Source organism: Prauserella rugosa (assembly GCF_000719975.1).
Lineage (GTDB): Bacteria > Actinomycetota > Actinomycetes > Mycobacteriales > Pseudonocardiaceae > Prauserella > Prauserella rugosa.
In genome coordinates this window covers 286,751-372,978 of record NZ_JOIJ01000003.1, presented here as the reverse complement: position 1 = coordinate 372,978, position 86,228 = coordinate 286,751, and the positions used below count along the sequence as shown (strand labels likewise).

85 protein-coding genes and 3 pseudogenes (1 of these 88 cut by a window edge) are annotated in these 86,228 nt (G+C 70.0%); 68 read left to right on the top strand and 20 right to left on the bottom strand.

All coding sequences use genetic code 11. The features are described 5' to 3' along the window. Nucleotides 1-95 precede the first annotated feature (95 nt). Nucleotides 96-449, bottom strand: coding sequence for a hypothetical protein (locus IF64_RS26475; RefSeq protein ID WP_084705697.1), 354 nt, complete (start codon nucleotides 447-449; stop codon nucleotides 96-98). Nucleotides 450-792: 343 nt separating this feature from the next. Further along, nucleotides 793-1,905, bottom strand: a complete 1,113-nt coding sequence (locus IF64_RS0106765) for a DegT/DnrJ/EryC1/StrS family aminotransferase (RefSeq protein ID WP_030531152.1) — start codon at nucleotides 1,903-1,905, stop codon at nucleotides 793-795. Nucleotides 1,906-2,176: 271 nt separating this feature from the next. On the opposite strand from IF64_RS0106765, the gene IF64_RS0106760 reads away from it, so the two are divergent. Together IF64_RS0106760 and IF64_RS0106755 are read left to right on the top strand one after the other, a co-directional pair. Beyond that, nucleotides 2,177-3,388: a macrolide family glycosyltransferase gene (locus IF64_RS0106760; RefSeq protein ID WP_030531151.1), complete on the top strand. Its 1,212-nt coding sequence runs from the start codon at nucleotides 2,177-2,179 to the stop codon at nucleotides 3,386-3,388. After that, complete coding sequence (locus IF64_RS0106755; protein WP_030531150.1) at nucleotides 3,388-4,881, top strand: AfsR/SARP family transcriptional regulator; 1,494 nt, start codon at nucleotides 3,388-3,390, stop codon at nucleotides 4,879-4,881. The genes IF64_RS0106760 and IF64_RS0106755 overlap by 1 nt, the downstream gene beginning before the upstream one ends. 60 nt (nucleotides 4,882-4,941) lie before the next feature. On the opposite strand, the gene IF64_RS0106750 is transcribed toward IF64_RS0106755, so the two are convergent. Beyond that, a complete protein-coding gene (locus IF64_RS0106750; RefSeq protein WP_030531149.1) occupies nucleotides 4,942-6,576 on the bottom strand; it encodes an FAD-dependent monooxygenase in 1,635 nt (544 codons plus the stop codon). A 177-nt stretch (nucleotides 6,577-6,753) separates the two neighbouring features. Here IF64_RS0106750 and fabG point away from each other — a divergent pair, with 177 nt between their 5' ends. Genes fabG through IF64_RS0106665 form a run of 17 tightly spaced genes read left to right on the top strand, consistent with a single transcriptional unit; the run spans nucleotide 6,754 to nucleotide 22,397 of the window. Next, nucleotides 6,754-7,500, top strand: a complete 747-nt coding sequence (gene fabG, locus IF64_RS0106745) for a 3-oxoacyl-ACP reductase FabG (protein ID WP_030531148.1) — start codon at nucleotides 6,754-6,756, stop codon at nucleotides 7,498-7,500. Nucleotides 7,501-7,545: 45 nt separating this feature from the next. Then, nucleotides 7,546-7,857 (top strand): acyl carrier protein, encoded by a 312-nt coding sequence (locus IF64_RS0106740; RefSeq protein WP_048808013.1) that lies wholly within the window; start codon nucleotides 7,546-7,548, stop codon nucleotides 7,855-7,857. A 32-nt stretch (nucleotides 7,858-7,889) separates the two neighbouring features. Beyond that, nucleotides 7,890-8,363 carry a 3-hydroxyacyl-ACP dehydratase FabZ gene (fabZ, locus tag IF64_RS0106735; RefSeq protein WP_246134748.1) on the top strand — a complete coding sequence of 158 codons (474 nt, stop codon included), beginning with the start codon at nucleotides 7,890-7,892 and terminating at the stop codon, nucleotides 8,361-8,363. A 6-nt stretch (nucleotides 8,364-8,369) separates the two neighbouring features. Further along, complete coding sequence (locus IF64_RS0106730) at nucleotides 8,370-9,464, top strand: glycine cleavage T C-terminal barrel domain-containing protein (RefSeq protein ID WP_036875825.1); 1,095 nt, start codon at nucleotides 8,370-8,372, stop codon at nucleotides 9,462-9,464. A 28-nt stretch (nucleotides 9,465-9,492) separates the two neighbouring features. Next, nucleotides 9,493-11,649 (top strand): beta-ketoacyl-[acyl-carrier-protein] synthase family protein, encoded by a 2,157-nt coding sequence (locus IF64_RS0106725; protein ID WP_030531144.1) that lies wholly within the window; start codon nucleotides 9,493-9,495, stop codon nucleotides 11,647-11,649. Then, nucleotides 11,646-12,365, top strand: a complete 720-nt coding sequence (locus IF64_RS0106720) for a nitroreductase family protein (protein ID WP_030531143.1) — start codon at nucleotides 11,646-11,648, stop codon at nucleotides 12,363-12,365. Before IF64_RS0106725 ends, IF64_RS0106720 begins: the two co-directional genes overlap by 4 nt. Next, a complete protein-coding gene (locus tag IF64_RS0106715) occupies nucleotides 12,362-13,606 on the top strand; it encodes an FAD-dependent oxidoreductase (protein WP_030531142.1) in 1,245 nt (414 codons plus the stop codon). Before IF64_RS0106720 ends, IF64_RS0106715 begins: the two co-directional genes overlap by 4 nt. Continuing rightward, nucleotides 13,603-14,487 (top strand): alpha/beta fold hydrolase, encoded by an 885-nt coding sequence (locus IF64_RS0106710; protein WP_030531141.1) that lies wholly within the window; start codon nucleotides 13,603-13,605, stop codon nucleotides 14,485-14,487. The genes IF64_RS0106715 and IF64_RS0106710 overlap by 4 nt, the downstream gene beginning before the upstream one ends. 19 nt (nucleotides 14,488-14,506) lie before the next feature. Beyond that, nucleotides 14,507-15,418 carry an ACP S-malonyltransferase gene (locus tag IF64_RS0106705; RefSeq protein WP_030531140.1) on the top strand — a complete coding sequence of 304 codons (912 nt, stop codon included), beginning with the start codon at nucleotides 14,507-14,509 and terminating at the stop codon, nucleotides 15,416-15,418. Next, entirely contained in the window at nucleotides 15,415-15,867 is a 453-nt protein-coding gene (locus IF64_RS0106700) for a holo-ACP synthase (protein ID WP_030531139.1), read from the top strand. Before IF64_RS0106705 ends, IF64_RS0106700 begins: the two co-directional genes overlap by 4 nt. After that, entirely contained in the window at nucleotides 15,864-16,751 is an 888-nt protein-coding gene (locus IF64_RS0106695; RefSeq protein ID WP_030531138.1) for an ester cyclase, read from the top strand. The genes IF64_RS0106700 and IF64_RS0106695 overlap by 4 nt, the downstream gene beginning before the upstream one ends. A gap of 4 nt (nucleotides 16,752-16,755) precedes the next feature. After that, complete coding sequence (locus IF64_RS0106690) at nucleotides 16,756-17,529, top strand: alpha/beta fold hydrolase (protein ID WP_030531137.1); 774 nt, start codon at nucleotides 16,756-16,758, stop codon at nucleotides 17,527-17,529. Then, nucleotides 17,526-18,020, top strand: coding sequence for a holo-ACP synthase (locus IF64_RS0106685; RefSeq protein ID WP_030531136.1), 495 nt, complete (start codon nucleotides 17,526-17,528; stop codon nucleotides 18,018-18,020). Before IF64_RS0106690 ends, IF64_RS0106685 begins: the two co-directional genes overlap by 4 nt. Next, nucleotides 18,017-19,057, top strand: coding sequence for a right-handed parallel beta-helix repeat-containing protein (locus tag IF64_RS0106680; protein ID WP_030531135.1), 1,041 nt, complete (start codon nucleotides 18,017-18,019; stop codon nucleotides 19,055-19,057). Before IF64_RS0106685 ends, IF64_RS0106680 begins: the two co-directional genes overlap by 4 nt. Then, complete coding sequence (locus IF64_RS0106675) at nucleotides 19,054-19,992, top strand: ABC transporter ATP-binding protein (protein WP_030531134.1); 939 nt, start codon at nucleotides 19,054-19,056, stop codon at nucleotides 19,990-19,992. The genes IF64_RS0106680 and IF64_RS0106675 overlap by 4 nt, the downstream gene beginning before the upstream one ends. 51 nt (nucleotides 19,993-20,043) lie before the next feature. Continuing rightward, entirely contained in the window at nucleotides 20,044-21,234 is a 1,191-nt protein-coding gene (locus IF64_RS0106670) for an ABC transporter permease (protein ID WP_030531133.1), read from the top strand. Then, entirely contained in the window at nucleotides 21,231-22,397 is a 1,167-nt protein-coding gene (locus tag IF64_RS0106665) for an ABC transporter permease (RefSeq protein WP_030531132.1), read from the top strand. Before IF64_RS0106670 ends, IF64_RS0106665 begins: the two co-directional genes overlap by 4 nt. A 45-nt stretch (nucleotides 22,398-22,442) precedes the next feature. Here the strand turns inward: IF64_RS0106665 and IF64_RS0106660 are convergent, their stop codons facing one another. Continuing rightward, nucleotides 22,443-23,258 (bottom strand): TIGR03619 family F420-dependent LLM class oxidoreductase, encoded by an 816-nt coding sequence (locus IF64_RS0106660; RefSeq protein WP_246134747.1) that lies wholly within the window; start codon nucleotides 23,256-23,258, stop codon nucleotides 22,443-22,445. Further along, a complete protein-coding gene (locus IF64_RS0106655; RefSeq protein WP_030531130.1) occupies nucleotides 23,255-24,034 on the bottom strand; it encodes an alpha/beta fold hydrolase in 780 nt (259 codons plus the stop codon). Before IF64_RS0106655 ends, IF64_RS0106660 begins: the two co-directional genes overlap by 4 nt. 57 nt (nucleotides 24,035-24,091) lie before the next feature. Here IF64_RS0106655 and IF64_RS0106650 point away from each other — a divergent pair, with 57 nt between their 5' ends. The 14 genes and pseudogenes from IF64_RS0106650 to IF64_RS0106585 all read left to right on the top strand — a co-directional run bounded on the left by IF64_RS0106650 (nucleotide 24,092) and on the right by IF64_RS0106585 (nucleotide 36,046). Next, nucleotides 24,092-24,439, top strand: a complete 348-nt coding sequence (locus IF64_RS0106650; protein WP_030531129.1) for a MerR family transcriptional regulator — start codon at nucleotides 24,092-24,094, stop codon at nucleotides 24,437-24,439. Between the two features lie 21 nt (nucleotides 24,440-24,460). Beyond that, a complete protein-coding gene (prmC, locus tag IF64_RS0106645) occupies nucleotides 24,461-25,324 on the top strand; it encodes a peptide chain release factor N(5)-glutamine methyltransferase (protein ID WP_030531128.1) in 864 nt (287 codons plus the stop codon). Between the two features lie 227 nt (nucleotides 25,325-25,551). After that, complete coding sequence (locus tag IF64_RS0106640) at nucleotides 25,552-26,202, top strand: L-threonylcarbamoyladenylate synthase (RefSeq protein ID WP_030531127.1); 651 nt, start codon at nucleotides 25,552-25,554, stop codon at nucleotides 26,200-26,202. A 66-nt stretch (nucleotides 26,203-26,268) separates the two neighbouring features. Further along, nucleotides 26,269-27,432 carry a glycosyltransferase family 4 protein gene (locus IF64_RS0106635; protein ID WP_030531126.1) on the top strand — a complete coding sequence of 388 codons (1,164 nt, stop codon included), beginning with the start codon at nucleotides 26,269-26,271 and terminating at the stop codon, nucleotides 27,430-27,432. Nucleotides 27,433-27,485: 53 nt separating this feature from the next. After that, nucleotides 27,486-28,004 (top strand): annotated as a pseudogene (locus IF64_RS0106630) (Cg1360 family ATP-synthase-associated protein); the annotation flags it as partial. Between the two features lie 423 nt (nucleotides 28,005-28,427). Then, nucleotides 28,428-29,210, top strand: coding sequence for a F0F1 ATP synthase subunit A (gene atpB, locus IF64_RS0106625; RefSeq protein ID WP_030531124.1), 783 nt, complete (start codon nucleotides 28,428-28,430; stop codon nucleotides 29,208-29,210). Nucleotides 29,211-29,323: 113 nt separating this feature from the next. Further along, on the top strand, nucleotides 29,324-29,569 hold the full coding sequence (locus tag IF64_RS0106620) for an ATP synthase subunit c family protein (RefSeq protein WP_030531123.1): 246 nt from the start codon (nucleotides 29,324-29,326) through the stop codon (nucleotides 29,567-29,569). 51 nt (nucleotides 29,570-29,620) lie between these two features. Further along, a complete protein-coding gene (locus tag IF64_RS0106615; RefSeq protein ID WP_030531122.1) occupies nucleotides 29,621-30,160 on the top strand; it encodes a F0F1 ATP synthase subunit B in 540 nt (179 codons plus the stop codon). Between the two features lie 12 nt (nucleotides 30,161-30,172). Beyond that, the gene (locus tag IF64_RS0106610; RefSeq protein WP_030531121.1) at nucleotides 30,173-30,994 is read left to right on the top strand and encodes a F0F1 ATP synthase subunit delta; all 822 of its coding nucleotides are present in this window, start codon (nucleotides 30,173-30,175) and stop codon (nucleotides 30,992-30,994) included. Nucleotides 30,995-31,054: 60 nt separating this feature from the next. Next, the gene (gene atpA, locus IF64_RS0106605) at nucleotides 31,055-32,695 is read left to right on the top strand and encodes a F0F1 ATP synthase subunit alpha (protein WP_030531120.1); all 1,641 of its coding nucleotides are present in this window, start codon (nucleotides 31,055-31,057) and stop codon (nucleotides 32,693-32,695) included. Between the two features lie 12 nt (nucleotides 32,696-32,707). Continuing rightward, nucleotides 32,708-33,655 (top strand): F0F1 ATP synthase subunit gamma, encoded by a 948-nt coding sequence (locus tag IF64_RS0106600; protein ID WP_030531119.1) that lies wholly within the window; start codon nucleotides 32,708-32,710, stop codon nucleotides 33,653-33,655. Nucleotides 33,656-33,658: 3 nt separating this feature from the next. Then, nucleotides 33,659-35,083, top strand: a complete 1,425-nt coding sequence (atpD, locus tag IF64_RS0106595) for a F0F1 ATP synthase subunit beta (protein ID WP_030531118.1) — start codon at nucleotides 33,659-33,661, stop codon at nucleotides 35,081-35,083. 136 nt (nucleotides 35,084-35,219) lie between these two features. Further along, entirely contained in the window at nucleotides 35,220-35,585 is a 366-nt protein-coding gene (locus IF64_RS0106590; RefSeq protein ID WP_036875824.1) for a F0F1 ATP synthase subunit epsilon, read from the top strand. Between the two features lie 26 nt (nucleotides 35,586-35,611). Next, on the top strand, nucleotides 35,612-36,046 hold the full coding sequence (locus tag IF64_RS0106585; RefSeq protein ID WP_030531116.1) for a DUF2550 domain-containing protein: 435 nt from the start codon (nucleotides 35,612-35,614) through the stop codon (nucleotides 36,044-36,046). 160 nt (nucleotides 36,047-36,206) lie between these two features. Here IF64_RS0106585 and IF64_RS0106580 read toward each other — a convergent pair whose 3' ends face one another. Further along, a complete protein-coding gene (locus tag IF64_RS0106580; RefSeq protein ID WP_030531115.1) occupies nucleotides 36,207-36,779 on the bottom strand; it encodes a cob(I)yrinic acid a,c-diamide adenosyltransferase in 573 nt (190 codons plus the stop codon). 147 nt (nucleotides 36,780-36,926) lie between these two features. On the opposite strand from IF64_RS0106580, the gene murA reads away from it, so the two are divergent. Beyond that, nucleotides 36,927-38,198: a UDP-N-acetylglucosamine 1-carboxyvinyltransferase gene (gene murA / locus IF64_RS0106575; RefSeq protein ID WP_030531114.1), complete on the top strand. Its 1,272-nt coding sequence runs from the start codon at nucleotides 36,927-36,929 to the stop codon at nucleotides 38,196-38,198. A 52-nt stretch (nucleotides 38,199-38,250) separates the two neighbouring features. Here the strand turns inward: murA and IF64_RS0106570 are convergent, their stop codons facing one another. Further along, complete coding sequence (locus IF64_RS0106570; RefSeq protein ID WP_030531113.1) at nucleotides 38,251-38,874, bottom strand: LysE family translocator; 624 nt, start codon at nucleotides 38,872-38,874, stop codon at nucleotides 38,251-38,253. 426 nt (nucleotides 38,875-39,300) lie between these two features. On the opposite strand from IF64_RS0106570, the gene ehuB reads away from it, so the two are divergent. The 6 genes from ehuB (at nucleotide 39,301) to IF64_RS0106540 (ending at nucleotide 43,994) form a co-directional block, all read left to right on the top strand. Continuing rightward, nucleotides 39,301-40,218, top strand: coding sequence for an ectoine/hydroxyectoine ABC transporter substrate-binding protein EhuB (gene ehuB, locus IF64_RS0106565; protein WP_030531112.1), 918 nt, complete (start codon nucleotides 39,301-39,303; stop codon nucleotides 40,216-40,218). Nucleotides 40,219-40,228: 10 nt separating this feature from the next. Continuing rightward, complete coding sequence (ehuC, locus tag IF64_RS0106560) at nucleotides 40,229-40,912, top strand: ectoine/hydroxyectoine ABC transporter permease subunit EhuC (protein ID WP_030531111.1); 684 nt, start codon at nucleotides 40,229-40,231, stop codon at nucleotides 40,910-40,912. 46 nt (nucleotides 40,913-40,958) lie between these two features. Next, nucleotides 40,959-41,624, top strand: a complete 666-nt coding sequence (gene ehuD, locus IF64_RS0106555; protein WP_036875822.1) for an ectoine/hydroxyectoine ABC transporter permease subunit EhuD — start codon at nucleotides 40,959-40,961, stop codon at nucleotides 41,622-41,624. Nucleotides 41,625-41,687: 63 nt separating this feature from the next. Then, nucleotides 41,688-42,467, top strand: coding sequence for an ectoine/hydroxyectoine ABC transporter ATP-binding protein EhuA (ehuA, locus tag IF64_RS0106550; RefSeq protein ID WP_048808018.1), 780 nt, complete (start codon nucleotides 41,688-41,690; stop codon nucleotides 42,465-42,467). A gap of 203 nt (nucleotides 42,468-42,670) precedes the next feature. Then, the gene (locus IF64_RS0106545; protein ID WP_051757533.1) at nucleotides 42,671-43,387 is read left to right on the top strand and encodes an enoyl-CoA hydratase-related protein; all 717 of its coding nucleotides are present in this window, start codon (nucleotides 42,671-42,673) and stop codon (nucleotides 43,385-43,387) included. Between the two features lie 70 nt (nucleotides 43,388-43,457). After that, nucleotides 43,458-43,994: a dihydrofolate reductase family protein gene (locus IF64_RS0106540; protein WP_030531107.1), complete on the top strand. Its 537-nt coding sequence runs from the start codon at nucleotides 43,458-43,460 to the stop codon at nucleotides 43,992-43,994. Between the two features lie 3 nt (nucleotides 43,995-43,997). On the opposite strand, the gene IF64_RS0106535 is transcribed toward IF64_RS0106540, so the two are convergent. Continuing rightward, entirely contained in the window at nucleotides 43,998-44,537 is a 540-nt protein-coding gene (locus IF64_RS0106535; protein ID WP_030531106.1) for an NUDIX domain-containing protein, read from the bottom strand. A 35-nt stretch (nucleotides 44,538-44,572) separates the two neighbouring features. Between IF64_RS0106535 and nucS the strand changes: the two genes are divergently transcribed. The 6 genes from nucS to dhaM all read left to right on the top strand — a co-directional run bounded on the left by nucS (nucleotide 44,573) and on the right by dhaM (nucleotide 50,081). Continuing rightward, the gene (nucS, locus tag IF64_RS0106530; RefSeq protein WP_030531105.1) at nucleotides 44,573-45,232 is read left to right on the top strand and encodes an endonuclease NucS; all 660 of its coding nucleotides are present in this window, start codon (nucleotides 44,573-44,575) and stop codon (nucleotides 45,230-45,232) included. A 332-nt stretch (nucleotides 45,233-45,564) separates the two neighbouring features. After that, on the top strand, nucleotides 45,565-47,262 hold the full coding sequence (locus tag IF64_RS0106525; RefSeq protein ID WP_030531104.1) for a sodium:solute symporter family protein: 1,698 nt from the start codon (nucleotides 45,565-45,567) through the stop codon (nucleotides 47,260-47,262). A 10-nt stretch (nucleotides 47,263-47,272) separates the two neighbouring features. Next, nucleotides 47,273-47,575, top strand: coding sequence for a hypothetical protein (locus IF64_RS0106520; protein ID WP_036875821.1), 303 nt, complete (start codon nucleotides 47,273-47,275; stop codon nucleotides 47,573-47,575). A gap of 138 nt (nucleotides 47,576-47,713) precedes the next feature. Beyond that, nucleotides 47,714-48,715, top strand: coding sequence for a dihydroxyacetone kinase subunit DhaK (gene dhaK / locus IF64_RS0106515; RefSeq protein ID WP_030531102.1), 1,002 nt, complete (start codon nucleotides 47,714-47,716; stop codon nucleotides 48,713-48,715). Continuing rightward, a complete protein-coding gene (dhaL, locus tag IF64_RS0106510; protein WP_030531101.1) occupies nucleotides 48,715-49,344 on the top strand; it encodes a dihydroxyacetone kinase subunit DhaL in 630 nt (209 codons plus the stop codon). The genes dhaK and dhaL overlap by 1 nt, the downstream gene beginning before the upstream one ends. Continuing rightward, nucleotides 49,341-50,081: a dihydroxyacetone kinase phosphoryl donor subunit DhaM gene (gene dhaM, locus IF64_RS0106505; RefSeq protein WP_030531100.1), complete on the top strand. Its 741-nt coding sequence runs from the start codon at nucleotides 49,341-49,343 to the stop codon at nucleotides 50,079-50,081. The genes dhaL and dhaM overlap by 4 nt, the downstream gene beginning before the upstream one ends. 3 nt (nucleotides 50,082-50,084) lie before the next feature. On the opposite strand, the gene IF64_RS25260 is transcribed toward dhaM, so the two are convergent. Then, nucleotides 50,085-50,750: a VC0807 family protein gene (locus IF64_RS25260; protein WP_051757521.1), complete on the bottom strand. Its 666-nt coding sequence runs from the start codon at nucleotides 50,748-50,750 to the stop codon at nucleotides 50,085-50,087. Beyond that, nucleotides 50,747-51,622, bottom strand: coding sequence for an alpha/beta fold hydrolase (locus IF64_RS0106495; protein ID WP_342779921.1), 876 nt, complete (start codon nucleotides 51,620-51,622; stop codon nucleotides 50,747-50,749). The genes IF64_RS25260 and IF64_RS0106495 overlap by 4 nt, the downstream gene beginning before the upstream one ends. Nucleotides 51,623-51,750: 128 nt before the next feature. Between IF64_RS0106495 and IF64_RS0106490 the strand changes: the two genes are divergently transcribed. After that, nucleotides 51,751-52,317 (top strand): TetR/AcrR family transcriptional regulator, encoded by a 567-nt coding sequence (locus IF64_RS0106490; protein ID WP_030531097.1) that lies wholly within the window; start codon nucleotides 51,751-51,753, stop codon nucleotides 52,315-52,317. A 25-nt stretch (nucleotides 52,318-52,342) separates the two neighbouring features. Continuing rightward, nucleotides 52,343-53,455 (top strand): alkaline phosphatase family protein, encoded by a 1,113-nt coding sequence (locus IF64_RS0106485; RefSeq protein ID WP_030531096.1) that lies wholly within the window; start codon nucleotides 52,343-52,345, stop codon nucleotides 53,453-53,455. Nucleotides 53,456-53,484: 29 nt separating this feature from the next. Here the strand turns inward: IF64_RS0106485 and IF64_RS0106480 are convergent, their stop codons facing one another. Continuing rightward, nucleotides 53,485-54,657 (bottom strand): aminotransferase class I/II-fold pyridoxal phosphate-dependent enzyme, encoded by a 1,173-nt coding sequence (locus tag IF64_RS0106480; protein ID WP_030531095.1) that lies wholly within the window; start codon nucleotides 54,655-54,657, stop codon nucleotides 53,485-53,487. 72 nt (nucleotides 54,658-54,729) lie between these two features. Here IF64_RS0106480 and IF64_RS0106475 point away from each other — a divergent pair, with 72 nt between their 5' ends. Then, the gene (locus IF64_RS0106475; protein ID WP_425468479.1) at nucleotides 54,730-55,437 is read left to right on the top strand and encodes a PIG-L deacetylase family protein; all 708 of its coding nucleotides are present in this window, start codon (nucleotides 54,730-54,732) and stop codon (nucleotides 55,435-55,437) included. A 155-nt stretch (nucleotides 55,438-55,592) separates the two neighbouring features. On the opposite strand, the gene IF64_RS0106465 is transcribed toward IF64_RS0106475, so the two are convergent. Further along, nucleotides 55,593-57,023, bottom strand: a complete 1,431-nt coding sequence (locus tag IF64_RS0106465) for a DEAD/DEAH box helicase (protein WP_036875902.1) — start codon at nucleotides 57,021-57,023, stop codon at nucleotides 55,593-55,595. 323 nt (nucleotides 57,024-57,346) lie between these two features. Between IF64_RS0106465 and IF64_RS0106460 the strand changes: the two genes are divergently transcribed. Continuing rightward, nucleotides 57,347-58,501: an NAD(P)/FAD-dependent oxidoreductase gene (locus tag IF64_RS0106460; RefSeq protein ID WP_051757520.1), complete on the top strand. Its 1,155-nt coding sequence runs from the start codon at nucleotides 57,347-57,349 to the stop codon at nucleotides 58,499-58,501. On the opposite strand, the gene yaaA is transcribed toward IF64_RS0106460, so the two are convergent. After that, nucleotides 58,488-59,228 (bottom strand): peroxide stress protein YaaA, encoded by a 741-nt coding sequence (gene yaaA, locus IF64_RS0106455; protein WP_030531091.1) that lies wholly within the window; start codon nucleotides 59,226-59,228, stop codon nucleotides 58,488-58,490. The two genes, IF64_RS0106460 and yaaA, sit on opposite strands and share 14 nt — an antisense overlap. A 111-nt stretch (nucleotides 59,229-59,339) precedes the next feature. On the opposite strand from yaaA, the gene IF64_RS0106450 reads away from it, so the two are divergent. Beyond that, nucleotides 59,340-61,088, top strand: a complete 1,749-nt coding sequence (locus IF64_RS0106450) for a proline--tRNA ligase (protein ID WP_030531090.1) — start codon at nucleotides 59,340-59,342, stop codon at nucleotides 61,086-61,088. Nucleotides 61,089-61,095: 7 nt separating this feature from the next. Further along, on the top strand, nucleotides 61,096-62,205 hold the full coding sequence (locus IF64_RS25930) for a DUF8017 domain-containing protein (RefSeq protein WP_030531089.1): 1,110 nt from the start codon (nucleotides 61,096-61,098) through the stop codon (nucleotides 62,203-62,205). A gap of 165 nt (nucleotides 62,206-62,370) precedes the next feature. Here the strand turns inward: IF64_RS25930 and IF64_RS0106440 are convergent, their stop codons facing one another. Continuing rightward, a complete protein-coding gene (locus IF64_RS0106440) occupies nucleotides 62,371-63,072 on the bottom strand; it encodes an HAD family hydrolase (protein WP_051757532.1) in 702 nt (233 codons plus the stop codon). Nucleotides 63,073-63,176: 104 nt separating this feature from the next. On the opposite strand from IF64_RS0106440, the pseudogene IF64_RS25250 reads away from it, so the two are divergent. Further along, a pseudogene (locus tag IF64_RS25250) lies at nucleotides 63,177-64,295 on the top strand (ABC transporter permease); the annotation flags it as partial. Here the strand turns inward: IF64_RS25250 and IF64_RS26470 are convergent. Then, nucleotides 64,239-64,667: a YjbQ family protein gene (locus IF64_RS26470; protein WP_030531086.1), complete on the bottom strand. Its 429-nt coding sequence runs from the start codon at nucleotides 64,665-64,667 to the stop codon at nucleotides 64,239-64,241. The pseudogene IF64_RS25250 and the gene IF64_RS26470 overlap by 57 nt on opposite strands. 145 nt (nucleotides 64,668-64,812) lie before the next feature. Between IF64_RS26470 and IF64_RS0106425 the strand changes: the two genes are divergently transcribed. The 4 genes from IF64_RS0106425 (at nucleotide 64,813) to IF64_RS28185 (ending at nucleotide 68,418) form a co-directional block, all read left to right on the top strand. Then, nucleotides 64,813-65,952: an NAD(P) transhydrogenase subunit alpha gene (locus IF64_RS0106425; RefSeq protein ID WP_051757519.1), complete on the top strand. Its 1,140-nt coding sequence runs from the start codon at nucleotides 64,813-64,815 to the stop codon at nucleotides 65,950-65,952. Further along, nucleotides 65,953-66,270, top strand: a complete 318-nt coding sequence (locus IF64_RS0106420; RefSeq protein WP_030531084.1) for an NAD(P) transhydrogenase subunit alpha part 2 — start codon at nucleotides 65,953-65,955, stop codon at nucleotides 66,268-66,270. 56 nt (nucleotides 66,271-66,326) lie between these two features. After that, nucleotides 66,327-67,655 (top strand): NAD(P)(+) transhydrogenase (Re/Si-specific) subunit beta, encoded by a 1,329-nt coding sequence (locus IF64_RS0106415; RefSeq protein WP_425468478.1) that lies wholly within the window; start codon nucleotides 66,327-66,329, stop codon nucleotides 67,653-67,655. Between the two features lie 100 nt (nucleotides 67,656-67,755). Further along, entirely contained in the window at nucleotides 67,756-68,418 is a 663-nt protein-coding gene (locus tag IF64_RS28185; protein WP_051757518.1) for a hypothetical protein, read from the top strand. A gap of 32 nt (nucleotides 68,419-68,450) precedes the next feature. Here IF64_RS28185 and IF64_RS28180 read toward each other — a convergent pair. Beyond that, a pseudogene (locus tag IF64_RS28180) lies at nucleotides 68,451-68,564 on the bottom strand (Lsr2 dimerization domain-containing protein); the annotation flags it as partial. A 97-nt stretch (nucleotides 68,565-68,661) separates the two neighbouring features. Between IF64_RS28180 and IF64_RS0106400 the strand changes: the two are divergent. The 6 genes from IF64_RS0106400 to IF64_RS0106375 all read left to right on the top strand — a co-directional run bounded on the left by IF64_RS0106400 (nucleotide 68,662) and on the right by IF64_RS0106375 (nucleotide 76,950). Further along, complete coding sequence (locus tag IF64_RS0106400) at nucleotides 68,662-70,065, top strand: dihydrolipoyl dehydrogenase family protein (protein WP_030531081.1); 1,404 nt, start codon at nucleotides 68,662-68,664, stop codon at nucleotides 70,063-70,065. Nucleotides 70,066-70,181: 116 nt separating this feature from the next. Further along, nucleotides 70,182-70,538 (top strand): hypothetical protein, encoded by a 357-nt coding sequence (locus IF64_RS25245; RefSeq protein WP_145600396.1) that lies wholly within the window; start codon nucleotides 70,182-70,184, stop codon nucleotides 70,536-70,538. 456 nt (nucleotides 70,539-70,994) lie between these two features. Beyond that, nucleotides 70,995-72,059, top strand: a complete 1,065-nt coding sequence (locus IF64_RS0106390) for a C40 family peptidase (protein ID WP_030531080.1) — start codon at nucleotides 70,995-70,997, stop codon at nucleotides 72,057-72,059. 47 nt (nucleotides 72,060-72,106) lie between these two features. Continuing rightward, nucleotides 72,107-73,261 (top strand): glycosyltransferase family 4 protein, encoded by a 1,155-nt coding sequence (locus IF64_RS0106385; RefSeq protein ID WP_030531079.1) that lies wholly within the window; start codon nucleotides 72,107-72,109, stop codon nucleotides 73,259-73,261. 441 nt (nucleotides 73,262-73,702) lie between these two features. Beyond that, entirely contained in the window at nucleotides 73,703-76,096 is a 2,394-nt protein-coding gene (locus IF64_RS0106380; protein ID WP_051757517.1) for a SulP family inorganic anion transporter, read from the top strand. Between the two features lie 263 nt (nucleotides 76,097-76,359). Further along, on the top strand, nucleotides 76,360-76,950 hold the full coding sequence (locus IF64_RS0106375) for a DUF2567 domain-containing protein (RefSeq protein ID WP_030531077.1): 591 nt from the start codon (nucleotides 76,360-76,362) through the stop codon (nucleotides 76,948-76,950). A gap of 11 nt (nucleotides 76,951-76,961) precedes the next feature. Here IF64_RS0106375 and IF64_RS0106370 read toward each other — a convergent pair whose 3' ends face one another. Both IF64_RS0106370 and IF64_RS0106365 read right to left on the bottom strand, forming a co-directional pair. Beyond that, nucleotides 76,962-77,684: an LON peptidase substrate-binding domain-containing protein gene (locus IF64_RS0106370; RefSeq protein WP_030531076.1), complete on the bottom strand. Its 723-nt coding sequence runs from the start codon at nucleotides 77,682-77,684 to the stop codon at nucleotides 76,962-76,964. Nucleotides 77,685-77,721: 37 nt separating this feature from the next. Then, nucleotides 77,722-78,411, bottom strand: a complete 690-nt coding sequence (locus tag IF64_RS0106365; protein ID WP_169741927.1) for an NUDIX hydrolase — start codon at nucleotides 78,409-78,411, stop codon at nucleotides 77,722-77,724. 98 nt (nucleotides 78,412-78,509) lie between these two features. Here IF64_RS0106365 and nadA point away from each other — a divergent pair, with 98 nt between their 5' ends. Genes nadA through nadC form a run of 3 tightly spaced genes read left to right on the top strand, consistent with a single transcriptional unit; the run spans nucleotide 78,510 to nucleotide 82,104 of the window. After that, entirely contained in the window at nucleotides 78,510-79,559 is a 1,050-nt protein-coding gene (nadA, locus tag IF64_RS0106360; protein ID WP_084705692.1) for a quinolinate synthase NadA, read from the top strand. Beyond that, nucleotides 79,556-81,238, top strand: a complete 1,683-nt coding sequence (locus tag IF64_RS0106355) for an L-aspartate oxidase (protein WP_036875819.1) — start codon at nucleotides 79,556-79,558, stop codon at nucleotides 81,236-81,238. The genes nadA and IF64_RS0106355 overlap by 4 nt, the downstream gene beginning before the upstream one ends. Next, nucleotides 81,235-82,104 carry a carboxylating nicotinate-nucleotide diphosphorylase gene (gene nadC / locus IF64_RS0106350; protein WP_030531072.1) on the top strand — a complete coding sequence of 290 codons (870 nt, stop codon included), beginning with the start codon at nucleotides 81,235-81,237 and terminating at the stop codon, nucleotides 82,102-82,104. Before IF64_RS0106355 ends, nadC begins: the two co-directional genes overlap by 4 nt. Here the strand turns inward: nadC and IF64_RS26460 are convergent. Next, complete coding sequence (locus tag IF64_RS26460; protein ID WP_084705691.1) at nucleotides 82,035-83,270, bottom strand: HNH endonuclease signature motif containing protein; 1,236 nt, start codon at nucleotides 83,268-83,270, stop codon at nucleotides 82,035-82,037. The genes nadC and IF64_RS26460 overlap by 70 nt on opposite strands. A gap of 386 nt (nucleotides 83,271-83,656) precedes the next feature. Then, entirely contained in the window at nucleotides 83,657-84,466 is an 810-nt protein-coding gene (locus IF64_RS0106340) for a carbon-nitrogen hydrolase family protein (RefSeq protein WP_030531070.1), read from the bottom strand. 117 nt (nucleotides 84,467-84,583) lie between these two features. On the opposite strand from IF64_RS0106340, the gene hisD reads away from it, so the two are divergent. Further along, nucleotides 84,584-85,909 carry a histidinol dehydrogenase gene (gene hisD / locus IF64_RS0106335; RefSeq protein ID WP_030531069.1) on the top strand — a complete coding sequence of 442 codons (1,326 nt, stop codon included), beginning with the start codon at nucleotides 84,584-84,586 and terminating at the stop codon, nucleotides 85,907-85,909. Beyond that, on the top strand, nucleotides 85,906-86,228 hold the start of the coding sequence (locus tag IF64_RS0106330; RefSeq protein WP_030531068.1) for a histidinol-phosphate transaminase. Its footprint extends 787 nt past the window's final position; only the first 323 of its 1,110 coding nucleotides appear in the window; its start codon is at nucleotides 85,906-85,908; its stop codon lies off the right edge, out of view. Before hisD ends, IF64_RS0106330 begins: the two co-directional genes overlap by 4 nt.

Here is an 86,228-nt window from a genome sequence, read left to right as displayed (position 1 = left end):
CTGGCCACGCGCTACGACAAACTCGCCACCATCTACCGATCAGCGGTCGTCCTCCACGCCGTGACCACCTGGACCAAAACATTGTCAGACACGCACTAGTCCGGTTCAGCCCATGACGCGACCGGAAGAGCGAGATACACACCGACATGGAAGTCGTTGGGCAAGGTTTCCTTCGCACGGTCCAGAATGTCGTCAACGCGCCTCTGACGGTCTCCTGCTCGGGACGGAAACCACTTCGACTTCACCTCGATGAGCACGTCGAGTTCAAACCGGTCAATCGGGCCGACGTCATGGAACCGCAGAACTACGTCACCGCCCTGTAAATCGCCATCGTACGGCTCCTCTGGACACTCAACTGCCAGAGAAACGCTGTGCGGAAGGGTTTGGGCGAGGTCCTGCCTTGTTCGGCGGCCGACACGGTCGCCACAGGTAACATCAATGATTGGCATTCGTCCATCCTCGGTTATCCCAAGGCTACTTCGCCACCTGGAAACGCTACGACAGCGTCGCACTTGTCACACACCGAGCTCGCCGTCCGCCCCGCCCCGTACACCACGAGGTCGCGAGCTACGAATGGCCTGCGTGGTGGCTCGAACCTGTCGGACTCGGCACCATCACCTCGATCATCGACCGCTGAGCACTCGCGAGCACCTGAAATCGCGATACCACCTCAGGCCCACAGCACACCATGGAACCGTTTGTCAGACACGCTGTAGGTCGCGTCCGACAATCCCGTCGCCTGCTGCGCGGGACCAGCGCGGCCCCGAGCAGTGCCGCAGCTCCCGCTGGGGCCTACAGGGACGCCAGCACCGACCGGAGAGCATCGATCACCCGGTCCTGGGTGTCGGCCGGCAGGGAGGGGTACATGGGCAGCGAGAAGATCTCACCGGACAGCCGCTCGGTGACCGGCAGGCTGCCGGTGCCGTAGCCGAGGTGGGCGAAACCCTTCATGGTGTGCACCGGCCACGGATAGCTGACGTTCAGGCGAATGTCGTGGCCGGCCAGCGCCTCCAGGATGTCGTCGCGCCGCGGGTGCCGCACGACGTAGAGGTAGTACACGTGGCTGTTGCCGTCGGCCACGGTGGGAAGAACGAGTCCCGAGTCGGCCAGCCCTGCGGCGTACCGGTCGGCGATGGCCTGCCTACGGGCGATGTAGTCGTCGAGTCGGACGAGTTTGCGCCGGAGGATCTCGGCCTGTACCTCGTCGAGCCTGCTGTTGTGGCCGGGCGTCTCGACGACGTAGTAGGTCTTCTCCATCCCGTAGTAGCGCAGGCGCCGTAGTGCGGCGTCGACGTCGTCGCGCCCGGTGAGCACCGCACCCCCGTCGCCGTAGGCGCCCAGCACCTTCGTCGGGTAGAACGAGAACGCGGCCGCATCACCCATCGACCCGGCAACCGTGCCCGCCGCGCGGGCGCCGTGAGCCTGTGCGCAGTCCTCGAGCACGACCAGGCCGTGGGTATCGGCGAGCCGCCGCAGGGGCTGCATGTCGACACACTGGCCGTACAGGTGCACGGGCAGCAGGCATCGGGTCCGGTCGGTGATCGCATCGGCCACCTGGCCGGTGTCCATGAGATAGGTGCTCTCGTCGACGTCGACGAACACCGGCGTGGCGCCGACGGCGTCGATGGCCACGACGGTGGGCGCGGCCGTGTTGGACACGGTGATCACCTCGTCGCCGGGGCCGACCCCGAGCGCGCGCAGGCCGAGGGCGACGGCATTGGTGCCGTTGTCGACACCGACACAGTGCGCCGTGCCGTGGTACTCGGCGAATTCCCGTTCGAACGACGAGACGCTCTCGCCGAGCACGAGCCGGCCGGAGGAGAAGACGGTCTCGACGGCGTCGAGGATGTCCTCGCGCTCGTCGCGGTACTCGTTGAGATAGTCCCAGACCAGGGTGGTCGCCATCGTCATCCTTCGGCTCGCGCGTGGTGGCGCCAGCCTAGGGGCGCACGGGCCGCCTCGGGCAACCCCTAACCCGCCCACTGGGGTGCCTGCCTCGGAACAGGCCCGGACGGTTCAGACCACTACTCCGGATCGCGCAATCCGCCGTGCGACGCGGCTTTCGCGGCGGTTAGGGGTACTCGATCGCGCGCGGGCACTTCTACGGTGACGGCACCGCTCGTGGTGTAGCCGCACGGTCCCCCGACCACCCGAGCCGAACTGAGGTTCTTTCCGCATGACGAGCACGATTCTGTTTGTGTGCCACCCCGATCACGGGCACGTGGTGCCGACGTTGGCGATGGCGGCGGAACTGGTGCGCCGCGGTCACGACGTGACCTACCTGACGGCGCCGAGCATGCGGGACGTCGTCGCCGGTACGGGTGCCGCCGTCGCCACATACGAGTCGCGTTATCGCGACGCCGACTTCACCGAGCTCGAGAACGACCCCGGATACCTGATGTCGGTGCTGCTGGACGAGAGCGAGGCGATCCTCGAGGCGGCACTGGCGGACGGATCCGACTCGGCCGGCCTCGGTCCCGTCGACTGCGTCGTCTACGACACCTCGGTGCTGTACGCGGGACGCGTGCTGGCGCGGGTCTGGGACTGCGAGGCGGTGCAGACCGTCCCGTTCTTCGCCTCGAACGAGAAGTTCTCGTACCTCAACGCGATGTACAACGACGAGGGTGGCCAGCGGCCAGCCGAACAGCGGCCCACCGAGATGCCGGAGTGGGTCACCACCACGATGGTGCGGATCGGCACCCTGTGCGCCCGGTACGGACTCGACGTCGCGCCGCACGAACTGTGGTTCGAGGTCCCCGACCGCAGCGTGGTGACACTGCCGCGGGAGTTCCAGTACGAGGGGGACTCGTTCGACGACCGCTTCGTGTTCACCGGACCGTGCATCGGTGACCGAGGATTCCTCGGCGAGTGGGAGCCGCCCGCGGGAGACACCCCGATCGTGCTGGTCTCCCTCGGCGCGGTGTTCAACGAGCACCGGGACATCTTCGCGCGGTGCATCGACGCGTTCCGCGGGCGCGACTGGCACGCGGTCGTGACCGTGGCCGACGGCATCGAACCAGCCGAACTGGGCGAGCTTCCCCCGAACGTCGAGGTGCATCGCTGGGTGCCGCACGTTGCCGTTCTCCGGCACGCCGCACTGTGCGTCACGCACGGCGGGATGGGCACGGTGCTGGAGGCGCTGAGCTGCGGGACGCCGCTGGTGTGCGTACCGACGTCCGCGCTCGACCGGCCGACGGGCTGGCGCATCCGGGACCTCGGACTCGGCAGGCTCGTCGACCCGGAACGGCTCGATCCCGCCACGTTGGCCGAGGCTGTCGAGGCGGTCCTGTCCGACCCGGTGGCCGCAGCGACCGCGAACCGGTTTCGCACGGTCATCGCCGAGGCAGGCGGCGCCGAGCGGGCCGCCGACGTGATCGGCGGACTCTGATGACCGGTGCCGAGATCCGGATCATGGGACCCGTTCGCGTCCTGAGTGGAGGCAGCGAGGTTCGGCTCGGTGGTGCCAGGGAAAAGGCGGTACTCGCCAGCCTGGTCCTCGAAGCGAACCGGGTCGTCAGTGTCGACCGGCTCATCGGTGCGATCTGGGGAGGGGATGCGCCCTCGAGCGCGCGGAACCAGGTCGCGATCTGTGTGTCGCGGTTGCGCAGGGCGCTCAGGGGCGTCGGCCTCGACACGGCGGTCACGACGGCGAGTCCCGGCTACCTGATGCGGCTCGAGGACGACGCGGCGGACTGGCTGCGGTTCGGTTCGCTGACGGGCAGGGCCGCGGCGAAGACCACGGCGGGCGACAAGCTCGCCGCGGTGGCCCTGATGCGGGAGGCGTTGCAGCTGTGGGAGGGCATGCCGTTCGACGACCTTCCCGGGTTGCGGATCGAGGCACACCGGCTGCACGAGGCGCGGCTCGACGCGATCGAGACGTGTGCGGAGCTGGAGCTCGACCTCGGCAGGCACGAGCGGGTCGTCGCCGACCTCTCGGCGGTCGTGGCCGACCAGCCGCTGAGGGAACGGGCCAGGGCACAGCTGATGCTCGCGCAGTACCGGGCCGGCCGCCGCGCCGATGCGCTGCGCACGTATCAGGACGCGCGCCGGGTGCTCGTCGAGCAGATCGGCCTCGAGCCCGGTCCGCATCTGCGAGAACTGCACGAGCGCATCCTGAGGGATGCACCCACGTTGGCCAGGCCGGGCATCGAGGCCGCGTCCCGCACCGGCAACGCGACCGGGGTGGGGCCCTCGGCCCGGTCCGGCCCGGCCGAGCGGGCGGACCGCGCAGGCGTTCCGTCGCAACTGCCACGGCGGCCGGTCCCGTTCGCCGGCCGCAGGGACGAGCTGGGTGAACTGGACGATGCGCTGTGCGGCTCGGAAGAGACGGCGGGCACGATCGTCGTCAGTGGCCCGGCCGACGTCGGCAAGACCGCACTGTCGCTGACCTGGGCGCACCAGCGAGCCGGCCGATTCCCCGACGGCCAGCTGTTCGCGACCTTGCGCGACGACCAGGGCAGGCCCGTGGCGGCCGGGACCGTACTCGAACGTTCCCTGCGAGCGATGGGGATCGCCGAGCACGCCATTCCCGCGGATCTCCAGGAACGGATCGCGTTGTACCGCAGCACCGTGGCCCGCCGCCGGATGCTGGTCGTGCTCGACGACGCGGCCTGCGAGAGTCAGGTGCTGCCGTTGCTGCCCGGTTGTTCGGGAACCCGCGTCCTGGTGACCAGCCGCGAGCGACTCGACGAACTGGTCGTGCGGCAAGGTTCGGCACGGCTGCCGTTGGGGCCCTTGCAGCCGGGCGAATCACGGGAACTGCTCGCGCTGTTGCTCGGCCGGAGCTGGGTCGACAGCAGCCCCCACACGGCGGGTCGGCTGGCCGGGATGGCGGGCGGCAATCCGTTGTCGCTGCGCCGGGCCGCGGCGGGGATGTCCTAGCGGCGCGCGGGCTCGCCTCCCCGTAGGCCGGAGGAGGTGCGAGGGTGGCGGGTTTCGCGGTCAGTGGCTCCGGCTCAGGACGTCGTCGAGGGCCTCGACGAGCGCGCGCCGCCCGTCGAGGACGTTCCCGTCGGTGCCGGCGTAACGCCACGCGACGTGTCCGTCGGGGCGCACGAGTACGGCCCCCGTCGTCGACGTGCCGTACGCCTCCGTCCAGCCGGGTGCGCAGAGTCCGCCTCCCGTCGGCAGGCCGGGGTCGAGTTCCACGGGCACGACGTGGTCACCGGTGCGGGCGGCCACGTCGGCGGCGATGTCCGACCAGCCACTGCCCGGCGTCGTGAACAGCGTGAACCCGGTGCCGAGGAGGTCCAGAGTGGACATTCGTGCGCCTGCGCGATGCACGGTCACATGGGGCGCGCGGTGCCCCGGACGGGCGGTCGGGACATAGGTGCGATACGGGTCGTCGGGCTGAGGCGGCGGCGAACCGTCGCCGACGACCGCCGCGGAGTCGTAGTGGAAGCCGAGGACGAGTCCTTCGCTGCTACGGCGCCCTGCCTGCAGCGCGATGGCCTCGGCCATGGTCAGTTCGCCCTCCATCATGCGGAAGGTGATCAGCGCGTTGGTGAGGCTCTCACCCACGGTGCGCTCACCGATCGGCCGGCGTTCGGGGCCGTAGGTGTCGAGCAGACCCTCCCCGGCGTGCCCCTTGTGGACGGCGGCGATCTTCCACACGAGGTTGTGGGCGTCCTGAATGCCGCAGTTCATCCCGAAACCGCCCTGGGGGGTGCTCACGTGTGCCGAGTCCCCGGCGAGGAATATCCGGCCGTCGCGGTAGCTCCGTGCGGTCACGGCCTGTTGCAGCCACGGCATCGTCGCGATCAGTGTCACGTCCAGTTCGCCGATGCCCACGGCCTCCCGGACGATCTCGGTGCAGAACTCGGGGGTGAAGTCGTCGGCGCTGCCACCCTCGGCCGGGTCGTATCCGGTTTGGACGAGCCACCTGCGGTCGTTGTCGACGGCCTCGACCGCGCAGGGGATCGTGCTGCGGAGGAAGTAGAGCGCACACCTGCGATCGTGAAGCAGATCTCCGATGTCGGCCTCGAACATGATGCTGATCATGTGCCCGATGGGAGGCGGGCCGTCGACTCCGATGGCGAGTCGCTCTCGGATCGAACTGCGCGCCCCGTCCGCGGCGATCACGTAGGCGCTGCGCACCTCGGCCGTGGCACCGGACGACTCGATCGTCGCCGACACCCCGTCTCCGTCCTGGGAGAACGCGGTCATCGTGGTCGCGAAGCGGACATCGGCGCCCGGGAGGGTCTCCGCCGTGCGCTTGAGGATCACCTCGAGTTCGTCCTGGGCGCAGATGTAGGCGTAGGTGGGGCTCTGCGGCGCGTCCGCCGCGATCGGCGCGGTCTCCCGGTGGAAGTCGTCGGCGGTGAGCGAGGTTCCGACACCGACGGCGAGACTGTCCTCTCTGGGCAGACCGGCACGCTCCACCTCGTCCTGAAGTCCCCACGACCGCAGCAGTTCCATGGTGCGGGTGGACACCAGCCGTGCCTTGGGGAAGATGGACGTTCCCGCATGCTTCTCGACCAGCAGCGAGGTCAGTCCGTGCCGCGAGCACTCCAGCGAGGCGCTCAAGCCGACCGGTCCGCCGCCGACGATGAGCACGTCCACCTCGATGTCAGCCATGAAGCGAGCCTGGAGCAGTCCGGCCGACGGGGTCAAGATGCTGATATTCGCGTGATAACGCGGTGAAAACCGCGCGCAGTACGTTCGGCGACAGCAGTTCGGCCCGACAGCACATCCGGGCATCAGCGATGCGGGGCGGCAGTGTCCCCGTACCGGATGTCCCCCGTGGAGACGTGAATGTTCGCAGCTGGTTCGGTGGCTCTGGTCACCGGAGGTTCCCGCGGACTGGGCAAGGCGGTCGCCTTGGACCTGGCCGCGCACGGGAACCACGTGGTGGTCAACTACTCGCGTTCGGAGGATTCGGCCACGCAGCTCGTCGCGCGCATCGAGGCCGAGGGCGGTTCGGCATCGGCCGTGCGGGCCGACGTCACCGACGAAACGGCCGTGCGCGAGATGTTCCGCTCCGTACGTGGTGAACACGGCCGCCTCGACGTCCTCGTCACGAGCGCGGGGATCACGCGCGACCGGCACCTGGTCGCGATGAGCGGCGAGCAGTTCGACGAAACGATGGACATCAACATGAAGGGCACGTTCCATGCGTGCCGCGAGGCGATGCGCATCATGCAGCATCAGCGCAGCGGCTCCATCGTGACGCTCAGTTCGGCGAGCGGGCTCGACGGCGGGTTCCCGGGACAGACCAACTACGTGGCCTCGAAGGGCGCGATCATCGCGTTCAGCAAGGCGCTCTCGTACGAGGCCGCGCCGTACGGCGTGCGGGTCAACGCGGTGGCCCCCGGCTTCGTGGAGACCGACATGACGAAGGCGATCCCGGCGAAGCTGCGCGAGACGTACGCCTCGCGGATTCGCCTGGGACGCATGGGCAAACCCGAGGAGATCGCCCACCTCGTGACCTTCCTGGCCTCGGACAAGGCGTCCTACATCACCAGCGAGACCTTCATCGCCAACGGCGGCGGACTCGGCTGACCACCCCGGCATTTCCGATCAGTCCAGCACCTTCGGAGGAGACCTGTGACCATCGACGAACTCCGTGCCGCGGCCGCCGCCCGGCAGCAGACGTGCTCGCGGATCAAGAAGATGATCGTGTCCCGCCTCGACCTGCCCATCGACGCGGACTGGATCACCGACGACCAGCCGCTGTTCGGCCGGGGACTGGAACTCGACAGCCTTGACGTGCTCGAGCTCTACGTCGCCATCGAGGCCGAGTTCGACGTCGCGCTCTACGACAGCGACATGTCGGTGTTCGGTTCCGTGTCGCGGCTGGCCGAGCACGTCGATCCGTCGTTGCCGAAGACCGAGCCCGGCGCGGCGTCCGCGGTATGACACGCGACCGGGATTCCGTGTCAGGCACAGCTGTGAGCGAGGCATCCGCAGTGCCGGAGGTGCTGACCGACCTCGGTAACGAACGGATCCGGGAGATCCTGCCGCACCGGTGGCCGATGCTGCTGGTGGACCGCGTCGAACGGGTCGAGCCGGGTCTGCGTGCCACCGGGGTGAAGAACGTGGCGGCCACCGAACCGTGGTTCCAGGGGCATTTCCCGGACGAGGCCGTGTTCCCCGGCGTGTTGGTGACGGAGTCCCTGGCCCAGCTGTCGGGCGTGGTGTTCGCACTCGCCGGCGCAGGACCCATCGGTTACCTCACCGGGGTGCGGTCGATGCGGTTCCGCCGCCCCGTCCGTCCTGGCGATGCGCTGCGCCTCGCGACGGAGCGGTCCGCGGGCGGGCGCGGATTCTGCGAGTACAAGGTCAGCGCGCGAGTGGACGGTTCGGTGGTCGCGGAGGGGTCGATCACCCTCGCCGATCCGTCCGCGACCAACGGAAAGGTGTGACAACCCATGTCTGAGACCCAGAGCAGCGCCTCCCCGAGCCCCACGTCGCCGCTGAGCGGTACGTACCCGGACACGACGGTGTACGGCGCGGTGGGGGACGCCGTCGTCGCGATGCGTTACGCGGCACTGGCCGACGAGTACGAGGCGATCCGGCATCGCAGCGCCGTGTTCGACCTCGCAGGCACGCCGCTGATCGAGATCACCGGCGATGACGCCACCGACTTCGCCCAGCGGGTCCTGGGCAGGGACGTCGAGTTCCTCACCGCCGAGCGCTGCATGACCAGCCTGGTGCTCACCGCCGACGGTGCGGTCGTCGACCAGGTCGAGGTGTGGGGCAGGGAGGACGGTCTGCTGCTGGCGGGGTCGGTGGGCGCGGGGCCACGACTGCTGGAGCACCTCCACGCCGAGGCCGGCAACGGGGTGAGCATCACCGATCGATCGGACGAGCTGGCGCTGTTGGCCTTCGAGGGCCCCTACGCGTGGGGTGTCGTCGGACGGCTCATCGACGGCGAGCTCGCCGCGCTGCCGTTCGAGTCCGTTGTGGACGCATCGTGGGACGGCGTGGACATCGTGTTCGCCCGCACCGGTGCGACCGCGGAATACGGCTACAAGGTGCTCGTCGCCGCCGATGCCGTCGAGAAGTTGTGGACCCTCGCGACCGCCGAGGCCACGCCGGCGGGATACGAGGCACTGGAACTGGCGATGCTCGAGGTGCGCCAGCCGATCACGCGCTTCGAGGCGGCCGGGGCCGACGTCGTCGAGATGGGAGCAGGCTGGCTCGTCGACATCACCAAGGACGACTTCGTCGGCAAGGACGCCGTCCAGGCAGCCTTCGCGTCGCCGGACACCAAACGCACGGTCGGCTTCTCCGGCTCCACGTCCCTGCCCGAGCGGGGCGCGGCAGTGCTGGCTGGCGGTGAGGTCGTGGGCGAGGTGGTGCACGCCGTGCACAGCGTCGCGCTGGGCACGACCCTCGGTCTCGCCAGGGTGACTCCCGACCTCGCGGCGGCAGGGCTGACGCTGACCGTCGGCGACGCCGAGGTGACGACATTGACCAGTCCGTACGTCACGCCGAAGAGCTGGAGCACCCCGATCATCTGACGGGCTGTTCACGGATCGAGGAGACACCATGGTGTTGCGCCCTGTCGTGATCACGGGGGTCGGCGTCATCTGTGCGGCCGGTCGCGACTCCGGCGAGTTCTGGCAGACGCTGGTCGCGGGCGAGTCGGGGATCTCGGCCGTCCGGGACGAGCGGTTCGCCGCGTTCGACGCCCGGTTCGCCGGCCAGGTACCCGACGAGTGGATCGACGACCAGCTGCCCGCGGCCGACCACGAACTCGACCGCACGGCGCGCCTCGCACTCGTCGCCGCACGGCAGTCCGTCACACACGCGGGCCTGGCCGACGTGCCCTCCGACCGGTTCGGAGTGGTGCTCGGCAAGTGCCAGGCGACGCCGGCAGGGGACGGCGCGTATCAGCCGATGCACGCCACGGCCGACATCGTGGCCGGCAGACTGGCGGCGGGCGGGCCACGGATCCTCGTCTCGACCGCGTGCGCAGCAGGCGGCAACGCGGTGGGACTGGCCAGGGACAAGATCCTCACCGGAGAGGCCGACGTGGTGCTCGCAGGCGGGGTCGACCCGCTGCTGTTCGGCACGTACGCCGGATTCGCGGGCCTGCAGGCGCTCAGCACGGGTCCGTGCGCCCCGTACAGCCGCTCGGAAGGGTTGAACCTTGGCGAGGGTGCGGCGTTCGTGGTCGTCGAGCCGCTCGACGCCGCGCTCGCACGGGGAGCGGAGCCGCTCGCCGAGGTCGCGGGGTACGGGTTGTCCGCCGACGCCTACCACGCGACCGCGCCGGATCCGACCGGACGCGGCGGCACGAGCGCGGTGCGCCGCGCGCTCGCGGACGCGGGGCTGGGCGCCGACGACGTCGACTACGTCAACGGCCACGGCACCGGCACCCCGGCCAACGACGCCATGGAGAAGAAGGTCATGCGGACCGTCTTCGGCGAGCGCGCCGCGTCGGTGCCCACGAGCAGCATCAAGTCGTTCATCGGGCACACCCTCGGCGCTGCGGGTGCGGTCGAGGCGGTCGCCAGCGTGCTGGCCCTGCGCAACGGCACGGCGCCGCCGACGATCGGGTTCGGCGAGGAGGACGTGGCCTCCGCACCCCTCGACTTCGTACCCAACACCGCACGTGAGCTGGACATGGATGTCGTCGTGTCCAACAACTACGCGTTCGGGGGCAACAACGCGTCCCTCGTCCTGCGCACACCGGGTCCGCAGCGGGATTTCGACGAGCTGCCGGAACCGGACGTCGTCGTGACCGGACTGGGGCCGGTGCTTTCGCTCGGCATCGGCGTGGACGAGTTGTCGACGGCGCTCGGCGAGCGGCGCCGCGTGCACGGCGGCGAACCGTCGCTCGAGGGCCGCACGTTCGCCCCGCGGTCGGTCTGGCGGCACATGAATCGGTTGTCCCGCATGGCCATCGCCGCCTCGCGACTCGCCTGGGACGACGCGGGACTGAAGCTCGGCAGGGCCGGGCTGGAGAACGTCGGCGTCGTGTTCGCGACGGCGGCGGGCTCGGTGGAGAGCACGTTCGGCTTCGACGAGAGCGTGTTGGCCAATCCGACGAAGCCCGCGGTGCTGAGCTTCTCCAACGTCGTGCTCAACGCGACCGGCGGTGCCGTGTGCCAGACCCTGGGCCTGCGGGGTGTGACGACGACGATCTGCAACGGCAACGCGTCCGCCTCGATCGCCCTCGATTGTGCCGTCGAGGCGATGCGCTGCGGCAAGGCCGATGTGGTGCTCGTCGTCGCCGCGGACGAGGCGCCGGACGGTCCGGGCGCGGTCTGCCTGGTGGTGGAGTCGGCCGAGCACAGCGCCTCGCGTGGCAACGTGCCCTATGCCCGGGTGCGCGGATCCGCCCACGCGTCGGTGATCGGTGAGCACGAACGCGGCCTCGTCGAACGCGGCATCGGTGCGGTCGGGGCGCATGCGGCCGACCTCGTCGTCGCCTCGGGGGCGCACCTCGGCGACCCGGCGGAGCAGGAGGCCGTCGCGGCCGCGTTGCCTGCTGCACCGGTCACGGGCTCGGCTGCGCTGACGGGCGACCTGCGGTCGGTTACGGGGGCACTCGACCTGGCGGTGGGTGCACTGGCGATCCGGGACGGCGTGGCTCCCGCGACCGCCCCGGCAGGCGGTGACCCGACGGTGGCGTCCGCCCTGGTGCTGGGGTCGGCCCCCGGCTCGGTGCGGGGCGCCACGTTGCTGGAGGCCGTATGACGGGCTTCGACGTCGCCGAGACCGATCGGCTGCTGTCGACGACCCGGTCGGTACGGCGCAGGCTCGACCTCGACCGGCCGGTGGCACGCGAGCTGATCGAGGAGGCCCTCGAGGTCGCGGTGCAGGCGCCGAACGCCAACGACCACCAGTCGTGGCGGTGGGTGGTCGTCACCGACGACACGCTGAAGCAGGAGCTGTCGGAGGTCTTCGACACCTCGTGGCGGTTCCACCGGCGTGAGGTCTGGACCAACTCGGGCAGGCGTAGGACCAGCCGCGCGGCACAGCGCAACAACGAGTCGGCCGAGACGCTCGCGAGGAACATCGCCCGCGTTCCGGTTCTCGTGATCCCGTGTGTGCTCGGCAGGCCGCCGGACATCTGCGAGGTCGATGCGGAATGGCTCCGCAGCCGTCCGCAGGACGAGCAGACCGCCCGCCAGGACGTCCGGCTCGGGGCGATGCGTGCCAGCACGTTCTACGGGTCGATCTTCCCCGCGATCTGGTCGTTCCAGCTCGCTCTCCGCAGCCGGGGCCTCGGCAGCACCATCACCTGCATGCACCTGCCGTTCGAACGCCGGGTCGCCGAGCTGCTCGGCATCCCCGGCGGCGTCACCCAGGTGTGCATGGTGCCCGTCGCCCACACCGTCGGCGGTGACTTCGCACCGGCGAAGCGGCGTCCGGCTGCCTCCCGCACGAGCTGGGAGGGATGGCAGGCATGACGACGGCGAACTGCGACGTGGCGATCGTCGGGGGCGGAGTCGCCGGCACGGCGGCCGCGGCATACCTGAGCGCGAACGGCCTCTCGGTGGTTCTGCTGGAACGGCAGGAGGCCTACTCCGACCTCGTGCGGGGCGAGTGGTTCGCCCCCTGGGGCGTGCAGGAGGCGCAACGCCTCGGCGTCGACGAGGCCGTTGCGTTCGGGGGCGGGTGGGAGATCCGCGAGTGGACGCAGTGGGACGAGGTCGTCGCACCGGACGAGGCCGTCACCGTCGACATGACCGGTTTCGTCCCCGGAGCCGGCGGCCCGCGGGGCTTCCCGCATCATCTGGTGTGCGAGGCCATCGCCGAGCAGGCCGCCGAGAGCGGTGCCGAGATCGTCATGGGTGCCGCCGACTGCACCGTCGAGGCCGGCCCGGAGCCGGTCGTCCGCTACCGCGCGGACGGTGAGCACGTCGAGCTGCACGCCCGAATCGTGGTCGGCGCCACCGGGACCAACTGCCGCGTCGGCAGGCAGGTCGGCCTGCCGATGAGCACCACGGTCGACCACTGGGGTGCGGGTCTGCGGGTCGAGGGCCTCGCCGACTGGCCCATGGACGTGCAGGCGATGGGCACCGAGGGCGAGCGCAACTTCATGGTCTTCCCGCAGGGCGACGGGTTGGCCCGGCTGTACCTCAACTATCCGACGAGCAGGCGTCACCAGTACCGCGGCGACGGGGGAGTCGAGCGGTTCCTGGCCGGCTTCGCGTTGGATTCCCTTCCCGACGGTGGCAAGTCCGTGTACGCAGCGGCCCGCCCGATCGGGCCGCTGAAGGAGTGGCCCGCGATCACCTACCGGCCCCAGCGCGACATCGTGACCGACGGCGTCGTGCTGGTCGGCGACGAGGCCGGAACATCCGACACCGTGCTCGGCGTCGGGCTGTCGTGCGCAATGCGGGACGTGCGGATCGTGTCCGACATCCTGCTCGCCGAGAGCGAATGGACCCCGGAGATCTTCCGGTCCTATCAGGACGAACGGCGCTTCCGGATGGAGCGCCTGGTGTTCGGCGCCTCGGTCATATCCCGGCTGCAGTGCGAGTTCGGTCCCGAGGCCACCGCGCGCAGGAGGCGGGTTCGCGCACTCATGGACGAGAACTCGGCCGCTCAGGTTCTCGGCCTGCTCAACATGGTCCCGCCGGAGGAAGTCCCGGAGTTCGGCTTCAGCGAGTTCTTCGTCGAGCGTCTGTTCAGGGAGACGGTATGACCAGCACCACGCAGTCGTTGCTCACCGATTCCGTGCACGTCAACGGGGTCGACATCGCCTACGTCGACAAGGGCGAGGGCGACCCGGTGGTCCTGCTGCACGGCTTTCCCGACTCGCACTACCTGTGGCGCCACCAGATCGACCCGCTCGTGGAGGCGGGACACCGCGTGATCGTGCCCGATCAGCGTGGTTTCGGGGAGTCGAGCAAACCGCAGGACGTCGAGTCCTACGACATGCGCACCCTCGTCAACGACATCGTGGGTCTGACCCAGCACCTCGGGATCAGCAGGGCACACCTGGTCGGACACGACTGGGGAGCGGCGATCGCCTGGATGTACGCGTTCCTGATGCCGCGTCGGGTGGACCACCTCGCCGTGTTCTCGGTCGGTCATCCGGGCGTGTTCGCCACGCCGACGATCGAACAGCGCAAGGCCAGCTGGTACATGCTCTTCTACCAGTTCCCCGGTGTCAGTGAGGAACTGTTGCGCCGCAACGGATGGCGCCTGTTCAAGGAGATCATCGGCAGTGACGGCGACCACCGCCGGTATCCGAGGGAACTCGCCAAGCCGGGTGCGCTCACGGCGGCACTGAACTGGTACCGGGCGAACCGGTCCCCGGAGTCCGAACTGCGTGTCGAGCGGAACTTCCCGCCGGTGCTGGCCCCGACACTCGGGGTCTGGTCGACGGGCGACCAGGCGCTGCTGGAGGAGGGCATGACGGGCTCGCAGAAGTTCGTCAAGGGCCCGTGGCGCTACGAACGGGTCGAGGACGCCGGACACTGGATCCCGCTCGACCAGCCCGCGCTGACCACCGACCTCCTGCGCGGTTTCCTCGGCTCGATGCGATCGGCCGCGGCGCCGTCCCGCCGGCGCAGGCTGTGACCGGCAGGGGAGGGCTGCGGTGATCGGTTTCGTGTTCCCCGGCCAGGGGACCGTGCGCGTCGGCATGGGTGGATGGTTACGCAAGGAGGCCGCCGCGGCTCCCGTGTGGACACAGGCCGACGAGACCGGAGACGATCTGACACGGCTGTGTTCGCGTGGCCCGTTGGCCAGGCTGGTCGACACTCGCAACGCCCAGCCGGCCGTGACGGCGTGCAACCTGGCCGCGCTGGCGGTGCTGCGCGACCGGGGCGTGGCTCCCGACGTCGTGGCGGGTCACAGTGTCGGCGAGCTGAGCGCGCTCTGCGCCGCGGGCGTACTCGAGCTGGGCGAGACGCTGCGCCTGGTCGCCGACCGCTCGGAGTTGATGGCACAGCTGCCCGGCCGCGGCGTCATGAGCTCGGTCCTGGGACTTCCGGTGGCCAGGGTCGAGGAACTGGCCGGGGAGGCATCCCGGCCGGGCGAGCCGTTGGTGGTCGGCCTCGACAACGCCGAGGACCAGGTGGTGGTCTCCGGTGCGCCGGAGGCACTCGAGCGGTTCACGGCTGCGGCCACCGACGCGCGCAGTATCACGGCGTTGAAGGTCAGCCACGCGTTCCACTCTCCGCTCATGGCGGGCGCCGTCGACGCGTGGGCCGAGACCGTACGGGCAGCGCCGTTGCGGCCGCCGCGGATCCCCGTCGTACCGAACGCCACCGGCGAACCGACCACAGACCTGCGGGTCATCACCGACGCACTGATCGACCAACTGGTCGCCAGGGTCCAGTGGACGCGCACGATGACCGCCTTCTCCGCGATGTCCACTGTGGATCGGTGCGTGGAGGTGGGCGACAGCAAGGCACTCACCGGCATGTTCCGAACCGTCGGTGTCCGCTGCGTGAGCATGTCCGACCCGGGCGCGCTGCGCCGACTGATCCCGGGTGGTGCCCGATGAGCTGCCCGGGAAGCGCCAGTGCCGCGGTGCCGTTCGACGACGTGCGCGGGCCGGTCGAGCTCGTCGCGCCGATGCCGGTGGAACACGTCTTCACGCGAGCCGAGCGGCTGAGGTCGGGCCGGGGCAGGACCGTGCAGCACTGGGCGGGCCGGCTCGCGGCGAAGTACGCGGTGCTGCGGTTGCTCGGCGTGCCCGTCGGGGAGCAGGCGCTCGGTGCGGTCGAGGTCCTGCCACGTCCGTCGCCGATGTGCCGGCGCACCGCCGCGTGCGCGCACGGGCACCCGCCCGCGGTGCGGTTGACCGGAGTTCTGCGGGATCGTGTCGCGCCTGGCCGCCGGGTCGGAGTGTCGATCAGCCACGGATCCGGGATTGCCGTGGCCGTCGCCTTGGAATCCGCGCTGCTGCCCGAGGACACCGAACCCGACGGAGACGGGCAGGTGCGGCGATGAGGGACCTGGCACGGCGGTGGCTGGATGCCTGGCGCGCGGGCAACGTCGCGGACGTCCTCGCGCTGACGGAGTCCTTTTCGGACCCGGACACCGGCGGGGCACTGTCGGGAGCGCGGCTCGAGGCCCATCTGGAGGCTGTGTTCGACCGTTTTCCCCAGAGGCAGATGGAGGCCGACCCGGCCGCCGCGGCGGCCACCGAACACACGATCGTGCTCGACTGGACCGTCACCGCCGCGCAGCGCGGCACGTACCTCGGCATGCCGGCTGCCGGAGGGCATGCCTCGGTCAGCGGCGTCGACGTGCTGCGGAGAGTGGGCGAGCGGGTCGCGGTCACGCGCCACTTCGACCGGCTCGCGCTCGCCGAGTCGCTCGGCCACGCCGCGCGGTTCCTTCCGCGCACCGCCGACGGCTTCCAGTACGGCATCAGCATGGGCGCAGGCACCGGACGTGCGATCGCTCCCGGCGCGCTGACCCTCACCTGGCTCGACGTCGCCGATGAGGCGGAGGGCGCCGACGTCAACCAGCTCACCTACGAGGTCGTCAAGTCGCTGCGGCACAGCAAGGGGTTCCTCGGGGCGGCGATCTTCGAGATCGGCGACCGCCGGTACACCCTGAGCGTCTTCGACTCGCTGTCCGCGGTCCGCGCGGTACACGCACGACCCCACCAGCGCGCCATGCGGCGGTTCTTCCGCGGCGGACTCTGCACCGGGGCCTACACCAGCGTGTGGTCGCTCGAGCGCGACAGCCTCTACCTGCGCTGCCCCGTCTGTCACGGGGTGGTGTCGGCCGATCAGACCTGCAGCTGCGCAGGCGGCGGCGACAGCGAGCGCGACCGCAACGCCCCACCGCAGGCCGGCCCCCTGTTCCCGCGACCCGAGGAGTGACCCCGTGTCCGTCTTCACCGCAGAACATCGCAACCCCACGGGGGACAGGCCGCTGGTGGTGTTCATGTCCGCGCTGTTCGCCGGCAAGTGGATCTGGGACCACCCGTTCACCGAACTCGATCGGGCCGGACACCCCGTCCTGCGGATCAACGAGGCGATCTGCGCGGTCGAACCGAAGGTGGCAGGCTCGATCGAACGGCTCGGCGACGAGCTGCTCGCCGCATGTGACGAGGCAGGCGCACGGGACGTGGTCGTCTGCGCGAACTCCCTCGGCGGCCTCGTCGCCATCGACCTCGCGGGCCGCTGTCCCGAGCGGGTACGGGGCATCGTCGTCAGCGGTGCCCCCGGGCTCAGCACCGAACCCGACGTCGGATTGAGCATGGACCGCAGGGGCAGTGTGAAACTGGCATCCGACCAGTTCCGCGAGCGGATGCTCGCGGCCCTCTTCCACGGCGAGCCCCTGTTCACCGAACAGCAGATCCAGGAGACCGGAGAGCTGCTCGGCACCGGATCGGCCATGGTCGCGATGGCCCGCAGCCTGCGCGCGACCCGCACCTACGCCGTACCGGCGGGGCTGGACAAGGTGCAGTGCCCTTCGCTGTACGTGTGGGGAGCCCACGACCGCATGACCCCGGTGGACCCATGGGCCGAGCTCGTGGCCGAGCAGGACCGGGCCGAGTTCGTGACCGTCGCCGAATGCGGGCACATCCCGATGGTCGAACGCCGCGAGACCTACACCGGGCACCTCGTCCGGTTCCTGGACCGGGTCGCCCCGTGACGGCCGGCACGGTGTTGTTCGGTGTCGACGTGCTCGACATCCGCAGGATCGTCCGGGCCATCGACTACAGCGGAAGCGCGTACGTCCGCCACGTGGCAGCCGACGACGAACTGTTGCCGGACCCGGACGTCGCGGTGGCCACGGCGGCGACGGTGGCGGTCAAGGAAGCGTTGATCAAAGCCGTGGGCGGCCGCCCACCCGGCTTCACCTGGCACGACTTCGCCCGTCGGCCGAATCCCCCCGACCTTCCGGAATCGAGTCGGTTGCTCGGTGAGCTCGCCCCGCAGATCACCCGGGACACCGGCATCACCCTCGGCGCGCAGTGCACCTACCGAATCCGCGGCGCCAGCCACGACGCGGCTCTCGCCCGGCTCGGTGTCACCGCCACGGACGGGCCGTCCGTGGCCGGCGTGGCGCGTTGGGGACGCAGGGACGACACCGTCGTCGCCCTCGCCGTCCTCGTCCCGACAACAGCGAAGGAGTCCTCATGACCACATCGACCGATTCCGAGATCCTCGTCGCCGCGGGCGAGTCCGTGCAGGCCGCACTCGACACCGCGGGGGAGGGGACCGTCGTCCGGCTCGGCGAGGGCACGTTCGCCGAGAACCTGTCGGTGACCACCTCGGGCGTACGCCTGGTCGGTGCGGGCAGCGGGCGGACGGTACTGGTGCCCGGCGCCACCACGACGGCGACGTCGATCCCGCCGCTGCACGACGCGCCTGCCGACGTGGTCAGCGGCATCGCGCTCCACGGCGTGCGCGACATCGCGATCGAGGGGCTCACCGTCCGCGGGTTCAGCGGTGCCGGCGTCTACGCCCACAGCTGCCACGGCGTGCGCCTCACCGACGTGGAGGCCGACGGCGACCGCGTGTGGGGTCTGTACCTGCGCGAGTCCGCCGATCTGCGCGTGGAGTCCTGCAGCGCGCGCGGAAGCCAGTACGCAGGCGTGGCGTTCGCGTTCTGCGCCGCGGCCGACGGAGTGGTCACCGGAACCGAAGCCACCGGGTCCGCGTTCGGCGTGTTCGTCGACAACTCCAGCGGGGTGCGGGTCGTCGGCAACCGGTGTCACGGCAACGCCGCGGGAATCCTGCTGCTGCACCAGACCTACGAAGGCGAACTGCCCGGAGGCGTCCGGGACTGCCTCGTCTCGGACAACGACGTTCGGGCCAACACCCTCGCCGCCGGTGGCGAGGCGCCCGACGCACTCGGGGCGGCGGGCCCGCCGATCTCCGGGGTCGGGATCGCCGCGATCGGCACGCAACGGGTCACCGTCGTCGGTAACCACGTCCACGATCACCGGCCGACCGGCGAGACCGTCATGCCGGGCGCCGTCGTCCTGGCCAGCTCCGCGGACTGGGGCGGCTCCGACGCGGTGGACAATACCCTCGAATGGAACACGATCACCGGTAACGAACCGTTCGACGCGCTGGTCGCGACCGACCCGTCGGCCCAGCGGTTCCGCAACAACGTGATCGGCACGTCCGAGCCCGCACAACTCGACGACCATGCGCCACAGGGGACGGTATGACCTTTGCGCTGACCTGCGAGAACCTGGTCAAGCGGTACGACGGGACGGCCGTGGTCGACCACGTCGGCTTCCACATCGACACCGGCGAGGCCTACGGCCTGCTCGGCCCGAACGGTGCCGGCAAGACCACGACGATCTCGATGCTGGTGGGCCTTCTGCGCCCCGACGAGGGTTCGGTGCACGTGGGCGGTATCGACCTGGCCTCGGACCCCATCGCGGCCAAACGGCTGATCGGGTACGTGCCGCAGGAGATCGCGCTGTACCCGGAACTGACGGCACGGGAGAACCTGCGCTACTTCGGCAGGCTCTACGGACTCGGTCGCCGCAGGCTCGCCGTCCGCATCGCGGAAGTCCTCGAAGCCGTGGGCCTCACCGAACGCGGCGACGACAAGGTGCAGACCTACTCCGGCGGTATGAAACGCAGGGCCAACATCGGCGTGGCACTGCTGCACGAGCCGCGACTGCTGATCCTCGACGAACCGACCGTCGGCGTCGACCCGCAGAGCAGGGTCGCGATCCTCGACAGCGTCGAAGGGCTCGTGGCCGACGGGATGAGCATGCTCTACACCTCCCACTACATGGAGGAGGTCGAACGGGTCTGCACCCGCGTCGGGATCATCGACAAGGGCCGGGTCGTCGCCGACGGCACCCGGCGAGAGCTGGTCGCGGAACTCGGGGGCACCGACAAGGTGGACCTGGTACTCGAGGGCGACGTGGACACGGCGGCCGCCAAACTCCGCACCGTCGAAGGGGTGACCGACGCGGCCGTGACGGGACAGAACACGGTGCGCCTGCTGGCGGTCGGCGGCAGGCATCTGCTGCCTGCGTTGCTCGCCGCGGTCGAAGGGACCGCCCAGGTCACCGGTGTCGAGGTGATCGAGCCTGACCTCGAGGCGGCGTTCCTCCACCTGACCGGCAGCACGCTGCGCGACTGACATGTCCGGACGGAACGCGCCGGGACGGAACACGTAAGGGGTTGTCGGTAGGTGTCGACGAAACTCGCGGCGCTCGCGGTGGTCGCAGGGCACGAGATCAGGGCGCGCCTGCGCGACGGCACGGCGGTGCTGATCGCCTTCGTCGCACCGGTCGTGCTGGCGACGCTGTTCGGTGTCGCTCTGGGCGGAGAGGACGATCAGCCGCTCGACACGACGATCGGCGTCGTCGACAACGACGGCGGTGACATCCCCGCAGCCGTCCAGCGCGAGGCCATGGACAACGACCAGCTGCGCGACATGCTTCGGTTCGAGCGCCTTCCCGACACCGCCTCGGCCAGGCACGCGGTCGACGAGGGCTCCGTCGGCGCGGCGATCGTCTTCGACGCGGGGTTCAGCGACAGCGTCAGCTCGGGCCGCGGCGGCGAGGTGGCGGTCCTCGAGTCCAACGAGGCGCCTTACGCAGGGGTGGTCGCCCGCAGCCTCGTCGACCAGGTCTCCTCGCTCGTCGGCGCCCGCACCCTGGCGGTCGACGTGTCGCTCGCCGCGGGCGTGCCGCCCGACCGCGTGGCCGACTTCGTCCACGAGAACGGTGCCGACGGCCCGGCGCTGACCCTGTCCGACGACACGGTCGCCGGCGCGGAGGTGGGCATGACCGTCCACTACGGCGCGGGTATGGCCGTGATGTTCGCGTTCTTCGTGGCGGGCACGTCGGCGCGGGCCCTGCTCACCGATCGTCAGCTCGGCACCCTCGACCGGATGCGCGCCGCCCCGGTGCCCGCGTGGGCACCGCTCGCGGGCAAGGCCGTGGTGGGCTTTCTGCTCGCGCTCGTCAGCATGTGCACCACGTGGCTGTCCTCCGAGCTGATCTTCGGGGTGAGCTGGGGAGCACCGGCCGCGGTACTGCTGCTCCTGCTCGCCCACGTGTTCGCAGCGACCATGCTCGTGCTGCTCGTGGCCAGCAGAGCCCGCACCGACGCCCAGGTCGACGGGTACGTGCTGGGGCTGGCCTTCGTGCTCGCGCTGCTCGGCGGCAGCATCGTGCCGGTCTACGACCTGCCCGACGTCCTGCAGGCCGCGGCGCTCGTGACCCCCAACGGCTGGGTGTCGCGGGGACTCGGTGAGCTCGCCGTGGCCGGATCCGGCGTGGGCGACGTCGCGCTCCCGATCGTGGTGCTGCTCGGCATCGGTGTCGTGGCGGGCGTCCCCGCGTTCCTGCGTTTCTCGAAGGGACGGTTCGCATGAGGCCGAACCAGCCACGCCCGATCGTCGCGCTGGTCGTGGCGAACCTGCTTCGGCAGGCACGAGACAAGGTCGGCCTCTTCTTCATGGTCGTCATGCCGTTCGTGACGATCCTGTTCGTCGGTATGGCGATGGGCGGTGCTTCCGGCGACGACGAGCTCCCCGTCGCCGTCCACGGTCCCGGCGGCGACCCGACCACGACGGCCGTGGTGGCCGAACTCGAACGCGGGGACAAGGTGCGGGTCGTGGCCGCCGACTCCGAGGAGGAGGTGCGCGACGAGGTGCGTACCGGAGGGGCGGTCGCGGGCCTCGTGATCCCGCGAGACGGCAGCGACCTCGACCTCGTCATGGCGCAGAACACCGGCACGAGCATGGCCGCACGCAGCGAGATCGACGCCGCTGTCGGCAGGACCGCGGCCGTCCTCGAGGCCGAACGCGCTGCCCGCAAGGCCGGGGCGACACCCGACCAGGCGAAGCGGTACGTCGAGCAGGCACAGCAGCGCGGGGTCGACGGGTCGGTCACGATCCGAGGCGACGGGGCGAGGGGCGAGGCCGACACGCCCACCGGGTTCGCCTACACCGCACCGGCGAACCTGTTGCTGTTCACGTTCATCAACTCGATGGCCGTGGCCGCCGCACTCGTCGAGAGCAGACGACTCGGCATGGTCCGCCGGTCCGTCGCCGCACCGCTCGGCAGCGGCCGGATCCTGCTCGGGGAGGCGGTGAGCAGGTTCGTGGTCGCGCTGGCGCAGTCGTTGCTGATCATCGTCGTCAGCTGGGCGCTGTTCGGGGTCGTCTGGGGTGATCCCGTCGGTGTGGCCGCGGTCGTGTGCGCGTTCAGCCTCGTCGCGACCGGTGCCGCGATGCTCGTCGGCGCGCTCGTGCGGTCACCGCAGCAGGCTCCCGCGATCGGACCGCCGCTCGGCATCGTGCTGGGCATGCTCGGTGGTTGTCTGTGGCCACGCGAGGTGGCGGGCGAACCGCTGAACACGATCGGCTACCTCTTCCCACATTCGTGGGGCATGGACGCACTGCTGACCTTGAGCGAGCCGGGCACCGGCATCGCCGACGTGTGGTCGGAGGTGCTGGTGATCGGCGGGATGGCCGTCGTCGTGCTCGGCCTCGCGCTCGTGGTGTTCCGTCGCCGCGCCGTCGTCGTGACCTGAGGGCAGTGCCCACCGGGTGCGCATCTGTGTCGGGTTACTCGGTTCTCACTGGGACCCGTGCGGTGTGGACCCGGATGGCCCGAGTGCCGCGGCCAAGCGCTCCATGCGCTCGCCGAAGCCGTCCACCGCGCCGAAATGCACGGCCACGGCGGTGGCTCCCGCGCCGGCGAAGGCCGATATCCGGTCCGCCGCGCCGGTGACCGCTGCGTCGTCGGGACAGTCCGTGCGCACCGTCGCGCGCACGGAACGTCCCTCCGCGACCTCCCGGAGCCGTGCGGCACGGCGCCCGAACTCGTCGGGATCGACGCGCACGGCCTGCCACTCGTCGCCGAACCGCGCGGCCCTGTGCAGCGCGCGGTCGGAGCCGCCGCCGATCATCAGCTGCACCGGCGTGCGGGGGAGGGGCTCGAACACGTGGCCGTCCGGCGCCCGGCCTGTGAAGAGGGAGCGCAGCAGCGCGAGCGCATCGTCGGTGGTCGCGCCCCTGGCCGGGAAGTCGGCGCCCACGGCCGCGAACTCCGCGGCGTCCCAGCCCGTTCCGACGCCGAGCGTCAACCGGTCACCCGACAGCCGATGCAGCGTCGCCGCCTGCTTCGCGACGGTGAACGGATCCCGCAACGGCAACACCAGCACCGACGTGCCGAGCCGGATGCGACTGGTGTGCGCAGCGAGGTGCGCCAGGGTGACCAGCGGTTCGAACGCACCGCCGTAGACCTCGCCGAACGGACCGGGTGGCAGGAGGTGGTCCGGCAGCCACGCGGTCCGGAATCCGAGCTGGTCGGCCCGCACGGCGAGTTCCACGAGCGCCGCCGGTTCCATGTCGGGATCCTCGTCGGGCAGCACGACGTCCAGGTCGATCACGCGGCGGACTCCTTCTCCTCGAGGAAACTCCGGATCGCCTCGAGCCACGGGCCCGGAGCTTCGGCACCGATCAGATGTCCGGTGTCGACCTCGACGAGCCGGGCACCGGCGATCCCGTCGGCCAGCTGCCGGGACAGCGACGGTCCGGTCAGTCCGTCCGCCGTCGTCGCGACGACCAGGGTCGGCGCGCGGACGTGGCGCAGCTCCGCGCGAATGTCGACCTCCGCGCCGAGGGCGACGTGTTCGGGACTGCCTTCCGGGATGGACGCGGCGGCCTCGTCGATCAGCGCGTCGAGTTCCGCCGGTGGGACTGCGTTCAGGGTGGACGGGCCGGAGGCGGCGAAGGTCAGGAACTTCGCCAGCAGCCGGCGATCGCCGTGCAGGAGCTCGGCCCAGATGTCCAGCGCCAGTCGCATGCGGTTGTCCGGCTTCGCGAACCCGGCCGTGAGGATCACGCCGTCGACGCGGCCGGGATGGCGCGTGGCCATCCGCACCGCGACCGCGGTGCCGAGCGAGTAACCCAGCACCGTCCACCGCTGCACCCCGGCGGCGACCGCGACGCCGGCGAGCTCGTCGGCGAGGGTGTCGAGGTCGAGAGACTCGGTGCTGCGCGGCGTCGCCCCGGCGCCCGGATAGTCGGCGCCGATGACGGTGTGGGTGCGTGCGAGGTCGTCGATCAGCGGTCCGAAATTGGCCTCGATGCCACCGCCCGCACCGTGGGCGAGCACCAGACCCGGGCCGTGCCCGCGAATCGTCGAACGGAAATTCCGGCTCATGCCGCGACGTTAGAAGTTGACACCGGTGTGAAGGTCAACTCCCGGGAAGGGCACGCAATGCTGATCGGTGAACTCGCCGCGCGCACGGGCGTGAGCCCACGTCTGCTGCGGTACTACGAGGACCAGGGGCTGCTCGGCGCGACCCGCGGTACCAACGGTTACCGCCGCTACGACGACGAGGCCGTCACGACGGTCCGGCAGATCCGGGCCCTGCTCGCGGCCGGGCTGTCGAGCGAGGTGATCCGCACGTTGCTGCCCTGCGCGGTGGGCGACGTGCCGGACCTGAAGCCGTGCCCGGAGCTCGTCGCCACCCTCCGCAGGGAACTGTCGGCCATGGACGACCGGATCGATGCGATGCAGCGCACACGCGCCGCGCTCGCGGGGTATGTACCGCCCGGCGAGTGATCGATGTGCCAGGGTGGAAGGGTGAACAGACAGCCTCTCCGCCTGGCGATCCTGGAAGCGACGCGCATCCTCGAACAGGCCGGTGTGGCATCCCCGCGCAACGACGCGGAACTCATCGCCGCCCACGTGCTCGGCGTCGAACGGGGACGCCTGCCGCTCACACCGCTCGTCGATCCTCCCGTCGTCGAATCGATGCGCCGTCTCGTGGAGCAGCGGTCGAAGCGCGTACCGCTGCAGCATCTCACCGGCTGGGCCGCGCTCGGCGACATCACCGTGAACGTCGGCGCAGGGGTGTTCGTGCCGCGCCCGGAGACCGAGTTGCTGCTCGAGTGGGGTCTGAAGTTGCTCAAGGGCCGGGAGTACCCCGTCGTGGTCGACCTGTGCACCGGGTCGGGCGCGTTGGCGCTGGCCGTCGCGCACGCCCGTCCCGACGCCGTCGTGTACGCCGTCGACAACGACGCCACCGCGCTGGCCTGGGCACGGCACAACGCCGACGCCCGCGCCGCCGCGGGCGACACCCCGATCCGCCTGTACTCGGGCGACGTCACCGACCACACGGTGTTCGCCGAGCTGGACGGACTCGTCGACCTCGTGCTCTGCAACCCGCCCTACGTGCCGGAGGGTACGCAGGTGCCCCGCGAGGTCGCCGACCACGACCCGCCCCAGGCCGTGTTCGCACCGGGTGGCGGGCTCGCCGTGATCCGGCACATCGTCGGCATGGCCGCCAGGCTCCTGCGGCCCGGTGGCGGCGTGGCGATGGAACACGACGACACCCAGGGCTCGGCCGTGCCGGAACTGCTGCGCAGCCGCAAGGTGCTCACCGACGTGCGCGGCCACCAGGACTTGGCCGGCAGGCCGCGATTCGCCACAGCCCTGCGAGGCTGACGCCCCCGACCCGTGTTGCGCTTTCAGGGTCTCGTGTTGCGCCTTCGGGGACCCGTGTTGCACGCCCAGGGACCCGTGTTGCGCCTTCAGGGCACAGGCGTCCCGCCGGAACGAGCGCGTTGGTCGACAAGCGGTTTCGACGTCTCGGCGTGGTGCGACGTTCTTCGTGAGACTCGCCGGCGACCTCCGGCTCCTGCTGATCGTGGCCGGGTCTAAGCTGGGCGGCCATGAGCGTGGTCTACGACTGCAGTGACCCGGATTCCCGCACCGACGGCCTCAAGGCCGCAGCCGCGGCGGTCCGTTCCGGACGGCTCGTGGTGCTTCCCACCGACACCGTGTACGGCATCGGCGCGGACGCCTTCGACTCCGCCGCCGTGCGTGCGCTCCTGCAGGCCAAGCATCGCGGTCCCGACATGCCGGTCGGTGTGCTCGTCGGCTCCTGGTCCACAGTGGACGGCCTGGTCCTGGGTGTGCCGCAGCAGGCGAGGGCGCTCATCGAAGCCTTCTGGCCGGGCGACCTGTCGATCGTCCTGCCGCACGCACCCAGTCTCAACTGGGACCTCGGCAGCACCCGCGGCACGGTCCTGCTGCGCATGCCGCTGCACCCGGTCGCGCTCGAGCTGCTCCGCGAGGTCGGCCCGATGGCGGTCTCCAGCGCGAACGTCTCCGGCAGGCCGCCCGCCGCCAACGCGCAGGACGCGAAGGAACAGCTCCAGGACTCGGTGTCGGTCTACCTCGACGGCGGCCCGAGCGGGGCGCCCGTTCCGTCCACGATCGTCGACCTGACCGGTTTGTCGCCCGTCCTGCTGCGGGAGGGCGCGGTGAGTGCGGAGGCCGTGTCCGAGGTGCTGGGTGTCGAGCTCGGCCCGAAGGAATGATCGCGCCGCGGTGGCGATAGCGTTGCGCGCCGTGATCTCGCACCGACTGGCCAGGACGGAGCGCCCGTGACACCCACGGCGGGCTTGCCGATCCGCGAGTACATTCTGGTCGCGCTCGTGTCCGCGGCCGTGACGTTCCTGCTCACCGCGCTCGTGCGGAAGTTCGCAATGAAGACGGGAGCGGTCGCCGTACCGCGGCAACGCGACGTGCACGTCGTGCCGATCCCGCGGATGGGCGGGCTCGCGATGTACTTCGGCGTCGTCGGAGGCATGGCACTGGCGCACCAACTGCCGGTGCTGCGGCGCGCGTTCGAGTACTCCTACGACCCGGTGGCCGTCCTGATCGGCGGTGGCGTCATCGTCCTGATCGGCGCGCTCGACGACCGGTTCGAGCTCGATGCCTGGACCAAACTCGCCGGCCAGGTGATGTGCGCGGGCATCCTCGTGCTGTTCGGCCTCCAGTGGGTGTCGTTCTGGGTGCCCTGGGGTGGGGACGGCGCGGCGCTCGGCCAGGTGCTCATCCTCGACCGAAACCAGGGCGGCCTGCTCGCGGTGCTGCTGGTCGTGGTCATGGTCAACGCCATGAACTTCGTCGACGGGCTCGACGGCCTCGCGGGCGGCCTCGGGTTCATCGCCGCCGCCGCGACGTGCGCCTTCTCGCTGGGACTGCTCGACTCGTCGGGCGGGGACGTCAGCACCTACCCACCCGCGCTCATCGCGGCGACGCTGGCGGGCGCGTGTCTGGGCTTCCTGCCGCACAACTTCCAGCCCGCGCGGATCTTCATGGGCGATTCCGGATCGATGATGATCGGCCTGATGCTCGCGGCGGCCAGCACGTCCGCGTCCGGGAAGATCAACTACACGTCGTTCGACGCCACCGACGTCGTCGCCCTGCTCTCGCCGCTGTTCGTCGTCGCCGCGGTGCTGTTCCTCCCGCTGCTCGACCTGGTGATGGCCGTGGTGCGGCGCACTCGGCGCGGCGAGAGCCCGTTCGCGGCCGACAAGATGCACCTGCACCACCGGCTCCTGGAGATCGGCCACTCCCAGCGCCGTGCCGTGCTGCTGATCTACCTGTGGGCCGGGCTGCTGGCCTTCGGCGCCGTCGCGGTGACCCTGTTCGACACCGCCGTGGTGTTCTGGCTGACCTGCACCGGGCTGCTCCTCGCCGCGCTGGTCTCGGGAGTCCCTAGACTGAAACGACAACGGGAAGGCCCCTCCGCGCGTCGATGACCTCGCCCGCGGGCGGGGCACGTCCGATCCGCCGCCGACCGCGAAGGCCCCGCATGAACTCCCAGCGCACGTCCGAGCCTGGCCGAGGCCCCGCCTCCACGTCCCCGGCTCCGGCCGCCGGTCAGGCCGAGGACCCGGCCGTCGCGGTCGCGCGCGAGCACGCCCGTTCGGTGTATCGCCTCGCCGACGCGATGCAGCGCTGGGGCCTGATGCTGTCGCTGCCGGCCAGTCTCGTGGTCGTCGGGGTCGCCACCGTGCTCGCGGGCCGACCGGGCCTGGTGGGCGCGGCCTTCGGTGTCGTACTCGGGCAGGGCTCGGCGCTCGTCACCATCACGATGATGCGGATGGCCGCCACCCGCGGACCCAGCTCGCTGATGGGGTTCGCACTCGGCGGCTACGCCCTCAAGATGACGGCCCTGCTCGTGGTCATGCTGTTGTTGCGCGACGTCGACGGGTTCAACCGGACCGCATTGGCGTTCGGCATGCTCGTGGTCGTCGTCGCGTGGGCCGCGGGCGAGGTGACCGCCTTCCAGAAGACCAGGACACCGACGCTCGTCGTCCCACCGTCGCAACCCCTCGGCGGTGACGACCTCGACGATCTCGAGGACACCCACGGTCGCGAGGACCACGGCCGCGAAGACACTGCGGAAACGGATGATTCCGACCTTCGGGACGAGTCGAGCACCCGCGGTGAAACGACTGCCGAGAATGTGACGACCAGCACATCCGGGCGGGCAGATTCGGAACGAACCGGCTGAATCGTTCCACGTCGGCCTACGACGGTCAGTAGTGCCAGGTAGAGGCCGGTTTGTTTCGAAGAAGTATGCCCGTACGGCTGGCCCCGAAACGCCCCTGATACCGTCCCCGCCAAGGATCGCCTTGCTCCAGCAAGGGGACCCCACATAGCACCGGATCTGCATCCGGTACGTTATGTCCAGTTGCAACGATTCCCCCGGCGGAGTGAACGCCGGCCGGGAGAACCGGAAGGAGCCCAGTTGGGCGCGCTGGTACTAGCCGCGGGTGACGAATTCACGCCGCCGACGGCAGACGCGTTTAATCTGCCACCCATTTTCGGCTGGGTCACCAAACCCATGCTGCTGCTCGTGCTGTCGGTGATCCTGATCATCGGTTTCTTCCTGCTGTCCAGCAGGAAGCTCAGCATCGTGCCGGGCAAGGGACAGTTCCTCGTCGAGTCCTTCTACGACTTCGGGCGCAACAACATCGCGCGCGAGCAGATCGGCTCGAGGGACTTCCTGCGCTTTCTGCCGCTGATTCTGGCTCTGTTCAGCTTCGTCCTCGTGAACAACCTGTTCGGGATCGTTCCGTTCCTGCAGTTCCCGACGATGTCGCACATCGGCTTCCCGCTGGCGCTCTCCGTGCTCGTGGTCTACCCCGTCTATCACTACGCGGGCATCCGCAAGCACGGTCTCGGTGGCTACCTGAAGAACCAGCTGATTCCGCCGGGTGCGCCGAAGCCGGTGTACATCCTGTTGACGCCGATCGAGTTCTTCACGAAGTTCATCATGAACCCGCTGACGCTCGCGATCCGAGTTTTCGCGGCCATGTTCGCGGGTCACCTGCTGATCATGCTGTTCGGCATCTCGGCGGAGTTCCTGCTCCTCCACGGTGACGGCATCACGAAGATCTTCTCCGTCTTCTCCTTCGGCGGAGCGCTCGCGATGACGTTCATCGAGGTGCTGATCATGTCGATCCAGGCCTTCATCTTCGCCCTGCTGTCCGCCAACTACATCGGCGCGGCACTGGCCGAGGACCACTAGAACCGACCGACACCCACAGATCCCGGACGGCTCACGCGAGACGATGACGTCCGTCCGAACCCACAGACAAGCATCCGTTACCGAACACGGACGAAGTTGGAAAGGGAAAACACGTGAGCTCCATTGTTCTCGCCCAGGCCGCTGAGACCAGCATCAACTCGGGCCTCGCCGTTGTCGGCTACGGCCTCGGTGCCATCGGTGGTGGTATCGGCGTCGGCATGATCTTCTCCTCCGTCATCAGCGGCACCGCCCGTCAGCCGGAGGCCCAGGGCAAGCTGATGAACATCGGCTTCACCACCTTCGCCCTGGTCGAGGTTCTGGCGCTGCTGGGCTTCGTTCTCTTCTTCCTCGCGGGCTGACGTCGGCATCTGCCGACGTCGGAATGACGACAGGACGAAGTGGAGACGACGATGATTCTGGCGGCTGAAGAGTACAACCCGGTGATGCCGCACCTGGCCGAGGTGATCATCGGCCTGATCGCGTTCCTGCTTCTGCTGTGGGTGCTGCGCAAGTTCGTGGTGCCCCGCTTCGAGAAGCTGTACGAGGAACGGGCCGCGAAGATCGAGGGCGGCATCGAGAAGGCGGAGAAGGCTCAGGCCGAGGCCGAGAAGGCGCTCGAGCAGTACAAGGCTCAGCTCGCCGAGGCACGGACCGAGGCCGCCAAGATCCGCGACGACGCACGGCTCGAGGCCGAGCAGATCAAGGCCGAACTGCGCGCCGAAGCCGAGCAGGAGTCGGCCCGGATCGTCGCTCAGGGCGAGGCGCAGCTGCAGGCGCAGCGTGCGCAGATCGTTGCTGAGCTGCGCGCCGAGCTCGGCCAGAACTCGGTGGCGTTGGCCAGCCGGATCGTCGGTGAGTCGCTGGAGGACGAGGCCCGCAGGCGCGGCACCGTCGACCGGTTCCTCGCCGAACTCGACGCCGGTGCCAACGGTGCCGGAGCCAGGAACTAGGAGTAGGCGCACATGACGCTGCATGCTGCGAGCCGGGACGCTCTTGGCTTCGCCGAGACCCGTCTCGACGAGGTGCTCGGCGACGCGGGCACGAACCCGTCCGCCGTCGGGGAAGAGCTGCTCTCCGTGGTGGATCTGCTCACCAGGGAGGTCGGGTTGCGACGGTCCGTCGGTGACGGCTCGTCCGATCCGGAGGCCCGCAAGCGGCTCGTCAGGTCGTTGCTGCAAGGCAAGGTGTCCGAACCCGCCCTCGGCGTGCTCGACACCGTGGTGGGCAGCCGTTGGTCCAGCCCGCGTGAGCTGCTGGACGGCCTGGAGACCGTGGCGCGCAAGGCGCTGCTGGTCAGCGCCGACAAGGCCGGGAAGCTGGACACGGTCGAGGGGGAGTTGTTCTCCGTCGCCCGTATCGTGGAAGCCGAACCGGAGCTCGAACGGGCGCTGTCCGACCAGGTCGGTCCCGCCGCCGGTCGGCGTGCGCTCGTGCGCAGCCTCGTCGGCGAGAAGGTCGACGCGGTGACGCTCGTGCTGGTCGAACAAGTGGTATCACGGCCGCGAGGCCGTGGCGTCGTGTTCGGCATCGACGAGCTGGTCGAGCAGGCCGCGGCCTACCGTTCCCGCTCGGTCGCCTACGTCAGGAGCGCGACCGAGCTGACCGGAGGCCAGCGCGACCAGCTGAGCGCACGGCTCGAGCAGATCTACGGACGGCCGATGGCGTTGCACGTCCAGCTCGACCAGTCGGTCGGTGCCGGACTCGTCATCCGCGTCGGCGACGAGGTCATCGACGGGAGCGTCGCGGGCCGCATCGAAGCGCTGCGCAGGCAGCTCGCCAGCTGACGGCGCGCACACACACAAACTTTGCACAGTGGCAAGACACGAAGTGAGAGCGGGAACGACATGACGGAGCTGACGATCTCCTCGGATGAGATCCGCAGTGCGATCGAGAACTACGTCTCGAGTTACTCCCCGGAGGTAAGCCGGGAAGAGGTCGGCGTCGTCGTCGACACCGGTGACGGTGTCGCCCACGTCGAGGGCCTGCCTTCGACCATGGCCAACGAGCTGCTGGAGTTCGCCGGCGGCGTCTACGGTGTCGCGCAGAACCTCGAGCCGCGGCAGATCGGTGTCGTGCTCCTCGGCGACTTCGAGAAGGTCGAAGAGGGCCAGGAGGTCAAGCGCACCGGGCAGATCCTGTCGGTGCCGGTCGGCGAGAACTTCCTCGGTCGCGTCATCGACCCGCTCGGCAACCCGATCGACGGCCTCGGTGACATCGAGTCCAGCGAGCGTCGCGCCCTGGAGCTGCAGGCCGCCTCGGTGGTCGAGCGCCAGCCGGTGGACGAGCCGCTCGCGACGGGCATCACGGCGATCGACGCGATGACGCCGATCGGCCGTGGACAGCGTCAGCTGATCATCGGTGACCGCAAGACCGGTAAGACCGCGGTCTGCGTCGACACGATCATCAACCAGAAGGCGAACTGGGAGAGCGGCGACCCGAACAAGCAGGTCCGCTGCATCTACGTCGCCGTCGGCCAGAAGGGCTCGACGATCGCCTCGGTGCGCAAGTCCCTCGAGGACGCGGGCGCCCTGGACTACACGACGATCGTCGCCGCACCCGCCTCGGACCCGGCCGGTTACAAGTGGCTGGCGCCCTACTCGGGTTCGGCGCTGGGCCAGCACTGGATGTACCAGGGCAAGCACGTCCTGATCGTCTTCGACGACCTCACCAAGCAGGCCGAGGCCTACCGAGCGATCTCGCTGCTGCTGCGTCGTCCGCCGGGCCGCGAGGCGTTCCCCGGTGACGTCTTCTACTTGCACTCGCGTCTGCTCGAGCGCTGCGCCAAGCTCTCGGACAAGCTGGGTGGCGGTTCGCTGACCGGTCTGCCGGTCATCGAGACGAAGGCCAACGACATCTCGGCCTACGTCCCGACGAACGTCATCTCGATCACCGACGGCCAGTGCTTCTTCCAGTCGGACCTGTTCAACTCCGGCCAGCGCCCCGCGGTCGACGTGACCACGTCGGTGTCGCGAGTCGGTGGTGACGCGCAGACGAAGGCCATGAAGAAGGTCTCCGGTACGTTGCGTATCGACCTGTCGCAGTACGAGGAGCTCAAGGCGTTCTCCGCCTTCGCCTCGGACCTCGACGCCGCGTCGAAGGCACAGCTGGACCGTGGTTCCCGCCTGTACGAGCTGCTCAAGCAGCCGCAGTACTCGCCGGTCCCGGTCGAGCAGCAGGTCGTCACCGTGTACCTCGGCACCAACGGGCACTTCGACGACGTGCCGATCGAGGACACCGCGCGGTTCAACAGCGAGCTGCTGGAGAACATGCGCCACAAGCACGAGGACGTCCTGACCGAGATCCGCGAGACGGGCAAGTGGAGCGACGAGCTGGCCGAGAAGGTCGCCGCCGCAGCCACGGAGTTCAAGAAGGGCTTCACCACCTCCGAGGGCAAGCAGCTCAATGAGGTCGAGGCCGACGCCATGGACGCTGAGCACGTCGGACAGGAATCCGTGAAGGTGAACCGTCCGGCTCCGAAGAAGTAGTGGGCGGTAGCCATGGCACAGCTTCGTGAGCTCCGGTCGAAGATCCGGTCAACCAAGAACATCGGCAAGATCACCAAGGCGATGGAGCTCATCGCCACGTCGCGCATCAGCAAGGCGCAGGCGAGGGTCGAGGCCGCCCGTCCGTACGCCACGGAGATCACCAAGGTGCTCTCGGCGTTGGCGAGCGCCTCGACCAATCTCGACCACTCCCTGCTGGTCGAGCGCGAGCAGCCGCGCCGCGTCGCCGTGCTCGTCGTGACCAGTGACAAGGGACTGTGCGGTGGCTACAACGCCAACGTCCTGCGGGCCACCGAGGAACTGCTCTCGCTGCTGCGCGAGCAGGGCAAGGAGCCGCAGCTCTACGTCATCGGCGGCAAGGGCGTGAACTACTACAAGTTCCGCGAGCGTCAGCTGGCCGGCAGCTGGACCGGGTTCTCCCAGCAGCCGCGCTACGAGAACGCGGCCGAGGTCGGGCAGACCCTGGTCGACGCCTTCCTGGCCGGTGACGACGACGCGTCCACGGGATCGGGCGAGCCGGTCGACGAGCTCCACATCGTCTACACCGAGTTCCGTTCGATGCTCACCCAGACGCCGGTGGCCAAGCGCATGGCCCCGCTCGAGGTGGAGTACGCCGACGAGGAGGGCGAGGGCGGTCAGGCCGCCACGTCCGACGGCGAGATCACGCCCGCCTACGAGTTCGAGCCGAACCCGGAGGCGCTGCTCGGAGCGCTCCTGCCGAAGTACATCAACACGCGGATCTTCGCGGCGTTGCTGGAATCGGCGGCCTCCGAGCTGGCGGCGCAGCGGAACGCGATGAAGTCGGCGTCGGACAACGCGAGCGAGCTCGTGGAGACCTACACCCGGCTGGCGAACCAGGCCCGCCAGGCCCAGATCACCCAGGAGATCAGCGAAATCGTCGGTGGAGCTGATGCGCTCGCCGCTGTAGGAAGTGATGACTGAGCTATGACTAGCACTGAAACAGCCGTCAAGGGGCGCATCGTCTCGGTGACCGGTCCGGTCGTCGACGTGGAATTCCCGCGCGGCCACATCCCTGAGCTGAACAACGCGCTCAAGGTCGACATCGAGTTCGCCGAACTCCGCAAGACGGTGACCCTCGAGGTCGCGCAGCACCTCGGCGACAACATGGTCCGCACGATCTCGCTCGCGCCGCAGGACGGTCTCGTCCGTGGCGCCGAGGTCACCGACACCGGCGCGGCGATCTCCGTGCCGGTCGGCGACAAGATCAAGGGCCACGTCTACAACGCCCTGGGCGAGTGCCTCGACGAGCCGGGCTACGGCGACGACCTCGAGCGCTGGAGCATCCACCGCAACCCGCCGGCGTTCGACCAGCTCGAGGGCCGCACCCAGGTGCTGCAGACCGGTCTGAAGGTCATCGACCTGCTCACCCCGTACGTGCAGGGTGGCAAGATCGGCCTGTTCGGTGGTGCCGGCGTGGGCAAGACGGTGCTGATCAAGGAGATGATCACCCGTGTCGCCCAGAACTTCGGTGGTACGTCGGTGTTCGCCGGTGTCGGTGAGCGCACCCGTGAGGGCACGGACCTGTTCCTGGAGATGTCCGAGGACGGCGTCATCGACAACACGGCGCTGGTCTTCGGTCAGATGGACGAGCCCCCGGGCACCCGTATGAGGGTGGCGCTGTCCGCTCTCACCATGGCGGAGTACTTCCGCGACGTCCAGAACCAGGACGTGCTGCTGTTCATCGACAACATCTTCCGGTTCACCCAGGCCGGTTCCGAGGTCTCGACCCTGCTGGGTCGGATGCCGTCGGCCGTGGGTTACCAGCCGACGCTGGCCGACGAGATGGGTGTGCTGCAGGAGCGGATCACCTCGACCAAGGGCCGTTCGATCACCTCGATGCAGGCGGTCTACGTGCCGGCGGACGACTACACCGACCCGGCTCCGGCCGCCACGTTCGCCCACCTCGACGCGACCACCGAGCTCTCGCGTGGCGTGTTCCAGAAGGGCATCTTCCCGGCGGTCGACCCGCTGGCCTCGACGTCGACGATCCTGGACCCGGCGATCGTCGGTGACGAGCACTACCGCGTCGCCTCCGAGGTCATCCGGATCCTGCAGAAGTACAAGGAGCTGCAGGACATCATCGCGATCCTCGGTATGGACGAGCTGTCCGAAGAGGACAAGCTGACGGTGCAGCGTGCGCGTCGCATCGAGCGCTTCCTGTCGCAGAACATGCTCGTGGCCGAGGTCTTCACCGGCCAGCCCGGTTCGACCGTGCCGGTCGCCGAGACCGTCGAGGCGTTCGACAAGATCGCCAAGGGCGAGTTCGACCACTACCCGGAGCAGGCGTTCCTGGGTATCGGTGGCCTCGAGGACCTCGAGAAGAAGTACCACGAGATCACCGGTAAGTGATCTCGGTTCAGGAGTGATCCACGGCGACGGGACCGGGCCGCTGCGGCGTCCGGTCCCGTCGCTCCCGCATTCACCCCCGGCAACGACAGCGCGGCGGTTACACTGGCGCCAGCGCTGATGAAGAAGGAGACCCCACGTGGCTGAGATGTCCGTCGAGCTCGTCGCCGTCGAGCGGCGGCTGTGGTCCGGCCAGGCCTCGTTCGTCGTCGCGCAGACCACCGAGGGCGAGATCGGCATCCTGCCGAGCCACGAGCCCATGCTCGGCCAGCTGGTCGAGGGTGGCGTCGTGAAGGTGACGACCACCGACGGTGAGACGATCACCGCGGCGGTGCACGGTGGCTTCCTGTCGGTCACCGCCGAGCGCGTGAGCGTGCTGGCCGAGACCGCTGAACTCGGCGACGAGGTGGACGTCGAGGCGGCCCGTGCGTCGCTGTCCGCCGACGACGAGGTGGAACGCGAGAGAGCAACCGCCAAACTCCGCGCAGCGGGTCAGACGGTCTGACGAGCAGAGACCAGCAGGGGACCGGCATGGAGGCAGCGATCATCGTCTCAGCCCTCCTGCTGGTGCTGCTCGCCGTCGCGCTCTGGTACGGCCTGCGCTGGTTCGGGATGCGCCGCCGCGGCGGGGTGAGCGTGGCGCTGCGCTGGGACCCGGACCGGGAGCGTTCGGGCTGGCATCTCGGGATCGCGCGCTACCACGGCGAGGAGTTCCTCTGGTACCGCGTGTGGAGTCTGCGGACCGGCCCGGACCGGACGTTCGCCAGGGAAGGCCTCGAGATCGCCGACCGCCGCGACCCCGTCGGCACCGAGTCCTACGCTGTTCCTTCCGGTTCGACCGTGCTGCGATGTCAGCCCGCGCAGGGCGAACCGATCGAGGTCGCCATGGGCCCGGACGCGCTCACGGGCTTTCTGTCCTGGCTCGAATCCGCTCCGCCCGGCAGGCGGATGCGCCGCGCCTCCTGATCGGAGTCGCCGAACCGGGGCGGTGAGCCGAGGCCCCGTGTCCGATCCCTGAGCCCGCCCCGCGGCGATCGACTCTGAGCGGCGATCGACTCTCAGCGCGTCGCAGTGGGCCCGCGCTCGGTGCGCGCGGGAACCCACCACGGTGCCGGCGGATCGGCCGTCAGCGGTCCCCGCCCGGCTTCCACAGGACGTCGCCGTCCGGGTTGGCCAGGCGCGCGAGGATGAACAACAGGTCCGACAGCCGGTTCAGGTACTTCACGGCGAGCACGTTGGTGCGATCGGCGTCGGCCTCGACCAGTTCCCAGCCGGAACGTTCGGCCCTCCGGGCCACGGTGCGCGCCTGGTGCAACAGCGCAGCACCCGCGGTGCCCCCTGGCAGGATGAACGACGTCAGCTTCCCGAGCCGCTCGTTGAACTCGTCGCACCAGCCTTCGAGGCGTTCGATGTACGGTTCGCTCACCCGCAGCGGAGGGAACTCCGGGTCGGGAACGACGGGCGCGCACAGGTCGGCTCCGACGTCGAACAGGTCGTTCTGGACGGCCCTGAGCACGTCGGCGATCTCGTCGGTGAGCCCGCCGAGGGCGATGGCCACGCCGATGACCGAGTTCGTCTCGTCGACGTCGGCGTAGGCACCGAGGCGCGGGTCGGTCTTCGGCACACGCGAGCCGTCGCCGAGTGCCGTGCTCCCGCTGTCGCCGACTTTGGTGTACACGCGGTTGATCCGTACAGGCATGAGCTCGAGGCTACGTCAGCGTCCGCCGCCGCGGGCCGCATCGCCGCGGGGAGATCGTCCGTTTCGTGTCCTGCGTCGATTGTGACCACGCTTGCCGTAAGCGTGCCCCTTCGCAGCGTTCCGGGCCGGGCGGGGCAAGATGTCGGCATGAGCGAGCACTTCGACGTGCACGGTGGTGCGCGTCTGACCGGCGAGGTCGAGGTCGTCGGAGCCAAGAACAGCGTGTTGAAGCTCATGGCGGCCGCGCTGCTTGCCGAGGGCACCACGACGATCACGAACTGCCCGCGGATCCTCGACGTCCCGCTGATGGCGGACGTGTTGCGCAGTGTCGGTTGCCACGTCGAGATCGAGGACGACGTCGTGCGCATCACGACGCCCGCCGAGCTGTCGCATCGCGCGGATTCCGCGGCGATGAGCAGGCTGCGTGCGTCGGTGTGCGTGCTCGGCCCCCTGGTCGGGAAGCTGAAGAAGGCCGTGGTGGCCCTGCCCGGTGGCGACGCGATCGGCTCGCGCCCCCTGGACATGCACCAGAACGGCCTGCGCAAGCTCGGCGCGACGAGCTCGATCGAGCACGGCTGCGTGGTGGCCGAGGCCGACGGGCTGCACGGCGCGCAGATCTGGCTCGACTTCCCCAGCGTGGGCGCGACCGAGAACATCCTCATGGCCGCCGTACTCGCCGAGGGCACGACGGTGATCGACAATGCCGCTCGCGAGCCCGAGATCGCCGACATCGTCGCGATGCTCACCGAGATGGGCGCGAGGATCGAGGGCGCGGGCACCTCGACGCTGACCGTGGAGGGCGTCTCGGAGCTCAAGCCGACCGAGCACCGCGTGATCGGCGACCGCATCGTGGGCGCCACGTGGGCGTTCGCCGCGGCGATGACCCGAGGCGACGTCACCGTGACCGGTGTCGACCCGCACCACCTGGAACTGGTTCTCGAGAAGCTGCGCCTGGCTGGCGCGGAGGTCACGACCTACGACGGCAAGGGGTTCCGGGTGAATCAGTCCGAGCGCCCCCAGGCGGTCGACTTCGTGACCCTGCCGTACCCGGGGTTCGCCACCGACCTGCAGCCGTTCGCCGTGGCGCTGTCCTCGGTGTCGGAGGGCACGTCGATGATCACCGAGAACGTCTACGAGGCGCGGTTCCGGTTCATCGAGGAGATGGTGCGGCTCGGCGCCGACGCGCGCACCGACGGCCACCACGCCGTCGTCCGCGGCGTCGAGCGGCTCTCCAGCGCCCCGGTGTGGGCCTCGGACATCCGCGCCGGGGCGGGTCTGGTCCTCGCGGGCTTGTGCGCGGACGGGGTCACGGAGGTGTGGGACGTGTTCCACATCGACCGGGGGTATCCGCACTTCGTCGAGAACCTGAACCGGCTCGGCGCCCGCATCGACCGCGTGGGGACGCCCTCGGGCGAGTGACGCACCGCGTCCCGGCGCGGGCCGGTTGCGTCGCACTCTCAGGTGCCCGCGCTCAGCCGCCCGCGGCGAGTGAGACGCCGAAGCCGATGAGCGTGCCACCGGTGGCGACGTCGAGCGCCCTGCGCACCCGCCTGCGCCGCAGCCACGCCCGCACGCGGTGCACGAACACCAGCAGCAGCACCAGCCACAACGCGCCCAGCACGGCGACGGTGTAGGCGAGCAACAGCGCGTCGAACGGGGTGCTGCGCACCGGGTCGAGGAACTGGGGCAGCACCGACAGGTACAGCGCGAGCACCTTCGGGTTGGTGACGTTGGACAGGAATCCCTCGCGGAACCGGCGGAAGCCGCTCGCCGCGGCACCTTCGGCGTCCATCGCGGCGTAGTCGCCGCGCCACGCCGAGCGCAGTGACTGGATGCCGAGGTAGCACAGGTAGAGCACGCCTGCCCAGCGGATCGTGGTGAAGACCGGCTGCGACTGCACGATGAGCGTGCCGAGGCCCAGCGCGACGAGCGTGCCCTGGAACAGGTTGCCGACCGCGATGCCGAACGTCGCGAGCATGCCGCCGCGGAACCCGCCCGCGAAGGCGTTCTTGAGCGTCACCAGCGTGTCCGGGCCCGGCGCGATGACGACGAGGATCGTCAGGACCAGGTAGCTGCTGTAGGAACTCCACGTCACGACGTCTCACGGTATGCCATGCGCGGCCGCGGACCCGCTCGTCCGGCTGAACGTCACAGACCCTGTTTTCGCAGGGCGAGCGGCTGGGCACTCAGGGTGCATGATCGACAGCGGCCGCCGAATGGTGCGGGACGGCACCCGGAGAAGGGCTCCGGGAATTGGTGAAACGCGCGGCTCAACTCCGACCACGGGAACACGCCGAACGACTCGAGGATTTTACGTGCGTGTCCGGAATGTTGTTTTCCCACGTCATCGTGGTATCCGAGGGTCTCGTTCGAGTGGCGTGCGCCGGAGGGAATTGCGTGATCGATTGCGCACATTCGGGTGACGTGCCTAGGGTGAGCGGCCAATCGCGATGGCGGTGGCCCGGAGTGGGAAACCGGTGCCGCCTGCCGGCGCTGATGTCCAGACAGGAGCTAAGAGCACGTGAACAACTCCAGGCTGAGTAGGCGCGGTTTTCTCCGCGGGGCATCAGGACTCACCCTCGGTGTCGCGGTGGGCGGCGGTGCGCTGACCGCGGGCTGCACGTCGATCAACGTGTCGGCCGACAGCGGGGGCGGAGACCTGCTCGAACGGCTTCGCGGTTCGGGCACGGTGCGCATGGGATTCGCCAATGAGCGCCCCTTCGGTTTCATCAACGGACAGGGCGACCTCACCGGCGAGGCACCCGAGGTCGGCAAGGAGATCTTCCGCAGGTTGGGCGTCGAGTCGTTCGAGCCGAAACTGGCGGACTTCAGCTCGCTGATCCCGGGATTGAAGGCCGGTCTGTTCGACGTGATCGCGGCCGGCATGTACATAACGCCCGACCGCTGCGCCGAGATCGAGTTCACCAATCCCGACTACAACGCGCCCGCCGCATTGCTGTTGCCCGAGGGCAACCCGCGCAATCTTTCCGATCTGCAGAGCATCGAGGAATCGGGCGCGCGGATCGGCGTGCTGACCGGCTCGGTCGAAGAGGGTTATGCCGCCGATATCGGACTTCCCGGCAACCGCATCGTGGTGTATCCGGATCAGTCGTCCGGCATCGACGGCGTCGCCGCGGGCCGGTCGGACTGTCTGATGCTGACGCGCCTGTCGCTGAACTCGGCGTTGCAGCAACGGCGCGGAATGCCGTTGGAGATCGGTGAGCCGTTCGTTCCCGTGGTCAACGGTGAGGAGATGTTCGGTGCCGGTGGTTTCGGTTTCCGGAAGGGTGAGACGGCCATCGTCGACGCCTTCAACCGCGAGCTCGCCTCGATGCAGCGGTCGGGCGAGATCTTGAAACTGACCAAGCCGTTCGGCTTCGCGCAGGAGGAAATGACCGACCTGACGGCTGCCGATCTGTGCGCCGGAACCGCGTCGTAGGAGGCCATTCATGTCTGCCGGCCTGATGGCCTATGTCTGGGAGGGACTGGGCGTCACCCTCATGCTCACCGTGTTCGGTGCGCTGCTGGGTCTCGTCTTCGCCTTCATCGCAGGACTCGGTCGCTCGAGCGACCGCAAGGTGGTCCGCGGTATCGCGATGGTGTACACGGAGGTCTTCCGTGGGTTCCCTTCGCTGGTGCTGCTGTTCGCGTTGATCTTCATCCTGCCGCAGTTCGGATACCAGCTGAACACGCTGTTCGCGGGCATCCTGGCGTTGGCCCTGAACATCGGGGCCTACGCCGCCGAGGTGGTGCGCGGTGCGGTGAAGTCGGTGCCGCCGGGCCAGCTCGAGGCCGCCGTGGCGCTGAACTTCACGCCGATGCAGCGGATGCGCAAGGTCGTGCTGCCGCAGGCGATCGTGGCGATGATCCCGCCGTTCTCGAACAACCTCATCGAGCTGCTGAAGGCGACGTCGCTGGTGTCGCTGGTCTACATCTCCGACCTGACGTTCGCGGCGCAGCTGGTCCGCGCGTCGACGGGGGAGACGACGCTCGTGTTCCTCGGCCTGCTCGTGGGTTACGGCCTGATCGCGCTGGTGCTGACCACGATCATGCGCCTGCTGGAGCGGATGGCGGCGAAGCGGCTGGGCAGGCAGGTCCCGAAGGGCCTGTTCGCGAAGAAGGAGGCCGCATGAACGACCATCGCGGAGCTTGCGGAGCCTCGTTCGTGAAGGAGGCCGTGTGAACGAGATGTTCGAGTGGAGTCGTGTCTGGGACGCGATGCCGACGATGCTCGACGGCCTTGTCGTCGCGTTGCAGGCCACGCTCATCGGCTATGTGATCGCGCTGGTCCTCGGGCTGCTGTTCGCGCTGTTGCGGCGCAGCAACAACCGGTGGGTCAGCATGCCGGTCGGGTTCGTCGTGGAGTTCATCCGTTCCACGCCGCTGCTGGTGCAGTTGTTCTTCTTCTTCTACGTGTTGCCGCTGATCGGGATCAGCGTCTCGCCGCTGGCGACGGGTGCGTTCGCGCTCGGCCTGCACTACGCGACGTACACGTCGGAGGTGTATCGCTCGGGTATCGACGGTGTGCCGCCCGGTCAGTGGGAGGCGGCGCGGGCGCTGAACTTCTCGCGGCGTCGCACGTGGACGGCGGTCATCCTGCCGCAGGCGATCCCGCGGGTGGTGCCGGCGCTGGCGAACTACGTGATCGCGATGTTCAAGGACACGCCGCAGTTGCTGGCCATCACGGTCGTGGAGATGCTCGGCGCGGCGGTGGCGATCGGGTCGGAGACCTTCCGGTACTCCGAGCCCGTGGCCGCGGCGGGTCTGGTGTACCTGGTCGTTGCTCTGGTGATGGCCTGGCTGGCGCGCATTGTCGAGCGCCGGTACGGGCAGGTTCGGGTTTAGTGCCGCGTGTCCGGAGAACGTCAAACAACCCCGAACAGACGGCACTAGGAGAGGAATAGTTCGTTGACTGGCGAAGACTTCATCACGTTCGAAGGCGTGCACAAGGCCTTCGGGAAGAACGTGGTGCTCGACGACCTCTCGTTCTCGGTCGCCTCGGGTGAACGCGTCACCCTGATCGGCCCGAGCGGCTCGGGCAAGACCACCATTCTGCGGATGCTGATGACGCTGACGCGGCCCGACCGCGGCACCATCGGCGTCGACGGCGACTACCTGTACCACGAGAAGCGCGGTGACGAGCTCGTCCCGGCCTCGGAGGCGCACATCCGCAAGGTGCGCCAGCGCATCACGATGGTGTTCCAGCACTTCAACCTGTTCCCGAACATGAAGGTGCTGCGCAACGTCACCGAGGCGCCGATCCACGTGCTGGGCAAGTCGAAGGACGAGGCCGAGGAGCGCGGCAAGGAGCTGCTGGAGATGGTGGGGCTGGGCGACAAGTTGGGCGCCCACCCTTCGCAGCTGTCCGGTGGTCAGCAGCAGCGTGTCGCGATCGCGCGGGCGCTGGCGGTGGATCCGGACGTGCTCTTGCTCGACGAGGTCACCTCGGCGCTCGACCCGGAGATCGCCGCGGAGGTGCTCGACGTGCTGCGCGACATCGCCAGGTCGACCGACACCACGATGTTGCTGGTGACCCACGCGATGAAGTTCGCCCGCGACGTCTCGCACCGGGTGCTGATGTTCAACGAGGGCAAGATCATCGAGGACGGCACGCCGGAGAAGCTGTTCAACGAGCCGGAGGAGGAGCGCACGCAGGACTTCCTCCGTTCGGTGATCGACGAGACCTGACGCGGCCCCCGCACCGTCGACGCCGGGGCGCCCGCGGCGCTACGGTCGCAGGCATGACCGACAACGGCGCGGCATCGACGGCAGCAGCGGTATCCGGATCCACAGGGAAACCGGGGCCTTCGGGTCCTTCGGGGGAGCCCGGGCAGCGCTCGGAGTTCGAGCATCTGCTCGTCGACCGCGAGGGCGACACGGTCACGGTGACGATGAACCGGGCTGCACGCCGCAACTCGTTGACCGAGGACCATCTGCGGGAACTGACGAGGGCGCTGCGGGAGACCGCCGACACCGACGCGACCGGCGTGGTGCTGGCCGGGGACGGGCCCGTGTTCTCGGCAGGCCACGATTTCGGGGACGTCGCGGGACGTGATCTGACGGGTGTGCGCGAGCTGCTGCTCGTCTGCACGGAGCTGATGCGCACGATCCATTCGATGCCGCAGGTCGTCGTCGCCCGGGTGCACGGGCTCGCGACGGCGGCGGGATGTCAGCTGGTCGCCTCGTGCGATCTGGCGGTGGCGGCCGAGTCGGCGGGGTTCGCCCTTCCCGGCGGCAAGGGCGGCTGGTTCTGCCACACGCCTGCGGTGCCGGTGGCGCGGTCGGTCGGCAGGAAGCGCCTCATGGAGTTGGCACTCACCGGCGATCCGATCGATGCGGCGACCGCGCTCGACTGGGGGCTGGTCAACCGGGTCGTGCCCGACGACCGGCTCGACGAGGCGGTCGCCGACCTGCTGGCTCGTGCCACGCGGGGCAGCAGGGCGGCCAAGGCGCTCGGCAAACAGACGCTGTACGCCCAGTTGGACCGGCCCGAGGACGACGCGTACGCGATCGCCGTCGAGGTGATGGCGGCGGCCTCCCAGCTGCCCGGCGCCCGCGAAGGCATGGCCGCGTTCCTGGAGAAACGCCAACCCGAGTGGCCGGACTGACACGCGGCACAACCGCCCGGCCGGGCACCGTGGCCGGGTTCCGCATCGCGGGCGACGAGTGGGGACACGCATGAACGGTGTGGGCAGCGGCGCAGTGGTCGTGAACAGGGCGATGTCGCTGGACGGCTTCATCGCCGGCCGAGGTCACGCGATGGACTGGGTGGCCGAGCTCCTTCCGGTGGACGCGGTCCGGGACGTCATGGCTGCCACGGGCGCGATGCTCGTCGGCAGAGGCACGTACGACGTCGCCAGGCGCATGCCCGATCAGGGCACCGCCTACGACGGCGGAAGCCAGTTCGTGCTCACCCACCGCCCTCCGGACGAGCCCGACCCCGCGGTCACCTTCCTGACGTGCGGGGTCGAGGAGGCCGTCGCCACGGCGCGCGGTGCCGCCGGTGGCAGGAATCTGGAGATCCTGGGTGCCGACGTGGCCGCGCAGTGTCTGCAGCGGGGGCTCGTCGACGAGGTTCTGGTGTACGTGTTGCCGCTCCTGCTGGGGGACGGCGTCCGCTTCGCGCCCGCGACCCTCGGCAGGATCGACCTGGAGCCGGTCGCCACCACGCGCGCGGGCGCGGTCACGACGCTCCGTTTCCGCGTGCGCAGGTAGGCGCTATCCGCGCTCGTGGAGCAGCAGGAGTGTCCACGCGGCGAGGGACTGTGCGTCGGTGATCTCGCCGGCACGGACCATCTTCTCGAACTCCTCGCGCGCGAACCACGCGGTGGTCATGTCCTGTTCCTCGAGCTCGCGCTCGTGGGCGCCCTCGGTCAGCTCGGTGGCGAGGTAGGCCGTGCCGCGCTGGCTGCTCAGTCCCGGGGCGACGTCGATGGTGCCGAGGGCGACCATCGAACCGGCGCGCAGGCCGGTCTCCTCGCGCAGCTCCCGCGCGGCCAGCTCGGCAGGGTCGAGGTCCTGCCGGTTCGGTGCCGTGCCTTGCGGGAACTCCCAGCGGCGCAGGCCCAGCGGGTACCGGTACTGCTCCACGAGGTGCAGGCGCTCGCCGTCATAGGGGATGACCAGCGCATAGTGCGGTTTGTCGACGACTCCGTAAATGCCGGGGCTTCCGTCCGGCCGCACGATCTCGTCCTCGCGGACGGTCATCCAGTCGTTGCGGTACACCTCGCGGCTCGACACGCGCTCAATGGGGTCCACACAACGAGTGTGCCAAGTCCCCTAATCTCTGCCGGGTGCGATTGGTCATTGCCCGGTGCCAGGTCGACTATGCCGGCCGTCTCACCGCCCACCTGCCCATGGCCACCCGGCTGCTGTTGGTCAAGTCGGACGGTTCGGTGTCGGTGCACTCCGACGACCGCGCCTACAAGCCGTTGAACTGGATGAGCCCACCGTGCTGGCTCATCGAGGACGGCAACCTGTGGATCGTGGAGAACAAGGCCGGCGAGAAGCTCGTGGTCACCATCGACCAGATCATCGACGAGATCTCGCACGACCTTGGCGCCGAACCGGGGTTGCAGAAGGACGGTGTGGAGGCGCACCTGCAGGAGCTGCTGGCCGAGCACATCACGACGCTCGGCGATGGCTACTCGCTCGTGCGGCGGGAGTATCCGACCGCGATCGGCCCGGTCGACATCCTCGCGCGCGACGAGGCCGGGGCGTCGGTGGCCGTGGAGATCAAGCGGCGCGGCGAGATCGACGGGGTCGAACAGCTGACGCGCTATCTGGAGTTGCTGAATCGTGATCCGCTCCTGGCGCCGGTTCAGGGGGTGTTCGCCGCGCAGCAGATCCGTCCGCAGGCCCGCACACTCGCCGAGGACCGTGGGATCCGGTGCGTGACGCTGGACTACGACGCCCTGCGCGGCATCGAACCCGACGAGTTCCGTTTGTTCTGAGGCCCGCGCGAACGCCGGAAGCCGGTCGAAGCCGATCGGAAGCCCGCGAAAGCCGGTCGAAAGCCCGTCGAAGCCGTTGACGCGTGCCGTGCTTCGCGTTCCCCGCTCGCGGTTCCGATGTGGATCGGTCCGTTCCCGCTGGTCACCCGTCCTGTCGCGGGGCTGACGGATCGCCGGCACACGACCCGATGCGATGACGGTCCGTGCGGAATGTCGGACGGAAAGTAGTTGGGTGAGCGGGATTAAGCTGCGCTAGTGCGTGCGGTAATGTTCGCGCGCAGCTCAATCGCTGAGTGTTTCTGTTGACTACTGTTGATTCCGGAGGTGGGCCGATGACCGTCCTAGCCCAGGATCTACGGCTCGACGCCAACGCGATCGACTATCTGTTGCTCGCGTTCTACTTCGCCCTGGTGCTCGGTATCGGTTACCTCGCGCGGAAACAGGTGTCCTCGAGCCTGGACTTCTTCCTGTCCGGCAGGTCTCTTCCCGCGTGGGTGACCGGCCTTGCGTTCGTCGCGGCCAACTTGGGCGCGATCGAGGTCATGGGCATGTCGGCGAACGGTGCCCAGTACGGCTTGCCGACGGTCCATTACTTCTGGATCGGCGCCATTCCGGCCATGCTGTTCCTGGCCATCGTGATGATGCCGTTCTACTACGGCTCGAAGGTGCGCAGTGTTCCGGAGTTCATGCTCCGGCGGTTCGGTAAACCGGCCCACCTCGTCAACGGCCTCAGCTTCGCGCTCGCGCAGATCCTGATCGCCGGTGCGAACCTGTTCCTGCTCGCCAGCGTGGTGAACCTGCTGCTCGGCTGGCCGATCTGGGTGTCGATCATCCTCGCGGCGGTCATCGTCCTCGCCTACACGGCGCTGGGCGGTCTGTCGGCGGCGATCTACAACGAGGTGCTGCAGTTCTTCGTCATCGTCGCGGCCCTGCTGCCGCTGACGCTGGTCGGTCTGCACAAGGTCGGCGGCTGGGAGGGCCTGGTCGAACAGGTCACGAACGGCCCGGGCGGCGAGGAACAGCTCAGCTCGTGGCCCGGCAACCAGCTCACCGGGTTCGGCGACAACTTCCTGTCGGTGCTCGGCATCGTGTTCGGTCTCGGCTTCGTGCTCTCGTTCGGTTACTGGACGACGAACTTCGTCGAGGTGCAGCGCGCGATGGCCTCGAAGAGCATGTCGGCCGCCCAGCGCACGCCGATCATCGGTGCGTTCCCGAAGATGCTCGTCCCGTTCATCGTGATCATCCCCGGCATGATCGCGGGCGTGAGCGTCACCGAGCTCGCCGGTGAGAACAAGGCCGCACTCATGGCCGGTGATCCCGCGCCGAGTGGGGCGACGTTCAACGACGCACTGCTGCTGTTGATGCGCGACCTGTTGCCGAACGGCATGCTCGGCATCGCCATCGCCGGTCTGCTGGCCTCCTTCATGGCCGGTATGGCGGCGAACATCAGCTCGTTCAACACCGTGTTCACGTACGACATCTGGCAGGCGTACGTGAAGAAGGGCCGCTCGGACGAGTACTACCTCAGGACCGGTCGCGTGGTCACCGCGTGCGCCACGATCCTGGCGATCGGCACGGCGTTCATAGCCTCGACGTACGCGAACCTGATGGACTACCTCCAGCAGCTGTTCTCGTTCTTCAACGCGCCGCTGTTCGCCACGTTCATCCTCGGTATGTTCTGGAAGCGGATGACGCCGACGGCCGGTTGGACCGGTCTGGTCGCCGGTACGCTCTCGGCCTTCGCGGTGTTCGGGCTCGCCGAGACCGGCGTGTGGGACCTGCCGGGTCAGGGCGCCTCGTTCGTCGGTGCCGGTGCGGCGTTCGTGGTGGACATCGTGGTCAGCGTCGTGGTCACAATGGTGACGCAGCCGAAGCCGGAGCCGCAGTTGGTCGGCCTCGTCTACTCGCTGACCCCGAAGGAACAGCTCAAGCGCTCGACGGTGGGTGAGGATGCGGGCTGGTACCGCAACCCGGGCCTGCTGGCGGGCATCGTCCTGGTCCTCACGATCGTCCTGAACATCATCTTCTAGGAGGCGACCCATGAGTGACGAGACTGTGGGCAGCGAGACGCCTAAGCGCACCGCCGGAGCGTTCGACGTTCGGCTGGTCATCGCACTGTTGATCGGCGTGTACGGGATCGTGTTGACCGTGCTCGGGCTCGGGTTCACCTCCGACGCCGACCTCGCGAAGGCCGACGGGCTGAACATCAACCTGGTCGCCGGGATCGGCATGCTCGTCTTCACGGCGTTGTTCCTGCTGTGGGTGAAGCTGCGGCCGCTCAGGGTGCCGGTCACCGACGAGGACGCGGAGGAGAGCGACTCCGCCTCGTCGCAGCAGAGCTGAGTCCCGCACGAGATGAGGATTCGGGCCGGGCGCCACGCGAGACTCGCGTGGCGCCCGGCCTGCTTCTGTCGTTAGCGTTGCCCCGAGCGTGCGCGTCGCGCTCGAGCCGGACCCAGGCGAGGGAAAGTGGGACGAGTCGTGAAGAAGATCATCAACGATCCGGCGACGGTGGTCGCCGAATCGCTCCGAGGACTGGCCGCGGCGCATGCCGATCTCGTACGCGTGGAGTACGACCCCGACCATGTCGTGCGCGTCGGGGCCCCGATCGCCGACAAGGTCGCGTTGATCTCCGGCGGCGGGTCCGGTCACGAACCGCTGCACACGGGCTTCGTGGGCGCGGGGATGCTCGACGCCGCGGTGCCAGGGCCGGTGTTCACCTCGCCGACGCCCGACGCGGTGCAGGCCGCGATCGCGGCCACGACGGGTGAGGCGGGCGCGCTGCTGGTCGTCAAGAACTACACGGGAGACGTGCTGAACTTCGAGACGGCGGCCGAACTCGCCGCCGCCGAGGGTCTGGACGTGCGCACCGTGGTGATCGACGACGACGTCGCGGTCGCCGATTCGACGTTCACCGCGGGCAGGCGTGGCGTCGGCGGCACGGTGCTGCTCGAGAAGTTGGCGGGTGCGGCGGCGGCGCGCGGCGATGCGCTCGACGACGTCGAATCCCTGGCCCGGAAGGTGGTCGGTCAGGTGCGGTCGATCGGCGTGGCGCTGTCGCCGCCCACGGTGCCGCACGCGGGCGAACCGAGTTTCGACCTCGGCGCGCAGGAGATCGAGTTCGGGATCGGCATCCACGGCGAGCCCGGCAGGGAGCGGATCTCCGCCGAGCCTGCCGACGCCCTCGTGGAGCGGATGCTCGACGCGGTGACGGGCGACCTGCCGTTCGCCGAGGGCGACGAGGTCCTGTTGATGACGAACTCCATGGGCGGCACCCCGCCGATGGAGACCTACCTGGCACACGGCATCGCCGAACGGCTGCTGGCCGAGCGCGGGATCCGCGTGACGCGGCGGCTGGTCGGCCCGTACATCACGAGTCTGGAGATGCAGGGGATCAGTGTGACGCTGTTGCGCATGGACGACGAACTGACGCAGCTGTGGGACGCACCGGTGCACACGGCGGCGCTGCGGTGGGGTATCTGATGGGCTGCGACGTGGGACGGGTGGCCGAGGCGCTGCGCGCGGGTGCGGCGACCGTGGCCGAGCACAAGGCCGAGTTGATCGATCTGGACCGGGCCATCGGCGATGCCGACCACGGCGAGAACCTCGACCGGGGTTTCGCGGCCATCGTGTCCACCCTGGACTCCGGCGTTCCGGAGACGCCGGGGGCGGTGCTGAAGATCGCCGCCACGACGCTCATCTCGAAGGTCGGCGGAGCCGCGGGCCCGCTGTACGGTACGGCGTTCCTCCGCGCGGCGACGAAACTCGGCGACGTGTCCGAACTGGACGGCGCGGCGATCGCGACGGGTCTGCGGGCGGCGCTCGAGGGCGTCGTCACACGGGGTAAGGCCGAGGTCGGCGACGCCACGATGGTCGATGCGTTGTCGCCCGCGGTGGAGGCCGCCGAACGGGCTCAGGCCGACGGCGGCGACTCGGCGGCCGTGCTGAGCGCGGCCGCCGACGCGGCGAAGGAGGGCGCGGACTCGACCGTCCCGCTCGTCGCGCGCAAGGGTCGTGCGTCCTATCTGGGCGAACGCAGCGTGGGGCACGCCGACCCGGGTGCGACGTCGACCGCGTTGCTGCTGCGGGCGCTGGCGGAGGTGGCGCGGTGAGCGGCGTCGGCCTGGTGATCGTCTCGCACAGCGGCAAGCTCGCCGACGGCGTCGTGGAGGTCGCGGCGCAGATGGCCCCGGACGTCGCGGTGCGTGCGGCGGGTGGCCTGCCGGGCGGGGAGATCGGCACCGACTACGAGTCCGTGTTGGCGGCGCTCGAGCAGGCCGACTCCGGTGCGGGTGTGGTGGTGCTCTACGACCTCGGCAGCGCGCAGATGACCGCGGAGATGGCAGTGGAGACCCTGGCCGATCCGGACACGGCCGTCGTGCTCGACGCGCCGCTGGTCGAGGGTGCGATCGCCGCGGCCGTCGCCGCACAGGGAGGATCGGACCGTTCGGCCGTCGCCGAGGCGGCCCGATCCGCAGCCCGCCACCCCGAGGTCGCCGACACCGCAGACGCCGCCGAGAGCACGGACACCGGCACCGAGGAAGGTACGGCTGCTGCCGCCGCGCCGGCAGGTACATCTGGCGGTGGCGCACGGGCGGAGATCACGCTCGAGAACGAGGTCGGTCTGCACGCACGGCCCGCGGCGTTGCTGACGCGGTCGATCGCCGATCTGGACGCCGACGTGCGCATCAGCCACGGCGGTACCGAGGCGGACGGCAAGAGCGTGTTCTCGCTGATGTCGCTGGCGGCGCGCAAGGGCGACACGATCGTCGTGTCGGCGAGCGGTCCGCAGGCCGAGGAGGCCGTGCAGCGGATCACCGAGCTCGCCGGACGCGGTTTCGACGAGTAGGCGTCAGCCCTCGCGGGCCGTGTCCGACGGTGCGGCACCGGTTTCGGCCGGTGCGTGCCGCGCCTGGACACGGCCCGCGTACCACGCCGTCCACAGTGACAGCACCGTCACGACCGCTCCCAGCAGCACGATCGACAGCACCACCATCACGTCGACCGGCAGCAGGTACACCAGTGGGATCCGCACCGCCGCCTCGGCCAGCAGTGCGACGGCCCAGACGACGGTCATGCGGGTGAACGCGCGGCGGAACTCGGGAATCCGGTCGCAGAGCCGATCGATCTCGTCGCGTGTGGACGCACTCGCGCCGTCGCGGACGACCACGAGGAGCAGTGGATTGCGTCCGGCGCAGCTCGCGAGCAGGGCGATCGCGGCCGCTCCGGTGGCGATGGACTCCTTCATCAGCAGGAACCGGCTGTCGCCCGAGACGAGCGTCAGCAGTAGCCCCACTCCGAGGAGTGCGGCCATCAGGCCCGCGAACCCGTTGAACGACCGCGTGCGCGCGAACGTCCACGCCACGCGCACGGCGGCGACCAGCGCGCCCAGTAACAGGGCGAGGTGCTCGGCGACGCCGGCGGCGCGCAAGCCGTAGTAGGCGGCGAGGGGCCCGCCCACGTCCCAGAGCAGCATCCACACGAGGGGCGGAACGCCACCGCGGTCGCCGGCGGTCATGGCGCGGCCTCCAGGTCGTCGAGGAAGGTGAGGATGCGGGTGCTGACGTCGTCGGGGAACTCTCCGGCGATGGCGTGGGTGGCCGACGGCCACACCTCGACCCGTGCGTGTGGCAGCAGTCTGCGTGCGCGGTCCGCGGCGCGGCCGGCGTCGTGGATCACGCTGCGGCCCGCGATGAGCGCGAGCACCGGCAGGTGCAACCTGCGCAGTTGGGTGCCGGTCAGCAGGGTCGGGGTCGGCAGTGCGATGCGATAGGTTCGCATGCCCTCGTCGATCACGCGCACGACCGGATCGTCCGAGCCTGCCGCCGCCGCATCGGCGTCCCCGGACATCCAGCGCAGGAACGACTCGCGCGCACGCCCGCGGATGCCCGGCACGACGGTGAGCGCGCTGCGCACGATCAGCGCCGCCGGGAAGCGGGCGAACGTCTGCACGGGATCGAGCACGGTGAGCGAGGCCAGTCGTTCCGGACGGCGTACCGCCAGGTTGGCCGCCAGCCACCCGCCGAAGGAGTACCCGACGAGGTGGACGCCGGACAGGTCCAGTTCGGACAGTACGTCGGCGAGCCAGGACGCCTGATCGGCACCACTGCGGATCGGTGCGGTCTGCTCGCTGCGTCCCGGTTCGCCGATGAGGTCCACGGCGTAGACCGGAGCGCGTGCGGCCAGCGCCCGCAGGTTCGGTTCCCACATCACCACGGTTCCGGCCCTGCCCGGCAGCAGAACCAGCGGCGGGCCGTCGCCGGAGCCGAACCGGTAGACCCGCGCGCTACCGAAACCGGTCCGGACGTCCCAGTGGCGATCGGGCTCGGGCAGCGCGCGCATCCCCCGGTCGTATGCGGTGTCGAAGTCGGCGCGGGCCCGTGCCGACACGAACCCTCCGGACAAGCCCCCGGACCTCATCGGCGTTCCCCCTCCGGTTTGGCGATACGATCGGATTGTAAAGAGGGCCGGCTGGGTTTGGCAATCCGGTCGTATCATGAAGAGTGGAGGTGCCCCGGATGCCAAAGGTCGTGGACCACGACGAGCGCAGGCACGCGATCGCCGAGGCGGTTCGCCGGATCGCGGCCGACCGCGGGCTCGAAGGCGTGAGCCTCGGTGAGGTCGCGGCGGAGGCCGGCGTCTCGAAAGGCTTGGTGCAGCACTACTTCTCCACCAAGGACGAGATGCTGCGGTTCGCGACCTCGACCCTGCGTAGGCAGGTCGAACGCCGCATGCCCGGCGAGCCCATGGCGTTGCGGGACGTGCTGGTGGCGATGTTGCCCTTCGATGCGGACGCGCGTACCGAGGCGCTCGTGGCCAACGCGTTCCTTCCCCGCGCGCTGAAGGATCCCGAGATCGGCAGGCGGTTCCGCGAGGGGCACGACGACCTCGTCGGCCTGGTGGCCTCCCTGGTCTCGGCCGAGCAGCAGGCGGGGCGCATCGCCCCGGCCCTCGACGCCGAACCGGAGGCGGAGCTGCTGCTGGCGCTCGTCAGCGGCCTCGGGGACGCCGTCCTGGTCGGACATCGGAGCCCCGAGCGTGCCACGGCACTGATCGATCGCCACCTCGCGCGTCTGGCCCCGTAGGGGAGTCGTGGGCCACGCTGACGGCATGGAGCCACACCTGTGCCAGGTGACCCCGACGATGCTCGCGGCGCTGGGCGTCCCGGGTTTCACCCGCACACTCGAGCTGCCCGAGGCCTCCCGCGCGTGCGTGCTGTTGATCGACGGACTCGGCTGGGACCTGCTCGCGGAGCACGCCGACTGCGCACCCGTGCTCCACTCGCTGCGGGCGCAGCGGCTCTCGGTCGGCTACCCGGCGACGACCGCCGCAGGGCTGGCCGCCGTCGGCACGGGAGTGCCGTCCGGGGAGCACGGCATGGCCGGATACAGCTTCGCCGTGCCGGGAACCGGGGTGGTGAACGCACTGCGGTGGTGCCGTCACCCTGACGGGGAGGATCTCACCGAGCAGCTGCGCCCCGAGGACGTCCAGCCGCGCGCCACGACGTTCGAACGCGCGGCCGCGGCGGGCGTGGCCACTCGGGTGGTCTCGTCGGCCCAGTTCGCGGGTTCGGCCCTGACGCGGGCGGTGTTGCGGGGAGGACGCTACGTCGGGGTGCACGCCGTCGGCGACCTCGCGGCGGAGGTGCTGGAGGCACTGCGCCCGCCGCGGGCCTTCGTCTACGGCTATCACAGCGATCTCGACCTGGTCGGGCACCTGTACGGGCCGGGGTCGGGCGCGTGGCGGATGCAGCTGCGTCAGGTCGACCGCCTCGTCGAGTCCGTTGTGGACGGCCTGCCCGCGGGTGCCGTGCTCGCGATCGTGGCCGATCACGGCATGGTGCGCGTGGAGGAGACGATCGACCTGGACGACGAGCCCCGCCTGCGTGCCGGAGTGCGGGCGTTCGGCGGTGAGGTGCGGGCCCGGCACGTCTACCCCGAACCGGGCGCCGAGGCCGACGTACTCGCGGCGTGGCGGGAGGTGCTCGGGGACCGCGGGTGGGTGTGCTCGCGCGACGAGGCGATCGCGCAGGGCTGGTTCGGACCACACGTCGACGAGCGCGTGCGGCCACGGATCGGCGACGTGGTCGCCGCCGCACGCGGAACGGTCGGACTCGTGCGATCCGGGGCCGAGCCCCGCGAGACGGCTCTGGTCGGCCAGCACGGTTCGTTCACCGCAGCCGAGCGGTACGTCCCGATGGCGGTCGCGGACACGACCGGCTGACCACCGCGGTCCCGACGGCCGGCAGCGCGTCAGCGCGGGGCGGTCTCCGCGATGACCTTGACCGCCGTGTCCACATCGGACTCCGTGAGTGTGGCGCGGGCGGTCAGGCGCAGTCGGGTGACACCGTCGGAGGCGATGGGTGGGCAGATCCTGCCCACGTGCACGCCGTGCTCGGCGCAGGTGCTCGCCCACGTGGCCGCGGCCTGGGCGCTGGGCGCGGGCAGCGAGACGATCGCCGCCGCGGGCATGCTCGTCCGCAGTCCGGCGGCACGCAGGCCCTGGGCGAGCGAGAGCGCACCGGCGACCGCCTTGCCCGGCAGCTCGGGTTCCTCCCGCAGCGCAGCCAGTGCGGCGAGCGCGGCGGACGCATTGCCGGGAGCGAGCGCGGCGTCGTGGCCGTAGGCCCGCGCGACCTCGGTGACGTGCCGGATCGCCCGCCGCGGACCCACCACGGCTCCACCCTGCGTGCCGAGCGCGCCCGACAGACTCACGGTCGTCACCACGTCCGGTGCGGACGCGAGACCGGCGTCGTGGACCGCGCCGCGGCCGCCGTCGCCGAGCACCCCGAACCCGTGCGCGTCGTCCACCAGCAGTGCCGCACCGTGGGCGCGGCACACCTCGGCGAGCCGGCCCAGATCGGCCGTGTCGCCGTCGACGCCGAACACCGACTCGGTGACCACGAGGGCCCGCGGCTTGCGGCGGGTGGACAACGCGTGCGCCACGGCATCGGTGTCGAGGTGGGTCACGGCGGCGATGTCGCCGCGGGACAGGCGGCAGCCGTCGACGAGGGCAGGCTGCACGGACTTGTCGCTGACGATCGCCGATTCCGCCCCGGACAGCGCGGTCACGGCCGCGAGGTTCGCGGTGTAGGCCGAAGGGAACACGGCGGCGGCCTGCGCGCCGACGAACCGGGCGAGCTCGTGTTCCAGTTCGGCGTGCAGTTCGAGCGAACCGCCGAGCTGCCGGGCGCCCGCGGCACCCGCACCCCACTTCAGCGCCGCGGCCGCCGTCGCACCCGCCACGCGCTTGTCCCGCGCCAGTCCGAGGTAGTCGTCGCCTTCCAGATCGATCGTGCCCGGCGCGGGACCTGCCGCGCGCTGGCGTGGCCTGCGCTCGAGGCCGGCCTCGGCGCGGGTGGCGGCCTCGGTGTCGAGCCAGTCGAAGACCTCGTCGGGTGGGAGAGCTGGACCGGGTGCGTTCACGGCTGGCAGTCTCGCACCAGGCGGGTGACGAGAGGGGAGCGAGGGGTGGCCGACACGGCGGAACTCGAGGTCATGCCCGACGACTGGCAGCGCGCGCTGGCGGTGGTCGCCCATCCGGACGACCTGGAGTACGGCGGCGCCGGCGCCGTCGCGCGCTGGACGCGGGAGGGCAGGTCGGTGGTCTACACCCTCGCCACCCGCGGGGAGGCCGGGATCGACGGCATGCGGCCGGAGGAGGCCGCGCTCGTGCGTGAGCGGGAACAGATCGCCGCGGCGCGCGTGGTGGGCGTGGAGACGGTGGAGTTTCTCGACCACGCCGACGGCGTCGTCGAGTACGGCCTGCCACTGCGCAGGGACATCGCCGCCGCGATCCGCAGGCATCGCCCCGAGTTGGTGATCATGACCAACCATCGGGACACGTGGCCCGGCGGGCCGTGGCTGAACATGGCCGACCATCGCCACGTCGGTCTCGCGACGTTGGACGCGGTGCGCGACGCGGCGAACCGATGGGTGTTCCGCGAGTTGCTCGACGACGGACTCGAACCGTGGGACGGCGTGCGGTGGGTCGCCGCGGTCGCCTCACCGCGGGCCACGCACGCCGTGGACATCACCGCCACGATCGACCTCGCGGTCGAGTCGCTGCGGGAGCACCGCGCCTATCTGGAGGGCCTCGGCGATGCGTCGATGGCCGACCCGAGTTTCATCCGCGCGGCCGCCGCCGAAGCGGGCACCCGCTTCGGCGGCGGACTGGCCTGCAACTTCGAACTCATCCCCATGTAGGCACGGAAAAGCCCCCGAGGGCCCTGTGGTCGCGCTCAACGCGACCAAACTTCCCTTCGCTCGCCAGTGGGGGCCGGCGAGCGGCCGCATAGTGCGAGGGGAAGAAAAGTCGCGTTCAACGCAACTATGGGGCCCTCGGGGGCTTCACGTGTGGGTCAGGCGTCGATGCGGCGGCGGGGTTTGCCGCGGCCGCCGCCCTGGGCACGGCCGCTCGGCTGGCCGCCGCGGCCGCCGGTGTCCCGACCGCGGCCACCGCCGTCGCGTCGGCCACCGTCGCGCCGACCGCCACCCTGGCCGCGCGGGCCGCCCTGACCACCGCCGTAACCGCCGCCGGGACGACCACCGCGCGGCGAACGTCCCGGTCGCGGCCGGTCCTGGCTCGGCTTCCGCTCGGCCAGCGGGACACCGCTCGGGGTGCGGGCGCCGGTGATGCGGGCCAACTCGGCATCGCCGGGCGTCACGAGCAGCGACTTCGGCTTGACGCCTGCCTTGTCGGTGAGCCGCAGCGTCTGACGACGCTGGTCCCGCGTGATCAGCGTGACGACCGTGCCCGACGCGCCTGCCCGTGCGGTGCGACCCGCGCGGTGCAGATAGTCCTTGTGGTCGGCGGCCGGGTCGACGTGCAGCACGAGGCTGACGTCGTCGACGTGGATGCCGCGCGCGGCGACGTCGGTGGCCACGAGCACCGTGGTGCGGCCTTCCTTGAAGTCGGCGAGCACGCGGTTGCGCTGGCCCTGCGTCTTGCCGCCGTGCAACGCGCCCGCGGGCACGCCCTGCGAGCGCAGCTTCGTGGTGAGCCGGTCGACGTGGTGCTTGGTGCGGACGAACATGATCGTCCTGCCCTCACGGGCGCCGATCTCGGTGATGACCGACATCTTGTCCGGCTGCGCGAGCTGCAGGACGTAGTGGTCCATGTTCTTCACCGACGCGGTCACCGGCGCGACCGAATGGGTCACCGGGTCGTGCAGGTAACGCTGCACGAGCTTGGAGACGTCGCCGTCGAGCGTGGCCGAGAACAGCAACCGCTGTCCGTCGCGCGGGGTCAGGTCGAGGATCTCGCGAACCTGGGGGAGGAAGCCCATGTCGGCCATCTGGTCGGCCTCGTCGAGCGCGACGAAGTCGACCTCGTCGAGCACACAGGTGCCCTGGCGGACGTGGTCGGACAGCCGCCCCGGCGTGGCGATCAGCAGATCGACCCCGCGGGAGAGCGCGTCGGCCTGGCGGTTGAAGGCCATGCCGCCGACGGCGGTACGGCACCACAGGCCGAGCGCCTTCGACAGCGGGATCAGGACCTCGGCGACCTGCATCGCCAGTTCGCGCGTCGGCACGAGGACGAGCGCGCGCGGGCGCTTCGGCTGGGCCTTGCCGCCGTCGAGCCGCGCCAGCAGCGCCAGCCCGAAGGCGAGGGTCTTGCCCGAACCGGTCTGTGCCCTGCCGAGGACGTCCCTGCCCGCGAGGGCGTCGGGAAGCGTGGCCGCCTGGATGGCGAAGGCGTCGGTCATGCCGTCCTTCTCCAGGGCGCGCACGAGCGGCCGGGGCAGGTCGAGTGCCGCGAACGGGGTCGAATCGGTGGGGGTGGTGGTCATGGACGTGCTGGACAGGTCGGTGCTCACACAAGCCTCTCGGACGTGGCACGTCGCAAGGAGGCCCGGGAAGTCGCACACGACGTGCGGTGGGCGTTCACAAGGACGAACCCGGCGCGCGGTCGGATCGGCGCGCCACATGGTGGAAACGGATGGATGGAAACCTGATCGCCGCGTGAAGGAGCCTTCCGGCTCGCGGCGCATCGTCCAGACTACCCGATCGGCGTCCCGCCCCTTCTCGCAGGTCGATGCCGGGGTGGCCGACCCGCGCCCGCGGTGACCGGAGGCTCGGCCCGGCGGGGCGCACGGTAGGGCACAGTGGGGCCATGCGGATCGTGATCATCGGATCGGGCATCGCGGGTGCGGGAACGGCGTGGCATCTGGCCCGCCGCGGCGCGGAGGTGGTCGTCGTCGACGCGGACCTGGCCGGTCGCGCCACGGCGGCCGGTGCCGGGATCGTGTCGCCGTGGAGTTCGCGGTCGCTCGAGGGGGAGGAGCTGGCGTTCCACGCCGAGGGCGCGGCCTACTACCGGCGCTTCGTCCCCGAGCTGGCCGCCGACCTGGCCACGGACCCCGACGGCGGAGCCGACCCGTCCTTCGCGGTGGTCGGTGGACTGGTCGTCTCGCCCGACGAGGCGTGGCTGCGCGAGTTCCACACTCGGGCGCTCGAGCGCGCCGAGCGCTGGCCGGAGGCGGGCGAGGTGACGCTGCTGGACCCGGCCCAGGCCAGGGAACGTATGCCGTTGCTGGCTCCCGAGCTCGGAGCCGTGCACATCGCGGGCGGAGGCCGGGTCGACGGCAGGCGGTTGCGGGAGGCGTTCCTCGCCGGAGCCGCGGCACGCGGCGCGCAGCTCAGGGACGGAGCGGCCGAACTCGACGTGCGCGCCGACCGGGTCGCCGGGGTGCGGGTCGCAGGGGAGCGGATCGAGGCCGACGGCGTCGTGCTCGCCGCGGGTGCGTGGAGCGGTGCGTTCGTCGAACCCCTGGGCGTGCGGCTGCTGGTGGAGCCGCAGCGCGGCCAGATCAGCCACTTCGGGGTCTCCGCGCTCGCCGGGGGAGGTGACACGGCCTCGTGGCCCGTGGTCTCGCCGGTCGGTTCGGGGCACTACATGCTGGCCTTCCCCGACGCGCGCGTCGTCGCGGGCGCCACGCGGGAGACCGGATCGGGATTCGACCACCGCGTCACCGCCGACGGCCAGCGGGAGGTGCTGGCCGAGGCACTGGCGGTCGCTCCGGGACTGGCGGCGGCGACCCTGCTGGAGACCAGGGTCGGTTTCCGGCCCGTGAGTGCCGACGGCAGGCCCGTGATCGGACCGCTGCCCGGGCACCCCGAGGTCACTGTGCTCACCGGATTCGGTGCGGGCGGCCTCACGATCGGCCCGCACGCGTCGAGTCTCGCCGCGGACGCCGCCCTGGGGCGGGATCCGCGGATCCCCGAGATGTTCCGGGCCGGCCGCTTCGCCGGGATCAGTGATCGGTGACGAGCACGAGCTCGGTCTCGCCCGCCTGTTCCATCCGCATGTCCGCGTCCTCCGCCACGGACCGGACGTCGTCCACAGTGGACGGCTCACGGCGGCTTGTGGCGAGCGCCGCGGCGAGGCGTCCCTTGTAGGCCTTGTTGTGGTGGCTCACGGTCTTGCGGGCACCGGAGGCGTCCTCGGTCACGACACGCACCGTCACTGCATCGGGGATGCGCGCCAGCGCCGCGTAGGCACCCGAGCGCAGGTCGACGACCAGCTCGTCGGTGTTCAGTGCCGGTTCGAGAACCGGCCGCCACACCGACCGGAGCGTCCCGAGGCCGGGCAGCGTGCTGCCGCCGGAGAGCCGATAGGCCGGGATCGGGTCGCGGGCCCGCACCACGCCGAACAGGGCCGAGGCGACCGCGAGCCGCCCTGCCGCGCGGTCGGCCTGCGCGGCGGTGAAGTTCGCCGCGTCGAGCGCGTCGTAGAGCACGCCGGTGTAGCGGTGCAGCGCGGGCATCGTCGGGGACGTCCACAGTGCCGCGTTGCGCTCGACCTCGCCGGACTGCCGCGGTGACAGGCCGAGCGCCGTCAGGCTCGCCGGTACGTCGGCGGACAGCTCCACCAGCGCGTCGGCCAGCTTGCGGCGGACCGGGTTCAGCTCGGGCAGCGACAGGGCGTCCAGGTCCAGCGGGGCGCCGTCGCCGCCCGCGGCCTTGGTCTCGGAGGGAGGCAACAGAACGAGCACGCCGTCCGAGGGTAGTGCCGGGCCGGTGCGCGCCGATTAACCGGTTGGAGCAGCTCGAGGGCCGCCCATTACCCTTCGTCCATCACCATCTTCTTTTCCTAGGAGCCAGAAGTGATCACCAGGATGTCGTCGTTGTTCCTGCGCACGCTGCGTGAGGACCCGGCGGACGCCGAGGTGCCCAGCCATCGTCTGCTGGTGCGCGCAGGCTACGTCCGCCGTGCCGCTCCGGGCGGCTACTCCTGGTTGCCGCTCGGTCTGCGCGTGCTGCGCAACATCGAACGGGTCGTGCGCGAGGAGATGGACGCCATCGGCGCGCAGGAGATCCAGTTCCCCGCGCTGCTGCCGAAGGAGCCCTACGAGGCCACCGGCCGCTGGAGCGAGTACGGCGACACCCTGTTCCGGCTCAAGGACCGCAAGGGTGCCGACTACCTGCTCGGCCCGACGCACGAGGAGCTGTTCACGCTCACCGTGAAGGGCGAGTACAGCTCCTACAAGGACTACCCGGTGATGCTGTACCAGGTGCAGACGAAGTACCGGGACGAGGCGCGCCCCCGTGCTGGCGTGCTGCGCGGACGCGAGTTCGTCATGAAGGACTCGTACTCGTTCGACCTCGACGACGAGGGCCTCGAGGCCTCGTACCAGAAGCACCGCGCCGCCTACATCAAGATCTTCGACCGGCTGGGACTCGACTACGTGATCGTCGCGGCCACGTCCGGTGCGATGGGTGGTTCGGCGTCGGAGGAGTTCCTCGCGGTGGCCGAGTCTGGTGAGGACACCTACGTCCGCAGCACCGGTTCCGACTTCGCCGCCAACGTCGAGGCGGTCGTCACGCCCGTACCGCCCGCGCGCCCGATCGAGGGGCTGCCCGAGGCGCAGGTGCACCACACGCCCGACACACCGACCATCGACACGCTCGTCGACTTCCTCAACGGCGCCGGTCTCGGACGCGAGTTCACCGCGGCCGACACGTTGAAGAACGTGCTCGTCAAGACGCGCATGCCGGGGCAGAAGGAGTGGACGCTGCTCGCCGTCGGTGTGCCCGGCGACCGCGAGGTGGACATGAAGCGGCTCGAGGCCTCGCTCGAGCCCGCCGAGGTCGCCCTGCTCGAGGAAGCCGACTTCGCGGCGAACCCCTTCCTGGTCAAGGGCTACATCGGACCGGGAGCGCTGCAGGCCAACGGCGTGCGCTACCTGGTCGACCCGCGCATCGTGCCGGGTACGGCCTGGGTCACGGGCGCCGACAAGGCCGACCACCACGTCGTCGACCTCGTGTGCGGCCGCGACTTCACGCCGGATGGCACCGTCGAGGCCGCCGAGGTCCGGGAAGGCGACGCCTCGCCGGACGGCGCCGGCACCCTCGTGGCCGCGCGCGGCATCGAGATCGGGCACATCTTCCAGCTCGGCCGCAAGTACGCCGACGCGTTCGAACTGGACGCGCTGGGCCCGGACTCCAAGCCCGTGCGCATCACGATGGGGTCGTACGGCATCGGCGTGTCCCGCCTCGTGGCGGCGATCGCCGAGCAGCACCACGACGAACTCGGCCTGGTGTGGCCGCGTTCGGTGTCTCCTGCGGACGTCCACCTCGTGGTGGCGGGCAAGGACGACTCCGTGTTCGAGGGCGGCGAGCGGATCGCGGGCGAGCTGTCCCGGCGCGGCGTGTCGGTGCTGTTCGACGACCGCAAGGCCTCTCCCGGCGTGAAGTTCGCCGACGCCGAGCTGATCGGCGTGCCCACCATCGTGGTCGTCGGCAAGGGCTTGGCGAACGGGGTCGTCGAGGTCAAGGACCGGGCGACGGGTGAGCGCAGCGAGATCCCGGTGGACGCGGTCGTCGACCACGTGACCGGCCTCGTGCACGGCTGACCGGCGCATGGTGTTCTGGCGGCGGCGCAACCGCGACCAGCGTTCGGAGCAGTACGGCTATCGGGACAACGCCGCGCTCGACGGGGTCGGCGGCTACGAACCGTCCGATCCGAACGACGCCTACCGGCCGCCGGAACCGCACCGATCGCCCTGGGCGGGCGCCCAGACGTACCCCCAGCCCTCGTCCCCGGAATCGGTGGCGCCCGGGCAGGCGTATCCGGGCCGCACGGTTCCCGGACAACAGCCGTATCCGGGGCAGCAGTCATACCCCGGACAGCAGCCGTACCCGGGGCAGCAGGCTCAGGGGTACGGCGCGCAGCCGAGTCAGGCGTCCCCGCAGGCCCAGCAGAACCGGAAGTCGGCGAAACAGGGCTGTGGCGGGGGAATCGGCTGTCTGGTCGTGATCGTCGCGATCGTGTCGACGATCATCGGCAACGCCCGCAACGACGACGACACGGCGGACTCCGACGCGCGGGACACCGACACGGTCGAGACCACGGAGCAGAGTTCGTCACCGTCCACTTCGGAACCGCCGGTCGACGTCGCGCCCGTCGTGGAGGGGTGGCAGCCGGTCGTGGCCACCAGTGGTGCGTTCGCCTACGACGTCCCGCCCGCCTGGCAGCCGAAGCCAGGGACCGTGCACGGCTGGGAGGCCGGTTCCGGCTACGACGACCGGATGGCGCTGAGTACCAGCGCCTTCGCGGGCCGGGAGTGCGACGACGCCACGCACCGCAACGGCGCCGGGGTGGCGGTGTACGCACCGCCCGAGGAGGCGGGCGAGAGCAACGCCAAGGCCGCCGACGCGTTGCTCACCGAGGTGGCGCAGCGTGCCTACAGCGACGGTGACACCCGGCCCGAGATCGGCCGGTCGATGTACACGGTGGGCACGTTCGGCGAGGCGGGTCAGGGCATGCGCGTCATGACCAGCGCCTACGCCGAGGTGACACCGACGTCTCCGGGCGGCTGCGTACCGGAGCGTGCCTGGGTCGGGGTGACGCTGGTGCCCGGACAGGAGCGCGGCGGGGAGTCGGCGGCCCTGGTCGTGTACGCCGACCACGCTGCCATGGACCAGGACCAGCTGAACGAGATGTTGCGGACCCTGCGCCCCGTGTCCTGAGGGTTCCCGCGACCAGGTCGCGTCTGACAATCCCGTCGCCTGCTGCGCGGCCCCTCGCTGCGTTGTCGGAAAGCCCGAGTACGACCCGGTACGAGGACCTCCCTCCGCCTTGCGAGGGGCCACGCTGATCCCCGATCGCGACGGCGGAGGATCATCAGACACGACCTAGCTCCGCCCGAGGATCGCGGCGACCGCCGCCGCGGTGTCCGACAGGTCGCTCAGCACCACGTGCGCTCCGGACTCGGCCAAGGCCGCACGGTCGTGTCGTCCCGTGGCCACGCCGACCGCGGTCGCCCCGCACGCGAGTGCGGCAGCCACGTCGTGCGGCGTGTCCCCGATGACGACGACCTCGCCGGGCGCCGTGCCGTGTTTGCCTGCCGCCAGTTCGACGGCCTTGGCGACGAGGTCCGGGCGATGGGCCGAGACCGTGCCGTATCCGCCGATGTCGAAGTCCAGATGGGTGTGCAGGCCGAACGAGGCGAGTTTGTGGTGCGCGATCTCCGGCAGGTTGCCGGTCACGAGCGACTGCACCACGCCGCCGCGGCCTGCGAGGTCGGCGAGCACCTCCGCCGCGCCGGGAAGGGCCGTCCCCATCTCGTGCAGCGGTGACGTGGCCGTGGCGACCGCGACGAGTTCGCGCCACAGCGCGTCCACCAGGTCGGGCGTGGGCTCGATGCCGTGGGCGGTGAGCAGCTCGGTGGTGATGGCCAGTTCGGTGCGGCCGGGAAACGAGGGCATGCGGTCGAGGGTCACGCCCGCGACGGTCTGCAACGCCTGCCGATACCACGCGCCTCCCGTTCCCGACAGGTCGACGAGCGTCAGATCGATGTCCCAGAGCACGAGCACGTCGGTGGCGCGAGAAGTCACGCCGGACACGGTATCCGAGGTGAATTCAACAAGCGTTGACATCTCCATGGGAGGCCGTATCGTCGTAATTCAACGGACGACGAATTATGTGAGGGAGGGGCGACATGACGCGGAACGGGTCAGGGGTGCTTGTCATCGCCACGGCCGTGGCCGGCGCCGTCGCGGCGATCGTGCTGGGGTTGCTGACCTTCGGCGCCCAGGCGACGTCGCGGCCCCACGCGGTGCCGGTGGCAGTGACGACGCCGGACCAGGCGCCACCACAGCTGACCGCGGCCGCCGAACGTGTCGCGCACGCGGGCGGTGACGCGCTCGACTGGCACGTCGCCGGACGGTCCGACGGCCGGGCGATGCTGGAGAACCAGGACGTCTACGGCGTACTCGAACTCGGGTCGGGGCCGGAGGGTGCCTCGGTGACCGTCGTGACGTCGGGTGCGGTCAACCCGACGGGCACGCAGCTGGCGCAACAGGTGCTCACCGAGGCCGGCAACCGGCTGGCCGCCGCCATGGCGGCGCAGGGCGGAGCCGAGCTGCCGCCGGGCGCGGCACCGCAGGTGCGTGCGGAGACCGTCCACGACACGGGCGCAGCCGGTCGAATGGCGCCCCTGGGCATCAGCGCGCTCGCGTGGGTCGGCGGGCTCGCCGGGGCCGCACTGCTGGCGGTGCAGGTCCGCCGCGGCACGCTGCGCCCGCGGATCGGCGCACGGTTGGCGCACCTCGCGCTGAGCGGAACCCTCGTCACCGCGGTACTCGTCGGATTCCTCGCGCTGTGGGACTCCTCGCTCGACCTCGGCTGGGCGGTCGTGGGCTTCCTGGCCCTGACCGTCACTGCGTTCGCTGCGGTCCAGGCCGCGCTCCTGCGCTGGCTGGGCATCCCCGCCATGGCCGTGCTGGGGCCGCTCTACCTGCTGGCTCCTTCGGTGGCCTCGCAGGTACCGGAGATGCTCGACCCGGCCTACCGCACGCTGCTGTGGTCCTGGACGCCGTTCCGGTTCTCGACCGAAGGCCTGCGGAGCCTGCTTCTCGGCACACCCGACACCGCACACGTCACCACGGCACTCTGGGTGCTCGGCGGGATGCTCGCGGCCGGACTCGTGGGCGTGCTGTGGCCCAGGAGGCGCGACGCGGAACCCGCGCCAGGGTCCGGCGCCCCGGCGGACGGGCCGGGATCAACCGGCCAGGAAGCTGAACCGGACTCGCCGGGTCGGGTTGTCGACGTTGGTGTCGACCAGGCAGATCGACTGCCACGTGCCGAGGGCGAGTCGGCCGCCGAGTACGGGGATGGTCGCGTACGGCGGTACCAGCGCCGGTAGCACGTGGTCCCGTCCGTGGCCTGCGCTGCCGTGGCGGTGCCGCCACCGGTCGTCGCGGGGGAGCAGGTCGTCGAGGGCGGCGAGCAGGTCGTCGTCGCTCCCGGCGCCCGTCTCCAGCACCGCCAGTCCTGCGGTGGCGTGCGGCACCCACACGTGCAGCAGTCCGTCCGACGGTCCGTCGCCCTCACCGCTCGGCGCGTCGGCGAGGAACCGTTCCGCATCGCGGGTCAGATCGTGGACGACCGCACGGTCCCCGGTACGGATCTCGATCTCGGTGGAGTGCATACCACCACCGTACGCAGCATCCGGCTCCGTGCACCGCGGCCTTCGGCCGCCTTTACGTCATCGCGCCATCGGGCACAAGACGTGATCTCCGTTACAGCATGGTCCATGATGGTGCTCGACCGGTTCCTCGACGAGGAGGACGTCCATGGTGGCTGCACCTTCGACCCCGCCGGAGAACCCGGCGGCGTTGTCGGTCGGCGTCGTCGCCGAGACGGCTGCGGGCGAACGGCGCGTCGCGCTGGTGCCGAAGCTCGCCGAACGCGTCATCCGGCGCGGCCTGCGGGTGGTGGTCGAACCCGGCGCGGGCGAGGGGGCCGGACTTCCCGACGAGCTCTACGCCGCGGCGGGTGCCGAACTCGCCACCGCGGCGTCCCCGGCCCGGCACTGCGACATCGTGCTCACGGTGACGCCACCGTCCGACGCGGACATCGCACGCCTGGCCCGCGGCACCGTCCTCATCGGATTCCTCGACCCACTCGGCGCGCCGCAACGGATCGAGGCGTTGCGGGAGGCGGGCGTCACCGCGTTCGCCGTCGAGTCGATCCCCCGCATCTCCCGTGCGCAGGCGATGGACGCGCTGTCCTCGCAGGCGAACGTCTCGGGCTATCGCGCGGCGCTGCTGGCCGCCCAGCGCGCGCCGCGGTTCTTCCCGATGCTCACCACGGCGGCCGGCACCGTGCCGCCCGCGACCGTGCTCGTCCTCGGCGCCGGGGTCGCGGGGTTGCAGGCGCTGGCCACGGCCAAACGGCTCGGCGCGCAACCCACCGGCTACGACGTGCGGCCGGAGGTGGCCGAACAGGTGCGCTCGGTCGGTGCGCAGTGGCTCGACCTCGGCATCGAGGCCATCGGGGAGGGCGGCTACGCCCGTGAACTGACCGACGACGAGCGAGCCGAGCAGCAACGGCGGCTCACCGAGGCCATCGGCGGCTTCGACGTCGTGATCACCACCGCCCTCGTGCCGGGCAGGACGGCGCCGACCCTGGTCACCGCCGAGGCGGTCCACGGTATGCGTCCCGGCAGCGTCGTCGTCGACCTCGCGGGCGCCACCGGCGGCAACTGCGCACTCACCGAAGCGGGCCGGGACGTCGTCGTCGACGGGGTGACGATCTCGTCCCCGCTGAACCTGCCCGCCGAGATGCCACTGCACGCCAGCGAGCTGTACGCCCGCAACCTCGTCGAACTGCTCGAACTGCTCGTCGACGCCGAGGGCCGGCTCGCGATCGACCCGGCCGACGAGATCGTCGCCGGCGCGTGCGTCGCCGGTCTGCCGGAGGAGGTGGCGTAGATGCCGATCGAGAGCATCGCGATCCTGGTGCTGGCCGGCTTCGTCGGCTACACCGTGATCTCCAAGGTGCCCAACACGCTGCACACGCCGCTCATGTCCGGCACCAACGCCATTCACGGCATCGTGCTGCTGGGCGGACTCATCGTGCTCGGCCACGGCGTGGAGGGCGTGCTCAACAAGATCCTGCTCGTCGTGGCCATCGCGTTCGGCGTGATCAACGTCGTCGGCGGGTTCCTCGTCACCGACCGCATGCTCGGCATGTTCAAACGCCGCCCCGGTGACCGTTCCGAGCGGCAGGGTGGGGAGGACGGCCGGTGAACACGCTCGTCTCCGTCCTCTACGTCGTCGCGTTCGCCCTGTTCATCTACGGCCTCATGGGTATGACGGGGCCGCGCACGGCGGTGCGTGGCAACTGGATCGCCGCGGCGGGCATGGCGATCGCCGTGGTGGCGACGTTGCTGCTACCTGGCATGGGGAACTGGCTGCTGATCGCGCTCGGTATCGGGATCGGCGCCGTCATCGGCGTGCCCGCGGCTCGGCGCGTGAAGATGACCGCGATGCCGCAGATGGTGGCGCTGTTCAACGGCGTGGGTGGCGGCGCCGTCGCGCTGATCGCCTGGGTGGAGTTCCGCACGACCGATGGTTACGCGTCCGAACCCCGATACGTGGCGATCGCCTCGCTGTTCGCCGCGATCGTCGGCTCGGTGTCGTTCTGGGGCTCGAACATCGCGTTCGGCAAACTGCAGGAGCTCCTGCCCGGCAAGCCCGTCACCGTGGGGAGGCTGCAGCAGCCGCTCAACATCGCGGTCGTGCTCGCGGCCGTGGTGTGCGCCGTGATCATCGCCTCCGGCGGGCGGTCCGAGTGGCTGATCATCGGGGTGCTCGTCGCCGCGGGACTGGCAGGGGTGCTGGTGGTGCTGCCGATCGGCGGCGCCGACATGCCGGTGGTGATCTCCCTGCTGAACGCGTTCACCGGGTTGTCGGCCGCCGCGATGGGCCTTGCGCTGGACAACACGGCGCTGATCGTGGCAGGCATGATCGTCGGTGCGTCCGGCTCGATCCTGACGAACCTGATGGCGCAGGCCATGAATCGGTCGATCCCGGCGATCGTCGCGGGCGGTTTCGGCGGCGGCGGACCCACCGGTCCGGCGGGCCCTGGCGCGGGCGATCGGCCGGTCCGCAGCACGAGTGCCGCCGACGCCGCGATCCAGCTCGCCTACGCCGGCAGGGTCATGGTCGTGCCGGGGTACGGCATGGCGGTGGCACAGGCCCAGCACGCGGTGCGCGAGATGGCGGATCTGCTGGAGGCGAAGGGCATCGAAGTGGGCTACGCGGTGCATCCGGTCGCCGGCCGCATGCCGGGGCACATGAACGTGCTGCTGGCCGAGGCCGACGTGCCCTACGGCGCGCTCAAGGAGATGGACGAGAGCAACTCGGCGTTTCCCCAGGTCGACGTGTCACTGGTGATCGGGGCGAACGACGTCACCAATCCCGCGGCACAGACCGATCCGTCGTCGCCGATCTACGGCATGCCCATCCTGAACGTCACCTCGAGCCGCTCGGTGATCGTGTTGAAACGCTCGATGGGGTCGGGTTTCGCGGGCATCGACAACGCCCTGTTCACCGACCCCAAGACGGCCATGCTCTTCGGGGACGCGAAGGAGTCCGTCGGCGGGATCGTCGAGGAGCTCAAGGCCCTGTAGGCGCGCCGTCGTCCTGCCGTCGTCCTGCAGTCGTCTCGCAGGCACGCGACGGTCGATGCCGACGGCTCGGTGTGCCGGGCTTCAGTGCGGTGCCGAGAAGGTGACCTGCGGGACGGGGCGTTTCGCCTTCGGTGCCGTCTTCGCCGTCGTTGGCTGCGTGGCCGCCTTTTTCGTCACTGCCCTTTTCGAGACTGCCTTCTTCGTGGTCGCGGTTGTTGTGGCCGCCGGTTTCGTGGCCGCCGTCTTCTTCGCTGCGGTGGTCTTTGCTGCTGTCTTCTTCGTCGCGTTCTTCGGGGTGGCCTTGGTGGTCGTCTTCGTGGCCTTCGCCGTGGTCTTGGTCGAGGCCGCCTTGGACGGTGCTTTCGCAGTGGCCTTCGACGCAGTGGCCTTCGACGCAGTGGCCTTGGTGGCAGTCGTCTTGGTGGCAGTCGTCTTGGTGGCAGTGGCCTTCGACGCAGTGGTCTTGGAGGCCGTCGCCTTCGACGTGGCTGCGGCCGGCTTCGTACCTGCCGACTTCGTGCCTGTCTTCGTGCCTGCTGTCTTCGTGCCTGTGGTCTTCGTGCGTACAGACTTCGCCGCGGTCGTTGCCGCCTTGGTCGTTGCCGCCTTGGTCGTTGCCGCCTTGGTCGGTTTCGCCTCGGTCGTTTTCGCTTTCGCGGAGCGGGTCTTCGCGGAACGGGCCTGGCCCGAACGGGACTTCCTGCTCGCGATCATGCGCCGGGGGCGCTTGCGGCCACCCGTGCGCCTGCCGTGGGCGGCGTAGCGGGAGAGGGTCGAACGGAGGTCGTCGGCGTTGGGGTCGGACAGGTCGATCTCGTAGTGGACGCCGTCGAGAGCGAACCGTACCGTCTCCGCTGCCGGTTCACCGTTGATGTCGTCCAGAACCTCGACCGCCGTGTTGCGCGCCACGAACGTCCTCCGTTGTCCCTGCGGATTCCCAAAGTTTGCTGATGGCAAGGGTAATCGCCGGGTTGCGAGAGTCGGCGTGGTGGTGTGCGCTCGAGGTATGACTCAGGGCACGTACGACGTCGTCGTGATCGGTGGCGGACCGGTGGGGGAGAACGCGGCCGATCGTGCCGCACGGGGAGGACTCAGTGTGGCGCTGGTCGAACACGAACGGTTCGGCGGCGAATGTTCGTACTGGGCGTGCATCCCGAGCAAGGCGTTGCTGCGTCCCGGAAATCTCCTCGCGGCGATACGGCGCATGCCCGGGGTCCAACACGACGGGAGGATCGACGCCGCGGCCGTGTTCGCCCGCCGCGACGAGTTCACCCACGGCGGCGACGACAGCGGGCAGTTCGACTGGGTGCGCGGCGCGGGGATCGAACCCGTGCGGGGGCACGCCCGGGTCACCGGCGAACGGGAGGTGACCGTCGAAGGTCGGGACGGCGGAGTGCTGCACGCGCGACACGCGGTGATCGTGTGTACCGGCAGCGTGCCGAAGACCCCGTCGTTGCCGGGACTCGACGGACTGCCCGGCCGGCTCGTGTGGACCTCGCGGGACGCGACGACGTCGTCGGAGGTCCCGGGCAGACTGGCGGTCCTGGGCGGCGGCGCCGTGGGCACCGAGATGGCACAGGCGTGGGCACGGCTGGGCTCGGAGGTGCACCTGATTCTCACCGGCCCGCGACCACTGCCGGGATATCCCGACTTCGTCGGCGACGCCGTCGCCGAAGGGCTCGGTGCGGCGGGCGTGCGGCTGCATCCGGACACCGGCGCCGAATCCGTGTCCGAAGTGGACGATTCGGTCAGCGTGGGGCTGCCGGACGGCGCGCTCGAGGTGGACCGGCTGCTGGTGGCGACCGGGCGCAGGCCGGCGACGGACACACTGGGCCTCGAGACGGTCGGCCTCGAACCCGGCGACCCCGTGCGCGTGGACGACACCGGCCTGGCCTCCGATGTGGACGGGCAGTGGCTGTACGCGGCGGGTGACGTCACCGGCCGCGCTCCGCTGACCCACCAGGGCAAATACGCCGCGCGCGTGGCGGGCGACGTCGTGGCGGCCAGGGCGCGCGGCGAGACCGTCGACCCGGAGCCGTGGACCCGGTACGCGAGCACGGCCGACCATCACGCGGTGCCGCAGGTGGTCTTCACCGACCCGGAGGTCGCCGCGGTCGGGCAGCGCGAGGCCGAGGGTCCGCACCAGCGCGACGTCGAACTCGACATCGCGGTCGGCGGCTCGGCACTGCATGCCGACGGCTACCCGGGCCGCATGCGCGCGGTCGTCGACACCCGCGAGGAGACGCTGCTCGGGGTCACGTTCGTCGGCCAGGACGTCGCGGAACTGCTGCACAGCGCCACGGTGGCCGTGGTGGGACAGGTTCCGCTCGGCAGGCTGTGGCACGCCGTACCCGCGTTCCCGACGATCAGCGAGGTCTGGCTCCGGATGCTGGAGGAGTACGGGTTGTGAGCCGCCCGCCCACCGGCGGCGCTCGGCGGGCGCGGACCCTCGACCGTGCGAGGTTGCTCACCCGGACGGTGTCTGCGTTCCCGGTTCTTGTCGGTGGGCCGACCTACCGTGCGGGCATGCAACCACGGCGAAGCGATCACCAGGGCGAACGCGGCGCCCGCGGCAACGACGACGTCAACGGCAAGCACAACCACGGCAAGCACGACAACCACGGCGTCCACGGCAAGCAGGGTGGGCAGGGCTCGCACGGCGAGCACGGGGACGAGCTGATCATCGACTGTGACCGGTGCAGCGTGCGCGGCGAGGCGTGCCGCGACTGCATCGTCAGCGTGCTGCTCGGTCCGCCGCCCGAGCTCGACCAGCCGGCACCCGGTGCCGGACGTCCGCGGCTGCGCCTCGTCCCGGTCGAACCCGTCGATTCGGTCACCGCCGGCGAAGGAAACGACTCGCCCGACGGCCGCAGGGCGGGCTGAGTTCGGCCCCGCGTCGCGACACGCGCGACGTTCCTCGTGCGGTGAGCGGTCCAACCGATCAGGTGAACGGTCCAGGCCTCTTCGGATGCGCTGTGTAAGACCGGTCACAGCTTCAGCGGAACCGCTGGTCCGAACGTGTCGGGCTGGACGGTGAACGATTTACGTGCTGACGTTGCTGGACGTGGCCGACGGGGTTTCGTAACCTGGCCGAGATCTCGCGTCAGGCAGCCGTCCCACACGTTCGGCGACGCGGGGTCGCCGCCGAAGCAGCTTATGTCGGGGAGCTGCGCCGGACGTCGTGCACAGCCGCGCGGCACGGACCCCAGTCCTCTGTGGTGGTACACACCAACAGGGAGTCGGTCGTGCCGTCGTGCCCGACACGGGATGTGGTGAGGACCCCCGACCTCGCCCGAACCGACCGGTAGGCGGCTGGACCGCAAAGGAGACATGAGCGACGTGCAGTCGCAACCCGTGAAGCGCGTTGTTTCGTGCGCGCTGGCGGCCTCCGCCGTCGTCGCGGTTGTCACCTTCCAGTCACCGGCGACCGCTTCCCCCAACCCCGCCCCCCAGACTCCCCCGGTCGCGCAGCAGCCGGCACCGTCCGATGCGCTCGAGAAGTACTACGAGCTCTCGGAACGCGCGGAGAAGCTGAACGAGGAACACCTCCAGGCTCAGGAGAACCTCGAGGCCAAGCAGAGCGAACTGCGCCAGGCCAACAAGCAGCTGACCAACGCGCAGCAGGCGAAGAAGCGTGCCGAGTCGGACGAGGAGCGCTACCGGGTCGACGTCGACCGGTTCGCGGGCGCATCGTTCGCCAGTGGATCGCAGATGAACCGCCTGTCGGCGCTGCTCACCGGCGACTCGGCACAGGACTTCCTGGAGCGTTCGTCGGCGCTGGACGTGATCGCCACCGACCGGAACCGTGCGCTGAGCAGGCTCCGTGGCGCTGTCGACTCGGCCGCCGCGGCCGAGAAGCAGGCTGAAGGTGCCAGGAACAAGGCAGCCGCGGCCAAGAACGCCGCCGCCAAGCTGGAAAGTGACATCGCCGAGCGCAAGGAACGGCTCGACGAGCAGATCGCCGAGGCGGAGGAGGCCGCGGGCCTGCTCAACGACAGCGAGCAGGCCTCGCTGCAGGACACCGGCGCGGACGTCGGTGAGGTCAAGGCCCCCGGCCCCGCTGCCCAGGCAGCGGTCGACGCCGCACTGGGCAAGCGCGGCAGCCCGTATGTCTACGGCGCCACCGGACCGGACACGTTCGACTGCTCCGGTCTGACGTCGTGGGCCTACCAGCAGGCCGGTATCTCGATCCCGCGGACCGCGTCGTCGCAGCAGTCCGGTGCGGGCACTCCGGTGTCCCGCGACCAGCTGCAGCCCGGCGACCTGGTGTTCTTCGGCTCTCCGGCGTACCACGTGGGCATCTACGTCGGGAACGACCAGATGGTCCACGCGCCGACCGAGGGTGACGTCGTCAAGGTCTCGCCGCTGCAGGAGGAGTACAGCGGCGCCGCCCGCGTCGCCTGAGACCGAGACCCGCACACCGCCCGTCCGGGGCGGGATAGCGTGGCACCATGCGCCGTACGCTCCTGGTGACCAACGACTTCCCGCCCCGGCCCGGCGGAATCCAGTCCTATCTGCAGGCCTTCACCTCGCGCCTGCCCTCCGACGACCTCGTCGTCTACGCACCGGCATGGGAGCGTGCCTCCGGCTCGTCGAGCGAGTTCGACGCGCGCCAGCCCTACGAGATCGTTCGGCACCCCACGGCGCTCATGCTGCCCACTCCCGATGTGCTCCGCCGCGCGAAGGACCTGGTGCGCTCGCGCGAGTGCGACACCGTGTGGTTCGGCGCGGCCGCTCCGCTTGCGCTCCTCGGCGCACCCCTGCGCGCCGCCGGCGCTCAGCGGGTCATCGCCTCGACCCACGGCCACGAGGTCGGGTGGTCGATGCTGCCCGCCGCGCGGCAGGCGCTCCGGCGCATCGGCGACACCACCGACGTCGTCACCTACGTCAGCGACTACACGCGCAAGCGCTTCGCGTCGGCGTTCGGCCCGTTGGCGGGCCTCGAACACCTGCCGTCGGGCGTCGACCCGGAGACGTTCCGGCCCGATCCGGCCGCCGGCGCCGAACTGCGCGCCCGGTACGGCCTCGGCGACCGGCCCACCGTCGTGTGCGTCTCGCGACTCGTCCCGCGGAAGGGGCAGGACATGCTCATCCGCGCGCTTCCCGAGATCCGCACCCGGGTGCCGGACGCGGCGCTGTTGATCGTCGGCGGCGGGCCGTACCGCTCCCAGCTGACCGCACTCGCCGAGCAGGAGGGCGTGAGCGAGCACGTCGTGCTCACCGGGTCGGTCCCCGCGGACGAACTGCCCGCCCACTACGCCGCGGGCGACGTGTTCGCCATGCCGGCGCGGACCCGGGGCAAGGGGCTCGACGTCGAGGGCCTCGGCATCGTCTACCTGGAGGCGTCCGCGACCGGTCTCCCCGTCGTCGCGGGCAACTCCGGAGGTGCCCCGGAGACGGTGCGGGACGAGGTCACCGGGCACGTCGTCGACGGCAGGAAACTGGAGCAGCTCGTCGACACGCTCGCCTCGCTGTTGGCCGACCCGGTGCGTGCCCGCGCGATGGGGGAGGCCGGACGCAGGTGGGTCACCGAGCACTGGCGATGGGACGTGCTCGCCCGACGGCTCGCCGCTCTCCTCGACGGCCGCGAGCACGTGCATCGCTAGGCGTTAACCCGTTCTCATCCGCTGGGACCCGGACGTGAACGGCGGGTTTCCGGACGGCGATCGAGGTGAAATCACCCGATCCGGTTCTGTTCATTGTGGTCGCGTGATTTTGACTGCGTTGGGTAATTAGCGTATCCGGAATATCCCGTTTTCGGGTGAGTAGCAGACCACCCGGGGATGTTGATCATCGGTCACGTAAGTCCTCTGTGGAGTGACATCCACGTAAGCGGCCCGTGAGAGTTCCTTTCGGAAACGGGACATTCGGGGTCTTCCTCTGGTACCTGGTGTTGGTACTTGCAAGCGCGCGGACTTCGCGGCGCCGTGGCCGAACGCGGTCCGGCTTCGCCCGGAGGTTCCGTGGTCGCCGTCGACCGAGCGCCATTGCTCCCACGCGGAAAACGCGAGTGGGATTCATGACCCGACCTCGAGGAGGCCGTTTCGATGACGCCGACAGCCGGTCCGGAAAGCGACCAGAAAGGGGACACGGACGCCGCCCCGTGGTGGCGCACCGTGCTACGACACGACGTACCGGCATCGCTCGTGGTGTTCCTCGTCGCGGTGCCGTTGTCGCTGGGAATCGCACTCGCGTCGGGTGCGCCGATCGCGGCGGGGTTGATCGCCGCCGTCGTCGGCGGTGTCGTCGCGGGTGCCGTCGGAGGGTCGCCGTTGCAGGTCAGCGGCCCTGCCGCGGGGCTGACCGTGGTGATGGCCGAGACGATCAACCAGTTCGGCTGGGCCGTGACCTGCGCGATCACCCTCGCCGCCGGTCTGCTCCAGGTCCTTTTCGGACTGAGCAGGGTCGCGCGGGCCGCGCTGGCGATCTCGCCCGCGATCGTGCACGGCATGCTGGCCGGTATCGGCATCACGATCGTGCTGGGGCAGCTGCACGTCATCCTGGGCGGTGACTCCAACAGCTCCGCGATCGACAACGTCACGCAGCTGCCGGGGCAGTTGATGGACCTGCACGGCCCTGCGACGTTCCTCGGGCTGTTGACGCTGGGCATCCTCCTCGTCTGGGGCAAGCTCCCCTCGGCCGTGCGCAAGGTTCCCGCCCCGCTGGCGGCGATCGTGCTGGTGACGGTGCTCGCCGTGGTGACGGGTTCGTCCGCCGAGCGCGTCGAGCTGCCGGGCAACGTGCTCGACCTGCAGTTCATGCCGCAGCTGCCCGAGGCCGCGTGGATGGAGTTCGCGGTCGCCGTACTGACGATCGCCCTGATCGCGAGCATCGAGTCGCTGCTGTCGGCCGTGGCCGTCGACAAGATGCACACCGGTAAGCGCGCCAACTTCGACCGGGAACTGATCGGCCAGGGCTTCGGCAACATGACCTCCGGTGCGCTCGGTGGTCTGCCCATCACGGGCGTGATCGTGCGCAGCTCGACGAACATGAGCGCGGGAGCGAAGACCCGTGCCTCCGCGATCCTGCACGGCGTGTGGGTGCTGCTGTTCACGGCGCTGCTGGCCGTGTTGATCGAGAGCATCCCGCTGGCCGCCCTGGCGGGCCTGTTGGTGCACGTGGGCGCGAAACTGGTGAACGTCGCCCACATCCGCGAGGTTCGCAAGCACGGCGACCTGTCGCTGTACGTCGTGACCGTCGTGGGTGTGGTCACGATCGATCTGCTCACCGGTGTGCTCATCGGTATCGGACTGTCGCTGGTGCTCATGCTCAGCCGCACCATGTGGTCCGGAGTGCACGCCGAACACGACGGTGACGGCTACCGCATCGTCGTCGAAGGAGTCCTCACATTCCTGTCTGTGCCACGACTTTCCGCCGTCCTCAACGGACTTCCCGAGGGCAGCACGGTCCGGCTCGAACTGGTCGTGGACTACCTCGACCACGCCTCGTTCGACTGCCTGCACACCTGGCAGGAAGCGCACGAACGCTCCGGTGGCACGGTGCTCGTGGACGAGGTGGGGCACCCGTGGTTCCGACGTGGCAAGGACGGCAGCCCGATCGTGCGCAGGGACCGCGCCGGTGTGGCCGTTCCGCGTTTCCTCGCCCCGTGGTCGGAGTGGATGGCGCGCGACGGTCACGTGCCGCAGTCGGCGAACGCCGCCGAGGCGGACGCGTCGAGCACGCAGACCGCCGACGCGGCGCAGAAGAACGGCCACCACCCCGGCGCTGAACTCGGTGCCGGCAACGGTGGCGGGGCGGGCGAGGTGGCCATCCCCGGTCAACGCACCGGACCACTGCACCGGGGTACGTCCGAGTTCCAGAACCGCACGGCGCCGCTGGTGCGCGACACCATGAGCAAGCTCGCGGCGGGTCAGCATCCGCACACGCTGTTCATCACCTGCGCCGACGCCCGGATCGTGCCCAACGTGATCACCACCAGCGGTCCCGGTGACATGTTCACGGTCCGCAACGTCGGAAACCTCGTCCCGCCCCACGACACCCAGGCCAGCGACGGCGCGTCGGTGTGGTCGTCGGTCGAGTTCGCCGTGAGTGTGCTCGGCGTCAGCGAGATCGTGGTGTGCGGGCACTCGTCCTGCGGTGCGATGCGGGCGGTCGTCGGCGAGGCCCCCGCGGGGCTCACGGCGCTGGCCGACTGGCTCGAACACGGCACGCCGAGCCTGCGCCGCAGCAGGGAGAACGCGCCCGTGCTGCTCGGCGGGGAGGAGCCCGCCCACCCGGATGATGCACTGGCCCTGCACAGCGTTCACCAGCAGCTGGAGCACCTGCGGCAGTCGCCGCTCGTGGCCTCGGCGATCGAGCGCGGGCAGCTGAGCCTGTCCGGCATGTACTTCGATGTCGGCAACGCGCAGGTCTACCTGCTCGATCCGGCCTCGGGGAACTTCGAACCGGCGGGCGTTCAGGACGTGGTCCAGACCCCGTGACGTACGACGGCGCGGGCGCAGCTAGGGTCGATGGTGACGTCGGCCCGGGGCTCGCCCGCGCCGGCGGGCGGCGGCGGAGACGATGATCGAGCCCGCCGCCGAGGCCGCGGCCATCGTGGCGGCCTCCTGCCGGTGACCCCGGCGGAGGCCGCACGTGTCGCCGGCCGCCGCAATCCACGGCCGGACGGCCTCCTGACGACGGCGACGGACGGCACGGACTAGGCTCGTCGCCGTCAGAACGTGGTAGGCGAGGAGGACGTCGGTTGTCCGAACAGCGGACCGAGCAGCCCGCACAGCCCGCGTGGTCGGCGCTGGCGTTCACCGGTGTCCGCGTGGAGCGGCCCAAGGTGGTCGTGAAGGCCGACCTGTTGCCGGCCATCAGCGTCGTGTCGTTCGTGGCGCTGGTCGGCATTCCGCTGGGCCTGCTGTGGTCGTGGCTGGCGCCGCCGCAGCGGATGCGCGTCGTCGGCGGTCAGACCGGCGAGCTGCCGCTGCAGCTCGAGAGCTGGCACCGATTCGACGCCCTCGCCGTGTTCATGCTGCTCGGGCTGGCCGCCGGTATCGGGGTCGGCATCGTCGTGTGGCTGATGCGTGAACGCCGCGGTCCCGTGGTGCTGATCGCCGCAGTCCTCGGCTCGCTGCTGTCCGGGTGGCTCGCGATGCAGATGGGCCTGTCGTTCGCCGGGAGCAGCTACGCCATCACCGACCCGCCGTCCGTGGGCCAGGTCGTCGAGGTAGCGCCCGTGTTGGAGACCGGGTGGGCCGTGCTCGCACAGCCGTTCACGACCGCGCTGGTGTACGGCATGTTGGCGATCTGGAACAGCCGCGACGACCTCGGACGCAGGCTCGGCTGACCCCTGCCCGGTCAGTTGAGGCTGGGTTTCGTCGCCGAACCGTCCCCGTCATCCATTTCGGACAGCGACGCCGGAATCGCCCGTAACCGGGACAGGAAACCGGACTCGCGGTTGAGCAGCCTGCACACCGTGCGCAGGCGCCGCAACGGAAGGCGTTCCTCCAACAGGGCCTGCTGATCGTGCAACGGCAGCACGCAATCGGCAGCCAGCCGGTACGCGAGTTCCACCGGATCGGTGTCGGCCGCGGGTGCTCGCCAGCCGTCGTCCGGCCACGCGACATCGCAGTACCTGCGGTGGGCAGCTCTGGCCAGGTCGGCGAGCCGCCATGACGCGTCCTCGGCGTCGGCGGGCACCGGCAGGTCGTCGAGCCACGTGACCGTGCCCATGAGGTAGGGGGCCGCGGTGGCATCGACGTCGTGCAGGAGGAAACGGCGCGTGCCGCTGGCGACCAGGTCGTACCGCCCGTCGGGCAGGCGTTTTGCCTCCCGGAGCCGTGCCGCACACCCGATCGTGTGGACGTGGTCGAGCTCGTCGACCTCCTGTACCAACGGTGTCCGCATGGCGACGATGCCGAAGAGCCGGTGCGGCACCGTCCCGGTGATGAGGTCGACGGTGAGCTGCCGGTAGCGCGGTTCGAAGATGTGCAACGGCATAGGGGTGCCCGGCAGGAGAACGGTCTGCAGCGGGAACAACGGCAACGTCTCCCGCTGGGTCCCCGGTCTCGTGTCGGCCACCACCTCACGTTACGACGGGCCGCGCGACCCCGCGCGTTCACGAACTCCGCTCACGTCCGGTGCCGGGTGGCTTGAACGCCGCGAACGGGTCGGTGATCTGCACGTCGTGGCTGGCGAACGAGTACAGCGTCGCCGGCCTGCCGCCGGAACGCCCGGACGGAGCGGTCCTGCCCGTGTCCACCAGCAGGCCACGCCGGGACAGCACGCGTTGCAGATTCGTGGCCGACACCCGGTATCCGAGCGTCGCCGAGTAGTGCTCACGCAGGAGCGAGATCGTGAAATCCCTCGGCACGAGCGCGAACCCGATGTTGGTGTAGCTGAGTTTGGCCCGCAGGCGGTCGCGGGCGCCGAGCACGATCGACTCGTGGTCGAAAGCCGTGCGGGGGAGGTCGTCGACCGGATGCCACGCGGTGTCCTCGGGGACCTCGGGGTCGACGTCCGAGGGCACGAGGCCGAGGAACGCCGTGGCGACCACCCGCGGCCCGGGTACGCGCCGTGGGTCACTGAACACCGCCAGCTGCTCGACATGGGTGAGCTGCCGCATGTCGACCTTCTCGGCCAGTTGGCGGCGGATCGACGTCGCGACGTCCTCGTCGGCGCGCAGCCGTCCACCGGGGAGTGACCAACGTCCGATGTGGGGGTCGAGTGCCCGTCTCCACAGCAGGACCTGCAACGACGGGGGTGCGCCGCTGTCGCTGGACGGGCGCACCTGGAGAACGGCGGCCAGAACCTCGTGTGCCAGAGGGCTCGTGCTGTTAATATGTGATCGCACGGTTTTCGATTATAAGGCGAAAACCTCCCGAAGGCACGTATCGGAGGCCCGACATGCCGAGGCTCGACACGGCGGTCCACGACGTCGCGACGGACGTCATCGCAGCGCCAGAGGGCGACGCTCCCTACGGAGGAGTGGTCGCGGACGAGGCGTGGGCCGCGGAGGTGCGCCGGCTCGCGACCGAACGCGACGCCGTACTGCTGGCGCACAACTACCAGCTCCCCGAGATCCAGGAGATCGCCGACCACACCGGCGACTCGCTCGCGCTCAGCCGTATCGCGGCGGCCAGTGAGGCATCGACGATCGTCTTCTGCGGCGTCCACTTCATGGCCGAGACCGCGAAGATCCTCGCGCCCGAGAAGACGGTGCTCATTCCCGACGCGCGGGCGGGTTGCTCCCTCGCCGACTCGATCACGGGGGAGCAGCTGCGCTCCTGGAAGGCCGAGCATCCCGGCGCTGTCGTCGTCTCGTACGTGAACACGACGGCCGAGGTGAAGGCAGAGACCGACATCTGCTGCACGTCGTCGAACGCCGTCGACGTGGTGGCCTCGATCCCCGCCGACCGTGAGGTGCTGTTCTGCCCCGACCAGTTCCTCGGGGCCCACGTCAAGCGGGTGACGGGCAGGGACAACCTGCACATCTGGGCGGGCGAGTGCCATGTACACGCCGGCATCAACGGTCCTGAGCTGGCCGAACGTGCCGCTGCTGATCCGGGGGCCGATCTGTTCATCCACCCGGAATGTGGATGCGCGACCTCGGCCCTGTACCTCGCGGGAGAGGGAGCCGTCGAAGCCGACCGCGTCAAGATCCTCTCCACGGGCGACATGTTGACGGCCGCCCGTGCCACCGAGGCCGAATCGGTGCTGGTGGCCACCGAGGTCGGCATGCTGCACCAGCTGCGTAAGGCGGCTCCCGACATCGACTTCCGTGCGGTGAACGACCGGGCGTCGTGTCGGTACATGAAGATGATCACGCCGGCGGCCCTCCTGCGCTCGTTGCGCGAGGGTGCCGACGAAGTGCACGTCGACCCGGTGACCGCCGAGCGGGGCAGGGCATCGGTGCAGCGAATGATCGAGATCGGCAAGCCCGGCGGCGGCGAATGACCCCGACCGGCCAACAGGTTAACGCCTTGGAGGCGGAAACACCGACGGCGCCGCGGTGGGAGGCGCGCGCCGACGCGGTCGTCCTGGGCAGTGGGGCAGCCGGGCTCACCGCGGCGCTACGCCTGCGCGAACTGGGTGTGCGCGTCCTGGTCGTCACCAAGGCCGGGATCGACGACGGCAACACGAGATGGGCCCAGGGCGGTGTCGCAGCCGTCCTGGGCGGTGTCGACGGGGACACGGCGGATACGCCCGCTGCCCATGCAGCCGACACGGAAGCCGCCGGCGCAGGACTGTGCGATCCCGCGGCGGTCGCTGATGTCGTCGGCGGTGGTGCCGCTGCTGTGGCCGAGTTGCAGCGGCGAGGGGCCGAGTTCGACACCACCCCCGGCGGCCTGGCACGTACCCGAGAGGGCGGACACAGCGCCTTTCGTGTCGTCCACGCCGGTGGCGATGCGACGGGCGCCGAGGTCCAACGCTCCCTGGTCGCCGCGACGAAGGGCCAGGGCCTACCCGTACTGGAAGGACATATCGCCGTCGACGCGGTGCGTACGTCTTCGGGGCGGGTCGTCGGGGTGACCGTGCTCGACAACAACGGCGTACCGGGCGTGATCCGGGCTCCCGCGGTCCTGTTGGCCACCGGAGGGCTCGGACAGCTGTACGGCGCCACGTCGAACCCGGAGCTCGCAACAGGTGACGGCGTGGCGCTGGCTCTCCGTGCCGGAGCACCGGTGGCCGACATCGAGTTCGTGCAGTTCCACCCGACCGTGTTGTACACGCCGGGGGCGCGTGGTCGTTGTCCACTCGTCACCGAAGCGGTTCGCGGTGAGGGCGCGGTGCTCGTCGACGCCACCGGTGCGCGCGTGATGGCGGGTGTCCATCCGATGGAGGATCTCGCTCCTCGGGACGTCGTGTCGGCCGCGATCGCCCGGCACCTCGCCGCGGCCCCCGGCGGTGTGGACGACCATGTCTTTCTCGACGCGACGGCCGTCGACCGGTTCCCGGAGCGCTTCCCGACGGTGCACGCGGCGTGCAGCGCTGTCGGGGTCGACCCGGCGCGCGACCCGATTCCGGTGGTCCCCGCTGCGCATTTCGCATGCGGTGGAGTTGTCGCCGACACCGACGGCAGGACCCCGGTCGCCGGGCTGTACGCCGTCGGCGAGGTGGCCCGTACGGGACTGCACGGCGCCAACCGGTTGGCGTCCAACAGTCTGCTCGAGGGGCTCGTCGTGGGCAGGCGCGTAGCCGAGGCGATAGCGGCGGACGTCAGTCCCGCGCTTGCGGGCGTCGACGGCGAGGCTGCGATCGGGCCGGACGTGGGGGCCGGCCCGATCGTCGACCGGGACCAGCTGCAGCGGGTGATGAGCAGGTACGCAGGTATCGGCCGCGATGCGGACGGTCTGGCAGTTGCGGGTTCGGTTCTGGATCTGGCGCAGGATCCGCAGCTCGGCGAATCGCTGCCGTGGACCCGGCGGAGGGTCGAGGATGCTGCGCTGACGCTCGTCGCACGCGCACTCCTGGCCGCGGCTGCGTCCCGAACCGAGTCTCGCGGATGCCACGTTCGCTCGGATTTCCCGGTGCGTGACGACGTGTCGTGGCGACGCAGCCAGGCTATCCGGCTCACCCCGTCCGGCCAGCCGGTCGTGGTGCAGCACCCTCGACAGGCGATGGAGGCGGCATGAGTGGGTACAGCGGGGACGGCCCGGACGTCGATGATCTGCATAGGGTCGTCGCGACGGCGCTCGCCGAGGACCTGAGGTACGGCCCGGACGCGACGACGACGGCCACTGTCGCCGCCGATGCCACGGCGACAGCGGCGTTGACGGCCAGGACGGCAGGTGTGCTGGCTGGGATACCCGCGGCGCTGGCGGTGTTCGACGAGGTGCTCGGCGAGGAATACACCGTCGTGGAGGTGCTGGCCGACGGATCTCGGGTCGAGGCGGGCACCCAGGCGCTCGTGGTGCGCGGGCCGGTGCGCGGACTGCTCACCGCAGAGCGCACGGCACTGAACCTGCTGTGCCACCTGTCGGGTGTCGCGACCAGCACGGCTGCGTGGGTCTCCGCGGTGGAGGGCACGGGGTGTCGGATCCGGGACTCCCGGAAGACGCTGCCCGGACTGCGGTTGCTGGAGAAGTACGCGGTGCGTTGTGGCGGGGGCGTGAATCACCGCATGGGGCTCGGTGACGCCGTCCTGATCAAGGACAACCACGTGGTGGCGGCCGGGTCGGTCGGTGAAGCACTGCGTGCGGCCCGCAAACACGCGGAGGGCGTTCCGTGCGAGGTCGAGGTCGACGATCTCGACCAGCTTGCCGAGGCTCTCGATGCAGGTGCCGACGAGATTCTGCTCGACAATTTCACTCCCGAGGCCTGTGCCCAAGCTGTGGCGATGCGCGACGCGAGAAATGTTGTGGCCCGTCTCGAGTCGTCCGGTGGTTTGCAGCTCCACAACGCACGTGCCTACGCCGAGTCCGGTGTGGACTATTTGGCCGTTGGTGCGTTGACACATTCGTCACCGGCTCTGGATCTCGGCATGGACTTGCGCGACTGAGTGTTGCGTGGCTGCATCACCGGCTCGCGCCGACCGGTGTGCGTCGCGCCGGACGGCGTCGTCACGGTCATCGTGCCGTCAACGGGGTCGTAGTGCGAGATCCACCGTGGGTCGTTCTTGCGGCGATGATGACTGCGGCACTTCGGTGCACCGTTGTCGACCGACGTCACGCCGCTGTCTCGTGCCCACTCGGCCTCGTGGTCGTAATCGCAGTGTCGTGCCGGGCGATGGCACCACGGGACCGCACATTCGCGGTCGCGCACACGAACCAGCGTGCGGATGTGTTCGCTCGGCTGCCGGCGGCTCCGGCCCAGATCGACCGGGCGCCCGGTGCCCGGGTCACAGAGGACCGCACGCCACACACTCCTCCGGTTGGTCATGATCTCGCGCGCGATCACGGCCGGGATCGGTCCGTAACCGTCCAGCTCGCAACCTGTGTCGTTGATGCCGAGGGCTGCGTCGACGGGCATGTGGAGATACACGGTCGCAGCAGCCTCGGGCTGCGTCCTGCCAGCGTCCGCGGTGTTACCGAGCAGCAGGTCGGCGGCGACGTCGGCGCGACATTGATCCATGGTGCGGCCGGTGTTCTCACCGTGGCTGCGGGCCAGCGAATCGATCCGTGCATAGCAGGCGGATGCCACTTCCGCGGGCAGCGCCAGGTCGAGCGATGCGGTCGCATGTTCGCGGTGTACGAGTTCCACCCGTCGATCCTTCCGGGCCGCGCGTGCCCGGGCTGCTTGTCCACCAGGGTCGACGCCCTCGACGATGCCGCGGGTATGCCGTGCGAGATTGTCGGCGTGCCACATCGTGGTCGTGCCCGCGGCGAGTTTGTCCGCGAGGCGTTCATCCACCACGAGGGCGTCCGCCTCGCTCAGAGGCGCGGTGATGGTGAGGACACGACCGGCGCCGTAGGCTTCGATCTCTCCGGACTCCATCGCCGCCAACAGTCGTGGCATGCGACGTACGATGTGCGTCGCGCGGACGATCCGTTGTCGCACCCTCGCCGTGGAGATGCGAAGTTCCGGCGCCAGTTCGTCGGCCACGGCGTGATCGTCCCCTTCCAGTGCGGCGAGTTCGGCAAGTGCGGTCATCTCGGCGGCGTCGGTTCGTGCACGAGCTCTTCGTGCCTCCCGCACGGTTTCCACGAGCTGCTGGCGTCTACTCATTCCCGCAACGTATCGAACTCACCAACGAAAATATCCCCTCTTCGGGAAACTCATTCGCACGGCCGAATGCCGTTCACCGTCCGACCGTGCGAATGGCGACGTTCGTTCGTCAATCCATTGCGCCGCGTAACGTTCTCCGCCCACACGGGTGCCGGTCGTGCTGGGACCGTCGCCTGGAGGAGTGATACATTCTCGCAGGTCACTGATTCAGTTGGGGGTGGTGCTCGCCTATTCGGACCGTTAGAGTCGACCGCGCCGATATTGCGGAAATACGTGTTGGCACGGCGGTGTGGGTCACGGTTCTATGAGCAAACGCAAGGGAACCGGAGTTCGATATCGATTACGAGGCGATGGGGGTGTGGAAGGTGAGATCCAGGATCCGGGACTCAGTGCATCTTCCGGTTGGCGAGCGCGCCGGTAGCGCGCCGCGACGCCTCTGCGGTCTCGGGATCGATGTCGACGACCACCAGCTCGGGTTCCGCGCCGGCCTGCGTTCGGACTGTGCCGAACGGGTCGGCCACCGCGGAATAGCCGATGCCCGTGGGCGCCTTCGGATTGACATCCACGCCTGCGGCGGCGGGATCGGCTTGGCCGCAGGCGAGGATCCAGGTGCCCGAGTCGAGCCCTCGCGCGCGCACGAGCAGTTCCCACTGTTCGCGCTTGCCCTCGCCTGCACCCCAGGAGGCAGCGACCGCGACGGCGCTCGCACCCTTCTCGGCCAGGTCCTGGAACAACCCGGGAAATCGCACGTCGTAACACGTCGCAACGCCCAGCGTGACTCCGTCGACCCCCACGGTGACGGGGGTGTCGCCGCCCGCGACCGTCGCGGACTCATGGAAACCGAAGGCGTCGTACAGGTGGATCTTGTCGTATCCGAGATGGTGGCCGAGGCCGGTGATCAACAGCGTGTTGCGCACACGGTCCTCAGCCGGCGTGAACATGCCCGCGACGATGAGAACGTCGTGGTCACGGGCAATATCGGCGACGCCGCCGGCCCACGGCCCGTCGAGTGGCTCCGCCAGTGGTGCCAGCTTCACTCCGAAATGTGCCATGGTCGCTTCCGGGAAGACGACCACGCGTGCGCCTTGTGTGGCGGCGTCGGCCGTCCACCTGCGTACGAGCTCGAGGTTCGCGGTGGGATCGGCCGTCGAGGCGAGTTGGCACAGTGCCACCCGCAACGTGTTCGAGCTCGTCATCGGATCCTCCTCGCAGGTCGGTCGGCCGGACAGCGATCGGCCGGACAGCATTGTCGCGCACGTCACCGGTGGCGGCCCGTGGCTTCGTGGCCGGTCTCACCTCGTACCCTTGAAGCCATGTTGAACCGCACCGACCTGCGAGGTCGCGTTCCCAGGCCAGCCGAGCTGCGCGCAACCCTGCCGCGCGCCGAGGTCAACGTGGACGCGGCGCTGCATCAGGTGCGGCCCGTTGTCGATGCGGTCCGCGATCGCGGGGTCGAAGCGGTCCTCGAGTACACGGAACGCTTCGACAAGGTGCGCCCTGCGTCCGTGCGGGTGCCGCGCGCGGAGATCGACAAGGCTCTCAAGGAGCTCGACCCGGCCGTGCGGTCCGCGCTTGACGAAGCGATCGTCCGTGCTCGCAGGGTTCACGCCGACCAGCGCAGGCAGGATGTCACGACGACCGTCGCGGACGGGGGAACGGTGACGGAGCGCTGGGTCCCGGTTTCCCGGGTCGGCCTGTACGCCCCCGGTGGCCTGGCTGTGTATCCGTCCAGCGTGGTCATGAACGTCGTGCCCGCTCAGGAAGCCGGCGTCGGATCGCTCGTGCTGTGCTCGCCGCCCCAGGAGGAGTTCGGCGGCCTGCCGCATCCCACGACCCTCGCGGCCGCGGCCTTGCTCGACGTCGACGAGGTGTGGGCCGTCGGTGGTGCTCAAGCCGTCGCGCTGCTCGCCTATGGCGCCACGGACACCGACGACACCGAGCTCGAACCGGTCGACATGGTGACCGGGCCCGGGAACGTCTATCTGACGGCAGCCAAGCGCATGCTGCGCGGCATCATCGGAATCGACTCCGAAGCCGGTCCCACGGAGATCGCCATCCTGGCCGACGAAACCGCCGACGCCGGGCATGTCGCCGCGGACCTGATCAGCCAGGCCGAACACGACACACTCGCCGCCAGTGTTCTCGTCACGACGTCCCAGGAGCTCGCCGACGCCGTCGACGTCGAACTGCAGCGGCGAGTCGCGGCAACCAAGCACACCGAACGTGTCGACACGGCACTGCGCGGACCCCAGTCCGGCACGGTGTTGGTATCCACTGTGGACGATGGAATCAAGGTCGTCGACGCATACGCCGCCGAGCATCTCGAGATCCAGACGGCTCGTGCGCGGGAGGATGCGGCTCGAGTCAGGAACGCCGGTGCGGTGTTCGTCGGTCCCTATGCTCCGGTCTCGTTGGGTGACTACTGTGCCGGTTCCAACCATGTCCTTCCGACCGGTGGTTTCGCGCGGCACTCGTCGGGGCTGTCGGTCCAAACCTTCCTGCGTGGCATCCACGTCATCGACTACAGCGAGGCCGCGCTTCGCGACGTCGCGGACAAGGTGGTCGCACTGGCCGACGCCGAGGACCTGCCCGCGCACGGAGAAGCGGTGCAGGCGCGATTCGAGGGGGAAGCCCGGTGACCGAGGAACACGCCGTCGACGAGGTCACGCTCGATGACCTGCCGTTGCGGGACGACCTGCGCGGCCGTAGCCCGTACGGCGCGCCGCAGCTCGATGTCCCGGTGCGGCTGAACACCAACGAGAACCCGTATCCGCCACCGCCGGAACTCGTCGACGACGTGACCGAGGCGGTCCGGGCGGTCGCCACCGAATTGCACCGCTACCCGGACCGGGACGCCGTCGCGTTGCGGGACGATCTGGCCGCATACCTGTCGTCGTCGACCGGCGTTGAGGTCGGCAGGCGGCAGGTATGGGCGGCCAACGGCTCGAACGAGGTGCT

What these genes read in the sequence shown, in the direction of transcription:
- IF64_RS0106755 (WP_030531150.1), top strand. Translation starts at nt 3,388, where the DNA reads ATGACCGGTGCCGAGATCCGGATCATGGGACCCGTTCGCGTCCTGAGT.
- IF64_RS0106610 (WP_030531121.1), top strand. Translation starts at nt 30,173, where the DNA reads ATGACGCTGCATGCTGCGAGCCGGGACGCTCTTGGCTTCGCCGAGACC.
- IF64_RS0106540 (WP_030531107.1), top strand. Translation starts at nt 43,458, where the DNA reads ATGAACGGTGTGGGCAGCGGCGCAGTGGTCGTGAACAGGGCGATGTCG.
- IF64_RS0106760 (WP_030531151.1), top strand. Translation starts at nt 2,177, where the DNA reads ATGACGAGCACGATTCTGTTTGTGTGCCACCCCGATCACGGGCACGTG.
- IF64_RS0106665 (WP_030531132.1), top strand. Translation starts at nt 21,231, where the DNA reads ATGAGGCCGAACCAGCCACGCCCGATCGTCGCGCTGGTCGTGGCGAAC.
- IF64_RS0106425 (WP_051757519.1), top strand. Translation starts at nt 64,813, where the DNA reads ATGGTGGCTGCACCTTCGACCCCGCCGGAGAACCCGGCGGCGTTGTCG.
- IF64_RS0106580 (WP_030531115.1), bottom strand. Translation starts at nt 36,779, where the DNA reads ATGCCTGTACGGATCAACCGCGTGTACACCAAAGTCGGCGACAGCGGG.
- IF64_RS0106475 (WP_425468479.1), top strand. Translation starts at nt 54,730, where the DNA reads ATGCCCGACGACTGGCAGCGCGCGCTGGCGGTGGTCGCCCATCCGGAC.
- IF64_RS0106525 (WP_030531104.1), top strand. Translation starts at nt 45,565, where the DNA reads ATGACCGTCCTAGCCCAGGATCTACGGCTCGACGCCAACGCGATCGAC.
- IF64_RS0106730 (WP_036875825.1), top strand. Translation starts at nt 8,370, where the DNA reads ATGTCTGAGACCCAGAGCAGCGCCTCCCCGAGCCCCACGTCGCCGCTG.
- IF64_RS25930 (WP_030531089.1), top strand. Translation starts at nt 61,096, where the DNA reads ATGGTGTTCTGGCGGCGGCGCAACCGCGACCAGCGTTCGGAGCAGTAC.
- IF64_RS0106720 (WP_030531143.1), top strand. Translation starts at nt 11,646, where the DNA reads ATGACGGGCTTCGACGTCGCCGAGACCGATCGGCTGCTGTCGACGACC.
- IF64_RS0106695 (WP_030531138.1), top strand. Translation starts at nt 15,864, where the DNA reads ATGAGGGACCTGGCACGGCGGTGGCTGGATGCCTGGCGCGCGGGCAAC.
- IF64_RS0106725 (WP_030531144.1), top strand. Translation starts at nt 9,493, where the DNA reads ATGGTGTTGCGCCCTGTCGTGATCACGGGGGTCGGCGTCATCTGTGCG.
- IF64_RS0106715 (WP_030531142.1), top strand. Translation starts at nt 12,362, where the DNA reads ATGACGACGGCGAACTGCGACGTGGCGATCGTCGGGGGCGGAGTCGCC.
- IF64_RS25260 (WP_051757521.1), bottom strand. Translation starts at nt 50,750, where the DNA reads ATGACCGCCGGCGACCGCGGTGGCGTTCCGCCCCTCGTGTGGATGCTG.
- IF64_RS0106675 (WP_030531134.1), top strand. Translation starts at nt 19,054, where the DNA reads ATGACCTTTGCGCTGACCTGCGAGAACCTGGTCAAGCGGTACGACGGG.
- IF64_RS0106340 (WP_030531070.1), bottom strand. Translation starts at nt 84,466, where the DNA reads ATGACGAGCTCGAACACGTTGCGGGTGGCACTGTGCCAACTCGCCTCG.
- IF64_RS0106520 (WP_036875821.1), top strand. Translation starts at nt 47,273, where the DNA reads ATGAGTGACGAGACTGTGGGCAGCGAGACGCCTAAGCGCACCGCCGGA.
- IF64_RS0106490 (WP_030531097.1), top strand. Translation starts at nt 51,751, where the DNA reads ATGCCAAAGGTCGTGGACCACGACGAGCGCAGGCACGCGATCGCCGAG.
- IF64_RS0106640 (WP_030531127.1), top strand. Translation starts at nt 25,552, where the DNA reads ATGAGCGTGGTCTACGACTGCAGTGACCCGGATTCCCGCACCGACGGC.
- IF64_RS0106415 (WP_425468478.1), top strand. Translation starts at nt 66,327, where the DNA reads ATGGGTATGACGGGGCCGCGCACGGCGGTGCGTGGCAACTGGATCGCC.
- IF64_RS0106385 (WP_030531079.1), top strand. Translation starts at nt 72,107, where the DNA reads ATGCGCCGTACGCTCCTGGTGACCAACGACTTCCCGCCCCGGCCCGGC.
- IF64_RS26460 (WP_084705691.1), bottom strand. Translation starts at nt 83,270, where the DNA reads ATGAGTAGACGCCAGCAGCTCGTGGAAACCGTGCGGGAGGCACGAAGA.
- IF64_RS0106485 (WP_030531096.1), top strand. Translation starts at nt 52,343, where the DNA reads ATGGAGCCACACCTGTGCCAGGTGACCCCGACGATGCTCGCGGCGCTG.
- IF64_RS0106545 (WP_051757533.1), top strand. Translation starts at nt 42,671, where the DNA reads ATGAACCGGGCTGCACGCCGCAACTCGTTGACCGAGGACCATCTGCGG.
- IF64_RS0106655 (WP_030531130.1), bottom strand. Translation starts at nt 24,034, where the DNA reads ATGAGCCGGAATTTCCGTTCGACGATTCGCGGGCACGGCCCGGGTCTG.
- murA (WP_030531114.1), top strand. Translation starts at nt 36,927, where the DNA reads ATGAGCGAGCACTTCGACGTGCACGGTGGTGCGCGTCTGACCGGCGAG.
- IF64_RS0106585 (WP_030531116.1), top strand. Translation starts at nt 35,612, where the DNA reads ATGGAGGCAGCGATCATCGTCTCAGCCCTCCTGCTGGTGCTGCTCGCC.
- dhaL (WP_030531101.1), top strand. Translation starts at nt 48,715, where the DNA reads ATGGGCTGCGACGTGGGACGGGTGGCCGAGGCGCTGCGCGCGGGTGCG.
- IF64_RS0106420 (WP_030531084.1), top strand. Translation starts at nt 65,953, where the DNA reads ATGCCGATCGAGAGCATCGCGATCCTGGTGCTGGCCGGCTTCGTCGGC.
- IF64_RS0106750 (WP_030531149.1), bottom strand. Translation starts at nt 6,576, where the DNA reads ATGGCTGACATCGAGGTGGACGTGCTCATCGTCGGCGGCGGACCGGTC.
- IF64_RS0106460 (WP_051757520.1), top strand. Translation starts at nt 57,347, where the DNA reads ATGCGGATCGTGATCATCGGATCGGGCATCGCGGGTGCGGGAACGGCG.
- IF64_RS0106355 (WP_036875819.1), top strand. Translation starts at nt 79,556, where the DNA reads ATGACCCCGACCGGCCAACAGGTTAACGCCTTGGAGGCGGAAACACCG.
- IF64_RS0106700 (WP_030531139.1), top strand. Translation starts at nt 15,415, where the DNA reads ATGAGCTGCCCGGGAAGCGCCAGTGCCGCGGTGCCGTTCGACGACGTG.
- IF64_RS0106400 (WP_030531081.1), top strand. Translation starts at nt 68,662, where the DNA reads ATGACTCAGGGCACGTACGACGTCGTCGTGATCGGTGGCGGACCGGTG.
- IF64_RS0106600 (WP_030531119.1), top strand. Translation starts at nt 32,708, where the DNA reads ATGGCACAGCTTCGTGAGCTCCGGTCGAAGATCCGGTCAACCAAGAAC.
- atpA (WP_030531120.1), top strand. Translation starts at nt 31,055, where the DNA reads ATGACGGAGCTGACGATCTCCTCGGATGAGATCCGCAGTGCGATCGAG.
- ehuC (WP_030531111.1), top strand. Translation starts at nt 40,229, where the DNA reads ATGTCTGCCGGCCTGATGGCCTATGTCTGGGAGGGACTGGGCGTCACC.
- IF64_RS0106710 (WP_030531141.1), top strand. Translation starts at nt 13,603, where the DNA reads ATGACCAGCACCACGCAGTCGTTGCTCACCGATTCCGTGCACGTCAAC.
- hisD (WP_030531069.1), top strand. Translation starts at nt 84,584, where the DNA reads ATGTTGAACCGCACCGACCTGCGAGGTCGCGTTCCCAGGCCAGCCGAG.
- IF64_RS0106680 (WP_030531135.1), top strand. Translation starts at nt 18,017, where the DNA reads ATGACCACATCGACCGATTCCGAGATCCTCGTCGCCGCGGGCGAGTCC.
- IF64_RS0106615 (WP_030531122.1), top strand. Translation starts at nt 29,621, where the DNA reads ATGATTCTGGCGGCTGAAGAGTACAACCCGGTGATGCCGCACCTGGCC.
- nadC (WP_030531072.1), top strand. Translation starts at nt 81,235, where the DNA reads ATGAGTGGGTACAGCGGGGACGGCCCGGACGTCGATGATCTGCATAGG.
- IF64_RS0106380 (WP_051757517.1), top strand. Translation starts at nt 73,703, where the DNA reads ATGACGCCGACAGCCGGTCCGGAAAGCGACCAGAAAGGGGACACGGAC.
- nadA (WP_084705692.1), top strand. Translation starts at nt 78,510, where the DNA reads ATGCCGAGGCTCGACACGGCGGTCCACGACGTCGCGACGGACGTCATC.
- IF64_RS25245 (WP_145600396.1), top strand. Translation starts at nt 70,182, where the DNA reads ATGCAACCACGGCGAAGCGATCACCAGGGCGAACGCGGCGCCCGCGGC.
- IF64_RS0106465 (WP_036875902.1), bottom strand. Translation starts at nt 57,023, where the DNA reads ATGACCACCACCCCCACCGATTCGACCCCGTTCGCGGCACTCGACCTG.
- IF64_RS0106765 (WP_030531152.1), bottom strand. Translation starts at nt 1,905, where the DNA reads ATGGCGACCACCCTGGTCTGGGACTATCTCAACGAGTACCGCGACGAG.
- IF64_RS0106650 (WP_030531129.1), top strand. Translation starts at nt 24,092, where the DNA reads ATGCTGATCGGTGAACTCGCCGCGCGCACGGGCGTGAGCCCACGTCTG.
- IF64_RS26470 (WP_030531086.1), bottom strand. Translation starts at nt 64,667, where the DNA reads ATGCACTCCACCGAGATCGAGATCCGTACCGGGGACCGTGCGGTCGTC.
- fabG (WP_030531148.1), top strand. Translation starts at nt 6,754, where the DNA reads ATGTTCGCAGCTGGTTCGGTGGCTCTGGTCACCGGAGGTTCCCGCGGA.
- atpD (WP_030531118.1), top strand. Translation starts at nt 33,659, where the DNA reads ATGACTAGCACTGAAACAGCCGTCAAGGGGCGCATCGTCTCGGTGACC.
- IF64_RS26475 (WP_084705697.1), bottom strand. Translation starts at nt 449, where the DNA reads ATGCCAATCATTGATGTTACCTGTGGCGACCGTGTCGGCCGCCGAACA.